Annotated in this window: 106 protein-coding genes (1 of these 106 running past the window's edge); 63 read left to right on the forward strand and 43 right to left on the reverse strand. The window is 54.8% G+C overall.

The window, feature by feature from the left end; translation table 11 throughout:
- The first annotated feature begins 1074 nt into the window (after nucleotides 1-1074).
- The 5 genes from ACOTW6_RS03005 (at nucleotide 1075) to ACOTW6_RS03025 (ending at nucleotide 4882) form a co-directional block, all read left to right on the forward strand.
- Nucleotides 1075-1290 carry a hypothetical protein gene (locus ACOTW6_RS03005; protein ID WP_063134504.1) on the forward strand — a complete coding sequence of 72 codons (216 nt, stop codon included), beginning with the start codon at nucleotides 1075-1077 and terminating at the stop codon, nucleotides 1288-1290.
- Nucleotides 1287-1646, forward strand: coding sequence for a hypothetical protein (locus tag ACOTW6_RS03010; RefSeq protein WP_116329859.1), 360 nt, complete (start codon nucleotides 1287-1289; stop codon nucleotides 1644-1646). The genes ACOTW6_RS03005 and ACOTW6_RS03010 overlap by 4 nt, the downstream gene beginning before the upstream one ends.
- Nucleotides 1647-1662: 16 nt before the next feature.
- Nucleotides 1663-2697, forward strand: a complete 1035-nt coding sequence (locus tag ACOTW6_RS03015) for a major capsid protein (protein ID WP_116329858.1) — start codon at nucleotides 1663-1665, stop codon at nucleotides 2695-2697.
- A 132-nt stretch (nucleotides 2698-2829) separates the two neighbouring features.
- Entirely contained in the window at nucleotides 2830-3030 is a 201-nt protein-coding gene (locus tag ACOTW6_RS03020; RefSeq protein ID WP_040117868.1) for a hypothetical protein, read from the forward strand.
- On the forward strand, nucleotides 3023-4882 hold the full coding sequence (locus ACOTW6_RS03025) for a hypothetical protein (protein ID WP_116329857.1): 1860 nt from the start codon (nucleotides 3023-3025) through the stop codon (nucleotides 4880-4882). The genes ACOTW6_RS03020 and ACOTW6_RS03025 overlap by 8 nt, the downstream gene beginning before the upstream one ends.
- Nucleotides 4883-4924: 42 nt before the next feature.
- On the opposite strand, the gene ACOTW6_RS03030 is transcribed toward ACOTW6_RS03025, so the two are convergent.
- The 8 genes from ACOTW6_RS03030 to ACOTW6_RS03065 all read right to left on the reverse strand — a co-directional run bounded on the left by ACOTW6_RS03030 (nucleotide 4925) and on the right by ACOTW6_RS03065 (nucleotide 14567).
- On the reverse strand, nucleotides 4925-5596 hold the full coding sequence (locus ACOTW6_RS03030) for an EAL domain-containing protein (protein WP_063946034.1): 672 nt from the start codon (nucleotides 5594-5596) through the stop codon (nucleotides 4925-4927).
- Between the two features lie 293 nt (nucleotides 5597-5889).
- Complete coding sequence (locus tag ACOTW6_RS03035) at nucleotides 5890-7140, reverse strand: DUF6538 domain-containing protein (protein ID WP_045616431.1); 1251 nt, start codon at nucleotides 7138-7140, stop codon at nucleotides 5890-5892.
- 312 nt (nucleotides 7141-7452) lie between these two features.
- The gene (locus ACOTW6_RS03040) at nucleotides 7453-8199 is read right to left on the reverse strand and encodes an SAM-dependent methyltransferase (RefSeq protein ID WP_213789424.1); all 747 of its coding nucleotides are present in this window, start codon (nucleotides 8197-8199) and stop codon (nucleotides 7453-7455) included.
- 10 nt (nucleotides 8200-8209) lie between these two features.
- Nucleotides 8210-8467, reverse strand: coding sequence for a YjhX family toxin (locus tag ACOTW6_RS03045; protein ID WP_003863178.1), 258 nt, complete (start codon nucleotides 8465-8467; stop codon nucleotides 8210-8212).
- A gap of 259 nt (nucleotides 8468-8726) precedes the next feature.
- The gene (locus ACOTW6_RS03050; protein ID WP_213789422.1) at nucleotides 8727-10664 is read right to left on the reverse strand and encodes a putative bifunctional diguanylate cyclase/phosphodiesterase; all 1938 of its coding nucleotides are present in this window, start codon (nucleotides 10662-10664) and stop codon (nucleotides 8727-8729) included.
- A 17-nt stretch (nucleotides 10665-10681) separates the two neighbouring features.
- Nucleotides 10682-11176: a molybdopterin-dependent oxidoreductase gene (locus ACOTW6_RS03055; protein WP_023303170.1), complete on the reverse strand. Its 495-nt coding sequence runs from the start codon at nucleotides 11174-11176 to the stop codon at nucleotides 10682-10684.
- 382 nt (nucleotides 11177-11558) lie between these two features.
- Entirely contained in the window at nucleotides 11559-13343 is a 1785-nt protein-coding gene (locus ACOTW6_RS03060) for a diguanylate cyclase (RefSeq protein WP_213789421.1), read from the reverse strand.
- Nucleotides 13344-13457: 114 nt separating this feature from the next.
- Nucleotides 13458-14567, reverse strand: a complete 1110-nt coding sequence (locus ACOTW6_RS03065; RefSeq protein WP_045142023.1) for an AI-2E family transporter — start codon at nucleotides 14565-14567, stop codon at nucleotides 13458-13460.
- A 157-nt stretch (nucleotides 14568-14724) separates the two neighbouring features.
- Between ACOTW6_RS03065 and mmuP the strand changes: the two genes are divergently transcribed.
- The 6 genes from mmuP to tauD all read left to right on the forward strand — a co-directional run bounded on the left by mmuP (nucleotide 14725) and on the right by tauD (nucleotide 20678).
- Entirely contained in the window at nucleotides 14725-16125 is a 1401-nt protein-coding gene (gene mmuP, locus ACOTW6_RS03070; protein WP_017383140.1) for an S-methylmethionine permease, read from the forward strand.
- The gene (gene mmuM / locus ACOTW6_RS03075) at nucleotides 16112-17044 is read left to right on the forward strand and encodes a homocysteine S-methyltransferase (protein ID WP_213789420.1); all 933 of its coding nucleotides are present in this window, start codon (nucleotides 16112-16114) and stop codon (nucleotides 17042-17044) included. The genes mmuP and mmuM overlap by 14 nt, the downstream gene beginning before the upstream one ends.
- A 221-nt stretch (nucleotides 17045-17265) precedes the next feature.
- The gene (tauA, locus tag ACOTW6_RS03080; RefSeq protein ID WP_023295999.1) at nucleotides 17266-18228 is read left to right on the forward strand and encodes a taurine ABC transporter substrate-binding protein; all 963 of its coding nucleotides are present in this window, start codon (nucleotides 17266-17268) and stop codon (nucleotides 18226-18228) included.
- Nucleotides 18229-18238: 10 nt separating this feature from the next.
- Entirely contained in the window at nucleotides 18239-19006 is a 768-nt protein-coding gene (gene tauB, locus ACOTW6_RS03085) for a taurine ABC transporter ATP-binding subunit (RefSeq protein ID WP_213789419.1), read from the forward strand.
- Nucleotides 19003-19830, forward strand: a complete 828-nt coding sequence (gene tauC, locus ACOTW6_RS03090; protein ID WP_194301818.1) for a taurine ABC transporter permease TauC — start codon at nucleotides 19003-19005, stop codon at nucleotides 19828-19830. Before tauB ends, tauC begins: the two co-directional genes overlap by 4 nt.
- Complete coding sequence (gene tauD / locus ACOTW6_RS03095; RefSeq protein ID WP_062933722.1) at nucleotides 19827-20678, forward strand: taurine dioxygenase; 852 nt, start codon at nucleotides 19827-19829, stop codon at nucleotides 20676-20678. Before tauC ends, tauD begins: the two co-directional genes overlap by 4 nt.
- 79 nt (nucleotides 20679-20757) lie before the next feature.
- Here tauD and ACOTW6_RS03100 read toward each other — a convergent pair whose 3' ends face one another.
- A complete protein-coding gene (locus ACOTW6_RS03100; RefSeq protein WP_047637572.1) occupies nucleotides 20758-22458 on the reverse strand; it encodes a lysophospholipid acyltransferase family protein in 1701 nt (566 codons plus the stop codon).
- A 128-nt stretch (nucleotides 22459-22586) separates the two neighbouring features.
- The gene (hemB, locus tag ACOTW6_RS03105; RefSeq protein WP_015571323.1) at nucleotides 22587-23561 is read right to left on the reverse strand and encodes a porphobilinogen synthase; all 975 of its coding nucleotides are present in this window, start codon (nucleotides 23559-23561) and stop codon (nucleotides 22587-22589) included.
- 449 nt (nucleotides 23562-24010) lie between these two features.
- Here hemB and ACOTW6_RS03110 point away from each other — a divergent pair, with 449 nt between their 5' ends.
- Together ACOTW6_RS03110 and ACOTW6_RS03115 are read left to right on the forward strand one after the other, a co-directional pair.
- Nucleotides 24011-26785 (forward strand): autotransporter outer membrane beta-barrel domain-containing protein, encoded by a 2775-nt coding sequence (locus ACOTW6_RS03110; RefSeq protein WP_090279655.1) that lies wholly within the window; start codon nucleotides 24011-24013, stop codon nucleotides 26783-26785.
- Nucleotides 26786-26873: 88 nt separating this feature from the next.
- A complete protein-coding gene (locus tag ACOTW6_RS03115) occupies nucleotides 26874-27500 on the forward strand; it encodes a helix-turn-helix domain-containing protein (RefSeq protein WP_063134259.1) in 627 nt (208 codons plus the stop codon).
- Between the two features lie 2 nt (nucleotides 27501-27502).
- Here the strand turns inward: ACOTW6_RS03115 and ampH are convergent, their stop codons facing one another.
- Nucleotides 27503-28663: a D-alanyl-D-alanine-carboxypeptidase/endopeptidase AmpH gene (gene ampH / locus ACOTW6_RS03120; RefSeq protein ID WP_032652680.1), complete on the reverse strand. Its 1161-nt coding sequence runs from the start codon at nucleotides 28661-28663 to the stop codon at nucleotides 27503-27505.
- Between the two features lie 351 nt (nucleotides 28664-29014).
- On the opposite strand from ampH, the gene sbmA reads away from it, so the two are divergent.
- Both sbmA and ACOTW6_RS03130 read left to right on the forward strand, forming a co-directional pair.
- Nucleotides 29015-30235, forward strand: a complete 1221-nt coding sequence (gene sbmA / locus ACOTW6_RS03125) for a peptide antibiotic transporter SbmA (RefSeq protein WP_213789417.1) — start codon at nucleotides 29015-29017, stop codon at nucleotides 30233-30235.
- Between the two features lie 12 nt (nucleotides 30236-30247).
- Nucleotides 30248-31345, forward strand: a complete 1098-nt coding sequence (locus tag ACOTW6_RS03130) for a DUF1615 domain-containing protein (protein WP_213789416.1) — start codon at nucleotides 30248-30250, stop codon at nucleotides 31343-31345.
- On the opposite strand, the gene ACOTW6_RS03135 is transcribed toward ACOTW6_RS03130, so the two are convergent.
- Nucleotides 31346-31648: a DUF2755 family protein gene (locus tag ACOTW6_RS03135; protein WP_003859159.1), complete on the reverse strand. Its 303-nt coding sequence runs from the start codon at nucleotides 31646-31648 to the stop codon at nucleotides 31346-31348. It lies immediately after the preceding gene.
- A gap of 248 nt (nucleotides 31649-31896) precedes the next feature.
- On the opposite strand from ACOTW6_RS03135, the gene ACOTW6_RS03140 reads away from it, so the two are divergent.
- A complete protein-coding gene (locus ACOTW6_RS03140) occupies nucleotides 31897-32118 on the forward strand; it encodes a DUF2754 domain-containing protein (RefSeq protein ID WP_015571318.1) in 222 nt (73 codons plus the stop codon).
- Between the two features lie 3 nt (nucleotides 32119-32121).
- On the opposite strand, the gene ddlA is transcribed toward ACOTW6_RS03140, so the two are convergent.
- The gene (gene ddlA, locus ACOTW6_RS03145) at nucleotides 32122-33219 is read right to left on the reverse strand and encodes a D-alanine--D-alanine ligase (protein WP_023296002.1); all 1098 of its coding nucleotides are present in this window, start codon (nucleotides 33217-33219) and stop codon (nucleotides 32122-32124) included.
- Nucleotides 33220-33323: 104 nt separating this feature from the next.
- On the opposite strand from ddlA, the gene ACOTW6_RS03150 reads away from it, so the two are divergent.
- The 5 genes from ACOTW6_RS03150 to adrA all read left to right on the forward strand — a co-directional run bounded on the left by ACOTW6_RS03150 (nucleotide 33324) and on the right by adrA (nucleotide 37681).
- Nucleotides 33324-34007 carry an extensin family protein gene (locus ACOTW6_RS03150; protein ID WP_062933728.1) on the forward strand — a complete coding sequence of 228 codons (684 nt, stop codon included), beginning with the start codon at nucleotides 33324-33326 and terminating at the stop codon, nucleotides 34005-34007.
- 169 nt (nucleotides 34008-34176) lie between these two features.
- Entirely contained in the window at nucleotides 34177-35391 is a 1215-nt protein-coding gene (locus tag ACOTW6_RS03155; RefSeq protein ID WP_015571317.1) for a multidrug efflux MFS transporter, read from the forward strand.
- Nucleotides 35392-35599: 208 nt separating this feature from the next.
- Complete coding sequence (gene iraP / locus ACOTW6_RS03160; RefSeq protein WP_062933729.1) at nucleotides 35600-35860, forward strand: anti-adapter protein IraP; 261 nt, start codon at nucleotides 35600-35602, stop codon at nucleotides 35858-35860.
- 294 nt (nucleotides 35861-36154) lie between these two features.
- A complete protein-coding gene (psiF, locus tag ACOTW6_RS03165) occupies nucleotides 36155-36475 on the forward strand; it encodes a phosphate starvation-inducible protein PsiF (RefSeq protein WP_048981818.1) in 321 nt (106 codons plus the stop codon).
- A 102-nt stretch (nucleotides 36476-36577) separates the two neighbouring features.
- Nucleotides 36578-37681 carry a diguanylate cyclase AdrA gene (gene adrA / locus ACOTW6_RS03170; protein WP_062933730.1) on the forward strand — a complete coding sequence of 368 codons (1104 nt, stop codon included), beginning with the start codon at nucleotides 36578-36580 and terminating at the stop codon, nucleotides 37679-37681.
- A gap of 16 nt (nucleotides 37682-37697) precedes the next feature.
- Here adrA and proC read toward each other — a convergent pair whose 3' ends face one another.
- On the reverse strand, nucleotides 37698-38507 hold the full coding sequence (gene proC / locus ACOTW6_RS03175) for a pyrroline-5-carboxylate reductase (RefSeq protein WP_045334495.1): 810 nt from the start codon (nucleotides 38505-38507) through the stop codon (nucleotides 37698-37700).
- Nucleotides 38508-38604: 97 nt separating this feature from the next.
- Here proC and ACOTW6_RS03180 point away from each other — a divergent pair, with 97 nt between their 5' ends.
- The 5 genes from ACOTW6_RS03180 to ppnP all read left to right on the forward strand — a co-directional run bounded on the left by ACOTW6_RS03180 (nucleotide 38605) and on the right by ppnP (nucleotide 41241).
- Complete coding sequence (locus ACOTW6_RS03180; protein ID WP_003859141.1) at nucleotides 38605-39063, forward strand: YaiI/YqxD family protein; 459 nt, start codon at nucleotides 38605-38607, stop codon at nucleotides 39061-39063.
- Between the two features lie 144 nt (nucleotides 39064-39207).
- Entirely contained in the window at nucleotides 39208-39732 is a 525-nt protein-coding gene (aroL, locus tag ACOTW6_RS03185; RefSeq protein WP_017383154.1) for a shikimate kinase AroL, read from the forward strand.
- A 44-nt stretch (nucleotides 39733-39776) separates the two neighbouring features.
- Complete coding sequence (gene yaiA / locus ACOTW6_RS03190) at nucleotides 39777-39968, forward strand: protein YaiA (protein ID WP_003859135.1); 192 nt, start codon at nucleotides 39777-39779, stop codon at nucleotides 39966-39968.
- 236 nt (nucleotides 39969-40204) lie between these two features.
- Nucleotides 40205-40882: an AroM family protein gene (locus ACOTW6_RS03195; protein WP_003859133.1), complete on the forward strand. Its 678-nt coding sequence runs from the start codon at nucleotides 40205-40207 to the stop codon at nucleotides 40880-40882.
- A 71-nt stretch (nucleotides 40883-40953) separates the two neighbouring features.
- On the forward strand, nucleotides 40954-41241 hold the full coding sequence (gene ppnP, locus ACOTW6_RS03200) for a pyrimidine/purine nucleoside phosphorylase (RefSeq protein ID WP_003859131.1): 288 nt from the start codon (nucleotides 40954-40956) through the stop codon (nucleotides 41239-41241).
- Nucleotides 41242-41288: 47 nt separating this feature from the next.
- Here ppnP and rdgC read toward each other — a convergent pair whose 3' ends face one another.
- On the reverse strand, nucleotides 41289-42203 hold the full coding sequence (gene rdgC, locus ACOTW6_RS03205; protein ID WP_006809928.1) for a recombination-associated protein RdgC: 915 nt from the start codon (nucleotides 42201-42203) through the stop codon (nucleotides 41289-41291).
- Between the two features lie 123 nt (nucleotides 42204-42326).
- Between rdgC and mak the strand changes: the two genes are divergently transcribed.
- Nucleotides 42327-43232: a fructokinase gene (mak, locus tag ACOTW6_RS03210; RefSeq protein ID WP_062933731.1), complete on the forward strand. Its 906-nt coding sequence runs from the start codon at nucleotides 42327-42329 to the stop codon at nucleotides 43230-43232.
- 516 nt (nucleotides 43233-43748) lie between these two features.
- On the opposite strand, the gene sbcC is transcribed toward mak, so the two are convergent.
- Together sbcC and sbcD are read right to left on the reverse strand one after the other, a co-directional pair.
- On the reverse strand, nucleotides 43749-46880 hold the full coding sequence (gene sbcC, locus ACOTW6_RS03215) for an exonuclease subunit SbcC (RefSeq protein WP_116329809.1): 3132 nt from the start codon (nucleotides 46878-46880) through the stop codon (nucleotides 43749-43751).
- Entirely contained in the window at nucleotides 46877-48082 is a 1206-nt protein-coding gene (gene sbcD / locus ACOTW6_RS03220) for an exonuclease subunit SbcD (protein ID WP_062933843.1), read from the reverse strand. Before sbcD ends, sbcC begins: the two co-directional genes overlap by 4 nt.
- Before the next feature lie 187 nt (nucleotides 48083-48269).
- Between sbcD and phoB the strand changes: the two genes are divergently transcribed.
- The 7 genes from phoB (at nucleotide 48270) to ACOTW6_RS03255 (ending at nucleotide 59518) form a co-directional block, all read left to right on the forward strand.
- A complete protein-coding gene (gene phoB / locus ACOTW6_RS03225; protein WP_003859122.1) occupies nucleotides 48270-48959 on the forward strand; it encodes a phosphate response regulator transcription factor PhoB in 690 nt (229 codons plus the stop codon).
- 21 nt (nucleotides 48960-48980) lie between these two features.
- Nucleotides 48981-50276: a phosphate regulon sensor histidine kinase PhoR gene (gene phoR / locus ACOTW6_RS03230; protein WP_017383159.1), complete on the forward strand. Its 1296-nt coding sequence runs from the start codon at nucleotides 48981-48983 to the stop codon at nucleotides 50274-50276.
- A gap of 409 nt (nucleotides 50277-50685) precedes the next feature.
- Complete coding sequence (gene brnQ / locus ACOTW6_RS03235; protein WP_003859118.1) at nucleotides 50686-52005, forward strand: branched-chain amino acid transporter carrier protein BrnQ; 1320 nt, start codon at nucleotides 50686-50688, stop codon at nucleotides 52003-52005.
- 81 nt (nucleotides 52006-52086) lie between these two features.
- Complete coding sequence (gene proY, locus ACOTW6_RS03240) at nucleotides 52087-53460, forward strand: proline-specific permease ProY (protein ID WP_062933841.1); 1374 nt, start codon at nucleotides 52087-52089, stop codon at nucleotides 53458-53460.
- A 163-nt stretch (nucleotides 53461-53623) separates the two neighbouring features.
- Nucleotides 53624-55441, forward strand: a complete 1818-nt coding sequence (gene malZ / locus ACOTW6_RS03245; RefSeq protein ID WP_062933840.1) for a maltodextrin glucosidase — start codon at nucleotides 53624-53626, stop codon at nucleotides 55439-55441.
- Between the two features lie 91 nt (nucleotides 55442-55532).
- Entirely contained in the window at nucleotides 55533-58142 is a 2610-nt protein-coding gene (locus ACOTW6_RS03250; protein WP_062933839.1) for a DUF2339 domain-containing protein, read from the forward strand.
- Entirely contained in the window at nucleotides 58139-59518 is a 1380-nt protein-coding gene (locus tag ACOTW6_RS03255; protein WP_062939333.1) for a DUF3999 domain-containing protein, read from the forward strand. The genes ACOTW6_RS03250 and ACOTW6_RS03255 overlap by 4 nt, the downstream gene beginning before the upstream one ends.
- A 49-nt stretch (nucleotides 59519-59567) precedes the next feature.
- Here the strand turns inward: ACOTW6_RS03255 and ACOTW6_RS03260 are convergent, their stop codons facing one another.
- Both ACOTW6_RS03260 and acpH read right to left on the reverse strand, forming a co-directional pair.
- Nucleotides 59568-60170: a peroxiredoxin C gene (locus ACOTW6_RS03260; RefSeq protein ID WP_003859113.1), complete on the reverse strand. Its 603-nt coding sequence runs from the start codon at nucleotides 60168-60170 to the stop codon at nucleotides 59568-59570.
- 127 nt (nucleotides 60171-60297) lie between these two features.
- Entirely contained in the window at nucleotides 60298-60879 is a 582-nt protein-coding gene (gene acpH, locus ACOTW6_RS03265; RefSeq protein ID WP_015571305.1) for an ACP phosphodiesterase, read from the reverse strand.
- Nucleotides 60880-60971: 92 nt separating this feature from the next.
- Between acpH and queA the strand changes: the two genes are divergently transcribed.
- The 7 genes from queA (at nucleotide 60972) to ACOTW6_RS03300 (ending at nucleotide 67630) form a co-directional block, all read left to right on the forward strand.
- On the forward strand, nucleotides 60972-62042 hold the full coding sequence (gene queA, locus ACOTW6_RS03270; RefSeq protein ID WP_006809916.1) for a tRNA preQ1(34) S-adenosylmethionine ribosyltransferase-isomerase QueA: 1071 nt from the start codon (nucleotides 60972-60974) through the stop codon (nucleotides 62040-62042).
- Between the two features lie 53 nt (nucleotides 62043-62095).
- Nucleotides 62096-63223 (forward strand): tRNA guanosine(34) transglycosylase Tgt, encoded by a 1128-nt coding sequence (gene tgt, locus ACOTW6_RS03275; protein ID WP_003859110.1) that lies wholly within the window; start codon nucleotides 62096-62098, stop codon nucleotides 63221-63223.
- Nucleotides 63224-63245: 22 nt separating this feature from the next.
- Nucleotides 63246-63578 carry a preprotein translocase subunit YajC gene (gene yajC / locus ACOTW6_RS03280; RefSeq protein ID WP_003859109.1) on the forward strand — a complete coding sequence of 111 codons (333 nt, stop codon included), beginning with the start codon at nucleotides 63246-63248 and terminating at the stop codon, nucleotides 63576-63578.
- A 27-nt stretch (nucleotides 63579-63605) separates the two neighbouring features.
- Nucleotides 63606-65453: a protein translocase subunit SecD gene (gene secD / locus ACOTW6_RS03285; RefSeq protein ID WP_213788943.1), complete on the forward strand. Its 1848-nt coding sequence runs from the start codon at nucleotides 63606-63608 to the stop codon at nucleotides 65451-65453.
- A gap of 10 nt (nucleotides 65454-65463) precedes the next feature.
- A complete protein-coding gene (secF, locus tag ACOTW6_RS03290; RefSeq protein WP_003859105.1) occupies nucleotides 65464-66435 on the forward strand; it encodes a protein translocase subunit SecF in 972 nt (323 codons plus the stop codon).
- Nucleotides 66436-66573: 138 nt separating this feature from the next.
- Nucleotides 66574-66939, forward strand: a complete 366-nt coding sequence (locus tag ACOTW6_RS03295) for a VOC family protein (RefSeq protein ID WP_062933837.1) — start codon at nucleotides 66574-66576, stop codon at nucleotides 66937-66939.
- 10 nt (nucleotides 66940-66949) lie between these two features.
- Complete coding sequence (locus ACOTW6_RS03300; RefSeq protein WP_062933836.1) at nucleotides 66950-67630, forward strand: helix-turn-helix transcriptional regulator; 681 nt, start codon at nucleotides 66950-66952, stop codon at nucleotides 67628-67630.
- A 125-nt stretch (nucleotides 67631-67755) separates the two neighbouring features.
- Here ACOTW6_RS03300 and ACOTW6_RS03305 read toward each other — a convergent pair whose 3' ends face one another.
- Nucleotides 67756-68640 carry a nucleoside-specific channel-forming protein Tsx gene (locus tag ACOTW6_RS03305; protein WP_047051188.1) on the reverse strand — a complete coding sequence of 295 codons (885 nt, stop codon included), beginning with the start codon at nucleotides 68638-68640 and terminating at the stop codon, nucleotides 67756-67758.
- 268 nt (nucleotides 68641-68908) lie between these two features.
- On the reverse strand, nucleotides 68909-69448 hold the full coding sequence (locus ACOTW6_RS03310) for a DUF3251 domain-containing protein (RefSeq protein WP_080454696.1): 540 nt from the start codon (nucleotides 69446-69448) through the stop codon (nucleotides 68909-68911).
- 151 nt (nucleotides 69449-69599) lie between these two features.
- Between ACOTW6_RS03310 and nrdR the strand changes: the two genes are divergently transcribed.
- From nrdR to thiL, 5 genes are all read left to right on the forward strand, one after another.
- A complete protein-coding gene (gene nrdR / locus ACOTW6_RS03315) occupies nucleotides 69600-70049 on the forward strand; it encodes a transcriptional regulator NrdR (RefSeq protein ID WP_003859099.1) in 450 nt (149 codons plus the stop codon).
- A gap of 4 nt (nucleotides 70050-70053) precedes the next feature.
- Entirely contained in the window at nucleotides 70054-71157 is a 1104-nt protein-coding gene (gene ribD / locus ACOTW6_RS03320; RefSeq protein ID WP_062933834.1) for a bifunctional diaminohydroxyphosphoribosylaminopyrimidine deaminase/5-amino-6-(5-phosphoribosylamino)uracil reductase RibD, read from the forward strand.
- Nucleotides 71158-71244: 87 nt separating this feature from the next.
- Nucleotides 71245-71715, forward strand: coding sequence for a 6,7-dimethyl-8-ribityllumazine synthase (ribE, locus tag ACOTW6_RS03325; RefSeq protein WP_003859098.1), 471 nt, complete (start codon nucleotides 71245-71247; stop codon nucleotides 71713-71715).
- Nucleotides 71716-71736: 21 nt separating this feature from the next.
- The gene (nusB, locus tag ACOTW6_RS03330; RefSeq protein WP_006809908.1) at nucleotides 71737-72156 is read left to right on the forward strand and encodes a transcription antitermination factor NusB; all 420 of its coding nucleotides are present in this window, start codon (nucleotides 71737-71739) and stop codon (nucleotides 72154-72156) included.
- 77 nt (nucleotides 72157-72233) lie between these two features.
- On the forward strand, nucleotides 72234-73205 hold the full coding sequence (gene thiL, locus ACOTW6_RS03335; protein ID WP_062933833.1) for a thiamine-phosphate kinase: 972 nt from the start codon (nucleotides 72234-72236) through the stop codon (nucleotides 73203-73205).
- Nucleotides 73206-73297: 92 nt separating this feature from the next.
- On the opposite strand, the gene ACOTW6_RS03340 is transcribed toward thiL, so the two are convergent.
- From ACOTW6_RS03340 to xseB, 4 genes are all read right to left on the reverse strand, one after another.
- A complete protein-coding gene (locus ACOTW6_RS03340; RefSeq protein ID WP_017383171.1) occupies nucleotides 73298-74272 on the reverse strand; it encodes an aldo/keto reductase in 975 nt (324 codons plus the stop codon).
- Between the two features lie 62 nt (nucleotides 74273-74334).
- Entirely contained in the window at nucleotides 74335-76197 is a 1863-nt protein-coding gene (gene dxs / locus ACOTW6_RS03345) for a 1-deoxy-D-xylulose-5-phosphate synthase (RefSeq protein ID WP_062932306.1), read from the reverse strand.
- A 24-nt stretch (nucleotides 76198-76221) separates the two neighbouring features.
- On the reverse strand, nucleotides 76222-77121 hold the full coding sequence (gene ispA, locus ACOTW6_RS03350) for a (2E,6E)-farnesyl diphosphate synthase (protein WP_015571293.1): 900 nt from the start codon (nucleotides 77119-77121) through the stop codon (nucleotides 76222-76224).
- Nucleotides 77122-77364, reverse strand: coding sequence for an exodeoxyribonuclease VII small subunit (gene xseB, locus ACOTW6_RS03355; RefSeq protein WP_003859094.1), 243 nt, complete (start codon nucleotides 77362-77364; stop codon nucleotides 77122-77124).
- Between the two features lie 178 nt (nucleotides 77365-77542).
- On the opposite strand from xseB, the gene thiI reads away from it, so the two are divergent.
- Entirely contained in the window at nucleotides 77543-78991 is a 1449-nt protein-coding gene (gene thiI / locus ACOTW6_RS03360) for a tRNA uracil 4-sulfurtransferase ThiI (RefSeq protein ID WP_006809903.1), read from the forward strand.
- A gap of 94 nt (nucleotides 78992-79085) precedes the next feature.
- Here the strand turns inward: thiI and yajL are convergent, their stop codons facing one another.
- Together yajL and panE are read right to left on the reverse strand one after the other, a co-directional pair.
- Nucleotides 79086-79679 (reverse strand): protein deglycase YajL, encoded by a 594-nt coding sequence (yajL, locus tag ACOTW6_RS03365; protein ID WP_062932305.1) that lies wholly within the window; start codon nucleotides 79677-79679, stop codon nucleotides 79086-79088.
- Nucleotides 79642-80553: a 2-dehydropantoate 2-reductase gene (gene panE, locus ACOTW6_RS03370; protein WP_047051146.1), complete on the reverse strand. Its 912-nt coding sequence runs from the start codon at nucleotides 80551-80553 to the stop codon at nucleotides 79642-79644. Before panE ends, yajL begins: the two co-directional genes overlap by 38 nt.
- Nucleotides 80554-80678: 125 nt before the next feature.
- Here panE and ACOTW6_RS03375 point away from each other — a divergent pair, with 125 nt between their 5' ends.
- A complete protein-coding gene (locus ACOTW6_RS03375; protein ID WP_017383179.1) occupies nucleotides 80679-81170 on the forward strand; it encodes a YajQ family cyclic di-GMP-binding protein in 492 nt (163 codons plus the stop codon).
- Nucleotides 81171-81202: 32 nt separating this feature from the next.
- Here the strand turns inward: ACOTW6_RS03375 and ACOTW6_RS03380 are convergent, their stop codons facing one another.
- The 7 genes from ACOTW6_RS03380 to ACOTW6_RS03410 all read right to left on the reverse strand — a co-directional run bounded on the left by ACOTW6_RS03380 (nucleotide 81203) and on the right by ACOTW6_RS03410 (nucleotide 89496).
- Entirely contained in the window at nucleotides 81203-82564 is a 1362-nt protein-coding gene (locus tag ACOTW6_RS03380) for an MFS transporter (protein ID WP_062932304.1), read from the reverse strand.
- Nucleotides 82565-82679: 115 nt separating this feature from the next.
- Nucleotides 82680-83327 (reverse strand): L-fuculose-phosphate aldolase, encoded by a 648-nt coding sequence (gene fucA / locus ACOTW6_RS03385; RefSeq protein ID WP_023296022.1) that lies wholly within the window; start codon nucleotides 83325-83327, stop codon nucleotides 82680-82682.
- Between the two features lie 28 nt (nucleotides 83328-83355).
- Complete coding sequence (locus ACOTW6_RS03390) at nucleotides 83356-84351, reverse strand: LacI family DNA-binding transcriptional regulator (protein WP_062932303.1); 996 nt, start codon at nucleotides 84349-84351, stop codon at nucleotides 83356-83358.
- A gap of 61 nt (nucleotides 84352-84412) precedes the next feature.
- Nucleotides 84413-86002 (reverse strand): FGGY-family carbohydrate kinase, encoded by a 1590-nt coding sequence (locus ACOTW6_RS03395; protein WP_062932302.1) that lies wholly within the window; start codon nucleotides 86000-86002, stop codon nucleotides 84413-84415.
- Nucleotides 86003-86013: 11 nt separating this feature from the next.
- Nucleotides 86014-86964 carry an ABC transporter substrate-binding protein gene (locus ACOTW6_RS03400; RefSeq protein WP_000858088.1) on the reverse strand — a complete coding sequence of 317 codons (951 nt, stop codon included), beginning with the start codon at nucleotides 86962-86964 and terminating at the stop codon, nucleotides 86014-86016.
- 46 nt (nucleotides 86965-87010) lie between these two features.
- Complete coding sequence (locus ACOTW6_RS03405; RefSeq protein WP_017383183.1) at nucleotides 87011-87994, reverse strand: ABC transporter permease; 984 nt, start codon at nucleotides 87992-87994, stop codon at nucleotides 87011-87013.
- Between the two features lie 2 nt (nucleotides 87995-87996).
- Entirely contained in the window at nucleotides 87997-89496 is a 1500-nt protein-coding gene (locus tag ACOTW6_RS03410) for a sugar ABC transporter ATP-binding protein (RefSeq protein ID WP_213788942.1), read from the reverse strand.
- 407 nt (nucleotides 89497-89903) lie between these two features.
- Between ACOTW6_RS03410 and fucI the strand changes: the two genes are divergently transcribed.
- From fucI to fucU, 3 genes are read left to right on the forward strand one after another with little or no spacing between them, the layout of a single operon-like run.
- Nucleotides 89904-91682 carry an L-fucose isomerase gene (gene fucI, locus ACOTW6_RS03415; protein ID WP_062932301.1) on the forward strand — a complete coding sequence of 593 codons (1779 nt, stop codon included), beginning with the start codon at nucleotides 89904-89906 and terminating at the stop codon, nucleotides 91680-91682.
- Nucleotides 91683-91731: 49 nt separating this feature from the next.
- Nucleotides 91732-93135 (forward strand): L-fuculokinase, encoded by a 1404-nt coding sequence (gene fucK / locus ACOTW6_RS03420; protein ID WP_213788944.1) that lies wholly within the window; start codon nucleotides 91732-91734, stop codon nucleotides 93133-93135.
- The gene (fucU, locus tag ACOTW6_RS03425; RefSeq protein ID WP_022650472.1) at nucleotides 93128-93556 is read left to right on the forward strand and encodes an L-fucose mutarotase; all 429 of its coding nucleotides are present in this window, start codon (nucleotides 93128-93130) and stop codon (nucleotides 93554-93556) included. The genes fucK and fucU overlap by 8 nt, the downstream gene beginning before the upstream one ends.
- A gap of 41 nt (nucleotides 93557-93597) precedes the next feature.
- On the opposite strand, the gene cyoE is transcribed toward fucU, so the two are convergent.
- The 7 genes from cyoE to ACOTW6_RS03460 form a co-directional block, all read right to left on the reverse strand.
- Entirely contained in the window at nucleotides 93598-94485 is an 888-nt protein-coding gene (gene cyoE, locus ACOTW6_RS03430) for a heme o synthase (protein ID WP_003859062.1), read from the reverse strand.
- 11 nt (nucleotides 94486-94496) lie between these two features.
- On the reverse strand, nucleotides 94497-94823 hold the full coding sequence (locus ACOTW6_RS03435; protein ID WP_006809888.1) for a cytochrome o ubiquinol oxidase subunit IV: 327 nt from the start codon (nucleotides 94821-94823) through the stop codon (nucleotides 94497-94499).
- Nucleotides 94823-95437, reverse strand: a complete 615-nt coding sequence (locus ACOTW6_RS03440) for a cytochrome o ubiquinol oxidase subunit III (RefSeq protein ID WP_003859057.1) — start codon at nucleotides 95435-95437, stop codon at nucleotides 94823-94825. Before ACOTW6_RS03440 ends, ACOTW6_RS03435 begins: the two co-directional genes overlap by 1 nt.
- Nucleotides 95427-97418 (reverse strand): cytochrome o ubiquinol oxidase subunit I, encoded by a 1992-nt coding sequence (gene cyoB / locus ACOTW6_RS03445; RefSeq protein WP_022650473.1) that lies wholly within the window; start codon nucleotides 97416-97418, stop codon nucleotides 95427-95429. The genes ACOTW6_RS03440 and cyoB overlap by 11 nt, the downstream gene beginning before the upstream one ends.
- 16 nt (nucleotides 97419-97434) lie before the next feature.
- Nucleotides 97435-98382 (reverse strand): cytochrome o ubiquinol oxidase subunit II, encoded by a 948-nt coding sequence (cyoA, locus tag ACOTW6_RS03450; protein ID WP_062932300.1) that lies wholly within the window; start codon nucleotides 98380-98382, stop codon nucleotides 97435-97437.
- A 478-nt stretch (nucleotides 98383-98860) separates the two neighbouring features.
- Nucleotides 98861-100336 carry a muropeptide MFS transporter AmpG gene (gene ampG / locus ACOTW6_RS03455; protein WP_213788941.1) on the reverse strand — a complete coding sequence of 492 codons (1476 nt, stop codon included), beginning with the start codon at nucleotides 100334-100336 and terminating at the stop codon, nucleotides 98861-98863.
- A gap of 45 nt (nucleotides 100337-100381) precedes the next feature.
- Nucleotides 100382-100960, reverse strand: coding sequence for a lipoprotein (locus tag ACOTW6_RS03460; RefSeq protein ID WP_062932298.1), 579 nt, complete (start codon nucleotides 100958-100960; stop codon nucleotides 100382-100384).
- A gap of 303 nt (nucleotides 100961-101263) precedes the next feature.
- Here ACOTW6_RS03460 and bolA point away from each other — a divergent pair, with 303 nt between their 5' ends.
- The 11 genes from bolA (at nucleotide 101264) to ACOTW6_RS03515 (ending at nucleotide 112342) form a co-directional block, all read left to right on the forward strand.
- Nucleotides 101264-101581: a transcriptional regulator BolA gene (gene bolA, locus ACOTW6_RS03465; RefSeq protein WP_047051135.1), complete on the forward strand. Its 318-nt coding sequence runs from the start codon at nucleotides 101264-101266 to the stop codon at nucleotides 101579-101581.
- Nucleotides 101582-101912: 331 nt separating this feature from the next.
- A complete protein-coding gene (gene tig, locus ACOTW6_RS03470) occupies nucleotides 101913-103211 on the forward strand; it encodes a trigger factor (RefSeq protein ID WP_015571277.1) in 1299 nt (432 codons plus the stop codon).
- Nucleotides 103212-103471: 260 nt separating this feature from the next.
- A complete protein-coding gene (clpP, locus tag ACOTW6_RS03475; RefSeq protein WP_006809880.1) occupies nucleotides 103472-104095 on the forward strand; it encodes an ATP-dependent Clp endopeptidase proteolytic subunit ClpP in 624 nt (207 codons plus the stop codon).
- Nucleotides 104096-104222: 127 nt separating this feature from the next.
- Nucleotides 104223-105497 carry an ATP-dependent protease ATP-binding subunit ClpX gene (gene clpX / locus ACOTW6_RS03480; protein WP_006809879.1) on the forward strand — a complete coding sequence of 425 codons (1275 nt, stop codon included), beginning with the start codon at nucleotides 104223-104225 and terminating at the stop codon, nucleotides 105495-105497.
- Between the two features lie 184 nt (nucleotides 105498-105681).
- Entirely contained in the window at nucleotides 105682-108036 is a 2355-nt protein-coding gene (gene lon / locus ACOTW6_RS03485; RefSeq protein WP_006809878.1) for an endopeptidase La, read from the forward strand.
- A 210-nt stretch (nucleotides 108037-108246) separates the two neighbouring features.
- Nucleotides 108247-108519, forward strand: a complete 273-nt coding sequence (gene hupB, locus ACOTW6_RS03490) for a nucleoid-associated protein HU-beta (protein ID WP_002444653.1) — start codon at nucleotides 108247-108249, stop codon at nucleotides 108517-108519.
- A 212-nt stretch (nucleotides 108520-108731) separates the two neighbouring features.
- The gene (ppiD, locus tag ACOTW6_RS03495; protein WP_045142051.1) at nucleotides 108732-110603 is read left to right on the forward strand and encodes a peptidylprolyl isomerase; all 1872 of its coding nucleotides are present in this window, start codon (nucleotides 108732-108734) and stop codon (nucleotides 110601-110603) included.
- A gap of 148 nt (nucleotides 110604-110751) precedes the next feature.
- On the forward strand, nucleotides 110752-111132 hold the full coding sequence (locus ACOTW6_RS03500; RefSeq protein WP_062932296.1) for a helix-hairpin-helix domain-containing protein: 381 nt from the start codon (nucleotides 110752-110754) through the stop codon (nucleotides 111130-111132).
- A 97-nt stretch (nucleotides 111133-111229) separates the two neighbouring features.
- On the forward strand, nucleotides 111230-111628 hold the full coding sequence (locus ACOTW6_RS03505; RefSeq protein WP_017694410.1) for a YbgC/FadM family acyl-CoA thioesterase: 399 nt from the start codon (nucleotides 111230-111232) through the stop codon (nucleotides 111626-111628).
- Between the two features lie 47 nt (nucleotides 111629-111675).
- Entirely contained in the window at nucleotides 111676-112026 is a 351-nt protein-coding gene (locus ACOTW6_RS03510) for a type II toxin-antitoxin system RelE/ParE family toxin (protein WP_062932295.1), read from the forward strand.
- Nucleotides 112013-112342, forward strand: coding sequence for a DNA-binding protein (locus ACOTW6_RS03515; RefSeq protein ID WP_062932294.1), 330 nt, complete (start codon nucleotides 112013-112015; stop codon nucleotides 112340-112342). Before ACOTW6_RS03510 ends, ACOTW6_RS03515 begins: the two co-directional genes overlap by 14 nt.
- 3 nt (nucleotides 112343-112345) lie before the next feature.
- Here the strand turns inward: ACOTW6_RS03515 and queC are convergent, their stop codons facing one another.
- Complete coding sequence (queC, locus tag ACOTW6_RS03520) at nucleotides 112346-113041, reverse strand: 7-cyano-7-deazaguanine synthase QueC (protein WP_045142053.1); 696 nt, start codon at nucleotides 113039-113041, stop codon at nucleotides 112346-112348.
- Nucleotides 113042-113107: 66 nt separating this feature from the next.
- Entirely contained in the window at nucleotides 113108-114808 is a 1701-nt protein-coding gene (locus tag ACOTW6_RS03525) for an SgrR family transcriptional regulator (RefSeq protein ID WP_062932292.1), read from the reverse strand.
- Between the two features lie 101 nt (nucleotides 114809-114909).
- Here ACOTW6_RS03525 and cof point away from each other — a divergent pair, with 101 nt between their 5' ends.
- Nucleotides 114910-115343, forward strand: partial view of an HMP-PP phosphatase gene (gene cof / locus ACOTW6_RS03530; protein ID WP_213788940.1) — the 5' portion only. It continues 385 nt past the right edge of the window; the window shows 434 of its 819 coding nt (coding positions 1-434); it begins with the start codon at nucleotides 114910-114912; its stop codon lies beyond the right edge, outside the window.

The raw sequence follows: 115343 nt of genomic DNA on the forward strand, positions 1-115343 counted from the left end.
AGGCTGATTCAAGGCATTTACGGGAGAAAAAATCGGCTCAAACATGAAGAAATGAAATGACTGAGTCAGCCGAGAAGAATTTCCCCGCTTATTCGCACCTTCCCTAATGCTACAGGAATTTCACGAGCAACTACACATTCCGCTTCTTGATGCGACTACGGAAGCCTACCGACAGGGAACCCCTGAGAGCGTTTCTGAGGCCGTTAAACAGCTTCATCTGGCCTCAGTTGTTATGCAAGGGATTATAAGCGTAGTGGAGCAGTCAGAGAGTCTGAACGAGGATCAAGGCGTACTACGCGAAATGTCGCAGGTGGCTCAGTCCCTCGTGTCCTGTATGCAGGATTTAGACGGGCTTGCGCAGGACATAGCCGAAGAATACGCAGCACTCGAATTTGAATAAAAATGCAAGAAAAGTGAATAAATAACTTGACAATTCGTAACGGAAATGTTACTATAAGATAAGGGTTGAGTATTCGAATCACTTCTCCCTCCTGAATGCCGTTTCCCATAGCGGCACTCTCCATCTGAATTTTCTCTCTGAAAGCTGGTTGTTTTCCTTTGTTGTGTTTAGTTCCAAAGGGTGGCGCGGGCGTTCCCACTTGTGTCGGGTGGTAACGGACAATCACCGCGCACATTCTCTTTCAGAGAGCAAATTCTTTGCTCTAAACCTTATAACCCCGTTAGGATTATAAGCAGTCAGACTGAATAAACGCCGTCAGCGGTAGTCACGTTCAGGCTGGCAAATCTTCTATTAATACACTCCCGAAAGTGTCAGGTAGTAGATAGATAAAGAAATCCTCATTTTATTCCTGGGCGCTGCTACACGCTTTTAAAAATGAGGAGCAATGACGGGCGAAACCTTCTTCTGTTATTCATAACAGTTGCGCCCTTCATTTTTTTAAAGAAACCATTCTTTAACATCATAATCCTCCGAAACGAAAATGACGTTAAACAATGCTTTCTAACAAGGGCATACTCTCCAGGGGCTTAATCGCCCCTTTTTAACAATCTGCATGTAACACTTCCGTTATTAATGGAAGGATGAACGCAGTTACAACGCGAAGGAACAACACAATGTTCTTATTAAATAATCGCGACCGAATCCTAAAATACAAATCCGAAGTGATTCAAGTTAATCCTGAGTTAATAGCTAAAGTGGCTGAAATGGCAGGATGTACTGTTGAAGAAATAGAAAAAGCTGTAGACCAGTATTTCCCTTCTGAGGACACACCTCAACTTAGTATGCAGGAACGGATCGCAATCAAATCCAAGGAAATCAAACAACAATGATTGTAGACCTAACCGAACTTTTCCCAATTCGTAAGAGTTTCACTGACGTAGTGAGCTACGCCACTGATTCTTTTGCAGTCGTAGAAGGTCGTGTTTTCGACCTGCCAGCGGATATTCAATGCGCCGATGTTATCGGGGCTGATGGCGCTTTATACACCTCCGGCGATGATGCCTTTGTGGTGGTAAGTGATTTCGTGAGTGCTGGCGACGGTAAAACCGTGAATGTCCTACGTGCGCCTAATGTTGGCAGCTTCGTAGCACTGAAAGCCGAGAACCTGCACGCAGCTAATCACGCCGCAGCTATTACCACGCTCGAATCCAAAGGATTCGTATGCCGTCCATTCTTCACCTCTTAATCAAGGAAGATAAATAATGAGTAAAATCGCAATTGGGCGTGAGATGGTCGATTTAGCGCCAATCTTCCAGGCCCTGCCGGAACGTAACTACCTTATGAATGCCCTCGACCTCTTCGACGGAGTAGGTGTTCAGAATCCGAAAGTGGTGGTGACACAGCTTCTGGATGATAACTACAGCCTGTTTAACACCCCGCAGAGCCGTTATTCATCAAACCACGACACTACCGCGCGTCAGAATGGGAAAGAATACCTTATCGAGATTCCTTGGTTTGCAAGGGAAGATGAGTTTAAACCTGTAGACGTACAAGGGAAAAGGGTACAAGGCACTGATTACGAACAAACCGTTACCGACCTGTACACCGAGTACACTGGGAAACATAAAATTGCTTACCTTCGTACCCGTGAATCTTACCTGGCCCGTGCTCTGTTCAAAGGTGAAGTTTATACCCCTGCTACTGATGACCTGCTGATCTCTTATGCTGAACTGTTCGGTGTAGTACCAATGACAGCCAGCGTGAGTACAGCGACAGCGGCACAGGATTTTGATGCCATCTTAGACAAAGTTCAGGCTGCCGCAGGTGGATTGGCTGGTCAGATTGAACGAGTGATCGTATTCGCTAAGCCTGCTGCATTTAGCCAGATTCGCTTCTCTGACAGTATGTCTAAAGCGTTCCAGTATGTAGCGCCATATGACGACCGTAACCTGTTCTACCAGCGTCACGAGCTTCTCCCAGGAGTTAGTACGTTTAGTCTGCCTGGTGCGCCTATCGACATTGTTAAAGTGACAGATGCGCTGATCTTGGCACAGATGCCGGATGATGCTGATATGGTGGCGGTGCCTGTGTTTAGCAAAGGCAACTCAAATCCTTATAAGAATATTTACGGCGCTGCCTCTGGCAACTTCGCGCTGATCGATGCAGCACCTGCTGAATACTACTCTTGGGGCTACCTGAGTGAGCGCGGCGATGCGTACCACGTTATGCACGAAAATTCGGCGTTGCCTGTCAATCATGCGTTAGGTATGCAGGTGAAAATCACCATCACTGCTTAATGAGCAAGCGGGAGCCTGACTCGCTGGAAATATTCAGGCGCTTTAATGAGGGATGTTTACTAACCCACAGCGCAATTGTGGCTCTGGTGGCATCCCTTTTTAGTTTCCCCCATAACAAGAGGAAAAATAGAGGTGGAACTCATACTTAAATCAAATCGTGGTTTACATGTTCGACTGAGTGCAGACGATGCAGAAGGGCTGCTCAAGGTGAGCCAGCTTTGCGAGCTATTAGAGATTTCTTATACGGGCGTTAGAGCGCGTATTTTCCGTGGTGAAACCGTCGACGAGGCCGTGCATCACTTCCTTGATAAACAAGGCGGTGGCGATGCTTGAAATAAACACAGCACGTATCGTAAACACCGTTGAGTTTAAAGTTTCGAAGGAAGATATTGCACTGGCCAAAAAAGCGGCTGATGACCTTCAACGCCATTTTAAGAAGCTGGAGAATCCGAAAATTCGGTTTCAGACTCAGAAGCAGCGCCGACAATCAGCGCGTGAACAGGTGGCAGATGCTAAAGCGGCTTCTCCAAAAACGTCCAATGACTTAAAACAACAACGCCAGGCTGAGAAAGCAGGTAAAGCGCAAGCAAGGGAAGCTGCGAAGATTGCCAAACGTAATGAGACAGCTTCGTTAAAATTTAGGTCAGCTAACCTTCAAATGAAAGGCGTAGCGGGGAAGTATGGCCTTGACCCGCTCAAACAACTGGAGTTTGCTCGCTTCGCTAAACAGCAAACAGAGCTTTTCCGTAATAACCAGATCAGTAGCGCGAAGTTAAACTATGAACTTCGTGAAAGATTGGCCTTGATGCGGAGAGAGGCAGCGTTACAAGCCCGTATAACCGCCAGTACCCAACAACAAGCGGCTGCACAGCGTCAAGCTAAGAGAACGGACTACAAAGGCGCGGCGGCTAACATCAAAGAGAAGGGGCTGAACGTGATCGGCGGCGGTGCTGGTTTTATTGGCGCTACGGCTGCATTAGCGGGTGGGGCTTCCATCCTGGGACGTGTACGCGAGACAGCCAATGATAACCTCGATCTGGTGAGGCAATCTGAACGTGTGAAAACCAACCCAAACGCCATAAAAACGATGGTGGCCTGGGGACAGCAACACGGTGTTGATTCAGCTAATACCTCAAAAGCCGTCGATAACATGAAAGACGTCCGTGAACGCCTCGCTATGACTGTGAATGATAGCCAGTTTAAAAATGGCGAATGGAAAGGTGGCGACGGTGGCATTACGTCCATCATGAACAAGTTCGGATGGAGCAAAGATCAGATTTCCAAGTTCCAGGATTCTCCACTGGATTTCGTCCAGGCTACGGTAAATGAAGGGCAACGCCGTGGTATGTCACAGGCTCAGATTGGTACGCTGATTGAGAGTTTAGGTGATGATCTGATGCACTACACCGATATGTTCATGAACAACGGAGAGCAGTATACAAGCGTCCTCAGGAAACTTGCCGAAAGTGGTCAAACTCTCAATGATGAACAAATTAGGCAAACTCTGGCATACGGCGACCTGTCTACCCAGTTGCAAGCAGTTAACAATGGTTTTAATCAGAATCTAACTTCCGGCTTCCTCGAAGGGTTTGGTAACGCTGGTAAGGACTTAGCATCAAACACCGCTACTCTGAACGAGACAGCAAAATCATTAGGTTCTGGGCTTGGAAACCTGTTAGCACAGGTGACAGGATTCACGCAGGAAATCACTGCTGACCTCAGCAAATTTAACGGCTGGATGAAAGATACCTTCCCATCGCTGTATTCTGATCCTGATAAAACAGCGCCAGATGCTATCTATGATAAAGCCGTGAATGGCTCAGCTAATGCCACAGCCGATTGGATTCAGGATAAGACAGGGTGGGACAGCCGCTCAGTGGCTCCGGCTATTATGGACTGGTTGGGCGTTGGTAATCAGCAAGCAGGGACTGCGGCGAATCAATATAACCTTGCAGGTGATTCTCTGCGTGATTCTGCAATGTCACTCAGCAGCGGCAATGCACCAGCGTATAATCTGAATCCAACATTTAACCTGACGGTCGCACCGTCCGTACCACTAACGATCCAATCTGACACAGGCAGATTAGCCGACTATGTAGACTTCCAGGCGAGGGCTTCTCAAGCCAATTTTACACAGTCACTAACCTTGTCAGCCCTGAGCGGTCAAAGCAGTACAGGCGGGTGATACATCAAAGGGGCGTAAGCCCCTTTTTTGATGGTTTCAACACTACAGCAATGAGTCCACATTTTTAAAAGGGACAGATTTAAAAAGATACCCCTGTAATCCCCAAATCCCCACCTCACGCAGTAACCCCATATGATCTCTATTCTCAATCCCTTCAATAATAATTTTGTCACAGTGTTTTTTGATTGATGCAATCAGCTGGTTGAAGGTTGGTTTCTGCACCTGTTCATTAAAGAAGCAGCGATCTACCTTTACAACCTCAAAGTATCCTTCGATCAAACTAACTACATTCGCGTTTCCTGCGCCAAGGTCATCGAGCCATAGCCCATTTACACCCTGGCTCAGCGATTTTAATAAGGGACTTTTCAATCCCTTATCCAAACCAGGGAAATGCTCAGAAAGTTCAAGTTTGATGAATGACATCGATTCGAAAGTTTGTCTAAGTATGTAGTCATGACGTATTAAAAAAGCCATTTGCTGATCAATGTTCAGTGTACAAAATAGATTCTTTCGTTCGAACCACGTTTGCATAGTGGCAATGTTTCCACATTGTTCGTATAGGAAAAGCCGCTTCCTATCTAAATCCCAAGATGAAATTACGAATTCAGGGTGAAGGGGGCGTCCATCTGAGGCAATGAAGCGAGTGAGAAGCTCAACGCCTAACAACCTCTCGTCAATGCTCACTATAGGCTCAGCAATGAATGCAGTATCCATAACAAATACCTTAAATTTTAATTAAAATTATATTGTAATTTTTATCACAATAAAGCAATAGTATTGCTAAAATTTGTGGTACGGATGCAGGGTTTTGACTAAGCGATTGATATAACATGACTTTTTACTTTGCGGTGGGTGTTTGCTGATTGTTATATATTAGTCTTGTGATGTATTTCTGGTTGTTTTTTTGCTCGGTTTTTTGTTTGATACTGGTTCATATTCACCTAAATATATAAGTAATGTAATAATGTTCTATTCGATAAGTTAACGAGGGGCTTACGCCCCTTTTCTTATGGGTTGTCAATTTTTGAATAGCGTAGCAATTCGATGTACTGCTGTAGCTCAACAGGGGAGGCGGCATTCTTGCTGTATGTTTTGAAACTCTCCGTTTCTCCTCTCGAATGTCCCAGAAGAAGGGCTATGCGATCTTCTGGGACGGGGTTTAACTTATCTCGACCAACCCCGCCCCTATCCAGAGTTTGAGCAACGAGATGCCTGATCGAGTGAAACACCTTGTTTTCCTGCCCTGGGAGAATGTCGCGTTTAAGTCGTCCAAAGCGGTTTACATGCCACGAGGAGCGCTTGCCGTCCTCTCTCTTGGTCACACTTGCACGGTAGAATAAAAAACCGTTGTGCGGCTTCTGGCAGCGTTCCAGAACCATTGTTCTAATCGCACTATGAAGTGGAACCAACCGCGCCGCATTGCGTGTCTTACCCTCCGTAACCTCGAAACATAGCACCCCCTCTACTTCACAGATATTGTCTGATTTTAAACTGGCTATTTCATTAATGCGCATCCCGCTATAAGCGGCGATAGTGGTCACATCCCTTAGCTCGTCCTCTCCTAACTTGTTAAACGCGCTAATGAGCTTCGTAATATCCTCTTCCGTGAATGCCTCGTAACTCTGGCGGCTCTGCGCTGTGTTGAGTTTATGCCCCCTGAACACGTTACTTTCCAGCGGTGGGGCGTCCTGGTATCGGGAAGAGGCAAGATCGAAAATGTTTGCCATTGCTGATAGATAGTTAGCCACTGTCTGGACTGCCTTTGTCTCTCTGAGATGATCAAGCCAGCCTGTAACGGTGGTACGGTTGATATCGTTAAGTTCCACATCCTTCTTTCGCAGGTAATTCAGGAATAGTTCTACGGCTTTCCTGGTCTTGCTTAATGTTCCCATTTTCAGGCGATCAGCGTTATGCATAAGGTAGATCTCTAACATCTTAATCAGAGAAGGGCATTGGTAGATAATCGGCGCTGATGCTTTCGGGGCAGCTTTCGCGTACTTAGCCACGCTCTTTAAATAGCTGATCGTGTCCTGCAAGCTGTCCGGTTTTGGAGGCTCTGCAATTTGCCTGATGTGGTGAAATTCATCGGCTATAACATCACGCTTCCTACGAGCCACACGAAGATCGGAAGTTTTCAGACTACGGACGAGAGTTTTTCTTCCACCAAATGCATTACGGAGCCATACAGGAATTGATATCCTGACGTAATAAACTCCGTAACTATCGGAAATGATGTATTGATCCGGCTTGTATTTCATTTTCCACCCCGTTAAAGTTGAGGGGCGTTTATCATGTGCAGGGTGAATGCCAGATTATCAGCGTGCGTAAAAATCGTTAAATCAGGTAGTTGCGAAGGTCGTAGAAGAAGACCCGAACACAAGATTTATCTCGTGTTACACTCCTATTATCGCACCATCTAAATAAAATAGTTACCCTCCATTACAGTAAATCTCATTCTCAGACCGTGGCAGCAAATATTGCTATTGGCTGCACAATTTCGTGCCATCGTTTTGTACCTCAAAGAAGTTGATCGGCGGCATAACCCTAAAGGCTATACCGCCAGCACCATGTTATCGCGCCATTAACGCAAACACCCCCCAGCCAAAGTACTCCCGCGTGTACGTCACATGACGTTCAGGCGCTATCGTCAGCTCCGCCCGAACCTCCTGCGCGAAGTCATCATCTGGGTTTTCCTCCAGCCAGCGCCGCATGGTCATCCATTTTGCGGCTTCGTACCTGTCCCAGCCTTCCTGGTCTGCCAGCACCATTTCAACCAGGTCATAGCCCTGTTGATCGAAAGACGCAACCAGATCGGGCAGAGTGAGAAAGTCTGCAATCGACGAGACGCCGCAGGCCTGTGCTGTCTCCTCCGTCGGGGGTACCCGACGCCAGTACGGTTCGCCGATGAGCATTATTCCCCCGGGCTTGAGGCTTTTTGCCAGCAGATCCATTGTCCCGGCTACGCCACCCGCAATCCAGGTTGCGCCAACGCAGGCCGCCACGTCACATTTTTCATTCGCGACGTAGCCGGCCGCGTCGTTATGAATGAAATGGACGCGTTCGCTGACGCCGAGTTCCTCTGCGCGCCGCGTGGCCTGCGCGGTGAAGAGCGGGCTCATGTCGATGCCGGTACCGGTAATACCGTAATCACGTGCCCAGGTACAAAGCATCTCTCCCGAGCCGCTGCCGAGATCGAGAATGCGAGTGCCTGGCTTCATGCGTAACACCCGGCCCAGTGTCGCGTACTTCTCTGGCGTAAAGGGGTTATGAATGCGGTGTTCGCTTTCGCAAACAGTAAAAATACGTGGGATATCCATCATCCTCTCCTCAACGATTATCAGGCTGAGCGCGAACGTTGTTCAGCCCGGTGGTGTTAATGCGGTAGGGCTGACCGTTAACGGATTTGATCAGCTTTTTAGTTTTGAGCTTTTTGAAAACGGCGAGCGTGCAGTCAGCCAGCAACAGCCCTTCGCGGCTATAGCATTCAACGGCGGTGACGCGGCCGGAGGTATCGCGGACGTGCACAATACGGCCACCTTTGGCGAGAACGTGTAAGGTACGTTGTTCCTGACGGGATAAATTCATACTGGAAAACCTGTTTAATCATCATGTGCAAAACGTGCAAACACACAGCGGTGTCCGCATACGATTTCGGCGCATTGATAATCAGTCCGGCCTGGAAAGGTCGGGAAGCTGATTATCGGATGATTACATTCTCCAGCATCAAAGCCTCGGATTGAGTTGATAGGTATTTACGGGGTGAATGATAACACCTGGTTATTGTCAGTGAATACCCAGGGGCGAAAAATGTGATCCCGGTTGGTATCGGGCTGAGGAGGGGGGATCATTCCTGGCCGCTCTTAATTTTGCTGTCGACCTGAGGCTGTGGTTTGCTGAAAAGATATCCCTGCACAAGCTCGCAACCCAGAGCCTGAAGCCGCTCAAGCTGCTCTTCGGTCTCAACCCCCTCAGCTATGACGCCCATATTGAGGCTTTTAGCCATACCGGTAATCAGCTTCACAATATTAAGCGCATCTTCCTGCGTAGATATCGGATTGACAAAAGATTTATCGATCTTGATTTTATCAAAATTCAGTTCGCTGAGTCTGGAGAGCGACGAATAACCCGTGCCAAAATCATCAATGGAGATTCTTACGCCCAGTGCGCGGAGTTTTTTGAGGATCGTAATAGGGTTATTTCTGTCACTGAAGAGGGATGACTCTGTGACCTCTAACTCAAGACGGTTAGCCGGTAGCCCGGTTTCAGCCAGAACGGACTGCACCGTATTAATAAATGATTTGCTGCCCAATTGAACAGGCGAGACGTTGACGGAGATCCTGGCCGGAACAGCCCAGGAGACCGCTTCCCTACAGGCCAGTTTAAGTACGGTTTTACCTATCTCGTTGATCATGCCTGTTTTTTCAGCGGCGAAAATAAAGCTATCCGGAGAGAGCATTCCCTTTACAGGATGCATCCAGCGAATAAGCGCTTCATAGCCATAAATTTCCTTGCTGACGGAATTCACAATAGGCTGGTAATAAACAACAAACTCATCATTCTCTATTGCTCTTGCCATATCATTTTCAAGGGTTCTGCTCTCCTGCAACTTCTGTAGCATTCGCTGGCGGAAGACTTTGATCTGCTGAGAACCTTCTTTCTTGGCTTCATAGAGCGCCAGATCGGCAAATTTATAAAGGTAATCCGAACGTCGTTCGTTATCCGATAAAACAATACCCACGCAGGTGGCTATTTTTATAAGTTGATTATTAATTGTATAGGGCTTGCTGATGCTATCACTGATTTCTCGCGCGCGTGAGACGGCTGCGGTTTCGGTTAAGCCACTGGAGAGAAAAGCAAATTCGTCGCCGCCCAAACGATAAAATGTCTCTGAAAAGCGGCTCAAAGCGTTAAGGCGCGTGGATACCTCACGTAATAGTAAATCCCCGGTATCATGACCGTAGGTATCATTCACCTCTTTGAACCGGTCTAAATCGAATAACATCACCGTGACCGAAATATGTTTTTCCTCAGCCTGTAGATTAAGTTTATTGAGATCATCCCAGAAGAAAAGACGGTTTTTCATGCCGGTAAGGGAGTCATGATAAACATCGTATTCCAGTTTTGTATTCTGGATTTGCAGGGTTTCTTTGGACAGCTGAAGTTCTTCAGCCAGCGTTTTCACCTGCATGTGGGCTTTCAGGATATTTTTATTTTGATAGATAATCAAAAAACCCAGTATGAAGCTTAAAATAACCAGTAACAGCGAAAGTGCTGAATAAATATAATACAGAACCTGTATTTTAAGGTTGGTTTCATTGATTGTATTAACATCTTTTGTTAAAGCCGTGGATGAAAGCTGGCTTAGCGGAGCATCCAGTGAATGCATATTTTTCAGATAGAGCTTTAACTCTGAACGGCTCATTTTCTCAAGATGAGCATCCAGATAGTTCAGTATGTTTTCCAGGCGTAAGGCGAGCGTCTGATGCGCTTTTTCGCTGTTTATATAACGACCCAGGCCGCCCTCTTTCAATAAATCATTCTGGCTCAGCATGATTTCCAGGCGCATGCGAACCTGGTCTACCGTAACGTCATCAGTCTCGGTTGCGTACAGTCCAATCCATGATTCAAATCGGTAATATTCAGATACCAGTTGGGCTACAGACCAGGACTCAGTGTAGTGAGTCAGTTTTTGCAACTCTTGCTGACGATCGTAAACAAGAAATGCTATATATCCAGTAGTGATAAAAAGAGAAAAAATGATACCAACCAGTATCCTGTTCATTATGTTCTCCTGAACTACTATTCAATCTTCATTTTGCTGACCTGCCATGCCGATCGCGAGTAATAAATCTGATTATTGAGTTCAGGAAGACTGTCATAAGGGTAGACGATGAATGACGGACCTTTATCGCGGATGCGCATATATTCGCCATTGACCTTTAAAGCCAGGATGGCGTTGTATTTCTGGAAGTCGCTGAGAGGGATGACGGTCGTGTAATCATTGAGTGCAACCACATTCAGGACCGAACCCTTTGCACCCACATACTCCATGAGTTTGCGCATCGGGATACCCTCAAACTTCGTGCGGCCATTATACCAGGGAGAGGTCGTCTGGAAACTCACCATCCCCAGTTTTTCAAGGCTGGCAATATCAAAAACGGCTTTTCCATTTTCGTTCGTATTTTCTATATTACCGGTAATGGTTAAAATGGGTTTGCCCACAGGCTTTGGCAGTTCGCCAGCCCAGCTTAAACTTTGTACCAAAAAGCAGCACAGCATTAGGATTATTCGCATATTGGCCTCCTCTTTTTAACAGAAGTATAAGAATTATAAGTTATTTATCCTATAAGTTTGTCTATTTTGTTGAACGCCAGGCCTTTTTGCAAACGCTACTTGATTAAAATCATCAAAATCAAAAAGATAGCTGTTGTTTTCCCCGTGATTGCAGACCGCTGGCTGGAGCTTACGTTTTTTAAAACATAAAAACTCAGTGTAATAAGCCACCCGAGTTTAAAAAATGATCGCTTTGATTTATTGATATATTTACGCACCCCCATTTTTTATCAATGGGGCATCGTTAAGATGAATTTATTTGTACAAAGAATGATAACGTACCCTCAATGTGAGGGAATAAGAGAGTGCGCGTACCGCTGACGTCGATGGCACGGAGTTTCGCTTAACCCGCCTCCAGCATACTGAAACTGACGATCCGCGAGCGCCCCAGCTCTTTCGCCCGGTAGAGCGCCACGTCTGCCGCGCGCAGCAGGTCGTCGCTTTGGGCGTGCTGCGGGTAACTGGCGATCCCGATCGACACATCCACCGGGCCAATCTCAGCAAGCCCATAGCGCAGCGACAGCGTATGGACGCCGTTATAAATCTCCGTTGCGCAGGCGTGCGCCGCTTCCTCATCCGCCCCCGTAAGCAGCACCAGAAACTCTTCGCCACCAAAGCGGAAAGCCAGACCGGCATCATGCACGGCACGCTGAACAATTGTCGCCACGCTCTTAATCACATGATCGCCAGCCTCATGACCGAAGCGATCGTTAATGCTTTTAAAGTGATCGATGTCGATCATCATGCAGCTCACCGGCTCATTATTGCGCATCGCCTGAGTTATCTGGGTGCGCAGGGTATCTTCCAGGTGGTGGCGGTTACGCAAGCCGGTGAGCGGGTCGAATAGCGCTTTTTCCAGCAGGGCATCGCGCAGACGCTGGTTGGCCAGCGCCAGACCCAGGGCTTCCGCCATTAATTCGAGATATGCGCGGGACGGTGCCGTTTCAGGCGTAATGTTCTGAAACGACAGCAAACCAATGGCTTCCCCCTGCGCAATGAGCGGCACGCACAATGAACTGTCTTTTTGTGATTCAGGCAGATGCTGGCAACCGATATCCGGCTCGCCGTTGACCGGTGGGTGGCTCTGACCACGGCGTATGGCCCAGCATTGATCGGGGTGGAAGGCATTTTTTTCTCCCTGGGGAGATAACCATTCCGCCGCACAGCGCATCTCCCACGGGTTTCGATCCAGAATATACAGACGCCCGGCGACACCCGGCGCAATGTTGGGCGCAAACAGCTCTGCCACCGCAATCACGTCGCTAACGTTCTCGCACCCCTGCAAGCGCTGGGTCATTCGCGCGAGCAGCTCGCGGATGGCCCAGTCTGCATCGCGTTCTTTTTCAAGCCGCTGCCTTGCCAGCCCGTTCTCGCGGAAAATGCGAATGGCCTGAGCCATATCACCTATCTCATCGACCTGGTTGAAATTGGGCGTTTCGACGGCGTAGTCCTGTGAGGCCAGTCGGTGAACCACATCACTGAGGCGCACCACCGGGCGCAGCACGCGGTGCTTGAGAATAAAGCCCATCACGAATAAGAAGAGCAGGGCGGTCAGGCCGACCATCACCTCTGAGGCGGTACGCAGCGTTTTCGACGTTTTGGTCGCTGCCTGGACATCGGCAATAATGCGCTTATCCAGCAGCATACGAAAATGGTCAATCTTGCTCTGGGCGCGTTCCGTTTCCAGTTCGTAGATTTTGCCGAAGAGTAACGCAATGGCCTGTTGTTCCTCACCCCGGGCGACGCTGGCTATTGCTGCCTGCTGTTCATCCTGTAGGCCATCGACAATCTTCAGCCCTTCATACAGCAGCGCCAGCTCTTCGCCCGTTGCGCCCGTATCTTTTAACTGCCCCACTTTGTGTTCAATATTCTTCAGTTCACCTTCTTTCGCCTGGTACGCTTTCAGCACATCGGACTCTTTTTTGATGGCGTAAAGGCGTGCTAAATCGGAGAGCATCCAGGTTTCTGCTTCAATCTCTTCCGTAAGCTGGTCAAAAATTTGTCGTTGCTTAACAGCCTGACGCTCTACGTTGTCGGCATGGGAAGCCATCAGCATGACGATGCCGGAGGCAATGGTCAGGCACACCGTGACACCATAAGCCCAGTTTGTGATCGTGGCGATTCGCACCTGTTGGATCCTTCTACGACAAATGTGGAAGAGCGTTCATTTCAGATTATAGAAAACCCCTGATTTAACGCGAAAAAAAAGGCGGCACCGGGCCGCCTGTCCAAACGCGTTTCGTTAGAGGTCCGGATGATTTTTTCCCTCTTCGATAAAGTCTGCGTCCAGCTCTTCGGCGTTGCCTGCGTGGTCGCGGCCAGAGAAGAGGTTCCAGCAGGCGATAAACAGGGCGGCAATCAGCGGCCCAATCACAAAGCCGTTAATGCCGTACAGCTCCATACCGCCGAGCGTGGTGATCAGTATCAGGTAGTCCGGCATTTTGGTGTCTTTGCCCACCAGCAGCGGACGTAAAAGGTTGTCCACCAGCCCGACGATAATGACAAAAAAGCCCACAATGAACAGACCCTGCCACAGCTGGTGAGTGGCAAACAGGAAGATGGCGGCGGGAACCCAGACAATAGCCGAGCCGACGGCGGGCACCAGGGAGAGGAACGCCATCAGCGCTCCCCACAGTACGCTACCGTCAATACCGACGATGGCAAAGGCGATACCGCCAAGCGTACCCTGAACCACCGCCACGACCGCCGTGCCTTTGACCGTGGCTCGTGAGACGCCGACAAACTTAGCGAACAGGTGCTGTTTGGCGAAGTCAGACAGCGGCAGCGAGTCGAGGATCTGGCGCACCAGATAGGGCCCGTCTTTGAGCAGGAAAAACAGCAGGTACAGCATAATGCCGAAGCTAATAGCAAAGCCGAACGTCCCTTTACCAATCAGGAACGCGCTTCCCGCCAGATACTGTCCGCCCTGTAACGCGACATCGGAGAGCTTCTTCTGGATCTGCGCGGCGTTGGTCAGGTTGTGATCCGCCAGGAAGCCGCTGGCCCAGTCCGGCAGGCGGTTGAAGATACCGGCGATGACTTCCGGGAACTGCGTGTTGTTCTGTTGCAGCTTGGTGTAAACCATGTTCAGTTCCACCGCGAGCGAGGAAAGGATCACCATCAACGGAATAAACACGATCAGGCAGATAATGCCGAGTGTGAGGAGGGAAGCCAGCCCGTTGCGATCGCCCAGCGCGGTACGCAGTTTGTTTTTCACCGGGTTGAAAATGATGGTCAGGATCGCTGCCCACAGAATCGCCGAGAAATAGGGTGACAGCACGTCAAAGAAAGCCCAGGTGACAAGGGCCAGGATGAGTATAAAGAAACCTTTGGTCAGTCCGTTAAATCGCATAGTGAGTCCTGGTGAAGAAGAAACTGTGTCGACTATAGAACTGATTTAAGGATTTACCAATAATTGCGCCGAAGTCGTGCCGGGTGGCTTTTTGTTAACAATCGCGGTATAACACCCTTCTTTGGATGTTTAGATGTCCATACGTTTAGAAGGTAATATGCAAACAGAACAACAAAACGGGCAGCTTAAGCGCACCATGAAAACCCGTCACCTGATTATGCTCTCGCTGGGTGGCGTTATTGGCACAGGGTTATTCTTCAATACCGGATACATCATTTCGACAACCGGCGCGGCGGGCACGCTGCTGGCGTATCTTATCGGTGCGCTGGTGGTCTGGCTGGTTATGCAATGCCTGGGGGAACTTTCCGTGGCGATGCCGGAAACCGGCGCGTTTCACGTCTACGCCGCTCGTTATCTCGGCCCGGCGACAGGGTATACCGTGGCGTGGCTTTACTGGCTTACGTGGACAGTGGCACTGGGATCGAGCTTTACCGCAGCCGGGTTCTGTATGCAGTACTGGTTCCCGCAGGTTCCCGTCTGGACGTGGTGCGTCGTCTTTTGCGTGGTGATTTTTGCTCTTAACGTCATTTCCACGCGCTTCTTCGCTGAAGGAGAATTCTGGTTCTCGCTGGTGAAAGTCATCACCATCATCGCCTTCATTATTCTCGGCGGGGCGGCGATCTTCGGTTTCATCCCGATGCAGGACGGTTCACCGGCGCCGGGCTTAAGCAACATTACTGCCGAAGGCTGGTTCCCGCACGGTGGTCTGCCGATCCTGATGACCATGGTGGCGGTCAACTTTGCCTTCTCCGGAACGGAGCTTATCGGCATCGCCGCAGGAGAAACGGAAAACCCGCACAAGGTTATTCCGGTTGCTATTCGCACCACCATCGCCCGGCTCATCATCTTCTTTATTGGCACCGTGTTTGTGCTGGCGGCGCTGATCCCGATGCAGCAGGCTGGTGTGGAGAAAAGCCCGTTCGTGCTGGTGTTTGAAAAGGTCGGCATTCCGTATGCGGCGGATATCTTTAACTTCGTGATCCTGACGGCGATCCTCTCGGCGGCGAACTCGGGTCTGTACGCCTCTGGCCGTATGCTGTGGTCTCTGTCTAACGAGAAAACGCTGCCGCGCTGCTTTGCCCGCGTCAACAAAAACGGCGTGCCGCTGACGGCGCTCTCCGTTTCCATGCTGGGCGGCGTGCTGGCGCTGTTCTCCAGCGTGGTCGCGCCGGATACGGTGTTTGTGGCCCTGTCAGCCATTTCCGGTTTTGCGGTGGTGGCGGTGTGGATCAGCATCTGCGCGTCGCACTTTGTGTTTCGTCGCCGTCACGTGCAGTCCGGGCAGCCGCTTTCGGCGTTGCAGTATCGCGCGCCATGGTATCCGCTGGTGCCCGTGCTTGGCTTTATCCTCTGCCTGGTGGCCTGCGTCGGCCTGTGGTTTGACCCCAGCCAGCGTATTGCCCTTTATTGCGGGCTTCCGTTTGTCGCCCTGTGTTATGGTGCGTACTACCTGACCCGAAACCTGACCACGCAGGAGCCTGAACATGTCGCAGAATAATCCGCTTACCGCCCTCCTTGAAAACCAGCCGTTTGTCGTGCTGGATGGGGCAATGGCAACGGAGCTGGAAGCGCGCGGTTGTAACCTTGCCGACAGCCTCTGGTCGGCCAAAGTGCTGATGGAAAACCCGGAGCTGATCCGTGACGTGCACCTCGACTATTACCGCGCGGGGGCACAGGTGGCGATCACCGCCAGCTATCAGGCCACGCCTGCGGGCTTTGCCGCACGCGGGCTGGACGAGGCGCAATCCCGGGCGTTGATTGGCAAAAGCGTAGAGCTGGCGCGCAAAGCGCGGGAAGCGTACCTGGCAGAGAATGCGCAAGCGGGCACGCTGCTGGTGGCGGGGTCGGTAGGGCCGTACGGCGCGTATCTTGCCGATGGATCTGAATATCGCGGCGATTACGTGCGTCGCGCCGAAGAATTCACTGCGTTCCACCGTCCCCGCGTGGAGGCGCTGCTGGATGCGGGCGCGGATCTGCTGGCTTGTGAAACGCTGCCTTCGTTCCCGGAGATTAAGGCGCTTGCGGCGTTGCTGACGGCGTATCCTCGCGCCCGGGCATGGTTCTCATTTACCCTGCGTGACAGCGAGCACCTGAGTGACGGAGCGCCGCTGCGGGATGTCGTTTCTGCGCTCGAAAGCTACCCGCAGGTTATCGCGCTGGGGATCAACTGTATCGCGCTGGAAAACACCACCTCGGCGCTGACGCATCTGCACAGCCTGACATCGCTGCCGCTGGTGGTCTATCCGAACTCCGGCGAGCATTATGATGCGGTGAGCAAAACCTGGCATCACCACGGTGAAGCCTGCGAGACGCTGGCAGGGTATTTACCGCAGTGGCTGGCGGCTGGCGCAAAATTAATCGGAGGATGTTGCCGGACCACGCCGAAAGATATTGCTGCGCTGACTGTTCAGCGCTGAGGTCTTTGCCGGGTGGCGCTGCGCCTTACCCGGCCTACAAATTGCACGAACCGTAGGCCGGGTAAGCGCAGCGCCACCCGGCGAAACAACCGCACAAAATTCACTATCCTTTCCCGCTTTTTTTCTAAAAACGAATCGTCATTAGCGATTCTTTTTTATTCCTTTATCAAAATTCTCGCGCCGGAAATACTGCCCTCATAACAACAAGGGGAGCAGACATTATGGCAATTTCATCGCGGATCACACTTCTCGGCGCACTGGCGCTGTGGGCATTTCAGGCGCAGGCGGTGGACGTCACCGTCGCGTATCAGACTTCCGCGGAACCGGCGAAAGTCGCGCAGGCGGACAACACCTTTGCCAAAGCGAGCGGGGCGAACGTCGACTGGCGCAAGTTCGACAGCGGCGCGGCGATTGTGCGGGCGTTAGCCTCGGGCGACGTGCAGATTGGCAACCTGGGCTCCAGCCCGCTGGCGGTGGCCGCCAGCCAGCAGGTGCCGATTGAAGTCTTCCTGCTGGCGTCGCAGCTCGGAAATTCCGAAGCACTGGTGGTGAAGAAAACTATCACGAAACCCGAAGATTTGATCGGCAAACGCATCGCGGTGCCGTTTATCTCCACCACGCATTACAGCCTGCTGGCAGCGCTGAAACACTGGGGCATTAAGCCGGGCCAGGTGCAGATCATCAACCTGCAACCTCCGGCGATTATTGCCGCCTGGCAGCGTGGCGACATCGACGGAGCATACGTCTGGGCGCCCGCCGTCAACGAGCTGGAAAAAGAGGGCACCGTGCTGACCGACTCCGAAAAAGTGGGGCAGTGGGGCGCGCCAACCCTTGACGTCTGGGTCGTACGTAAGGACTTTGCCGAGAAACACCCTGAAGTGGTGAAAGCCTTCGCCAAAAGCGCCATCGACGCACAGCAGCCATACATCAGCAACCCGGATGAATGGCTGAAACAGCCCGCCAACCTGGAGAAACTCTCACGTCTGAGCGGCGTGCCGGAAGCTGACGTGCCGGGGCTGGTAAAAGGCAACACCTATCTGACGCCTGCGCAGCAGGTCCAGCAGCTGAACGGGCCGGTGAGCAAAGCGATTGTCGACACTGCCACATTCCTGAAAGAGCAGGGCAAAGTACCTGCGGTGGCGGCGGATTACAGCCAGTTCGTGACCGATCGCTTCGTGAAATAAGGGGGCTGCAATGCTGAACATTACAAACCTGTCTGCCGATTACGGCGGCAAACCCGCCCTGGAAGAGATCTACCTGACGCTGGACAGCGGTGAACTGCTGGTGGTGCTGGGACCGTCCGGCTGCGGGAAAACGACGCTGCTGAACCTGATCGCCGGGTTTGTACCGTATCAGCACGGCACGATCCAACTGGAAGGGAAACGGGTAACGGGGCCGGGCGCAGAGCGCGGCGTGGTCTTTCAGAATGAAGGACTACTCCCGTGGCGAAACGTGCAGGAAAACGTTGCATTTGGTCTGCAACTGGCCGGTGTAGCGCGTGAACAGCGCCTGAAAACGGCGCGCGATATGCTGAAAAAGGTCGGGCTGGAGGGGGCTGAAAAACGCTTTATCTGGCAGCTTTCAGGCGGGCAGCGTCAGCGCGTCGGGATCGCCCGTGCGCTGGCGGCTAACCCACAGCTGCTGTTGCTGGACGAACCTTTCGGGGCGCTGGATGCCTTCACCCGCGAGCAGATGCAAACCCTGCTGCTGCGCCTGTGGCACGAAACCGGCAAGCAGGTGCTGTTAATCACCCATGATATCGAAGAGGCCGTGTTTATGGCGACAGAGCTGGTGCTGCTCTCACCGGGGCCGGGACGCGTGCTGGAGCGCCTGCCGCTTGACTTTGCCCGCCGCTATGTGGCGGGAGAGCCGGTACGCAGCATCAAATCCGATCCGCTGTTTATTGAACAGCGTGAATACGTCTTAAGCCGCGTGTTTGAGCAACGGGAGGCGTTCTCATGAGCATTGTTTTCAGTGAAAAAACGCGGCGGACGCGCCTTGCATTACGCTGGCCGTTCTCTCGCCAGCTCACCTTAAGCGTCGGCACGCTGGTGGTGTTGCTGGCGGTATGGTGGGCGGTTGCCGCGCAGCAGTGGATCAGCCCGCTGTTTCTGCCCCCGCCAGGCCAGGTTCTGGAAAAACTGATTACTATCGCCGGGCCGCAGGGCTTTATGGATGCCACGCTCTGGCAGCATTTAGGCGCCAGTCTGACGCGTATTCTGGTGGCGCTGCTGGCGGCGGTCATTATTGGCGTTCCGGTGGGGATCGCGATGGGACTGAGCCCGACGGTACGCGGCATTCTCGACCCGCTGATAGAGCTTTACCGTCCCGTCCCGCCGCTGGCTTACCTGCCCCTGATGGTGATCTGGTTTGGTATCGGGGAGACGTCAAAGATCTTACTGATATACCTGGCGATATTTGCGCCGGTTGCGATGTCGGCCCTGGCTGGCGTAAAGAGTGCGCAGCAGGTACGCATACGTGCGGCGCAGTCGCTCGGCGCCAGCCGCGCGCAGGTACTGCTGTTCGTCATTTTACCGGGCGCGCTGCCGGAGATACTGACCGGGCTGCGCATCGGCCTTGGGGTGGGCTGGTCTACGCTGGTGGCGGCAGAGCTGATAGCCGCCACGCGCGGCCTTGGGTTTATGGTGCAGTCGGCGGGAGAGTTCCTGGCGACTGACGTGGTACTGGCAGGGATCGCGGTGATCGCCGCGATTGCCTTTGGATTAGAACTGGGACTGCGCGCGCTACAGCGTCGCCTGACGCCCTGGCATGGAGAAATACAATGAGTGAACGACTGACCATTACCCCGCTGGGGCCATATATTGGCGCGCAGGTGTCGGGCCTGGACGTAACCCGTCCGCTGAGCGATAACCAGTTTGAGCAGCTGTACCACGCGGTGCTGCGTCATCAGGTGGTGTTCCTGCGTGAACAGGCCATTACCCCGCAGCAGCAGCGCGCGCTGGCCCTGCGTTTTGGCGACCTGCATATCCACCCGGTCTACCCGCATGCGGAAGGGGTGGAGGAAATTATCGTGCTGGATACCCATAACGATAACCCGCCCGATAATGACAACTGGCACACGGACGTTACCTTTATCGACACACCGCCAGCCGGGGCGATTCTGGCAGCAAAACAGCTGCCGGAGACGGGTGGGGACACGCTGTGGGCCAGCGGGATTGCCGCGTTTGAGGCGCTCTCCGCGCCGCTCCAGACCCTGCTGAGCGGCCTGCGGGCGGAGCATGACTTCAAAAAATCGTTCCCGGAGTACAAGTACCGTAAAACGGAAGAGGAACACCAGCGCTGGCTGGATGCGGTCGCAAAACATCCCCCGCTGCTGCACCCGGTGGTGCGGACCCATCCGGTGACCGGAAAGCAGGCGCTGTTTGTGAATGAAGGGTTCACCACGCGCATCGTGGACGTAGCGGAAAAAGAGAGTGAGGCGCTGCTTGGCTTCCTGTTCGCGCACATCACCAAACCGGAGTTCCAGGTGCGCTGGCGTTGGCAGGAGAACGATCTGGCGATCTGGGATAACCGCGTCACGCAGCATTACGCCAATGCGGATTACCTGCCGCAGCGAAGGATTATGCAGCGGGCGACGATCCTGGGGGATAAGCCGTTTTACCGTGCGCCTTGATTGCCGGGTGGCGGCGTTGCCTTACCGGGCCTACGTTTCATTGTAGGCCCGGTAAGCGTAGCGCCACCGGGCAACGAGGCTAAAGGTGTGCTTCTATATACCGCTGATAGCGGTTCGCCTTCAGATAACACAGATCCACCAGCACCAGCCCGTCGATACAGTTATTGAACGCCGGATCGCTGCCGAAATCGATAAACTGCACGCCGCCGGGCTCGCATAGCTCGGAATACTGTTTGTAGAGCGGCGGGATGCCGCAACCCAGGTTTCCGAGCAGGGATTTCAGCTTTGTCAGGTCATCCACGTAATCCACCCCGCCAAACTGTGCCAGCACATCCGGAAGTGAGGCCGGATAGGGTTGACGCGAGGCGGCTAAAGGATGGCTGGCCGGAAACCAGAGACGATAAAACGCCACCAGCAGATCCCGCGCGGCAGGCGGTAAGCCGCCGGAAATGGAGACCGGGCCAAACAGGTAGCGGTAATGGGGATAGCGTGCCAGATAGGCGCCAATACCTGACCACAGGTAGTCCAGACCGCGACGCCCCCAGTAGCGCGGCTGTATAAAGCTGCGCCCCAGCTCAATGCCGTGCTCCAGTATGTCCTGCATTTTTTCGTCGTAGTGGAACAGGCTGTAACTGTACAACCCCTCGACGCCGCGCTTTTCCACCTGCATGGCCGTTGGCATAAAGCGGTACGCGCCGACAATTTCCAGGTCATCGTCATCCCACAGAATGAGGTGCAGATAGTCATCATCGTAGCTGTCCGTATCCCGGCGCTTCCCGCTGCCTTCCTCCACGGCACGAAAGGCAATCTCGCGCAGCCGCCCCAGCTCGCGCAGCAGAGGCGCCTCTTCCTGCCCGTTGCGCTGCCAAAGATAGATGGCCTTACCATCGCTGGTTTTTCCCAGACACTCTGCCTGCGCCAGTTCGCGCTTCAGCGTGGCCCTGTCTTCCGGGCGGGCAATGGCGCACTGGGTTTTAAAGACGCCAGGCAATCCCTTGCCAAGACGTATCACGTGCTGACGACACTGCTCGGCCATCTCACGCGATGAAAGGGTAGAACTAAACCGCTCATTCCAGGCAATCTGCTGGCCGATTTTGATCGGCAGCTGACTGTGACGGCGGCGAAACATCTGTTGCATCAGCAGCAGCATGGATACAGTTGGCGAGACCAGCGTGCTGGCATAAAACAGCAGGCTGTTGTGCGCCTGGATATGTACCGGAAGTAGCGGCACCCGTAATTTACCGGCCAGCTTGATAAAGCCCGGATGCCATTTTTTATCGCGGATGCCTTTGCGCGTTGGGCGGGAAACTTCACCCGCCGGAAAGAAGATCAGCACACCGGCGTTTTGCAGGTGCTGCTCCATCTGTATCAGTGAGGCTTTTGCGGTTCTGCCGCCCATATTATCTACGGGAATAAACAATGAACTGAGGGGCTCAAGGTGGGACAGCATCCTGTTGGTAACAACCCTGACGTCGCGGCGCACGCGGGAAACGGCGTACAGCAGCGCCAGCCCATCCAGGGTGCCGGTGGGGTGGTTCGCTATCACAATGAGTGGGCCGTGTTCGGGGATTTGTTCGAGATCGCGAGCGGAAACGGAGCAGTGAATATCAAGGTGTTCCAGAACCTGCTCCACCATATCCAGCCCTTTCAGGTGACGGTGGCTGGCGGCAAACTGCTGAAATTCGTCTTCGTGAAGCAGTCTTTTTAACAGACTTTTTTGCCAGGGTGCTGGCCTCGCCTGAGGCCAAAGGTCATCAAGAACGCTGTCGAGACTAAACATTGATCACTCCTCCTGCCGTCTTGCCCAGACAGTAGAAGGAGGAGATGTCGTTTGTATTGCAGTTTGGTGAAGATTAGCGCAGAGAGCAGGCCGGGTAAGGCGAAGCCGCCACCCGGCGCTAAAGCGGATTAACGCAGAATTTTCTTCTCAGCCAGATCCAGCGCGAAATAGCTGAAGATCAGATCCGCGCCCGCGCGTTTGATCGCCCCCAGGCTTTCGAGGATCACTTTCTCTTCGTCGATGGCACCCGCCTGCGCGGCGAATTTGATCATCGCGTACTCGCCACTCACCTGGTAGGCGCCAAGCGGCAGTTCGGTGCGTTCGCGAATGTCGCGCAGGATATCCAGGTATGCGCCAGCCGGTTTCACCATCAGGCAGTCAGCGCCCTGGGCTTCATCAAGCAGAGACTCACGAATCGCTTCGCGGCGGTTCAGCGGGTTCATCTGATAGGTTTTACGATCGCCTTTCAGCGCGGTGCCCGCTGCTTCGCGGAACGGGCCGTAGAAAGAGGAGGCGAATTTGGTGGAGTAGGACATGATGGCGGTGTCGGTGAAGCCCGCGGCGTCCAGCGCCTGGCGGATCGCCTGTACCTGCCCATCCATTGCCGCAGAAGGCGCAATGAAATCCGCACCCGCAGCGGCGGCAACCACCGCCTGCTTGCCCAGATTCAGCAGGGTCGCATCGTTGTCCACGCCGTGATCGCACAGCACACCGCAGTGGCCATGAGAGGTGTATTCGCAGAAGCAGGTATCGGACATGACGATCATCTCCGGCACACTCTCTTTGCAGATGCGCGACATGCGGGCGACGAGGCCGTCTTCTTTCCAGGCATCGCTGCCGGTCGCGTCAGTGTGGTGGGAGATACCGAACGTCATCACCGAGCGGATGCCCGCATTCGCAATACGTTCGATCTCGCGGGCCAGATGCTTTTCAGGAATGCGCATCACGCCCGGCATCGCGTCGATGGCTTTGTAGTCATCGATCTCTTCTTCAACAAAAATCGGCAACACCAGATCGTTTAAGGTCAGTGTTGTCTCTTCAAACATGGCGCGCAGTGCGGGTGACTTGCGCAGGCGACGGGGACGTGCAATTAAATCGGTCATGGTATGCCTGATGTTTGTGGAACAAAGAGGTATAGTGTACCTGAAAGCGGGGAGCGGTGTTTTACTAAAGTGGGCTTTTAGATTTTGGGCGTTGCGTCAAAACACGCGACGGGTAATTTGTCCTCCCGAAATTAAAAAGGCATTTTAAAGAGGGGAATATATTGGCGTTATTTCTGTATTGAAGAGGTAATATCATTATTAGTGATCTATTGTTTTTTATTATATTTATTGAACCAATGAAATGAGATTGCAATCTACTGATTTTATAATCTTTATTCATAATGATTGATATTGTCCTGGGTTTATAAGCTTATTTGTCTGAATACGGACTTAATGGAATCATTCATTGAACCTTTTCGAAGTGAAACTGCATAATTCCTTCCGCAATTAAACATTGCCAAATGATTTGATGGACAAACTTGCTTACGTCCCTGAGGAGGGATGACCCAATGCAAACATGGAAAAAGAAACTGGTTGTATCACAACTTGCATTAGCCTGCACACTGGCTATCGCTTCTCAGGCCAATGCGAAAGATATATCCGGCACGACATATAATACTTATGGATATGACAATACTGCGTCCACGCCCTGGTATTATGGTTATGCTGACTGGAATTATTCAGATGCCACACATGATGGTGACATTTATCCGGTCGTCAATAAATCAACCGTAAACGGAGTTATTTCGACATACTATCTGGATGATGGTGTCAATGGCCGTGCGAACGCGTTGAGTATTTCTAACAGTACCATTAACGGCATGATCACGTCAGAGTGTATGACCACGACGTGTGCAGATGGCGTAGATACTGACGGCACCGCTCATACCCAGTATGATCGTTTTAGCCTGACCGTTGATAACTCCACCATCAACGATACCTACGAGCATTACGCGTATGATGTCGTTAATGGCGAAACCACTGAAACGCATTATCTGGACACCTATGGTCTGGGTAACGCCATCACCCTGGACGTTGAGTCTGATATCGTTATTCAGAACAACTCCCACATCGCGGGCATCACGCTGACGCAGGGTTACCAGGATCTGGATAACACGCCATACGACGGTGTTGAAGGCGTTGCTAATAGCAGCAATGTCTTTACTGATACGCTGGTGGTGAAAGACTCTGTGCTGACCTCCGGTGCGTACAGCGATCTGGGTACCAGCGGCTTCTACGGTCAAACGGCGAAGCCGAGCGACTACGGTGAAACCAACGCCACGGCTGCCGATGATGCGGCGCTGATCGTTGCGGCCGGCGCGTCTGATAACGCTATGCAGACCACCGCTACCTTCGATCACTCTACCATTACTGGCGATATCCTTTTCTCCAGCACCTTTGATAACAACTTCTACGAGAATGGCGATCCGGCAACGGATACCACCGATGACGGCATCTATAACCCAACTACTAACGGCTGGGATGATACCGACAAGCTGGATGTCACGCTGACCAATGGCAGTAAATGGGTGGGTGCTGCGCAGTCAAGCGTTGAAGCCATCGGCACGGCGCAGATGTATGGTGAAGGCTACAGCAATGTAGACTGGCACGCGCTTTCTCCAAACAGCATCTGGCCTGATTCTACCTTTGACAGCAACGGTCACGTTGCGGGTGAAGAGGTTTATCAGAGCGGCCTGTTCAACGTGGCGCTGGATAACGGTTCCGAGTGGGATACCCGTAAGATCTCCAACATCGACGCGCTGACGGTGAACAACCAGTCTCAGGTCAATGTTGAAAACTCCGGCCTGCTGGCCGATTCCATCACTCTGACCAATGCGTCTAGCCTGAATATCGGCGACAGCGGCGCGGTAGCAACCGACAGCCTGTATCTGGATAGCTACAGCCGTGCGGCACTGACTGAAGAGACAGCTGAGCTGTATGCCAACACCATTACCGTGGACAACGGTGCAGAGCTGGCGCTGGGTCTGGGTCAGGTTGATACGCACAATATGGTGCTGACCGATGGCGGTGTGCTCAACGTTGCCAGCCGCGATTATGTGCTGAACAGCGACCTGAACAACGCACGCTATATCACCAACGATCGCTATAAAGCGGACTACGACTATGGTGTTGTCGCGCTGAACTCTGACGGTCATCTGGCGGTGAACGGTGACGTTGCCGGTAACTATAAAGTGCGCATCGACGATGCGACCGGCGCAGGCTCCGTAGCTGACTACAAAAACAAAGAGATCATTCGCGTCTATGACAATAACGCGGATACCGCTGCCAGCTTTACTGCGGCAAACAAAGCTGATTTAGGTGCTTACACCTATCAGGCGCAGCAGAAGGGCGACACCGTTGTTCTCCAGCAGGAAGAGCTGACCGACTACGCCAACATGGCGCTGAGCATTCCTTCTGCTAATACCAACATCTGGAATCTGCAACAGGATACCGTGGGTACCCGTCTGACCAACAGCCGTCATGGCCTGGCAGATAACGGCGGCGCATGGGTGAGCTATTTCGGCGGCAACTTTGACGCGGATAATGGCACCGTTAGCTACGATCAGGACGTAAGCGGCATTATGGTAGGTCTGGATACTCAGATCGACGGTAATAATGCTAAGTGGATTGTCGGTGGTGCGGCTGGTTTCGCGAAGGGTGATATCAGCGATCGTACAGGTCAGGTCGATCAGGACAGCCAGACTGCGATGATCTACGCGTCGGCGAAGTTCATGAATGACATCTTCCTCGACAGCTCCCTGAGCTACACCCGCTTCAACAACGACCTCTCTGCCACCATGAGCAATGGTCAGTATGTTGACGGTAATACCACGACTGACGCCGTTGGTTTCGGAATGAAACTGGGCTATGACTGGAAACCAAACCTGTCTGGCTACGTCACGCCTTACGCGGCGATCTCTGGCCTGTTCCAGTCCGGTGATGACTACCAGTTAAGCAACGACATGCGTATCGATGGTCAGTCTTACGACAGTATGCGTTATGAACTCGGCGTGGATGCAGGTTATACCTTCAACTACGGCGGTGAGCAGGCATTAACGCCTTACTTCAAACTGGCTTACGTGTATGACGATGCCGACAACAATGCTGATATCAACAACGACAGCATTGATAACGGCGTGGAAGGCTCTGCGGTTCGCGTGGGACTGGGCACTCAGTTCAGCTTCACGAAAAACTTCAGTGCTTACACTGATGCGACTTATCTGGGCGGCGGCGACGTTGACCAGAACTGGGGCGCAAACCTGGGTGTGAAATATACCTGGTAAGAAAAAAACGCGGGGGATTTTGCCCCCGCTTTTTTATGTGCTTTAAAAATAATAAAGAACCGACAGATACAGATGACTTGAGGTATGCATGAACGTTAATGCGAAACCACTTTCTGAATTAAGCCGGCTCATAAAGTGTCTGGAAATCGCCGGTACCCCATTTAAGACCGAACCACAACAATTAATAACTACCGGCAATAATGATGATGAACCCTTGACCGTTGTCATACAATCCGGTCTGACTGCCGTCCACCGTAAATCAGACGAATTACTTATGGGTATCGCGCGGGCACCGTATATCCACGGTTTAAGCGCATGGATAAATGACAACCATCTTGAATATTCTCTGATAGCACAAACACCTTGTAGCGGATTTTATTTGCCCGCCTCTGACGCGTGCCAACTTATTCAGGAAGCGCAACTTTGGCAAGAGGCTTTCTGCTGGCTGTCATGGCTAAACCATTTAATGGGAAAGCGTGATATGCAGTTGGTCGGAAATAACTCCTATAGCCAAATTCGGGCGATGCTGATCAATATGGCCGAGTGGGATGACACGCTACGTTCAAAAATTGGTGTTATGAATCATATTCAGCGTAGCACGCGTATTTCTCGTTCGGTCGTTGCTGAGGTTCTGGCGGCGCTGCGGCAGGGGAACTACATCAATATGAGTCGGGGCAAACTGATCAGTATCAACCGTTTGCCCACGGACTATTGAGATCAGTTAGAGGCCGTAAGCACCTGTGCTTTATTGGCGCTCAGCTCGGCCACCAGATTATTTACGCCATCACTCATATTCACGAAGCGTGTATTTGGCGACCGGGTGACCACCACAAAAGCGCCTACGTTTGATTGCGGAATCATCGCCATGTAGGTGATGAATCCGCCACCTCCACCGGTTTTTTGAATAATCCCCGGTCGGCCATCTTTTGGCGCCATATACACCCAGCCCATGCCGAGGGCATCGGCTTTACCTGGAACATCCATGCCAATGACGCGACGTAGCTGAGCACGCTGGTAGATGAGCGTCTGCATTCGGTCGGCCTGATTGCTGCGCGCGTAAAAATCCGATGAGAGGAACTGTTGCATCCAGCGCATCATGTCGCCGGGCGTAGAGTAAACGCCACCGCTGCCAATGGCGGCCAGCGTGTTATTGCACGGGCTGGCCCCTTTTTCCGCCACCATCAGACGCTTGCACTGGTCCGGGGAGGGGGTGTACGTGGTATCTTTCATCCCGAGCGGACGCGTGATCTGCTCTTCAAACAGTTGAGGGTAGGGCTTACCCGAGGCCGTCGCTAAAGCGTCGGCCAGCAGATCAAACGCCAGGTTAGAATAGCCGGCCTGCGAGCCCGGGGCCGATTTCAGGGTTGCTGTGCTCAGGTAGTTCCAGCGTTGCTCGCGGGTTGGCCAGACAAAGACAGGGCGATGCGCAGCGCCACCGGGCTGTTCTCGCGGCAGGGCGCTGGTATGGGTCGCAAGATTCACCAGTCTGATCGGCGTTCCCTGATATGTCGGAACGCGAGCGCCGGGCGGCGCATATTTGCTGAGCGGATCGTCGAGTTTCACCACGCCCTGATCGAGCAGTTTCACCAGCATTTCGCTGGTCATCAACTTGGTTATCGACGCGATACGGATAACGGAATCCAGCTGCGGACGAACGTTATTTCCCGGCCGTGTTTCACCGAAGCTGCGAAACACCCGTTGGTTACCGTCGATCACGACCAGCGCCATTCCCGTCGCACCGCTGCCGTAATAAATAAGGTTCGCGTAGCGATCGGCAATGTCAGAGGCCAGAACCGGGGCCGTCAGAGGCTGTGCTGCCTGGGCGGTTGACAGGCTCACCGCACACAGCGCGGCGATAGAGAGCAGACAACGTTTCAACGAAAAGCATCCATCAAGTGAATAAGGAAAGTTACGGGTAGTTATACTACTAATCGGCGTCGGGCAATGGCCCGATTTGCATAACGATAGCGAGAAAAACGTAACCGTGGGTAAATTTGAACAATTTACTTGCGGCGTGGCTCCCATTTTGTGACATCGACCGTATGATAGACGCTACGATCGCTGTTGCGAATGAAACGCACCGAAACAATTCCTGAAAACGGGGAAGCGAACTAATAATTCACCCGCAGGTCTCACTTTTTTGCCTGAGCCGGGAGGCTGGCACAGGCAAGGTTTCGTGTGGCGATATGTTGAACACAGCAACAGCCATAACAACAAGAAGGAAGCACAATGTTTAAGTCTTTTTTCCCAAAGCCGGGGCCCTTTTTCCTGTCGGCATTTATTTGGGCACTGCTGGCTGTCATTTTCTGGCAGGCCGGTGGCGGCGCGTGGCTGACCCGTCTTACGGGGGCAACGGGCGACATTCCCATTAGCGCAGCGCGCTTCTGGTCCATGAGCTATCTGCTTTTCTACGCTTATTACGTGCTCTGCGTAGGGCTTTTCGCCATGTTCTGGTTTGTCTATTCTCCTCACCGCTGGCAATACTGGTCGATTTTCGGCACGTCGTTAATCATCTTTGTCACCTGGTTCCTGGTGGAGGTGGGCGTAGCGGTCAACGCCTGGTATGCGCCGTTTTACGATCTGATCCAGACGGCGCTGAGTTCGCCGCATAAAGTGACCATTAACCAGTTCTACCATGAGGTGGGGATCTTCCTCGGCATCGCCCTCATCGCCGTGGTGATCGGCGTGATGAATAACTTTTTCGTCAGCCACTATGTGTTCCGCTGGCGTACGGCGATGAACGAACACTATATGGCGCACTGGCAGCACCTGCGGCATATCGAAGGTGCCGCACAGCGTGTGCAGGAAGACACCATGCGTTTTGCCTCTACTCTGGAAGATATGGGCGTGAGCTTTATCAACGCCATCATGACGCTGATCGCCTTCCTGCCGGTGCTGGTGACGCTCTCGTCGCACGTTCCGGAGCTGCCGATTGTCGGCCATCTGCCCTACGGCCTGGTGATTGCTGCGATTGTCTGGTCGCTGATGGGAACGGGGCTGCTGGCGGTGGTAGGGATCAAGCTGCCGGGGCTGGAGTTTAAAAACCAGCGCGTGGAAGCGGCCTACCGTAAAGAGCTGGTGTATGGCGAAGACGATGCCAACCGTGCGTCACCGCCTACCGTGCGTGAGCTGTTTGGCGCCGTACGTCGTAACTACTTCCGCCTCTATTTCCATTACATGTATTTCAATATCGCGCGCATTCTTTATCTTCAGGTTGATAACGTTTTCGGGTTGTTCCTGCTGTTCCCGTCCATCGTTGCGGGTACGATTACGCTCGGTCTGATGACCCAAATCACCAACGTCTTTGGTCAGGTTCGCGGTTCGTTCCAGTATCTGATTAGCTCCTGGACTACGCTGGTGGAGCTGATGTCCATCTACAAACGTTTACGCAGTTTCGAGCGTGAGCTGGACGATAAGGACGTGCAGGAAGTCACCCATACATTAGGTTAAAAAGGAATTGCTATGCCATTAGCCGTATCACGTGCATTACCGCTGACGTTACTCGCCGCTTTCGTGCTGGCGGGCTGTGCCGAAAAAGGGGCTGCCCCGCTCAAAGAAGGGGAGAAGCCCGTTGATGTGGCGAGCGTGGTGCGGCAAAAGATGCCCGCCAGCGTGAAGGATCGCAGTGAGTGGGCTGATGCGCTGGCAGCGACCTTCAAAAGCCAGAAGATCGCGCCTACCGAGGAGAATATCTGCTCGGTGCTGGCGGTGGCGCAGCAGGAATCAATGTATCAGTCAGATCCTGTTGTGCCTGGCCTGAACAAAATCGCCTGGAAGGAGATCGACCGTCGGGCCGAATCGATGCATATCCCGGTTTTCCTGGTGCATACCGCCCTTAAAATCACCTCGCCAAACGGTAAAAGCTACAGTGAACGGCTGGATACGGTGAAAACCGAGAAGCAGCTCAGCGCCATTTTCGATGATTTCATCAATATGGTACCGATGGGGCAGAAGCTGTTTGGTTCGCTAAATCCGGTGCATACCGGCGGTCCGATGCAGGTCAGTATCGCATTTGCGGAAAAGCATACCGACGGCTATCCGTGGGATATCGACGGTACGGTACGTCAGGAGGTCTTCTCCCTGCGCGGTGGGCTGTGGTTTGGAACGTATCACCTGCTGAATTATCCGGCCAACTACGATAAACCGCTGTATCGCTTTGCCGACTTTAACGCGGGCTGGTATGCCAGCCGAAATGCAGCCTTCCAGAATGCGGTAAGCCGCGCCAGCGGTGTGAAGCTCGCTTTGGACGGCGATCTCATTGCTTACGGCAGCAGTGAGGCCGGGACTACCGAACGTGCGGTGCGAAAACTCTCGACGAAGCTGGAGATGAGCAATAGCGACATTCGCCGACAGCTGGAGAAGGGCGATAGCCTGGCGTTTGAGAAAACGGATCTGTATAAGCAGGTCTTTGCGCTGGCCGAGAAGAAAAGTGGGAAGGCATTACCCAGAGCCATTCTGCCAGGCATTCAGCTGGAAAGCCCGAAGATCACGCGTAACCTGACGACCGCCTGGTTCGCGAAACGCGTTGACGATCGTCGGGCACGCTGTATGGGACTGTAATCAGTGGCGGTTGCGCCAGCGCAGGACAAGGGCAATCACGCCCAGAACCATGCTGCCCGCGAGGAAGGGAATGAGTCCAAATACGGTGCTCACGCCTAAACCGATTTCAACGCGCGGGCGGCCTGTATCCTGCACCTGCATCAGATGCTCATACACGCCGGGGGCATGCACCAGCATATTCAGCAGTTGGGTTCCAGCCCAGAAACAAAACAGAACAAACAGGGCATAGGCAATATTCCCCGCCGTGGAGGTTTTTGGTTGTTTTCCGCCAAAAATCGGTTTCGACAATGTAAAGTCTGCCATAAGACCTCCCGAAAATATCACTCTGTTTTAATACGCGTCGTACAGGGTGAGTGTGACAGGTCATAGCATTTGTCAATATCAGAATCGTGGGAAATTCGGCTCAGGATTTCTCCTGGATTGTCGATTTCTGCATCACGTCACAAATTGATAACATAAGTGAAACTGCGCTGCTTTTCAGAATTTACGTATCCGCCACAGACGCCTTGATCAAACTGTGAGAGGATAGGTTTTTTTCTGCCGGAGTTGTCATGAAGCTCACTTCCAAACTACGCCGTGACTGGCATTACTACGCCTTTGCGATCGGGCTGATCTTTATTCTCAACGGTGTTGTCGGGCTGCTGGGATTTGAAGCGAAAGGCTGGCAAACCTATGCGGTTGGGCTGGTAACCTGGGTAATCAGTTTCTGGCTGGCGGGATTTATTATCCGCCGTCGTCCCGATGAGACGACGACGGCAGAGAAAGCCGACTAACCGTTAGTTAACAGAGCTTTTCAGGGCGCTGTCAGCGGCGTGACGCTCCAGCGCCAGTTCAATCAGGCGGGTGATCAGTTCCGGATAGCTTATCCCGCTGGCCTGCCACAGTTTCGGGTACATGCTGATATTGGTAAAGCCCGGCAGAGTATTGATTTCGTTAATCACCACCTCGTTATCCGGCGTCAGAAACACGTCGACGCGCGCCATCCCACAGCATCCCAGCGCCTGATAGGCTTCAACGGCGATCGCGCGGATCTTGTCGTTAACGTCAGGATCGAGCGCGGCGGGAACCACAACCTGGGCACCTTTGTCGTCAATATATTTGGTGTCGTAGGAATAGAAGTCGCTGTTCAACACGACTTCACCGCAGGTACTCGCCTGCGGGAAGTCGTTGCCCAGTACGGCGCACTCAATTTCGCGTCCGTTAATTCCCTGCTCAACCACCACCTTATGGTCAAACTCAAAGGCCAGACGAACGGCATCGTTAAACTGCGCTTCGCTGGTGACTTTGCTGACGCCGACGGACGAGCCCTGATTCGCTGGTTTCACAAACAGCGGCAGGCCGAGTTGCGCCTGGATCTGCGCGAAGCTGTGTTTATCGCGGTTGGCGCGAGTAAGCGTCACGAACGGCGCAATATTCAGACCGGCGTCACGCAGGAGACGTTTTGTGACGTCTTTATCCATGCAGGCGGCAGAGCCCAGCACATCGGAACCGACAAACGGCAGGTTCGCCATCCGCAGCATGCCTTGCAGGGAGCCGTCTTCGCCCAGCGTGCCGTGAACAATAGGGAACACCACGTCAATCTGTGCCAGCGCCTGCGCGTTCCCGGCATCGATAAGCTGTCCCTGTTCTACGCCCGGAACCGTTGCGACGCTGATATCAGAAGGATTAAGGGCGATGTGCGCCGGATCGTCAGCGTGTAACAGATACTGGCTGGCATCGTTAACATGCCACTGGCCCTGTTTATCAATGCCCAACAGCACCACGTCAAAACGGCTTTTATCAATCGCATCAACGATATTTTTAGCCGATTGCAACGACACCTCGTGCTCTGCCGATTTTCCCCCAAAGACAATACCTACGCGCTGCTTTGCCATCTCACTCTCTTCCAGTCTGACGAAAAGCCAATAACATACCACGATGCCCGGCGGGTTTCGCGGCCTTCTGCCATAATGTTTTGAGGGATGCTGAAGGGGGGCGCGTGAAAGGAAAAGGTCTGTTTATTCTTATTGTTATTGCCGGGATCGCCACGGTGGGCTACCGCTGGTTGCCGCCGTATTACAATCCTTTCGTGCCGCTTACGCTTGACGATCCGCCCGGAAAAATAACCCAGTTTAAACTTCGACGTTTAACACCGCAGGCATGCGAAAGCCTGTTAGCGCAGGCGAATCAACGCCAGCTTATCCGTACCCAGACTGTCGCTGACAGCGCCGGTGAGTGTCCGCTGAGTAACGTGGTGCGCGTGCGCGATTTTGGCCCGGTGAGCCTGAACAGTAGCTTTCTGGCCAGTTGTCCGCTGGCGTTAAGTTCTGCGCTGTTTGTCAGCCAGCAGGCCCGACCGCTCACCCAAACCTGGACGGGAAGCGAGCTTACCCGTATTGAACATCTGGGCAGCTTCGCCTGCCGCAATATCTACAGCCGCCCGGATGCGCGGCGCAGCGAACATGCCACGGCGGATGCGCTGGATATCAGCGCTTTCAGGCTGGCAAACGGACAGCGCGTTACCGTCCTGAACGGCTGGAAAGCGGAAAAGACGCAGCCCTGGCTACAGGCGCTGCTCTCGGCAAGCTGTGGTTATTACGGTAACGGTCTGGGACCGGACTATAATGCCGCCCATGCCAACCATTTCCATCTGGGGATGCGCGGATATGGATTATGTCGATGAAGCATAATCTTCCGCCTAAATTTGGATAAATTGTGACTTATTTCACAAATATGATGACTGGGAAGATAAAACACCAAAGTCTGCAAGGCCGCATCTCTGGCGCTATGTCATTGCGCGTAACTTGCTAATCTGTCGGCGAATTCGCCTAAAAATGAAGACTATTTCTGTTATGGAATCCTGGAAAGTTAACCTCATTTCAGTCTGGTTCGGCTGCTTCTTCACCGGACTGGCTATCAGCCAGATATTGCCCTTCCTGCCGCTGTATGTGTCGCAGCTGGGGGTCACTTCCCATGAAGCGCTCTCCATGTGGTCCGGCCTGACGTTCAGCGTGACGTTTCTGGTCTCCGCCATTGTGTCGCCGATGTGGGGTAGCCTGGCGGATCGCAAGGGACGCAAGTTGATGCTGCTTCGCGCCTCGCTGGGGATGGCGATAGCCATTTTGCTCCAGGCCTTCGCCACCAACGTCTGGCAGCTGTTTATTCTGCGGGCGATAATGGGGCTGACCTCCGGGTACATTCCAAATGCCATGGCGCTGGTGGCCTCACAGGTACCGCGTGAGCGAAGCGGCTGGGCGCTCAGCACGCTTTCCACCGCCCAGATCAGCGGGGTCATTGGCGGCCCGCTGCTCGGCGGCTTCCTGGCTGACCATGTCGGGCTGCGTGCGGTCTTTATCATTACCGCGATCCTGCTGACGATCAGCTTTCTGGTCACCCTTTTTCTGATTAAAGAGGGCGGGCGGCCTGTTGTCAGTAAATCCGAACGCCTGAGCGGAAAAGCGGTTTTCGCCTCGCTGCCGTATCCTGGCCTGATGATTAGCCTCTTTGTGACGACGATGGTGATCCAGCTCTGTAACGGCTCGGTAGGGCCGATTCTGGCGCTGTTTATCAAGTCGATGGCACCGGACAGCAGCAACATTGCGTTTCTGAGCGGGATGATTGCCGCCGTGCCTGGCGTGTCGGCGCTGATGTCCGCTCCGCGTCTGGGGAAACTGGGCGACAGGATCGGTACGGCACGTATTCTGATGGCAACGCTCATCATTGCGGTGATCCTTTTCTTTGCCATGTCATTCGTCACCACACCTCTTCAGTTGGGCATCCTGCGCTTCCTGCTTGGCTTCGCGGATGGCGCCATGCTGCCCGCTGTACAGACGCTGCTGGTGAAATATTCCAGTGACCAGGTAACCGGCCGCATTTTTGGCTACAACCAGTCGTTCATGTATTTAGGCAACGTAGCGGGCCCGCTTATCGGCGCCTCGGTCTCGGCGATGGCGGGTTTCCGCTGGGTATTTGCCGCGACGGCGGTGGTGGTCCTGCTGAATATTATTCAACTGGCCTTTGCCTTGCGACGCCGCAGGCGAATCGCTGAGGCAAAGTCGGCCCGGTAAACACGATAATATATTATTTATTCTTATGAACGCCGCATTTTTATATAACGAAATGCGGCGCCTTTCTTTTAGAAAAACGTTTCGCTTTCGCGCTGAAATATCTTTTTTGGCAGCGATGTCACTTTTGCATAAGATAAAGCCAATCCATGCTTTTCATTATTCAGTGAGGGTGTTAATTTCAGGGGAAATCACATAAGGAAATAGCACCATGAAAAATCTCATTGCTGAGTTGTTGGTTAAGCTTGCCCAAAAGGAAGAAGAGTCGAAAGAGCTGGTTGCCCAGGTCGAGGCGCTGGAAATAGTTGTGACGGCGCTGCTGCGACAGATGGCAAAGCCGGAGCAGGAGGCGTTGATTGACAACGTTGAAGGCGCGCTGGAAAAAGCGCGTCCTGATTCCCTGGTGCCTGCGGAAGATGCGGAGCTGCTTCAGCAATACGTAAAGAAGCTTTTAAGGCATCCTCGCAGCTAACCTGTCTGAGGTGAAATGACGTGTCACAGAATTGTCATGCAGGATGCCTGGCGTCGCTCTGTTTTTATTTTTACACATTTATGCAGGGGAAATTAAATTGAGACAGAGCACACTTTTCACCGCATAATTTCTGCTATTAATTACCGCCTCCCTTCCGGCGAAACCGGATAATGATCATTGTGTCGCTACAGGGCTGAAATAACCGGGAAGCCCGGCGAAAATCAGGTTCGCAGGGTGGTTTTTTTTCCGTAACGAACCAGACTTAACGTGGAACTTCACATAAAGGATGGTGCAATGAAAACAACAATACTGGTTACCCTTCTCTCTGGCCTGTGTCTGATGGCCTCAGCACACGCGGAAGAGAAAACGTTAACGCCCCAGCAGCAGCGCATGACGACCTGTAACCAACAGGCGACATCGCAAAGCCTGAAAGGGGATGCCCGTAAAACGTACATGAGCGACTGCCTTAAAAATGGTGCGGCTAAACCCGGTGAAAAAAGCCTGACCCCGCAGCAGCAAAAAATGCGCGAGTGCAACGCCCAGGCGACACAGCAGATGCTGAAAGGCGACGATCGCAGCAAGTTCATGAGCGCGTGCCTGAAAAAACAGGCGTAGTGCTAACGGGTGAGTCACGGCTGTGGCTCACCCAAAATTTCATACTTTCCCCGCTACCCCCCTCTCTATAATTTGGGAAAATGTTTCAGAATATTCCCAAAAATGATGAATGATGAGTTTTATGACAATCACGAGAACATTCGGGAAGCGTGGTACCAGCAGCTTTCTCAGGATGATTCATACCGTTCCGGTCTGCGATTTGCCCGGCGAATACGGCTGGCACGCATCGTTGGTCTGGCGGCGCTATTCGTTCCGCTTGCCAGCGTCCTGGTGAGCCAGTTTCTTTCCGGCGTCTGGTGGTTATTGCTGGTGGGCTGGGTCTTTGTCTGGCCCCATCTGGCCTGGCAGCTGGCTTTTCGTTCGGCTGAACCCCACAGCAGTGAAATCGTTAATCTGAAAATCGATGCCATTATTGCCGGCGTCTGGATGGGGCTAACAGGGTTCAGTGCGCTGCCAACGGCGGCGCTGATCATGATGATCGGCATGAATATGATGGGATCGGGGGGATGCCGGTTATTTCTGACAGGACTGGCGCTGCTTGCTCTGTCTGCCCTGTTGACCGTGCAATCCACGGGTACTCCTGTGCTATTGACCTCTGAACCGCTGGCGTTGTGGCTGACGCTCCCCGTGCTGGTGGTCTACCCCATACTGTTTGCCTGGCTCAGCCACCGCACGGCGATCCGTCTGGCAGAGCATAAGCGTCGGCTTGAGCTGATGAGTACCCGCGACGGAATGACCGGCGTATTCAATCGCCGTCACTGGGAAACGCTGCTGCGTAACGAATTTGAGGCCTGCCGTCGCAGCCATCGACAGGCGACGATACTGCTCATCGATATCGATCACTTCAAGACGATCAACGACACCTGGGGGCATGACGTGGGGGATGAAGCGATTGTCGCCATCACGCGCCAGCTTCAGCTGACCCTGCGCTCAGGCGATTATATTGGCCGTTTTGGCGGGGATGAGTTCGCGGTGATCATGTCCGGCACGCCTGCTGACAGCGCGATTGCTGCGATGTCGCGCGTCCACGAACGGCTGGTCAACATGCCGCTGCACGGAGCACCTATGGCGAGGTTGTGTATCAGCGTTGGGGTTGCCCCCTGGGGGGCGCAGTTCACCCACTATCGTGAATGGCTAAAGGCGGCGGACGTGGCCCTCTATAAAGCCAAAAATGCCGGACGGGGCCGCACCGAAGTGGCCGCCTGACGCCCGGCGTAGCGCATCAGGACTTACTGAGCTTCTCTGATTTTTCCATGCATTTTTGCATCGCCTCGATCACGGCGGAGCGGAACCCGCGATCTTCCAGCACGCGCACGGCTTCAATGGTGGTGCCCCCCGGCGAGCACACCATATCTTTCAGTTCGCCCGGATGTTTGCCCGTTTCCAGCACCATTTTGGCCGAACCCATCACCGCCTGCGCTGCGAATTTGTAGGCCTGCGCGCGCGGCATTCCACCCAGTACGGCGGCATCGGCCATGGCTTCGATAAACATAAAAACATACGCCGGGGCAGAGCCGCTCACGCCGACCACCGGGTGGATCATCGGTTCGGCAATCACTTCCGCTTCGCCGAAGCAGCGGAAGATATTCAGTACATCTGCCACGTCTTCAGAAGTGACCAGCGCGTTAGGGGTGACGGAGGTCATACCGGCATTCACCAGCGACGGGGTGTTTGGCATGGCGCGAACAATCTTACGGTCGTGACCCAGCGCGCGGGCGAGCTGATCGAGGGTCACGCCTGCGGCAATCGACACCACCAGGGTCTCTTTGTTAAGGCTGGAGGTGATCTCGCTCAGGACTTTAATCATAATATTCGGCTTAACGGCGCCAAAGACAATATCCGCCACCTGAGCCACTTCCTGCGCGCTTTCGGCAGCGTTGACGCCATACTCATCACGCAGCGCCGCGACTTTATCCGGGGATGGGGTATAGACCCAAATCTGCCCCGGCAGTACCTGCCCGCTGGCAATCAGTCCGCCGAGGATAGCTTTACCCATGTTTCCGCAGCCGATAAACCCGATTTTCTTATCCATCACGTCTCTCCGTTATTATGCGTTGTTATCTCTCACAGATAGCTTAACAACGAAATGCAGGCGACAATAGTCGCCAGAATCATAATGGGGAGAGACGATGGCGATTTGGGTTGATGCGGACGCGTGTCCGAATGTGATTAAAGAGATTTTATTTCGTGCTGCCGAGCGCGTGCAGATGCCGCTGACGCTGGTGGCGAACCAGAATATCCGCGTGCCGCCCTCCAGATACATCCGTTCTCTGCGCGTTCCGGCCGGGTTTGACGTGGCGGATAACGAGATAGTACGCCTGTGTGACGCAGGAGATCTGGTGATCACCGCGGATATCCCGCTGGCTGCCGATGTACTGGCGAAAGGGGCGGCGGCGCTGAACCCGCGCGGAGAACGCTATTCGCCGGCAACGATCCGCGAGAAGCTCACCATGCGTGATTTTATGGATACGCTTCGTTCCAGCGGCGTGCAAACCGGTGGACCGGACAGCCTGTCGCAGCGCGATCGCCAGCAGTTTGCCGCCGAGCTGGATAAATGGCTGCTGGAAGTGAAGCGCCGCCCGGCGTAGCCCACCTGCGGGCGGTTTTGTGGTACAGTGTGGCTTCCACAGGCTTGTCATTCCGTACCGCTTTGCAGTAAAGTTAGCGCAACATCTACTGCAATCATTTCTTTACAGCCTTCAGTTATCCGGCAGCAAGGGGAACACCTGGTTATGAACCCACCCATCTTTTTAGTTGGCCCTCGCGGCTGTGGGAAAACCACCGTTGGTCTGGAGCTGGCGCGTCTGTGCCAGAGTCAGTTTGTCGATACTGATCACTGGCTCCAGGAGAATGCCGGTAAGACCATCGCCGATATCGTAGAGGATGAGGGGTGGGAGAGCTTTCGTGCGCGTGAAACGGCCACGCTGGAAGCGGTGACCGCGCCGTCAACCGTGATTGCGACCGGTGGGGGCATTATTCTGGCGCCGTATAATCGCCAGTTTATGCGCGAAAAGGGTGTCGTGATCTACCTTTGTGCACCGGTCTCTACGCTGGTGGGGCGGCTGGAGGCGTTTCCGGAAGAGGGGCAGCGCCCGGCGCTGACCGCGAAACCGCTGAGTGAAGAGGTCAGCGACGTCCTTGCCGAACGCGATGCACTGTACCGCGAGGCGGCACACCACGTTGTGGATGCGTCGGCGTCACCCGAGAAAGTTGCGATTCAGATTATTACCGCCCTGCGTTTGGCTTGCGCCAGCTAACAGCCGTCTATACTCATAGCTCAGACATAAAAAAAGGATGAGCTATGCCAACCAGACCTCCCTATCCACGTGAAGCCCGCATCGTTACCGTTGAAAAAGGTAACGGCGATCAGACCGTAACCTGGTACCAGCTGCGTGCCGATCACCCTAAACCTGATTCGCTGATCAGCGAACATGAAACCGAACAGGAAGCGCTGGATGCGAAACGGCGCTATGAGGATCCTGAGAAGTCCTAACAGGAATCCGAATTCGTTACAACCGTGCCTGAATCACACTTTTAACTTATCGCTGATGTTAAGCAGCAGTTAATATTTAGTTATTACAGGTGGATTCGGAAAGGCCAGTCGATCTTTACATTACGATGTAGAGATCCCCTGCTACGCTTGGTGCTGTTTTGTTGAATAAATGAACAGTGCAGCGTAGTGAGCCTGTACCTGTGTGGCAGTTGTGGTAGTAACGGAAGGCGATCAAAATGAAGGCGACGTTGGCGATCCTCACGATTGGTGTGGTGCCTGTAAGCGAAGTATTACCGCTCTTAACCGAGCATGTCTCTGAACAACAAATTACGCATCTCAGTCTGTTAGGGAAGCTCAGTCGGGAAGAGGTCATGGAAGACTACGCGGTCGGAGAGGGGGAAGATCCCCTGGCAACGTTACTCAGTGACGGTAAACTGGCGCATGTGTCGCGCCAGAAAATCGAGCGCGCGCTACAGGGCGTGATCGAAGTGCTCGACAATCAGGACTATGACGTTATTTTGCTGATGAGCACGGCACCCGTTAAAGGGCTCAGCGCGCGTAATGCCATTCTGCTCGAACCGATGCGGATTATCCCCCCGCTGGTGGCCTCAATTGTTGATGGTCATCAGGTTGGGGTCATCGTTCCCGTTGAGGAACTGCTGGATAACCAGACGGTGAAGTGGGCTGCGCTGGAGCACACCCCGCTGTACGCGCTGGCAAACCCGTTCTGGGACAGCGAAGCGAAGCTGATTGCGGCCGGGCAGGAGTTGATCGACAGAGGGGCGGATGTCCTGATGCTCGACTGCCTGGGCTTCCATCAGCGGCATCGTGATTTACTGCAAAAGGCGCTGGATGTTCCGGTGCTGCTCTCTAACGTCCTGATGGCGCGCCTGGCGTCAGAATTACTGGTGTAATGATTTTGCGTGACAGGTCATGAGCATGGCCCCTATAGTGGATTTTTCTCTATAAATATAAGGGCCAGTTCATGCTTCAAAGTAACGAATACTTTTCCGGTAAAGTGAAATCCATTGGTTTTACCAGCAGCAGCACTGGCCGCGCCAGTGTCGGCGTCATGGCGGAAGGGGAATACACCTTTGGCACCGCAGAAGCGGAAGAGATGACGGTGGTCAGCGGCGCGCTGAACGTCCTGCTGCCGGGTGAAACGGAGTGGAAAGTCTATAGTGCCGGGCAGGTCTTCAACGTGCCGGGCCACAGCGAGTTCCATTTACAGGTTGCAGAGCCAACCTCTTATCTGTGCCGCTATCTGAAATAAAAGCATGCCGGGTGGCGCATTCGCTTACCCGGCCTACGTTTTGCCTGTCAGCGCTGCGCTTCGCCGCCGAGACCTTCCACCAGGTTCTGAATCAGCGCCGCCAGCTCGCCGGTCATCAGGATAAAGTCTGCGTCAAAGCGCTGAGCATAATCTTCGCGGTCGATATCTTCGTTCTGATCGCGCAGTTCATCACAGAACTTAAGGCGCTTCACGGAGCCGTCATCACACATCACAAACTGAATGCGCTGCTGCCAGTCGAGTGCCAGTTTGGTCACCACTTTGCCCGCTTCAATATGCACGGCGATTTCGTCGCTCACCAGATCCTGTTTCTTCGCGCGGATCACGCCGCCATCTTCCAGCAGCGCTTTCAGCTCTGCTTCATCAAGGATCTGGAAGCCCTGCGCGGCAGTCCCGCTGCGCACCCACTCGGTCAGGGTCAGCTCAATCGGCGTTTCCAGCGCCAGCGGTACCACCGGTAATGAGCCAAGGCTCTTACGCAGCAGCGCCAGGGTATCTTCCGCTTTTTTGGCGCTGGCGCAGTCCACCATGATCAGCCCGTTAACGGTGTCGATCCACATCATGGTCTGGCTAAAGCGGCTAAAGGCGCGCGGCAGCAGCGAGTGCAGCACTTCATCCTTCAGCGAATCTTTTTCGGTTTTTTTAAGCTTACGGCCCTGTTCAGCTTCCAGCTTGAAGATCTTCGCTTCGAGCGCTTGCTTAACCACGGGCGTCGGCAGGATCTTCTCTTCTTTACGGGCGCAAACGATGATTTGCCCCGTGCTGCTGGCGTGGGTCAGCGCATCGCTTTGAGAACCCATTGGCGGAACCCAGCCGGTTTTTGCCATATCCTGGCTACCGCAAGGGGTAAAGGAGTAAGCGGCTAACTGTTTTTCCATCTCTTCTGCACGCAGCGAAACGTCGCGGCTGAGACGGTAAACCATCAAATTTTTGAACCACAGCATGATAATTTCCACGGCCTTGTCGTTAAATCAGCGGGCATGATAACGAATTGTCGCATCGCTTGCATTGCTAATCGGGAAGCGGGCTTCTACTCTGTTGATAATCAAAATAATGAGGAGTGTCTTGTGCGTATTGGGATTGATTTGGGCGGCACCAAAACAGAAGTCATTGCGCTGAGCGAGCAGGGGGAGCAACTGTTTCGCCACCGTCTGCCTACGCCGCGCGATGATTATCGCCAGACCATAGAGACGATTGCCCGCCTGGTCGATATGGCAGAGCAGGCAACGGGCGAGACGGGCACGGTCGGGATGGGGATCCCCGGCTCCATTTCGCCGTATACCGGCGTGGTGAAAAACGCCAACTCCACCTGGCTCAACGGTCAGCCGTTTGATAAAGACTTAAGCCAACGCCTGAACCGGGAGGTGCGTCTGGCGAATGACGCTAACTGCCTGGCGGTCTCTGAGGCCGTGGATGGCGCAGCAGCTGGCGCGCAGACCGTATTTGCGGTCATTATCGGCACCGGCTGCGGAGCGGGCGTGGCTATCGGCGGGCGTTCGCATATTGGCGGCAACGGCACCGCGGGCGAGTGGGGGCACAACCCGCTGCCGTGGATGGACGAAGATGAACTCAAATACCGCGCCGAAGTGCCGTGCTACTGCGGCAAGCAGGGCTGTATTGAGACCTTTATTTCCGGTACGGGGTTTGCCACCGATTATCATCGTCTGAGCGGTCAGCCGCTGAAAGGTAACGAGATTATGCGTCTGGTTGAGGAGCAGGATCCGGTGGCTGAACTGGCGCTCAGCCGCTACGAAATGCGGCTGGCTAAGTCACTGGCGCATGTGATCAATATCCTCGATCCGGACGTGATTGTGCTGGGCGGCGGCATGAGCAACGTCGACCGGCTGTACGCCACGGTGCCAACGCTGGTGAAACAGTGGGTATTTGGCGGCGAGTGCGAAACGCCGATCCGCAAAGCCGTCCACGGTGACTCCAGCGGCGTACGCGGCGCGGCGTGGCTCTGGCCGGAATAAACGCAAGCCGTTTTTGATGTTTGTAGCCTCTCCCCGTGGGGAGAGGCTACCCCAGTAATTTGAAAGCAAAAGCTATAACGTTGCCTCAGAATAACTGAGGGCTTTCAGCGATGCCTCGGTCCGGCTGTAAATCGCTGAGGCGTTTCCTGTAGGCCGGGGCGAGGCGCAGGGATGCGCCGAGAGGGCGGGCTTTACAGGGATGTTACCTCCGCCCGTCCCCGATAAGCCGGAAGGAATAAGCCGAAGGCACCGCGAAGCGGCGATTTTCCGCCGGAAGCCCGGGTCGCCAGGGTGGTGGCGACTGAGCCACCCTGGCACGTTCACCGGTCATGTCGTGACAGAGTAGCAAGGAACATAAAGTGAACGGAATGACCACCAGAGCCGTATGTTCCCCCTCACCCCAGCCCTCTCCCTCAAGGGAGAGGGGGCCGTCTGTGCAGGCATTATTTTGTGGGGAACCCTCAGCCTCGTGGGAGAGGGCCAGGGTGAGGGCACCAGAGCGCACCATCCCCCCATTTACTGCACCGCAAACTCCCTGTCCAGTCTGCTATATCCCAGCCCGTTGATCTTCTTCACTTTGATCTGCACCGGAATACGCTCTTTCATTGCCTCTACGTGGCTGATCACGCCAATGGTTTTCCCGGTGGCGTTCAGCGCGTCGAGCGCGTCCAGCGCGGTGTCCAGCGTTTCGCTGTCGAGCGTGCCGAATCCTTCATCCAGGAACAGCGAGTCAATGCGCGTTTTGTGACTGACCAGATCGGAAAGCGCTAAAGCCAGCGCCAGACTGACCAGGAAGCTCTCCCCGCCGGACAGGGTACGGGTATCGCGTACCGCATCGGCCTGCCAGGTATCGACCACTTCCAGCTCCAGCGCGTCGCTGGCTTTACGCTGAAGCAGATAGCGGCCATGCAGACGGTTGAGCTGCTGGTTGGCAAGCCACACCAGATTATCCAGCGTCAGCCCCTGGGCGAATTTACGGAATTTATCGCCGGTGCTGGAGCCTATCAGCGCGTTGAGATAGCCCCAGTCGTCGGCCTGACGCGCCGCCTCCTCAATCTGATGCATAAGCGCTTGCTGGTGCAGACGGTTATCGGCGTCCTGTTTGAGCTGCTGGCGGATCTCCCCCTGATGCGTGGTGTTGTCCCGAAGCTGTTGCGCCAGCTGGTGTAACTGCGCCTGAAGCGTTGCGGCATCGGTTTCCAGCCCCTCGGGGCGCTGTGCCTGATGCGCCTGAAGCTGCTGGCTTGCCTGCACCGAAAGCGCCGTGGCCTGCTGGAGCTGGTTTTCCAGCGTCTGCTTTTGTTGTTCAAGCTGGCGGATCGACGCTTCATCCAGCAGGGCGGAGAGAAATGCCTCCCGATCGGCAAAGCAGCTCGCGGTCAGCGCGGCGTTGAACTGAGCCTGTGATTGCTGGAGCCGTTCACGCTCAAGCGTCTCCTGCTGCTGTAGGGTGGTGAGCTGGCTTTGCAGCGACACGCATTCGTCGTGGATGCCGCGCCAGTTCTCAGGAATAACCGCGTCGGCTTCTGCATCATCGGTAACCGGCAGCGTCTCCAGGATGGGCATCAGGGCGTTAATACGTTCCTGAATCGTACCGTGCTGGGCCTGTTTTTCCTGCCACAGGGTATATTCGCTTTCGCGCGAGCTCAGCCAGGCGCTTTCAGCCCCTTCATCGGGCACGTTAAGCGACAGAGATTGTAACGAGGCCGCCAGCGCCTGACGCGTCGCCGTCAGCTGCTGCTGGTACTGGCGCGCCTGACCTTCCTGTTCATTGAGCTGGTTTTGCAGCGTCAGACGCTGGCTGAGCTGATACAACTGGCGTTCATACTGTTCCTGTTCGCTCATCCAGGGGGCAATATCATCCTGAATATTCAGCGCTATGTTCAGGGAGGCGCAGACCTCCAGCCACTCTTTAGTGAGTGCTTGCTCTTCCTCAGAGAGAGTCTGTGCTTCCTCTGTCTCGCGCTGGATCTGCTGGGTCAGCGCATTCACCTGCCCGAGCACCAGCAATCCTTCCTCTTTTAGCGCGGCAACCTCTTTCTCCAGCGCGTCGCGGCGGCGCTGATTGTCAGTCAGTTCAAGCGCCTGATATTGCACAACTGCCGGGTGTTCGCGTGAACCGCAGAGCGGGCAAGGCTTACCCGCTTCGAGCTGTGCACGATAGTTCTCAAGATCCTTGATTGTCGCCTCACGCTCACAGAGCGCTTTCAGGTCGGCATAGTGCTGATTTTTCTCTTTGAACTGCTGACGCCGCAGGATCAGCGTTTCATTGAGCTTACTCTGCTCAGCCTGCGCTTTCTGCACGCTTTCCGCATTCTGGCGCAGCCGTTTTTGCAGCGGCTGATAGCGAGCGTGAAGCGCTGTCAGACGCTGGCGGAGCGCCCGCGATTGTGCCTGTTGCTCCATTGCCGTCGCGAGATCCTCAGCCGTCAGCGTCAACGTACTTTCAGGCATCTCAGCCAGCTTCTGACGAAGCTCAGCAATGCGCGCTGACTGGGCAACAAGCTGATTTTTATCGCGATTCAGCTGCGTAAAATGCGCCCGCCAGCCGGCAATTTCCTGCCCCCACTGACGGAAACGATCGTGTTCGGTCAGCCACTGCGTCAGTACCGTATGCTCTGCCTGCAACTGTTCACGGTTGCGCAGCGCACCGTTGCGAATACGCGAGCGCTGCGCCGCTCTGTCGAGTAAGCGAGTATTTACTTCAACAATTCGCTCTGTTGTCTGCGCCAGGCGGGTGGTCTGCTCCTGCTGATACTCCCATAGCGGACGTAGCTGGGCGGCGGGCTGCGCCAGCTGGAGTTTCGCCAGTTGGGGCGCGGCGTCCGTCAGAGCCTGTTGCGCCTGCTGCTGCGAAGCGGCTGCACGCTGCTGCTCACGTATCAGTTCGTCGTTACGCGTAAGCCACTGAAAATCTTTCTGTTGGCTTTGCTGCTGTGCCAGCAGGACTTTTTCTTCGTCAGTAAGTGCCTGCAAACTTTGCTGCAAGTGTTGCTGCTGTTCCTCGCTCAGCAGCACAACCCCTGCGGCCTGCGCTTCGCACACCTCCAGCGCGTTACGTGCCGCTTTGTGTTTTTCAAAAACCATGGCGGAAATCTGGCCGTAAATTTCCGTGCCGGTCAGTTCCTCCAGCAGCTCTGCGCGATCGCTCGGTTTAGCATTCAGGAAGGCGGCAAACTGCCCCTGAGAGAGCAGCATCGAGCGGGTAAAGCGACCATAGTCCAGCCCGGTGAGTGTGGCGGTTTGTTCCAGCTTATCCGTGACTTTGTCGGCCAGAATTTTGCCGTCTTCGCAGCGGGCCAGCTCTACGCGCGGTGCCTGTAAGTTCCCGTCCGGCTGGTTGCGGGCGCGGTTCTGGCTCCAGAAAGCGCGATAAGCAACGCCTTTGACCTCAAATTCCACTTCCGCCAGGCATTCGGCGGTATCGCGCGTCATCAGGTCGTTTTGTGCCTGAGAGACCTTATTAAGACGCGGCGTTTCGTGGTACAGCGCCAGGCAGATGGCATCCAGCAGCGTGGTTTTACCCGCGCCGGTTGCGCCGGTGATGGCAAACAGTCCGTTGCTGGCGAACGGCTCCGCGGTGAAATCAATTTTCCACTCACCCTTCAGCGAATTCAGATTTTTCAGACGCAGGCTCAGAATTTTCATGCGTTTTCGTCCTCGTCATGGAGGGAATGCAGGGTCTGGGCAAACAGCTCGTTAAGCCTGGTGCGTCTGGCCTCGTCCACCTCTTCATGCGCAAGCCGCCGCGCGAACACCTCTTCAACCCGAAGTTCGCTAAGCGTTTCACGCTGGGCGTTGAGCAGAATTTTCTCGCGCTGCTCGCGGCTGCGGCGTACCAGCAGCACTTCCACGGGAAGGTCTTCCGTCAGCGTCTGAATTTTACGCTGCATATCGTACAGGTACTCGTCGGTGGCGATTTCGATATCGAGCCAGACGGGGGGAATAAGCGCTGCGCCGCGCCACTGCTCAAGCTGAGCGGTAATGGCGGCCAGATCGCCTTTCAGCACCGCCAGCGGCTGGGTGACTGGCACCTCAAGCGTCTCAACGGCGCTGAGTTTGCCCCCGGTGAAGCTCACCAGATGCACGGATTTGGCTTTGCCCGTTTCGTCAAAACTGAGCGAAATGGGCGAGCCGCAGTAGCGGATATGCTCGCAGCCGCCGATGATCTGCGCCCGGTGAATATGCCCGAGGGCAATGTAGTCGGCGGGGGGGAAGTTTTGCGCCGGAAACGCGTCCAGCGTACCGATATAGATCTCGCGCACCGCATCACTCTTACTGGCTCCGACGGTGGTGAGGTGTCCGGTGGCAATGATCGGAATGGCTTGATCGCCGCGCAGGGCGCAGGCTTCCGTATGCTGCTGGTGATAATAGCGGGTGATGGCCTGCAACAGATGCTGCTGTTTTTCGCTGCCGGACAGACCAGCCTGGCTTTGTACGATATCGCGCGGGCGTAAAAACGGGATTGGGCACAGCACCGCGCCCGGCGTGCCGTCGCGTTTTTTCAGGATCTGCGGCGCGTGTCCGGCGCTGGCCACCACGGTGGTATTGAGGAACGCCAGAATATCGCGGGATTCATTCAGCGTCGCCACCGAGTCATGGTTTCCGGCGACAATCACCAGGTGACAACCGGTTTGCTGGAGGTTGACCACAAAACGGTTGTACAGCTCACGCGCATAGCTCGGCGGCGATCCGGTATCAAAAATGTCGCCCGCCACAATAATCGCGTCCACCTCGTGAGCCTGAGCCGTCTCCAGCAGCCAGTTCAGGAACGCTTCATGTTCCGCGGCGCGGCTTTTGCTGTAAAAATTTTGACCCAGGTGCCAGTCTGAGGTGTGAAGTATGCGCATAAAAGATCCGTGGCCATAATAAGAAAGCAGGATTATAAACGTTCGGTGAAGGGAAAATAACCGCTGTAATAAAACAACAGTTTGCCATTTATAGTGGTAATGTTTTTCATAAATCTGTCATAAATCTGACGCATAATGACGCCGCATTACAGACTTGTAACTTAAATACGATAAGACAGGGCAAAGTATGGCGAGACGTATTCTGGTCGTAGAAGATGAAGCTCCGATCCGTGAAATGGTGTGCTTCGTGCTTGAACAAAATGGCTTCCAGCCGGTTGAAGCGGAAGATTATGACAGCGCGGTGAACCAGCTGAATGAACCCTGGCCCGATCTGATCCTGCTGGACTGGATGCTGCCTGGCGGTTCCGGATTGCAGTTTATCAAGCATATCAAACGCGAGGCGATGACCCGCGATATCCCGGTGGTAATGCTGACGGCGCGCGGCGAGGAAGAGGATCGCGTGCGCGGTCTGGAAACCGGCGCGGACGATTACATCACTAAACCGTTCTCCCCGAAAGAGCTGGTGGCGCGTATTAAAGCCGTGATGCGCCGTATTTCACCGATGGCGGTGGAAGAGGTGATTGAGATGCAGGGGCTGAGCCTGGATCCTACCTCACACCGGGTCATGACCGGTGAAAATCCCCTCGATATGGGACCGACCGAATTTAAGCTCCTGCACTTCTTTATGACCCACCCGGAGCGCGTTTACAGCCGCGAACAGTTGCTGAATAACGTCTGGGGAACTAACGTCTATGTCGAAGACCGAACGGTTGACGTCCATATTCGCCGCCTGCGTAAAGCACTGGAACTGAGCGGCCACGATCGCATGGTACAGACGGTCCGCGGCACGGGTTATCGCTTCTCGACCCGTTTCTGAACAATGACAGGAGTGTGACGCGTGCTGGAACGTCTGTCATGGAAAAGGCTCGTCTTTGAACTGATCTTATGCTGTATTCCTGCCCTCATTCTGGGGGCTATCTTTGGCTATCTGCCGTGGTTTTTACTGGTGGCCGTGACGGGATTGCTCGTCTGGCATTTCTGGAATTTACTGCGTCTCTCCTGGTGGCTGTGGGTCGACAGAAGTATGACCCCCCCGCCGGGAAGCGGGAGCTGGGAACCGCTACTCTACGGCCTGCACCAGATGCAGATGCGTAACAAAAAGCGCCGTCGTGAGCTGGGAAGCCTGATCAAACGCTTTCGTAGCGGTGCGGAGTCGCTGCCGGACGCGGTGATCCTGACGACAGAAGAAGGGACAATCTTCTGGTGTAATGGCCTCGCGCAACAGCTGCTGGGCCTGCGCTGGCCGGATGATAATGGTCAGAACATCCTGAACCTTCTGCGTTATCCCGAGTTCACGCTGTATCTGAAAAAGCGGGATTTTTCGCGCCCGCACAATCTGAAGCTCAATAACGGTCGCCATCTGGAAATCCGCGTGATGCCCTACAGCGATCGGCAGTGGCTGATGGTGGCGCGGGACGTTACCCAGATGCACCAGCTTGAGGGCGCGAGACGTAACTTCTTTGCCAACGTCAGCCACGAGCTGCGTACGCCGTTGACGGTGCTTCAGGGCTACCTGGAGATGATGCAGGAGCAAACGCTTGAGGGGGCGCCGCGTGAGAAAGCACTGCATACCATGCGGGAGCAGACGTTCCGCATGGAAGGGCTGGTCAAACAGCTGCTGACGCTTTCAAAGATTGAGGCTGCCCCGTCGCTGGCGCTAAACGACATCATTGATGTGCCGATGATGTTGCGGGTGGTGGAGCGCGAAGCCCAAACGCTGAGTCATAATCAGCACACCCTGAGTTTTGACGTTGATAACACGCTGAAAGTGCTCGGCAGTGAAGATGAGCTGCGAAGCGCTATCTCAAACCTGGTCTATAACGCCGTGAATCATACCCCGAAAGGGACGCATATCGCGGTGTGCTGGCAGCATACCCCGGCGGGCGCTGAGTTTAGCGTCGAGGACAACGGGCCGGGGATTGGGCCCGAGCACCTCCCGCGTCTCACCGAACGATTCTACCGGGTGGATAAGGCGCGCTCGCGGCAGACCGGCGGGAGCGGACTGGGACTGGCAATTGTGAAGCATGCCGTCAGCCACCACGAAAGCCGGCTCAATATCGAAAGCACCCTGGGTAAGGGCACGCGCTTTAGCTTCGTGATTCCGGAACGATTAATTGCCAAAAAAAGCGCCTGACGGCAGATGTGTCAGGCTACCTTTCCACGGGCCAGCGATTGCTGGCCCGTTTGCTTTGCAGTCAAGCGAAACGCGGATGAATATTATACGGCTGGTGCTTTTTTGTTCGCATGATTAGCCATGAGTTTTTCTTATACATGGCATATTATTTTGGTCTGAATTTTCATGCTGGCATATTGTTCTGGTTTTACGATCCCTTCTTGCCTTTAAACGTTATAAGCGTTTAAATTGCCCCCCATATACTGTCAGACCGACTGTATTTGCGTGGTAAATCGAAAAACTCTTCTTCGCCACGCCAGGACGGGAGCATATCCCGCTGAAATTGAGCAAATTTTCCGCTGTATCGTCCCGTGAGGGATGGCGAAAATCTCAACGTATTCAACACCACATCCACAGGCAGTAAGGTTTTATGACCCATCACTTGAAATCGCGTGACATTATCGCGCTGGGCTTTATGACATTTGCGCTGTTCGTTGGCGCAGGTAACATCATTTTTCCTCCAATGGTTGGCTTACAGGCGGGTGAACACGTCTGGACGGCTGCGTTTGGCTTCCTGCTTACTGCCGTGGGCCTGCCGGTACTGACCGTTATCGCGCTGGCGAAAGTCGGTGGCGGTGTGGACAGCCTCAGCACCCCGATTGGCAAAGTGGCTGGCGTTCTGCTGGCAACCGTCTGCTATCTGGCCGTTGGCCCGCTGTTCGCGACCCCGCGTACGGCGACCGTCTCCTTTGAAGTGGGTATCGCCCCGCTGACCGGTGACGGCGCGATGCCGCTGTTTATTTACAGCCTCATTTACTTCGCCATCGTGATTCTGGTTTCTCTCTATCCCGGCAAACTGCTGGATACCGTGGGTAACTTCCTGGCTCCGCTGAAAATTGTGGCGCTGATCGTGCTGGCGGTTGCGGCCATCGTCTGGCCTGCGGGGCCCATCAGCTCCGCGATGGACGCTTATCAGAACGCGGCGTTCTCAAACGGTTTCGTGAACGGCTATCTGACAATGGATACGCTGGGTGCGATGGTGTTTGGTATCGTTATCGTTAACGCCGCGCGTTCCCGCGGGGTGACCGAAGCGCGCCTGCTGACTCGCTACACCATCTGGGCTGGCCTGATGGCCGGTGTCGGCCTGACGCTGCTGTATCTGGCGCTGTTCCGTCTGGGTTCAGATAGCGCAACGCTGGTCGATCAGAGCGCAAACGGCGCGGCGATCCTGCATGCTTACGTGCAGCATACCTTTGGTGGTGCAGGCAGCATGCTGCTGGCGGCGCTGATTTTCCTGGCTTGTCTGGTGACGGCGGTGGGTCTGACCTGCGCCTGCGCGGAGTTCTTCGCCCAGTATCTGCCGCTCTCTTACCGCACGCTGGTGTTTATCCTCGGCATCTTCTCCATGGCGGTGTCAAACCTCGGTCTGAGCCACCTGATTCAGGTGTCAATTCCGGTGCTGACGGCGATCTATCCGCCATGTATCGTGCTGGTGGTGCTGAGCTTCACCCGCCCGTGGTGGCATAACTCGACGCGAATTATTGCGCCGGCCATGTTTATCAGCCTGATTTTTGGTATCCTAGACGGGATCAAAGCATCAGCATTTGCAGAAATCCTGCCAGCCTGGACACAGCGTCTGCCGCTGTCCGAGCAGGGCCTGGCCTGGCTGATGCCTTCCGTTGTAGCGCTGGTTCTGGCGATTATCTGGGACCGTGCGGCAGGGCGTCAGGTGACATCCAACGCCCATTAATCAACGGCAACAAATTGTTTAACCACGGGGCTTAAGGCCCCGTGGTTTTTTGTTTTTTTCGTGTTGAATGGCAAGATTTTAATGGAAAGCACTAACAAACTTAAACGTGGATTGAGCACCCGCCACATCCGCTTTATGGCGCTGGGCTCGGCTATCGGCACCGGTCTTTTTTATGGCTCGGCAGATGCCATCAAAATGGCCGGTCCAAGCGTTCTGCTGGCCTACATCATCGGCGGCGTGGCGGCCTATATCATCATGCGTGCGCTGGGGGAGATGTCGGTTCACAACCCCTCTGCCAGTTCCTTCTCCCGCTACGCACAAGAAAACTTAGGCCCGCTGGCCGGGTTTATCACCGGCTGGACCTACTGCTTTGAAATCCTGATTGTCGCCATTGCCGATGTGACGGCGTTTGGCATCTATATGGGGGTCTGGTTCCCCGCCGTGCCGCACTGGATCTGGGTACTGAGCGTGGTGCTGATCATCTGCGCCGTCAACCTGATGAGCGTGAAGGTGTTTGGCGAGCTGGAGTTCTGGTTCTCCTTCTTCAAGGTCGCGACCATTATTATCATGATCCTCGCCGGTTTCGGCATCATCATCTGGGGTATCGGCAACGGTGGGCAGCCAACCGGCATCCATAACCTGTGGAGCAACGGCGGCTTCTTCAGCAACGGCTGGCTCGGGATGGTCATGTCGCTCCAGATGGTCATGTTCGCCTACGGCGGTATTGAGATTATCGGCATCACCGCCGGGGAAGCGAAAGATCCGGAGAAGTCCATTCCGCGCGCCATCAACTCGGTGCCGATGCGTATCCTGGTGTTCTACGTGGGCACGCTGTTTGTGATTATGTCCATCTACCCGTGGAACCAGGTGGGTACCAACGGCAGCCCGTTTGTCCTGACTTTCCAGCATATGGGCATTGCGTTTGCCGCCAGCATTCTCAACTTTGTGGTACTGACCGCCTCGCTGTCGGCCATCAACAGTGACGTGTTCGGCGTGGGTCGTATGCTGCATGGCATGGCGGAGCAGGGCAGTGCGCCGAAGGTGTTTGCCAAAACGTCGCGTCGCGGCACCCCGTGGGTAACGGTGCTGGTCATGACCGTGGCGCTGCTGTTCTCGGTCTACCTGAACTACATCATGCCGGAGAACGTCTTCCTGGTGATTGCGTCGCTGGCGACCTTCGCCACCGTATGGGTGTGGATCATGATCCTGCTGTCGCAGATTGCGTTCCGCCGCCGTCTGTCGCCGGAAGAGGCCAAAGCGCTGAAGTTTAAAGTGCCGGGCGGCGTGCCAACGACCATTGTCGGCCTCATCTTCCTGGTCTTCATCATTGGCCTGATTGGTTATCACCCGGGTACCCGAATCTCCCTGTACGTGGGCTTCGCGTGGATCGTCCTGCTGCTGGTGGGCTGGATGTTTAAATGTCGCCGCGATCGTCAGCTGGCGGAAGCACAGTAAGGTAAAAATGCCGGGTGGCGCTGCGCTTACCCGGCCTACATTCCCTTTTGCCCTGGAAAAAATCTCCTCCTCCGTTCTCCTCCCCCAATAATCCCGAACACGATGAGCTATCTTTAATCACCCTGTGGCAAGGTGACGTCAATTTCATCAAAGGGGATTCGTGATGTTAAACGCCTGGCACCTTCCGGTTGCCCCATTTGTTAAGCAAAACAAAGACAACCTTGTGATTACGCTCTGGCTGGCAGGGGACAATCAGCCTGAACGTGTGACCCTGCGCGCCGAAGTGGATAACGAAGAAACGTCGCTGAAAATGCACAAAGTGCGCAGCCAGCCGCAGCCGGGCGTCACGGCGTGGCGGGCAAATATCGATTTGCGCAGCGGGCAGCCGCGTCGCCGCTACGGCTTCAAGCTGCTGTGGAACAACCGGCAGCTGTGGTTTACCCCGCAGGGCTTCAGCCGTTTTCCTCCGGCCCGGCTGGAGCAGTTTGCCGTGGATCACCCGGATAACGGCCCGCAGTGGGTTAACGATCAGGTCTTTTACCAGATTTTCCCGGACCGCTTTGCGCGCAGCGAAAAGCGCACCGCCGATCAGGATAAGGTTTATTACCATCATGCGGTCGGTCACGACATCATTCTGAAAAAATGGGACGAGCCGCTGACCGCCCAGGCGGGGGGATCGACCTTTTACGGCGGCGATCTCGACGGTATCAGCGAAAAACTGCCGTACCTGAAAACGCTCGGCGTGACGGCGCTGTACCTGAACCCGGTGTTTAAAGCGCCAAGCGTGCACAAATACGATACGCAGGACTACCGCCACGTTGACGAGCAGTTTGGCGGTGACGAGGCGCTGCTGCGGCTGCGGCACAACACGCAAAAAGAAGGTATGCGCCTGATCCTTGATGGCGTGTTCAATCACAGCGGTGATTCTCACGCGTGGTTTGACCGTCATAATCAGTCGATGGGCGGGGCGTGTCATAACCCGGATTCGCCGCAGCGCGACTGGTACAGCTTTAACGAGGAGGGGCGCGCGCTGGACTGGCTGGGCTACCCGAGCCTGCCGAAGCTGGATTTCCAGTCGCCCTCTCTGGTGAACGAGATTTACGGCGGCGACGACAGCATCGTGCGCCACTGGCTGAAAGCGCCGTGGAACATGGACGGCTGGCGACTGGACGTGGTGCATATGCTGGGTGAAGCAGGCGGGGCGCGGAATAACCTTCAGCATGTCGCCGCCATTACCCGGTCGGCAAAAGCGGCCCGCTCGGAAGCATTCGTCTTCGGGGAGCACTTTGGCGACGCGCGGCAGTGGTTGCAGGCTGATGCAGAAGACGCGGCGATGAACTATCGCGGCTTCACCTTCCCGCTGTGGGGTTTCCTCGCTAACACCGATATCTCTTACGATCCGCAGCATATCGACGCCGAAACCTGCATGGCGTGGATGGAAAACTATCGCGCTGGCCTGTCGCATCAGCAGCAGCTGCGGATGTTTAACCAGCTCGACAGCCATGATACCGCGCGCTTTAAATCATTGCTGGGTAAAGATGTGGCGCGTCTGCCGCTGGCGGTGACCTGGCTCTTTACCTGGCCGGGCGTACCCTGCATCTACTATGGCGATGAAGTGGGGCTGGAGGGGAATAACGATCCGTTCTGCCGTAAAACCTTCCCGTGGGAGAGTGAAAAACAGGATCAGGATCTGTTCAGCCTGTACCAGCGTATGGCGACGCTGCGCAGGCAGAGTCAGGCCCTGCGCTACGGGGGCTGTCAGGTGATGTACGCCCACGATAACGTAGTGGTGTTTGTCCGCGTCTATAACCAGCAGCGCGTGCTGGTGGCGATCAACCGGGGCGAGGCGTGTGAAGTGGTGCTGGAAGATTCACCACTGCTGGCCGGTAAAACGTGGAAGAGCAAAGAGGGTAAAGCGACGTTCCAGGAGAGCGTGCTCACGCTGCCGGCGATCTCCGCTGCGGTCTGGTTCGGCAGCTAAGCGCAGGCAGAATGGTTTTCACCTTTTAAGATGGCGCAAATGCAACGATTTGTGTCAATCTTAGCGGATCGTTTACGGTGAAGGTGGAAACATGGACGAGCTTTACATCCTTGGCTGTTTGTTCCTGGTTTTTGCGCTGGTCGTGGCACCCGTGCTCGCGGTGATAGGCTTTAACCGAAGCACGGCGGCGCGGCAGGAGATCGCCCGGCTTCGCCAGCGCATTGAGGCGCTTGAGCAGCGCGGTGTCGCTGAGAAAGCGCCGGAGCCGGTGCAGACCGCCGCGCCGGTGGAGACGCCAGCGCCGGTGCCAGAAGCCGTTACCGCACCTGTCGATCCCTGGCGTCCCGAACCGTCCGTCACTGAAGCGGAACCTGCGCCTGTACCGGCGGCAAAACGGCCTTCCGCCTTTGGCGGCATCCTGTCCTCGCTGACGCGCTGGTTTATGCAGGGCAATCCGCTGGCAAAACTGGGGATTGTACTGCTCTTCCTCGGCCTCTCTTTCCTGCTGCGCTATACCGTTGAACATTCACTGTTTCCGCTTGAGCTGCGTCTTGCCGCCACGGCGCTGTTTGCCATGGTTCTGCTGGCCGTGGGATGGCGGCTGCGGCACAGGCAGCGGATCTACGCGCTGATCCTCCAGGGCGGTGCGACCGGCGTGCTTTATCTGACCGTCTTTGGCGCATTCCGGCTGTGGCAAATGCTACCGATGACGCTGGCGTTTGCGCTGCTGGTGGTGATTTGCGCGGCGAGCGTCGGGCTGGCCGTGCTGCAAAAGGCGCTAAGCCTTGCCATGCTGGCGAGCCTCGGCGGATATCTTGCGCCGCTGCTCCTGTCTACCGGGGGCGGTAGCTTTGTGGCGCTGTTCTCCTTCTATCTCCTGTTATCCATCGGCATTCTCGTCATCAGCATCTGGCAACACTGGCGCGAGCTCAACCTGCTCGGGCTGCTCTTCACGTTTGGCGTTGGCGGGGTATGGGGGCTGAGCGACTACCAGCCTGAAGACTATGTTATCTGTCAGCTGTTCCTGATTGCCAATACGCTTATTTTTGGCGTGTTCAGCGTGGCGCTGTCGCTGCGGGCGCAGGAAAAAGGCAAACAGATTATTGACGGCGTACTGCTGTTTGCACCGCCGCTGATTGGTTTTGGGATGCAGTACGGCATGACGTCTCACTGGACGTACGGCCCGGCGCTCAGCGCGCTGGGCTATGGTGCGTTTTATCTCTCACTGGCGTTTCTCGCACTGCGACGCTATCCGTCTGTCGGGCGGCCACTGGTTATGGCGGCGCTGGCGATCGGCGGCGGGTTTGCCACGCTTGCCATACCGCTGGCGCTTTCAGCGCGCTGGACGGCGATGGCCTGGGCGCTGGAAGGGCTGGGTATTCTCTGGCTGGGCGTGCAACAGCAGCAGCGGCGCATGAGCTATAGCGGGACGGCGCTGCTGGTGCTGGCGCTCGGCAGCGCGATATGGGCGCAGATGGACGGCGTTACCTCGCTGAGCCTGCTGCTTATTTTCGCAGTGCTCAGTCTTTGCTGGCTGGCTGCGGCCTGGCTGTGGCAGAAAATCGCGCGGCCGGGCAGTTGGGCACTGCTGGCCGGTGGGCTGCTGTTCTGGTTAGTGGCGCTGCTGGGCGCATCGCAGCTGTTCCTGAAGCAGGAGTTATCGGTTCTGGCAGGCGTAATGGCGCTGACGGCGGCGTCGGCCTGGGGATGGCGGCAGGCTGCCGCTCGTCTGGCGTGGCGGGAGCTGGATGCCAGCAAATGGCTGCTGTGGCCGGTGATGCTGCTGATGGTGCTGTATCAGATCTGGCAACAGCAAATCCTGGCGGCCGGCTGGGCAAATCTGGCCTGGGCTATTGCGCTGCCTGCCGCCCTGATGCTGCTGCGGCGCGACGAAGATAAACGTCTGCCGCGCATCTCAATGGGGCTGCATCTGTCGCTGGTGTGGATGATTTTACTCGCTATAGCCGCCGAGCTTTACTGGTTTGCCCGCTCCCTGCCGTGGGGCATGGCGGCCTGGGGAAGCGGCATTGCGATGGCTGTCGGCGGTGGGGTGATTATGGCGCTCTCCGCGGCCGTACGGCGTCGCGGGTGGCCGTTCCGGGTATGGCCTGCGCTCTACGCCTGCCTTGCCGCGATCCCTGTGGTTGTGGCGCTGGTAGTATTGCTGGTCGTGACTAATTTGCAGGACGGTGTGGTCTATCGACAGACCTGGCTGCCGCTGGTGAACCCGCTTGAGGAAGGGGCGGCGTTCGCGCTGCTGGGGCTGGTGGTGTTTTATCGGGAAGTGGATCGCTACTATCCGGCATCGCTTGCGCAGTCCCGCCCGTGGCCCGCCGTTGCGCTGATGGCGCTTGGCTTCTGGTGGCTTAACGGCGCACTGCTGCGCGCGCTGGCGTGGTACGGCGAGGTGGCCTGGAATTGGGAGTCGTTGTGGCATTCGCGGCTTATCCAGACCACCTTTGCCCTGTTCTGGATGTTCTGCGCGCTGGTGGTCATGATCCGCGCCACCCGTCAGGCCTCCCGTCAGCAGTGGCTTGGCGGTGCGGCGCTGCTGGGGGTGGTGATGCTCAAACTGATGCTGGTGGACAGCGCGGGCGGTGGCGGCCTGGCGCGCGCCGTCGCGTTTATTGGCGTGGCGATCCTGGTCCTGATTGTGGGCTATTTCTCGCCGCTACCGCCTAAAGCAGGAGAAGAAAAATGAAATGGATGAACGCGGTTGTTTGTGCGGCACTGCTGGCTGTGGCCGGTCCGTCATTCAGCGAGGGCGCGCCAGCGGAATCCCCGCGGGATTATGCCTATGGCCTGTCCCTTGATACCTCTGCCTCTTCGCCGTGGTATCGGGTCATGCTGCCGCTGGCGGTTTATCAGCAGAGCACATCGCCCGATCTGCGCGACGTGCGCGTGTTTAATCAGTCGGGCGAGCCGGTACCGTTCAGCCTGGTTACCACGACGCGTCCGCAGCCGGCACCGACCACCACGGCGCTGCGCCTCTTTGCGCTTAACGCCTCGCCGGGCGGGGAAGAGGGCAGCGGTGATAAAATTATGCTACGGGCCAGAAACGGCGTGGAAATTGTGCTGGAAGGGCAACACGCGGCGGCTGCCGGACAGCACTATCTGCTGACCCTGCCGGAAAACGCGTCGGAGATTCCGCTTTCTCAGCTCCAGCTTTTCTGGGACACGCCGCAGGGTTCGTGGCAGGGGACGGCATCGGTCTATTACAGCGAGGATCTGAAAAACTGGTATACCCTGCGTGAAGAGATGCCCCTGCTGGACGTAATGAGTGGACAGGATCGCCTGAAGCTCGACCGCATCGATACCGATCTGGTGTTATCGCCTGAGGCGAATCGCTATCTGCTGCTGGTGCTGAACACGGGGCGTTCTGCCCTGACGTTAACCGGCGTCAACGCGATTAACGCGCCTGCGCAGCCGGAATCTGAGCACATTAGCCTGGCGGGAGAGGGGGAGCGGTTATCCGAAAGCGAAGCCGTGTGGCGCTGGAAACATCCGCAGCCTCTGAGTGCGATCGGCTTTATGCTGAATGGCGACGGCGTTCTCCCGGCAGAAATAGCCTGGCGGGAGGCGGATAAGGATCGGTGGCATACGCTGAAAAAAGAGGTGATCTACCAGCTCGGCGGCAAAACTTCTGAACCTGTTCCGCTCCCGGGCGGGCTGGTCGAGGCGGTGAAAATTAAGACCCTCAATGCGCGACTGCCTGAGAACCTGCCTGGCGTAACCGGGCAACGCGTGCGCTACGATCTGGTGTTCAACGCGCAGGGGAAGGGGCCGTACCTGCTCGCGTGGGGGAACGGGGCTGCGAAACCGGCGAGCGTGGAGACGGATATGCTGATCCCGACCGAACTGCGTAAAACCTACGATCTGGCAGCCCTGCCGGTGGCGGATACGCTGGAACCTGTCCCGCTGGGTGGCGAGGCGCGTTTAACCGCGACGTCTGCGGCTGATCAGGAAAGCAGAATGAAAACGCTGATGGTCTGGGGCGTACTGATTGCGGGGGTGATGGTGCTTGCGGGTATGGCATGGCGCATCTGGCGCGAGGTAAAAAAAGACGGCGCAGCATAAGCCATAAAAAAACCCGCGTATTCGCGGGTTTTTTCGTAAACCGTGCCGATTACAGGCTGGATACGTTCTCGGACAGGTATTTAGCTACGCCGTCTGGGGAAGCCGCCATACCTTCTTTACCTTTTTCCCACTGAGCCGGGCACACTTCACCGTGCTCTTCGTGGAACTGGAGCGCGTCAACCATGCGCAGCATTTCGTCGATGTTACGACCCAGCGGCAGATCGTTGACAACCTGGTGACGAACGATGCCGTTTGCGTCGATCAGGAAAGAACCACGCAGTGCAACGCCAGCGTCCGGATGTTCGATACCGTAAGCCTGCTGGATTTCGCGTTTGATGTCCGCAACCATCGCGTATTTCACCGCACCGATGCCGCCGTTTTCGACAGGGGTGTTACGCCATGCGTTGTGTACAAATTCAGAGTCGAAGGAGACGCCAACCACTTCCACGCCACGCTTCTGGAATTCTTCGTAACGTTTGTCGAACGCGATCAGCTCAGACGGGCAAACGAAAGTGAAGTCCATTGGCCAGAAGAACAGAACGGTCGCTTTACCGTTGGTGTGCTGTTTGAAGTTGAAGTTTTCAACGATTTCACCATTGCCCAGAACGGCGGCAGCTGTAAAATCCGGAGCCGGACGAGTTACCAGAACCATATGATTCTCCTGTAGATACTAAGGTTATTTGGAACGCAACGCGGGCCAGTATAGAGGCAGTACGGGAATAAGACAAAGAGGTGGTAACAATCGTTCCACCAGCTTTTACCTATCAATCGAACCGACTTCACAGTTCTTTATTTTTCGCCTGCGTCATCATACGCGGGTAGAACTGCCAGAAGCGGGTTTCCAGCGCATCATAATGTTCATCCAGGTCATGCCATGAGTCGCGCAGCGCGTCCAGACGCGGTCGACGGCTCGCCATACCGTTCAGGACGTTCTGAATGAAATCCATCTCGCGGTATCGCTCCAGCCAGCGTTCAGACCAGAGATAGTTATTCAGATTCACAAAGCGCGGCGGGGAGTCCGGCAAAATGATCGACACCTGCGCATGGGCGTAGCGCACAAACTCAGGCAGCGACATATCAGGCGACAGCCGGGACCAGTGGCGCGACAGGAAATGATCCCACATGACGTCGAGCGTGATCGGCGCAACGCGGCGCGTTTCAGGGCGAAACCACGCTTTGGCTTCCGTGACCTCTGGCAGGTTATCGGTCAGCACGTCGATGCGACGGTGCATAAAAATCCCGTCGACAACCTCCGGGGAGTACGCTTCCGCGGGGTTGCCGCGCACGAAATCGGCCAGCAAATTGCCGGAGAGGGAGCTGTCCGCGAGATGAGCGAGATGCAGGTGAGCGAGAAAATTCATGCGTTTTCGTTGTCCGGTGGCGGCTAGTTGTTGCAGCAAAAGGGTGTGAGCACTAGACTATGCCGCCTGTTTTTAAGTCACGAGTATACGTCATGCGCGTCGCCGATTTCTCCTTTGAACTACCTGAATCCCTGATTGCTCACTACCCCATGCCTGAGCGTAGCAGCTGTCGCTTGCTGTCACTGGACGGGCCAACGGGCGCGCTGACGCACGGTACTTTCACCGATCTGCTCGACAAGCTCAACCCTGGCGATCTGCTGGTCTTTAACAATACCCGCGTGATCCCGGCGCGTCTGTTTGGCCGTAAGGCCAGCGGCGGCAAGATCGAGGTGCTGGTCGAACGTATGCTCGATGATAAACGTATTCTGGCACATATTCGCGCCTCCAAAGCGCCGAAGCCGGGCGCTGAGCTGCTGCTGGGGGATGACGAGAGCATCAAAGCGACCATGACCGCGCGCCACGACGCGCTGTTCGAGGTGGAATTCAACGACGAGCGCACGGTGCTTGATATCCTGAACGCCATCGGCCACATGCCGCTGCCGCCGTATATTGAGCGCCCGGACGAAGAGGCCGACCGCGAGCTGTACCAGACCGTGTACAGCCAGAAGCCTGGCGCGGTGGCGGCGCCAACGGCGGGCCTGCACTTTGATGAACCGCTGCTGGAAAAGCTGCGCGCCAAGGGCATTGAGATGGCGTTCGTGACGCTGCACGTCGGCGCGGGGACCTTCCAGCCGGTGCGCGTGGACAGCATCGAAGACCACATCATGCACTCTGAGTATGCCGAAGTGCCGCAGGAGGTGGTGGATGCGGTGCTGGCGGCGAAAGCGCGCGGTAGCCGCGTCGTGGCCGTCGGTACAACGTCGGTACGTTCCCTTGAGAGCGCTGCGCAGGCCGCGAAAAGCGAGCTGATTGAGCCGTTCTTTGGCGATACGCAGATCTTTATCTACCCGGGTTATCAGTACAAAGTCATTGATGCGCTGGTGACCAACTTCCATCTGCCTGAATCGACGCTGATTATGCTGGTTTCCGCGTTTGCGGGGTATCAGCATACGATGAACGCCTACAAGTCTGCGGTAGAACAAAAATATCGCTTTTTTAGCTACGGTGACGCGATGTTTATCACGTACAATCCGCAGGCTTTGAATGAGCGTGTCGGGGAATAAGTCCGCGGCACCGTGTTACAACGTTGGACTGTTTTTCTGACGTCGGAGAAAAAATGAAATTTGAACTCGATACCACCGATGGCCGCGCGCGTCGCGGTCGCCTGGTGTTTGATCGCGGCGTGGTAGAAACCCCCGCGTTTATGCCTGTGGGCACGTACGGCACCGTAAAAGGAATGACGCCGGAAGAAGTTGAAGCCACTGGCGCACAGATTATCCTCGGCAACACCTTCCACCTGTGGCTGCGTCCGGGCCAGGAGATCATGAAGCTCCACGGCGACCTGCACGATTTCATGCAGTGGAAAGGCCCGATCCTCACCGACTCCGGCGGTTTCCAGGTCTTCAGCCTGGGCGATATCCGTAAGATCACCGAGCAGGGCGTACACTTCCGTAACCCGATCAACGGCGATCCAATCTTCCTCGATCCGGAAAAATCCATGGAGATTCAGTACGATCTCGGCTCCGATATCGTGATGATCTTCGATGAATGTACGCCATACCCGGCGGACTGGGACTACGCCAAACGCTCCATGGAGATGTCCCTGCGTTGGGCGAAGCGTAGCCGCGACCGTTTTGACTCCCTGCAAAACAAAAATGCGCTGTTCGGCATTATCCAGGGCAGCGTTTACGAAGATTTACGCGATATCTCGGTTAAAGGTCTGGTAGAGATAGGCTTTGATGGCTACGCTGTCGGCGGTTTGGCTGTGGGTGAGCCGAAGGAAGACATGCACCGTATTCTGGAGCATGTCTGCCCGCAAATCCCGGCGGATAAACCACGATACCTGATGGGTGTGGGTAAACCAGAAGATCTGGTGGAAGGCGTACGTCGCGGCATTGATATGTTCGACTGCGTTATGCCAACCCGAAACGCGCGTAACGGTCATCTGTTCGTTACCGATGGCGTGGTGAAAATCCGTAACGCGAAGCATAAAAGTGACACCAGCCCGCTCGATTCCGAGTGCGATTGCTATACCTGTCGCAATTATTCTCGCGCGTATCTGCATCATCTCGATCGTTGCAACGAGATTTTGGGGGCGCGTCTCAATACCATTCATAATCTTCGTTATTATCAGCGCTTAATGGCTGGTTTACGTAAGGCTATCGAAGAGGGTAAATTAGAGAGCTTCGTGACCGATTTCTACCAACGTCAGGGGCGGGATGTTCCACCGTTGAACGTTGATTAATTTTAATAATGAGGGAATTTGAATGAGCTTTTTTATTTCTGATGCGGTAGCAGCAACGGGTGCACCAGCGCAGGGCAGCCCGATGTCTCTGATTCTGATGCTGGTTGTGTTCGGTCTGATCTTCTACTTCATGATCCTGCGTCCACAGCAGAAGCGTACTAAAGAGCACAAAAACCTGATGAACTCCATCGCGAAGGGCGATGAAGTCCTGACCAATGGTGGCCTGGTGGGTCGCGTAACCAAAGTAGCGGAAAACGGCTACATTGCTATCGCCCTCAACGACACCACTGAAGTGGTTATCAAACGTGACTTCGTAGCTGCCGTTCTGCCGAAAGGCACCATGAAGGCGCTGTAATCCCAACTTTTCCCAAAGGGAACTGCCGTGTTAAACCGTTATCCTTTGTGGAAGTACATCATGCTGGTCGTCGTGATTATCGTCGGCCTGCTGTACGCGCTTCCCAACCTGTATGGTGAGGATCCGGCCGTTCAAATCACTGGCGCGCGCGGTGTCGCCGCCAGTGAGCAAACGCTGATCCAGGTCCAGAAAACGTTACAAGAAGAAAAAATTACCGCTAAGTCTGTGGCACTGGAAGAGGGCGCAATTCTTGCTCGCTTCGACACCACCGACACGCAGCTCCGCGCACGTGAAGCGCTGATGGGCGTGCTGGGTGATAAATATGTCGTGGCGCTTAACCTTGCTCCTGCAACCCCACGCTGGCTGGCTGCGCTGAACGCAGAGCCAATGAAACTGGGTCTTGACCTGCGTGGCGGCGTTCACTTCCTGATGGAAGTGGATATGGATACCGCGCTCGGCAAGCTACAGGAACAGAACATCGACAGCCTGCGCAGCGATCTGCGCGATAAGGGCATTCCGTACACTACCGTACTTAAAGAAGATAACTACGGCATGAGCATCACGTTCCGCGACAGCGCGGCACGCGATCAGGCTGTGACCTATCTGTCTCAGCGTCACCGCGATCTGGTGATCACCTCTCAGGGCAGCAACCAGCTGCGTGCGGTAATGACCGACGCGCGTCTGAGTGAAGCACGTGAGTACGCCGTTCAGCAGAACATTAACATTCTGCGTAACCGTGTAAACCAGCTGGGCGTGGCTGAGCCACTGGTACAGCGCCAGGGTGCTGACCGTATCGTGGTCGAACTGCCGGGTATCCAGGATACCGCCCGTGCGAAAGAGATTCTGGGCGCGACGGCGACCCTGGAGTTCCGTCTGGTTAACTCCAACGTCGACCAGGCTGCTGCGGCTTCAGGCCGTGTGCCGGGCGATTCCGAAGTGAAACAGACCCGCGAAGGCCAGCCGGTTGTGCTGTACAAACGCGTGATCCTGACCGGTGACCATATCACCGACTCCACTTCAAGCCAGGATGAGTACAACCAGCCGCAGGTTAACATCTCGCTGGATAGCGCAGGTGGCAACATCATGTCTAACTTCACCAAGGACAACATCGGCAAACCGATGGCGACCCTGTTCGTGGAGTACAAAGACAGCGGTAAGAAAGACGCCAATGGCCGTGCCGTACTGGTGAAAGAGGAAGAGGTGATTAACATCGCCAACATCCAGTCTCGTCTGGGTAACAGCTTCCGTATTACCGGTATCAGCAACCCGAACGAAGCGCGTCAGCTCTCTCTGCTGCTGCGTGCCGGTGCGCTGATTGCGCCAATTCAGATTGTTGAAGAACGTACCATCGGTCCAACCCTGGGTATGCAGAACATCAAACAGGGTCTGGAAGCGTGTCTGGCCGGTCTGGCGGTGTCCATCATCTTCATGATCTTCTTCTATAAGAAGTTCGGCCTGATTGCGACCTCCGCGCTGATTGCCAACCTGGTGCTGATCATCGGTATCATGTCCCTGCTGCCGGGGGCGACGCTAACCATGCCTGGTATCGCGGGTATCGTTCTAACCCTTGCGGTGGCGGTCGACGCCAACGTACTGATAAACGAACGTATCAAAGAAGAGCTGAGCAACGGTCGTTCTGTACAGCAGGCGATTGAAGAAGGCTACAAAGGGGCGTTCAGCTCCATCTTCGATGCGAACGTAACAACACTGATTAAGGTTCTTATCCTGTATGCAGTGGGTACTGGCGCGATCAAAGGCTTTGCGATTACTACCGGTATCGGTGTCGCAACGTCGATGTTTACCGCTATTGTCGGCACCCGTGCCATCGTGAACCTGCTGTACGGCGGCAAGCGCGTCAAAAAGCTGTCTATCTGAGGAGTGCGTTGTGGCACAGGAATATACTGTTGAACAATTGAACCACGGCCGTAAAGTCTGGGACTTTATGCGCTGGGACTACTGGGCCTTCGGCATTTCAGGTTTTCTGCTGATCTTGTCCATCGTCATTATGGGCGTGAAAGGCTTTAACTGGGGTCTGGATTTCACCGGTGGTACGGTGATTGAAATTACCCTGGAAAAACCGGTCGATATGGACCAGATGCGTGAGTCTCTGCAAAAGGCGGGCTTTGAAGAGCCGCTGCTACAGAACTTCGGCAGCAGCCGCGACATCATGGTGCGTATGCCGCCGGTACACGATGCCAACGGCAGCCAGGAGCTGGGCAGTAAGGTCGTCCAGGTGATTAACGAAACGACCAGTCAGGATGCAACGGTTAAGCGTATTGAGTTTGTCGGCCCGAGCGTTGGTGCTGACCTGGCGCAGACCGGTGCGATGGCGCTGCTGGTGGCGCTGATCTCGATCCTGATTTACGTCGGTTTCCGCTTTGAGTGGCGACTGGCGGCAGGCGTGGTTATCGCCCTGGCGCACGACGTGGTGATCACCATGGGCATACTGTCTCTGTTCCACATTGAGATTGACCTGACGATTGTGGCATCCCTGATGTCCGTTATCGGTTACTCACTGAACGACAGTATCGTGGTATCTGACCGTATTCGTGAAAACTTCCGTAAGATCCGTCGCGGCACGCCGTACGAAATCTTTAACGTGTCGTTGACCCAGACGCTGCACCGTACGTTGATCACCTCCGGCACCACCCTGATGGTGATCCTGATGCTGTTCCTGTTCGGTGGCCCGGTGCTGGAAGGCTTCTCGCTGACCATGCTGATCGGTGTGTCTATCGGTACGGCCTCGTCTATCTACGTCGCGTCCGCACTGGCGCTGAAGCTGGGCATGAAGCGCGAGCATCTGATCCAGCAGAAAGTCGAGAAAGAAGGGGCGGATCAGCCGTCCATTCTGCCGTAAGAGTCTTATGCGGTATCGAAATCCCGGCCTGCTGGCCGGGATTTTTTTTGTCTGCATCTCACAAACACTCCTGACAGTATGCTGTCAGGAGCCCTGTCGTAGACTCCTTCTGAACCCTAACAACAGGCAGGAGGACGTATGAAAAGTGTTATTAACTGGTTTGAAATTCCGGTCGCCGATATGGATCGCGCCATCAAATTTTATGAGCCGGTGATGCAGGTCGTGCTGCGGCGCGAGAAGATGGACGTGGCTGATCTGGCGATTTTCCCGCACGAGGATCCGGCCACCGGCGGCGCGCTGGCGAAATTTGACGGCGTTACACCCTCTTCACAGGGCGCTATTATTTACCTGCATACTGACAATCTGGCGGCCACGCTCGATCGTATTGCTTCTGCGGGCGGTGAGTGCGTGTTTGGCCCGCTGGAACTGCCGCAAGGCATCGGCACTATAGCCCTGTTTACCGACAGCGAAGGTAATCGCGTCGGCCTCCATCAACCGGTATGAGAGTACACCGATGACCCGACGCGCTGACCGATTATTCCAGATTGTGCAGATCCTGCGGGGCAGGCGTCTGACAACGGCAGCGCATCTGGCGGAAAGGCTTGGCGTGTCCGAGCGCACGGTGTACCGCGATATCCGCGACCTGTCGCTTTCCGGCGTGCCGGTGGAAGGCGAGGCGGGAAGCGGATATCGGCTGATGTCGGGTTTTGATTTACCCCCGCTGATGCTGACCAACAAAGAGTCCGAGGCGCTGATGGTGGCGATTCGCCTGCTCAAAACCTGGGGCGGGGAATCGCTGTCGCGCGAGCTGGAGTCTGCTCAGGAAAAAGTGCTGGCGATCCTGCCGGAAGAGAGCCGCCGCAAAGCTGAACAGACGCGGATTTACGCGCCGGATATTGCCCTTCAGCCACATTCCCGTAGTGGTTTCGACGTGATCCACCAGGCCATTTCTGCCCTGCGTGTGCTGGGGTTGCACTATCGCGATGAAGCCGGGCAGTTAACCTGGCGTGAGGTTCAGCCGCTGGGGCTGTTCTTCTGGGGAGAGCACTGGCTGCTGGCCGCGTGGTGCGAACGGCGCGATGACTATCGCTGTTTCCGTCTCGACCGGTGTTTGCATATTACGCTGACGGAAAGACGCTTTAGCGAAAGCGCGGACAGGTCGCTGGCGGATTTTTTGCGGAAGGTGAAGCAGTAAAAAGCCAGCTCAGGAGCTGGCTTATGCGCCGGGTGGCGCTTCGCTTACCCGGCCTACGATTTGCGACGTTATCGGGTTTTGTAGGCCGGGTAAGGCGTAGCCGCCACCCGGCACTAAACGCTGGATTAGAAGTTGTAACCCACGACCAGGTAACCACCCCAACCGGTAGAGCGAACGCTGAAGTCGCCATTGCCGAAGTTCAGGCTGGCGTCGTCGTTCCACTGACCACCGTTGTGCCAGTAACGCGCAACAACAGAGTAGTGCCAGTGATCGTAGTTCAGCGCCAGGATGTGGCTGGACGCGATGGAGTTACTGGTACGAGCGTGCTTCCCGTTGTTGTCATAGAAGTTATCGTCGCCCAGATCTGAACCCCAGTCAAAGTTGGTGAAACCGATATAGCTCAGGTTACCGCCCCACAGCTGAGTGATTGGCACAAAGTATTTCACTTTGAAACGGTAGCCATCCCACTCGTTCTCATTCGATGCGCCATAGTTCTGCCACTGGTATTTCGCATACACGTTCAGAGACAGGCTCATTGGCAGGCCGGTATCGATGTCAGTACCCAGACCCATATACCAGGTGCTCTGTTCCTGAGAATCGTTGCGACCCATGTCATAAATGTAGTTGTTCGCGAAATACCACTCTTTGAACGGACCGAAGCTAAGATCGGTGCCGGTCAGCTTGTCGATGGAGAACCGTGGTTCGATTTCCATGAACAGCGGAGAGCCGTTGTTCCAGATACCTTTGGCATCGGAGTTACCGCCGAAGAATACCGGGAGATCGACGTAGCCGTAGAAATCAAACCAGTCTTTTTTAGCGAACGCTTCGTACTCGAGGTAAGTATCGTTACGGATCTGTGGTCCGAAACGGGTGTGGTAGCTGCCTACCACGTTAACGCTCTGGTGCCACCAGTCGGAGAGGTATTGTGGTTTGTCGTTTTCCGCTGCGTTAACAGTGAAAGAGGAGGACAGTGCCAGAACTGCACCGGCTGCGAGTAATGTTTTTTTCATAATCATGCCACTGATTGAAATTCCCTTCCGGGAGTGAAAAATGCGCGAATTGCGTTTCTAAATATTTCGTGTTTCTGCGGAGCCTATTATAGGAATCCTTGCTCACAAAAATATGTGTTGTTTCACATATCTCTCACATACGTAATCGATTGCGTTCACGTTTGCGTACTTTAGACGGGCGCGATTGTAGCGGCAATCATTTATGTTGCCAATCCATACGAAATGTAAATGTTAGCGGAGTGACATTTCACTCCGCCAAAAGGGGAGGTTATTGCGCGGCGGGTTGAATGTCGTGAATGCGGATAAAGCCTAACTGTTCCGGCGTCAGGCCGCTCAGCTGAACCGGGATGTCCACGTCGCTCGGCGCCAGCGTGCTGGCGGGGGCGGTGAAGAGCTGATTCTTCACGTTCACTTCCTGATAGCTCTCCGTAGTGCCCTGAATCTGGCCCCACTCTACGGTGCCGCTGAACGCGGGAAGCGGATCGTTGGATTCACCCTGAATGCGTAATGTTGCGCGAGTACCATCGGCATTCGCTGCAACATTCACCAGAGACATCTTTAGGGTGCCAATCTGGCTGTTCAGACGCGCGGGCGTGTTTGCACCTGGCAATAAATAAACGCCATTGCTGGATTTGGCATTCAGCGCGTTCTGCTGGGTGATCTTCACGGTTTCTTTGTTAAGTTTGTCCATCGCCACGTTAAGCGTATTCACGCTTTGTTTCATCTCGCGGACTTCGCTTTGCTGTGCGCAGGCGCTGAGCGTGAACAGGCTCCCCACCAGCACTATTTTCAGGTAACGTCTTGTCATTGCGTTTAATTCCTTGAAATCATAGATTGCTGCAATGGTAGACAGGATAGTGCCGTCAGGCATAGATCCTTTGTCTCAAAAGCTCTTCCTTTGTTGTCGGGCCAGTTCAGGGTAAAATAGAAATCAGTTAACCAGATAACAGGGACATCGTATGCATTGCCCATTTTGCTCCGCTGTGGATACCAAAGTCATCGACTCACGTCTTGTAGGCGAAGGGTCTTCCGTGCGTCGTCGTCGGCAGTGTCTGGTGTGCAACGAGCGTTTTACCACCTTCGAGGTGGCAGAGCTGGTAATGCCGCGCGTGGTAAAAAGTAACGATGTGCGCGAACCGTTCAATGAAGAGAAACTGCGTAGCGGGATGCTCAAGGCGCTGGAAAAACGGCCCGTCAGCTCTGATGACGTCGAAATGGCGTTAAACCATATTAAATCTTATCTGCGGGGGTTAGGTGAGCGCGAAGTGCCGAGCAAAATGATCGGCAATCTGGTGATGGAACAGCTGAAAAAGCTCGATAAAGTCGCCTATATCCGCTTTGCCTCCGTTTACCGCAGCTTCGAAGACATCAAAGAGTTTGGCGAAGAGATCGCCCGCTTACAGGATTAAGCCCATGCACGACGAGATGTACATGGCGCGAGCCATGAAGCTGGCGCAGCGCGGTCGGTTTACCACTCACCCTAACCCCAATGTCGGGTGCGTCATTGTTAAAGATGGCGAGATTGTGGGGGAAGGTTTTCACTACCGCGCAGGCGAGCCGCATGCTGAAGTGCATGCCCTGCGCATGGCGGGAGAGAAAGCGCGTGGCGCGACGGCCTACGTGACGCTGGAGCCATGCAGCCATCACGGGCGCACGCCGCCGTGCTGTGAAGCGCTGATTGCGGCGGGCGTCTCGCGCGTTGTCGCCGCCATGCAGGATCCTAACCCGCAGGTGGCGGGCCGCGGGCTGTATCGTCTGCAACAGGAAGGTATCGACGTCAGCCACGGACTGATGATGCCGGATGCGGAAGCCCTGAATAAAGGCTTCCTGAAGCGCATGCGCACCGGCTTCCCCTTTATCCAGCTTAAGCTTGGCGCGTCCCTGGATGGCCGCACGGCGATGGCGAACGGCGAAAGCCAGTGGATCACCTCGCCGCAGGCAAGGCGCGATGTGCAACGTCTGCGCGCACAAAGCCATGCTATTCTCACCAGCAGTGAAACGGTACTGGCTGACGATCCGGCCATGACCGTGCGCTGGGAAGAGCTGAATGCGGATACCCAGGCGCTCTATCCGCAGGAGAACCTGCGTCAGCCGCTGCGCATTATTGTTGATAGCCAGAACCGCGTGACGCCGGAGCACCGCATCGTGCAGCAGCCGGGGGAAACCTGGATTGCCCGCACCAAAGAAGATACGCGCGAGTGGCCGGAAGGCGTGCGCAGCATTATGGTGCCGGAACATAACGGGCATCTCGATCTGGTGGTGCTGATGATGCTGCTCGGCAAACAGCAGGTCAACAGCATCTGGGTTGAAGCCGGTCCGACGCTCGCCGGCGCACTGCTTCAGGCGGGGCTGGTGGATGAGCTTCTCGTCTACGTTGCGCCTAAACTGTTAGGTAATGACGCGCGCGGCCTGTTTGTGCTGCCCGGCCTTGAAAAACTGGCCGATGCGCCGCAACTCTCATTCAGCGAGATTCGTCCGGTAGGACCGGATGTCTGCCTCCATTTAACGACAGCGTAATTGCACCTGAAATAGGGAAGCAGTGCGCAAAGTATTATGATAAAATCCGCCCCCCTGCGGGGCCAAATGAACCCGTAAAGGAAGAGTATGAACATTATTGAAGCTGCTGTAGCTACCCCGGACGCTCGCGTCGCCATCACCATTGCGCGTTTCAACAACTTCATCAACGATAGCCTGCTGGAAGGTGCGGTTGACGCCCTGAAACGTATCGGCCAGGTTAAAGATGACAACATTACCGTCGTTTGGGTACCAGGTGCTTACGAACTGCCACTGGCAGCGGGCGCGCTGGCGAAAACCGGTAAATACGACGCGGTGATTGCGCTGGGTACTGTTATTCGTGGCGGCACTGCGCACTTCGAATACGTTGCGGGCGGTGCAAGCAATGGTCTGGCGCACGTTGCGCAGGATGCTGAAATTCCTGTCGCGTTCGGCGTGCTGACCACCGAAAGTATTGAACAAGCCATCGAACGTGCTGGTACCAAAGCCGGTAACAAAGGTGCAGAAGCTGCACTGACCGCGCTTGAAATGATCAATGTATTGAAAGCCATCAAGGCCTGATTTTTTTGTAAGGGGAATTCCGTGAAACCTGCTGCTCGTCGCCGCGCCCGTGAATGTGCCGTCCAGGCACTTTACTCCTGGCAGTTGTCCCAGAACGACATCGCTGATGTTGAATACCAGTTCCTGTCAGAACAGGACGTGAAAGACGTTGACGTTCTGTACTTCCGTGAACTGCTGTCGGGAGTGGCGACTAATAGCGCGTATCTCGATGGTCTGATGAAGCCATATCTGTCCCGTCTGCTCGAAGAGCTGGGCCAGGTCGAAAAAGCAGTGTTGCGTATCGCGCTGTTTGAGCTGTCTAAACGTGATGATGTGCCGTACAAAGTGGCCATCAACGAAGCGATCGAACTGGCGAAAACCTTCGGCGCTGAAGACAGCCACAAGTTTGTTAACGGCGTGCTGGATAAAGCCGCACCTGCGATCCGTCCCCACAAAAAGTGATCCGCAAACCGGAGTCCTGCATTGCCCCAACGGCAGTGCGGCTCCGGTTTTTTCTTTTATTTGCTGAGGCATAACGTATGGCATGCGGCGAATTCTCCCTGATTGCCCGTTATTTCGACCGTGTCAGAACCTCTCGTCTTGATGTTGAAACCGGTATTGGCGATGACTGCGCACTTCTCAATATTCCCGAAAAACAGACGCTGGCAATCAGCACCGACACCTTAGTGTGTGGGCGACATTTCCTGCCGGATATCGATCCTGCCGATCTGGCGTATAAGGCGCTGGCGGTTAACGTCAGCGATCTGGCGGCAATGGGCGCCGACCCGGCCTGGCTGACGCTGGCGCTGACCCTGCCGGAGGTGGATGAAGCCTGGCTTGAAGCCTTCAGCGATGCCCTGTTTGAACAGCTGAATTATTACGATATGCAGCTGATTGGCGGTGATACCACCGCCGGTCCGCTGTCGATGACCCTGGCAATCCACGGCTATGTGCCTGCCGGGCGCGCGCTGAAGCGTTCGGGCGCAAAACCGGGTGACTGGATCTACGTGACCGGTACGCCGGGCGACAGCGCGGCAGGGCTGGCGATCCTTCAGAACCGTTTAACGGTTGAAGATGCTGACGATGCGGCGTATCTGGTGAAGCGCCATCTGCGGCCAACGCCGCGTATTCTGCACGGTCAGGCGCTGCGCGAGCGGGCAAGCTCCGCAATCGATCTCTCTGACGGGCTGATCTCCGATCTCGGTCATATCCTGAAAGCCAGCGGCGTGGGCGCACGCGTTGACCTGGATCTGTTCCCGCTGTCGGCGCAACTGCTTCGCCATGTCGAACCTGAACAGGCGCTGCGCTGGGCGTTATCCGGTGGAGAAGATTATGAGCTGTGCTTCACCGTGCCTGAGCTGAATCGCGGAACGCTGGATGTGGCGTTAGCGCATCTGGGGGCGAAATTTACCTGCATCGGGCAGGTGATGCCGGAAAGTGAAGGGCTGCTGTTTGTCCGCGACGGCGCCCCGGTTACGCTTGACTGGAAAGGGTACGATCACTTTGGGTGAGTGTTTTGCCGGGTGGCGGCTTCGCCTTACCCGGCCTACGATCGCACTTTATTTGTAGGCCGGGTAAGGCGAAGCCGCCACCCGGCAAGTGTTTATTTAAACCCTACCACCGGATGCTGCTGATACGGCGTTTCCAGTTCGGCAATCTGCTCCGGCGTCAACGATAAGTCCACCGCACTTAACAACTCATCCAGCTGTTCTTCCCGCGATGTGCCCACAATCGGCGCGGCGACACCGCGCTTGCTCAGCAGCCACGCCAGCGCCACCTGCGCGCGCGTTGCACCGATATCGTCGGCGATCCCGGCTAAGCGTTCGGCAATTAACGCATCGCTGGCTTCTGTATCGTCATACAGGTTTTTACCCACTTCATCCGATACCAGCCGGGCGGTAGTTTCCCCCCACGGACGGGTTAACCTTCCGCGCGCCAGCGGGCTCCACGGGATCACCGCCACGCCTTCCTGGTAGCAGAGCGGCAGCATCTCGCGCTCTTCTTCCCGGTAAATCAGGTTGTAGTGATCCTGCATGGTGACAAAGCGCGCCCAGCCGTGCTGCGCCTGGAGATCGAGCGCCTGGGCAAACTGTGAGGCATGCATGGACGATGCGCCGATGTAGCGCGCTTTACCGGCTTTCACGACGTCGTTCAACGCTTCAAGCGTCTCTTCGATCGGGGTGTTGTAATCCCAGCGGTGGATTTGCAGCAGGTCGACGTAATCCATGTTCAGGCGTCTGAGGCTGTCATCAATGGAACGCAGGATCTGCGCGCGAGATAGGCCTTCCGCCAGATCGCCTGACGGGTAGTACACCTTAGTGGCGACCACAACGTCATCACGACGGGCAAAATCTCGCAGGGCGCGGCCCACAATCTCTTCGCTACTGCCGTCGGAGTAGCTGTTGGCGGTATCGAAGAAGTTGATGCCGCCGTCAATGGCGCGCTTGATGATGGGGCGGCTGCTCTCTTCCGGCAGCGTCCAGGCATGATTTCCCCGGTCAGGCTCGCCAAACGTCATGCATCCCAGGCAAAGCCGGGACACCTTAAGATCCGTTTTTCCTAATGTCGTGTATTGCATGGTTCCGCTCCTGCTGTTTAAACAATACGTTTAAGCATAGCAGGAGCAGAAAAGGGGAGGGATCAGGTCAGCCAGGTGCGGATTTTAGCTTCGATACCGGCGGCGTCCAGACCAATGTCGGCGCGCGCCTCGTCCTGGGTGCCTTGCGGGATGAAGTGGTCCGGCAGACCGAGGTTAAGCACCGGAACGGCTTTACGGTTCGCCATCAGCACTTCATTCACGCCGCTTCCCGCGCCACCCATGATGGCGTTCTCTTCCAGCGTGACCAGCACGTCATGGCTTTCCGCCATGCTCAGAATCAGAGATTCATCGAGCGGCTTCACGAAGCGCATATCGACCAGCGTCGCATTCAGGTTTTCAGCGACTTTTGCCGCTTCCGGCATCAGCGTACCAAAGTTCAGGATCGCCACTTTTTCACCGCGGCGTTTCACCAGACCTTTACCGATATCCAGTTTTTCCAGCGGCTGTAATTCAACGCCAAGGGCATTACCGCGTGGATAACGTACCGCGCAGGGACCGTCCTGATAGTGGTAACCGGTATACAGCATCTGACGACACTCGTTTTCGTCGCTTGGCGTCATGATCACCATATCAGGGATGCAACGCAGGAAGGAGAGATCAAACGCGCCCTGGTGCGTCTGGCCGTCAGCCCCCACAATGCCCGCGCGATCGATAGCAAACAGCACCGGCAGCTTCTGGATGGCAACGTCATGGATAACCTGATCGTAGGCGCGTTGCAGGAAGGTAGAGTAGATCGCGACCACCGGCTTGTAGCCGCCAATCGCCAGTCCCGCTGCGAAGGTCACCGCGTGCTGTTCGGCAATGGCGACGTCGAAATACTGGTCCGGGTATTTTTTGGAAAACTCGACCATGCCGGAGCCTTCACGCATGGCAGGCGTTACCGCCATCAGCATGTTGTCTTTCGCCGCCGTTTCGCACAGCCAGTCGCCAAAGATTTTTGAGTAGCTCGGCATCCCGCCGCTGCTTTTCGGCAGGCAGCCGCTGGTATGGTCGAACTTAGGCACCGCGTGGAAGGTGATCGGATCTTTTTCCGCCGGTTCGTAACCACGCCCTTTTTTGGTCATGATGTGCAGGAACTGCGGGCCTTTCAGGTCGCGCATATTTTTAAGCGTCGTCACCAGGCCCAGCACATCGTGGCCGTCCACCGGGCCAATATAGTTAAAGCCCAGCTCTTCGAACAGCGTACCCGGCACGACCATGCCTTTGATGTGTTCTTCGGTACGCTTAAGCAGCTCTTTGATCGGCGGTACGCCGGAGAAGACTTTTTTACCGCCTTCACGCAGTGAGGAGTAAAGCTTGCCGGACAGCAGCTGCGCCAGATGATTATTCAGCGCGCCGACGTTCTCGGAGATCGACATTTCGTTATCGTTGAGGATCACCAGCATGTCCGGTTTGATATCGCCCGCATGGTTCATGGCCTCAAAGGCCATCCCCGCGGTGATCGCCCCGTCGCCAATTACGCAGACGGTGCGGCGTTGTTTATTCTCTTTTTCGGCGGCAACGGCAATACCAATGCCCGCAGAAATGGAGGTGGAAGAGTGACCGACGCTTAACACGTCATATTCACTCTCGCCGCGCCACGGGAACGGGTGCAGGCCCCCTTTCTGGCGAATGGTGCCAATTTTATCGCGACGTCCGGTCAGAATTTTGTGCGGATAGGCCTGGTGGCCGACATCCCAGATCAGCTGATCGAACGGCGTGTTATAGACGTAATGCAACGCCACGGTCAGCTCAACCGTGCCAAGTCCGGAGGCGAAGTGGCCGCTGGAGCGGCTAACGCTGTCGAGCAGGTAGCGACGCAGCTCGTCACACAGCTTCGGCAGACTCTCTTTCGGCAACAGACGTAACTCCTGAGTGGAGTCAACTAACGCCAGTGTCGGGTATTTGGCAATATCAAAACTCATCAAAGGCTCATCGAGATTTATAGTTTATTTATCACGCTGGATTATGTAGTCCGCTAGCGCTTCCAGTGCCGAGGTATCCAGCGATTGCGCGGCCAGCTCATTCAGCGACCGGCGGGCATCGTCTATCAGATCCCGGGCTTTACGTTGGGCATGCTCAAGGCCCAACAGGGCGGGGTAGGTACTTTTGCCAAGCTGCTGATCCGCACCCTGACGTTTTCCCAATGTTGCAGTATCGCCCACCACATCCAGAATGTCATCCTGAACCTGGAATGCCAGACCGATACTTTCTGCGTATCTGTCCAGAATCGGCAGGGCTTTACGCCCGCGTTCACCCGCGCTCAACGCGCCCAGGCGAACGGCTGCACGAATCAGTGCGCCCGTTTTGTGACGGTGGATGCGCTCCAGCTGTTCCAGAGTAACCTGACGCCCTTCAGCCTCTAAATCCAGCGCCTGGCCGCCGCACATCCCGGCGACGCCGCTGGCCATTGCCAGTTCGGACACCATTGCCAGACGATCGCGATCGCTCACCTCAACCATCGGCGCATCGCTCAGAATGGAAAAGGCCAGGGTTTGCAGCGCATCCCCCGCCAGAATGGCATTCGCTTCGCCAAATTTGATATGGCAGGTTGGCTGACCGCGACGCAGATCGTCATCGTCCATGGCCGGCAAATCATCATGGATCAGCGAATAGGCGTGGATACACTCCACGGCGGCTGCCGGGGCGTCCAGCGTGTTATCGCTGATACCGAACATATTGCCCGTGGCATACACCAGGAACGGACGCAGGCGTTTACCCCCCAAGAGTGCGCCATAGTGCATGGCTTCAACCAGTGGAGTGTTCTGAAAAGGCTGCGGCTCAATGAATCGGCGCAGCGCATCGTTGGCGCGGATGACGCGCGCCTGAAGCGCGTTGGAAAAATCCATTTACTCGGCGTCCGGTGTGAATGGCGTGGTTTTAGCGTCTTCGCTGTCGGAAAGCAGGATCTGCACACGCTGCTCGGCCTGCTGGAGTTTTACCTGCCCCTGGCGCGCAAGCTGCACGCCGCGTTCAAATTCGTTGAGCGCGTCTTCCAGCGGGAGATCGCCGCTCTCAAGACGGGTAACGATCTGCTCCAGTTCACTCAGCGCAGTTTCGAAACTGGCCGGTGCGTCGTTTTTCTTCGGCATAGTGAATTGACTCTTAAATTTTTCGCCCTGACATGGTAACGGACTCGGGGCAATTATCAAATAACGCGAGTGGCGCGATGGTGGTATACTTGCGCGCCTGGATGCAGCCACGGGTGTGGGCTGCTGTATCATTTTCCACTACAAGCCTTTATAAGCTTGCCTAAGAAACATTGCCGCCATGAAGTTTATCATTAAATTGTTCCCTGAAATCACCATCAAAAGCCAATCCGTGCGTTTGCGCTTTATTAAAATTCTCACCGGGAACATTCGTAACGTATTAAAACACTACGACGAAACGCTCGCCGTGGTGCGTCACTGGGATCACGTTGAAGTCCGCGCGAAAGACGAAAACAAACGTCTTGATATTCGCGACGCGCTGACCCGTATCCCGGGTATTCACCATATTCTGGAAGTGGAAGACGTTCCCTTCACCGATATGCACGATATCTTCGAAAAGGCGCTGGTACAGTACCGCGACCAGATCGAAGGGAAAACGTTTTGCGTGCGCGTGAAGCGCCGGGGTAAGCATGAGTTTAGCTCTATCGAGGTTGAGCGCTACGTCGGCGGAGGTCTGAACCAGCACGTTGAAACGGCGCGCGTGCGCCTGACTAACCCGGACGTCACCGTTAACCTTGAGATCGAAAACGATCGCCTGCTGCTGGTCAAGGGCCGTTACGAAGGGATTGGCGGTTTCCCTATCGGCACTCAGGAAGATGTGCTGTCGCTGATCTCCGGCGGGTTCGACTCCGGCGTGTCCAGCTATATGCTGATGCGTCGCGGCTGCCGCGTGCACTACTGCTTCTTTAACCTGGGCGGCGCGGCGCATGAAATCGGCGTACGTCAGGTGGCGCATTACCTGTGGAACCGCTTCGGCAGCTCTCACCGCGTGCGTTTTGTGGCGATCAACTTTGAGCCGGTGGTCGGCGAAATCCTCGAAAAAGTGGACGACGGCCAGATGGGCGTGGTCCTGAAACGTATGATGGTGCGTGCGGCGTCCAAAGTGGCTGAGCGCTACGGCGTGCAGGCGCTGGTCACCGGTGAAGCGCTGGGGCAGGTCTCCAGCCAGACGCTGACCAACCTGCGCCTTATCGACAACGTGTCTGATACGCTGATCCTGCGTCCGCTGATCTCTCACGATAAAGAGCACATCATCGATCTGGCGCGTAAAATCGGTACTGAAGATTTTGCCCGTACCATGCCGGAATATTGCGGTGTGATTTCAAAAAGTCCAACCATTAAAGCGGTGAAGGCGAAGATCGAAGCGGAAGAAGAGAACTTCGATTTCAGCATCCTGGAAAAAGTGGTGGCGGAAGCGTCCAACATCGATATCCGTGAGATCGCCCAGCAGACCGAGCAGGAAGTGGTTGAGGTAGAGACGGTCAGCGGCTTCGGTGCTAACGATACGATTCTGGATATCCGTTCTGTTGATGAGCAGGATGACAAGCCGTTGCAGGTGGAAGGCGTGGAAGTGGTTTCGCTGCCGTTCTACAAGCTGAGCACCCAGTTTGGCGATCTCGACCAGAGCAAAACGTATCTGCTGTGGTGCGAACGTGGGGTCATGAGCCGTTTGCAGGCGCTGTATCTGCGTGAGCAGGGCTTCGCCAATGTGAAGGTGTATCGCCCGTAGTTTCTCGCCCGGTGGCGCTTCGCTTACCGGGCCTACGGTACCGTGCATTTGTAGGCCGGGTAAGGCGTAGCCGCCACCCGGCTTTTTTTATGCACTACTCTTCATAGTAATTATAAATCCCCGCCGCCATCACCAGTGATGACGCCACTTCGTACGCTTTTTCGCGCCCGACCAGCAGGTCAATAATCTTCAGGCCAAAATCAATGGCGGTGCCCGGCCCCTGGCTGGTGAGCAGGTTAACGCGTGGATCCCAGACCACGCGTTTATCCACCCACTGCTCTTCCGGAATGGTGTCCTTCAGGCCAGGGAAGCCGGTCATATTGCCGATGGGGAAAATGTCGTGCGGAACCAGCACCGTGCCTGCGGCCGCACAGATTGCCGCGACGATACGCCCGGAAAGATGAAACTGACGAACGGTTTCAACCAGCAGCGGGCTGTCGCGGAAACACTCTGCCCCCTTCAGACCGCCCGGCAGAACGATAATGTCGTAATCACCGTCCGCCACCTGTACAAGCGGTGCATCCGCCAGGATCTTCACCCCACGCGAGCAGGTAATCGCCAGACTTCCGTCGCTGGCGACGCTGGCGGTAGTAACCTTAATACCACCACGCACCAGCAAATCAATGGTGGTGACCGCTTCTGTCTCTTCGCTACCAGGGGCGAGGCATACCAGTGCCGATGCGCTCATACTCACTCTCCTTTCGTTTTACTAACTCAAACAGACGGCTGTTTTCCGCAACGGTAATACCGTGTGCCCGGGCGCGTTTTAACAGATAACCGGTTATGTAATCAATTTCGGTATGCCGCATAGCCCGGATATCCTGCAACATTGAGGAGATATTTTCTGCCGTACTCTCAATGACCTGGTCGACATAATAACGTAAATCGGACTCTGAGGTGTGGTAGCCTTCGCGTTCAATGACGGCGGCAACTTCCCGGCAAATCAGCGCTACCCGATCGGGATGCTGGCGCAGTTCACCGTTAGGGCAATCCAGCAGGGCGGTCAGCGGATTGATCGCACAGTTGACCGCCAGTTTGCGCCACAGTTCCGCGCGAATGTTATTGTGCCAGGCGACGTCAGGCAGCGTGCTTTGCAGGGTATCCGCAAGATAGCTGTAATCGCCGGGCTGTTCACGCGCAGGACCGATATGGGTGATACCACTGGCTACATGGATAATGACGTTACCGTCGCGACGTGCCGCGTGGGTGGTTGTCCCCATCAGCAGCGGTTGCCGGACAGATTTTAGCTCTTCAATGGTACCCATACCGTTGTGAATCAGCAGGATTGGCGTGCTTTCAGGTAACTGGGCGGCCAGGCTTTTCACCGCATCGGAGACCTGCCAGGCCTTCAGCGTGACCAGCAGCAAATCGCTGGTGGCAAGAAATTCCGGATCGTTTGCCGTCAAAGACTCGTTAAAAATTGAACCGTCTGTACCAATCACGTTCACACTGCAATAGGGCTGGGGAATTCGCAGCCAGCCCTGAACGTCGTGTCCCTGTTTGCATAGCGCTGTAAGCCAGAGTTGGCCAAGGGCTCCGCATCCAAGCACTGTTACTTTCATCGTTCCTCCTCACCTGCAACGGCGCCAGGTGCTATGACGCTAAGTATAGCGCCATCAGCTAAGCTTCTCGTTATGCCTCGTTGCGGGTATTATGCAACGCAACAAAAATGAAGGGAGAAGAAAAGATGCCATCTTTCGATATTGTTTCTGAAGTTGATTTGCAGGAAGCGCGTAACGGCGTAGAAAATGCTGTCCGTGAGGTTGAGTCACGTTTCGATTTTCGTGGCGTTGAGGCGACCATTGAACTGAACGACGCGAACAAGACGATCAAAGTCCTGAGCGAGTCTGATTTCCAGGTTAACCAGTTGCTGGATATCCTGCGCGCCAAGCTGCTCAAGCGCGGCATTGAAGGGACCTCACTCGATGTACCGGAAGATTTTGTTCACAGCGGCAAAACCTGGTTTGTGGAAGCGAAGCTGAAGCAGGGGATTGAGAGCGCGGTGCAGAAAAAAATCGTTAAGCTTATCAAAGACAGTAAGCTCAAAGTGCAGGCGCAGATCCAGGGTGAAGAGATCCGCGTGACCGGAAAATCCCGTGATGACCTGCAATCCGTGATGGCGCTGGTGCGTGGCGGCGATCTCGGTCAGCCATTCCAGTTTAAAAACTTCCGCGATTAAGACAATCATGCCCGGCTAAACCGGGCATTTTTTCAGGCCTTCAGCGCCTGCTCCACCTCAAAGCGGTTAGTCACTTTGCTGTCAATTTTGACATACGCACTGCGCTCTTCCGGGACAATCAGCACTTCGCTCACGCCCTCTGTCGCTTCCAGACGCTGTTTTAAGGCGTCACCGATTGCCACGTCATCGGGAATTTCTACCCGCAGGCTACTTACATAGCGCGGCTCTTTCATGGTGCTGGCAACAAACAGCCAGAGCATCGCCAGCAGCGCACCGGCGAGGAAAACGGTCTGGGAGTCAAACAGACCGTCCACCCAGCCGCCGAGCGACCCGCCGATCGCCACGCCGAGAAACTGGCTGGTGGAGTAAATGCCCATCGCGGTGCCTTTGTATCCTGCCGGAGACTCTTTGCTGATAAGCGACGGCAGCAGGGCTTCCATCAGATTAAACGCCAGGAAGAACAGCTGTACGCCGGCGATCAGTTCCCAGAAATGCGGGCCGGCGCCCCACAGCACAATCTCGGCAATCAGCAGTAACGCCACGCAGCCCACGAAGACGCGTTTCATTTTGCGCTTCACTTCGGCGTAAATAATGAAGGGCACAACGGAGACAAACGAGATCAGCATTGTGACCAGATAAATTTTCCAGTGCTCTGCCGCCGGGAAACCGGCTGCGGCAAGTTGACCGGGCAGGGCGACGAAGGTGGACATCAGCAGAATGTGCAGGCACATAATGCCGAAGTTCAGCTTAAGCAGGCGCGGCTCGACGATGACTTTGCTGAAGCAGCCTTTCACCATCCCGGATTCACGGTTCAGGACATGGTTTTTACTGTCAGGCACAACCCACAGCGTGAGTGCGATCCCGATGGTCGCCAGCCCCGCAATCATCCAGAACAGGGCGTGCAGGCCGAGCGCATGAGTGATGACAGGCCCCAGCACCATGGCAATGGCAAACGTGACCCCGAAGCTGACGCCGATAAACGCCATGGCTTTGGTGCGGTTTTGCTCGCGGGTTAAGTCTGACAGCAGCGCCATCACGGCGGCGGCAATCGCCCCGGAACCTTGCAGGGCGCGCCCAAGAATAATTCCCCAGATGGAGTGGGAGAGGGCGGCGATGATGCTGCCAAGTACAAACACCAGCAGCCCGCCGACAATCAGCGGTTTGCGACCCACGCGGTCGGAGAGCAGGCCAAAGGGGATCTGGAATATCGCCTGCGCCAGACCGTAGATACCAATCGCCAGACCGATCAGCGCTTCGCTGGCGCCCTGTAACGCCATGCCATATGTGGTCAGAACGGGCAGGACCATAAACATGCCAAGCATCCGCAGCGAGAAAACAGTCCCTAAACCCCAGGTCGCACGCAGTTCGCCTGGCGTCATTTTATAATCGTTCATTACCACCTCTACCAAAAAGCAGGCCATAGTTTAGGCGGGGTGATAAGTGCGGTAAATAGGTGTTTGTTTAAGAGATATTACGAGGGTGTGATAAAAGCACCCCCGGATAAAAAAATTACGCCTCGACGCGCAATCCGTAGCTTTTGAATTTCTCAAGAACAATGGCAATTTCATCGTCACTGAGTACCGGAACGGGATCCACTATCGCCAGCGTGGTCAGGTAGAGTTTTGCCAGCACCTCTACCTCCTGCGCCAGCCACAGTGCCTTTTCAAGATTTTCTTCGCAGGTTATCAGGCCGTGGTGCTGCAAGAGCGTCGCTTTGCGATCGCGTAACGCGACCGCGACATGCTCTGACAGCGCGCGCGTCCCGAAGGTCGCGTAAGGGGCGCAGGGAATGGAGTTTCCCCCGGCGGCGGCAATCATATAGTGAATAGCAGGAATGGGGCGGTTGAGTATCGAGACGGCGGTACAGTTAACCGCATGGTTATGGACGACGGCGTTAGCATCCGGGCGGGTCTGATACACAACCTGATGAAAACGCCATTCGCTGGAGGGCAGTTTATCTTCTTCGTGTCGCCCCTGTGCATCTACATAGACGATACTCTCTTCGGTCAGATGCTCGTAGGGAATTCCGGTCGGCGTAATCAGCATGCCGTCGCGATAGCGAACGCTGATATTGCCGGCGGTGCCCTGATTTAACCCCATGCGGGTCATCTCAAGGCAGGTGTCGATAATGTCTCTGGCTAATCGGGCTCGTTCCATTTTTTATTCTCCGGGTACAGTTTTATTTTTACTGGCGGGAACGTTTGACCAGCTTCATATCGACTTTCGCCGTCTCGTTGACCGCTTCGCCGTCGATGGCTCGCTGCATCAGTTCAAACGCTTTTTCCGCCCAGGTATCTTCATCCTGCTGCATGGACCAGACGCTGTTAGGCAGGAACCCCAGCATGGGGTGCTCATCGAAGGTGCCGATATTGATGTGTTGGGGCACGGTGCCGGTACGCGTCCGCAGGGCTTCGATTGCCCCTTCCAGAACGGGTAACGATGAGGCGATAAATGCCTGCGGAACACCCTGGCTGTCGATAAGCGAATCCATCAGGGCATATCCGCCCTCCGGCGTATTGTCCGGCCCTTCGATGACCCACTCGCGATGGTGAATACCGGCTGTTTTCAGGGCCTGTAAGTAGCCGTTCAGACGGTCCGTAATACTGGGCAGTGCGGTATCGCCCACAAGGAACCAGAGCGGCGTTTTTCTCTCTGCCAGCATGTTGCGGGCCAGTTCATCCCCCCCGGCCTCGTTATGACTCTCAACCAGCGCGTTGTCAGTAAAGCCAAAATCCCGGTCGAGGAGCACCAGTGGTTTTTGGATCTGCCGCAAATGATGCTGCTGGTTTTCCAGCGTTGAGGGAACGATAAACAAGCCGTCCACGTTGCGCGCCATCAGGGCTTTTACCAGCTTGTTTTCGTAATCCACATCGTTGTAAGTACAGCTGATCATCAGCTGGTAGCCCGAACGGCGGCAGCGCAGTTCGAGTTTCTCGGCGAGCGTTGCAAAGAACACGTTCGAGATGTTGGGCACGATGAGCCCCAGCGTCTCGGTTTTGTTTAGCTTAAGACTGCGCGCCGAATGGTTGAGGATATAGCCGAAGCGCTCGACGTGTTCATTAATTCGGGACTGTGTTTTCACGCTGATCCGATACTGTTCGGCTTTCCCGCTCAGTACCAGCCGCACGGTGGTGACGGATAAATTCAGATCCTTCGCTATCTGTTCAACTGTTTTGGCCATCGCTACGCCTCAATCCTTAACGTACGTAAAAAACTGCTGATAAAGCATACGCATCCTGCCATTACATTTCCTGCTGCATCAGGAGATTAAGCGCCTGCTGCTGGGTCCACAGCATCAGGTACGCCTCATATTTTTGCCGGTGGAAAGCCGCGGTTTCCGGCCGACGGGTGATGATGTCGCCGGCTTTGACCATTTCCCGGGTGGCATCGGTGAGCGTTGCCCATGCACCGCTCGCCACAGCGCCGCAAATGGCCGCGCCGAGAGTGACGGCATCTTCTTCGGCTAAGAGATGAATATCGCAGCCCGTGGCATCGGCATACTCCCGCAGCCAGAGCCGGTTATGGGTGGCTCCTCCACAAATGACAATGCGCGACAAGGTGTGCCCGTGATGTTTCAGGGTATCCATAATATGTCGTGTGCCATAGGCTATGGCCTGTAGCGTGGCCAGGTAGAGCCTCGCCAGCGCACGTTCACCTGTTTCTAATGTCAGACCGACCACGCTGCCCCGAGCATCCGGACGCGAACGCGGCGAGCGGTTGCCGTGGTGATCGGCCAGAATGTGCAGGTTGCGGGTGGGATATTTTTCTTCCTGTTCAAGTGCGGCTACCCAGTCGTTGAGCAGCGCCACCGGATGGCGTTGCGCCGCTTCTGCTTTTGCAAACAGGTCTGCGCTGGCTCCGTGCTCGCGCAACGTCCAGTCGACCAGCGCCCCGGCAGCACTTTGCCCGCCTTCCGTCAGCCAGTAGCCCGGCAGCATGGCGCTCCAGTAAGGCCCCCAGACGCCGGGCGTATGGATCTCCGTCTGACTGGCAAGCATATGGCAGTTCGAGGTTCCGCTGATGAGCGCCAGCGTGCCCTCCGGGTGTGAGCCCGTCAGCGCCACGCCACCCGCGTGGGCATCGATCATGCCGCTTGCCACAACCACCTCTTCGGGCAACCCCAGAGCTTGCGCTGCCTGTGGGCTGAGTTTCCCGACGCATTCAGCGACGTCCAGAATAGTATCGGGAATTTTTGTCAGTAAGGTCTCCAGCCCCACCTCCCTGAGCAGCGATTCGCTGAACTGCGCCTCATGCGCAAGGTAGTTCCATTTGCAGGTGAGGGTGCACAGGCTGGCGGCGTCCTGGCCCGTCGCTTTCCAGACCAGAAAATCGGCAAGGTCGAAAAAGCGCCAGGCCTGATTCCAGGTTTCAGGATGATGTCGCTGCAACCACAGCAGTTTTGGCAGTTCCATTTCAATACTCACCTCGCCGCCCACGTAGCACAGGGCCGGATCGCGTGTGGCATTGATGCGAACGGTTTCTTCGTGAGCACGATGATCCATCCACATAATGATGTCCTGCGATGCCGGACTGTCGGGGGACACGCTCAGGCCGTTACCCTCAGCATCCAGCGCGACCAGCGAGCAGGTGGCGTCGAAGCCAATCGAACGAATGGCGTCGGGTGAGATCCCAGAGGAGTCGACGGCTTCCCGCACCACCGCGCAAACCTGCTGCCAGATCTCCGCGGAGGACTGTTCCACGCGCGCGTTGCTGGCGTGAAACTGCGAAATCGGACGGGTCGCGAAGCTCAAACGCTCGCCTTGCGCAGAGTAAACCCCAGCACGAACGCTGGCTGAACCCACATCGACCCCGAGGAAATAGCCGTCACTCATCATGAACTTCCTTATTTTTTACCAAACGGATGTAACAGTTTATCAATTTCAGGGGTGTTGATATTCTGCGCATTGACATATTTCACTGGAATATCAATTTCTTTAGCCACCGTCTGTCCGGAAATCACCGCGTTCAGCGCCTTTATGCCCTGATAACCAATCTGGTACGCGTCCTGCACCACGAAGCCCTGAATCACGCCGTTTTTGAGGAAGTTAATGATGGCTTCGGTGCTGTCAAAACCGATGACTTTCACTTTGCCCTTCAGATTCTGGCTGTCGATAGCGTTCGCAACGCCCAGGGTTGAGCCTTCGTTGGTGGCATAAATACCGGCGATATCCGGGTTGGCCTGAACCATATCAATGGTTTTATCCATCGCTTTTTGCGGGTCGCCATCGCTATATTGCACCGGCAGTACCTGAATATTCGGGTACTTCTCTTTCATTCGCTCGCTGAATCCTTCAGAGCGCTCAATGGCGGACGTCGTTCCGGCTACGTGGGCGATAATACCCACTTTCCCCTTCTGGCCTACCTGCTCCGCCAGCGCATCCGCAGCCTGTGCGCCCGCCTTACGGTTATTGGTGGCGACAAAGCTGGCCGGGATATCGGAGTTCACGCCCGAGTCGAAGGTCACCACTTTGATCCCCCGGCTGTTGGCGGTTTCGACCAGCGGGGCAAGGGCGTTTGCATCAAGCGCGGCCAGCAACAGGCCGTTTGGCTTTTGTGCCATGGTGTTTTCGACTAACTGGATCTGCTCGGCGATTTGCGTTTCATCGGCAGGGCCAACGTAGCTGGTTTTGTCACCCAACTCTTTTGCGGCAGCTTCCGTCCCCATTTTGACCGTCTGCCAGAATTCGTGCTGGTAACCTTTACTGACTACCGGCAGGTTTAAATCTTTTGCCAGCGCGCTGCTGGACAGGATGGCAACGAGCGACAGGGCGCTCAGGATATGGCTGGTTTTCATTATTTTGCTCCGTTGTAGGGTTGGCAGGGCTTGTTGTATCGAGAACCTAACGCATTCTTTTACGTAACGTGTCCAGGTAGACGGCGGCAACGACGACCACGCCCATCGCCACCATCTGCCAGAACTGGGACACGCCCATGAGATTGAGGCCGTTTTTCAGCACGCTCATAATGAACGCGCCTATGATGGTGCCGCCAATCGTGCCCACGCCGCCCATCAGACTGGTACCGCCGATCACTACCGCCGCAATGGCTTCCAGCTCATAACCCACGCCTACGGTTGGCTGGCCTGAATTGAGACGAGAGGCGAGGATCACCCCGGCCACGCCGGTTAACAGGCCGCATAAGGCGTAAACGAAAATTTTCACTCGCTGGACTTTGATCCCGGAAAGATGTGCCGCCGTTTCATTGCTGCCGACAGCGTAGATATAGCGGCCCATCACCGTTTTCTTCAGGATCCACATGGCGATCAGTGCCACGATGACCAGGTAGAACACCGGGTAAGGCAGGACGTCGAACAGGCGACCCTGCGCTAGCAACTTGAACTGCGGGTAGTCAGAAAAATAAATCGCGCGGCCATCGGTCATCACCATATTGATGCCGCGTACCGACATCATTAAGCCGAGGGTGGCAATAAACGGTGGTATGGTCATTTTGGTGACCAGAAACGCGTTCACATAGCCGCAAAGCCCGCCGGCGAGCACGCCTGCCAGAATACAGACCGGCAGCGGCATACCAAACCCGGCGGCGATGCCCACCGCAACCCCTGAGAACGCCACCACCGATCCGAGCGACAGGTCGATCCCGGCGGTAATAATCACAAAGGTTACGCCAATGGCCATGATGCCAATCACCGCCGTTTGCAGGGCGATAGTCATGATATTTTCAGTATTAAAGAAGAACGGTGAGCTGAAGCTGAAAAACAGAACCAGCAATACCAGGCTAAAAAGAGGCGCCAGACGCATCAGGAGCGCTTTATTTATTTTCATCGTATGACTTCCGCTTTGCGGCGATGGAACGGTAACGGACATGATTAATCCTCCAGCGTGGCGTATTGCATGATTTTTTCCTGGGTGGCGTGCTCAGCCTCTATTTCGCCGGCAATGTGGCCGCTGCGCATCACAAGTATGCGGTCGCACATTCCTAATACTTCCGGCAGTTCGGATGAAATCATGATGATCGATTTACCTTTAGCGACAAGGCGGTTCATTAGTTCATAAATTTCCAGCTTGGCGCCAACATCAATTCCCCGGGTTGGCTCATCAAAAATTAAAATATCGGTATCTTTACAGACCCAGCGGGCAATAATGATCTTCTGTTGATTACCGCCGCTTAAATTCAGTGCCGCCTGTTCCAGATGCGGCGTTTTTATTCGCAGCGCATCCACCAGTTTCTGGCTGGACTCCCGGCAGCGTTTTTCATCGACATTACCCGCGGCGCCGGCGTAGTCCGGGTAATTGCCGAGCAAAATGTTCATCTCAACGGAAAGGCCGAGGGCGAGTCCCTCTTTTTTGCGGTCTTCTGTTAAATAGCTGATGCCTTTCTCAATGGCGTCAGCCACGTCTTTAATCCGTGTGGGGGTGCCGTTCAGCGTCAGGGTACCGGCGTCGATCGCATCGGCGCCAAACAGGGCCCGGCCCAGTTCCGTTCGGCCTGCGCCCATTAAGCCAGCGAGGCCGAGGATCTCACCGCGCCAGAGGGTAAAGTTGATGTCGTGCAGTACACCATTTCGCGTCAGGCCGTTCACCTCCAGCACTTTTTCTCTGCGCTGATGCGGCGGGCGTTTTGGGTAGATGTTATCGAGATTGCGGCCAACCATCATGGCGATAAGCTCGCCGATCTGAACCGTTTCATAATCTACGGTGGCGATGTATTGTCCGTCGCGCATGACGGTCGCGCGATCGGCGATCAGCGCCAATTCTTCCAGACGGTGCGAGATGTAGACTATCCCCGTGCCCTGAGCCTTGAGCATCCGCGTGACGTCAAATAAACTCTCGATTTCACTTTCGGTCAGCGCGGCGGTGGGTTCATCCATTATTAGCACTTTGGCATTGACCGAAATCGCTTTGGCAATTTCCACCATCTGCTGCTGGGCTACGGTTAATTCACTGACGCGGGCGTCCGGGGCGATTTTTAAATTCAGCGTGTGCAGTATTTTCTCAACCGCCTGTCGCTGGGCGCGTTTATCTAACTGCCAGCGACTATTTTTGCAGAATTCACGGCCAATAAAGATATTCTCTTCCACGGTTAAATCGGGAAAGAGATTAAATTCCTGATGGATAATCGTAATACCTGCGTGCTGAGCACTTAGCGGATCGCTGAATGATACGGATTGCCCTTCAAAGCGAATTTCACCGGAATCGGGTTGGTAAACACCGGATAATATTTTCATCAGCGTCGATTTGCCGGCACCGTTTTCACCTAACAGGGCATGAACTTCGCCGCGGCGTAAATCGAAATCAACCTGATTCAGCGCCAGCACGCCGGGAAAGCGTTTGGTGATGCGCGTCATCTGAATAAGAGTCTCTGACATTGCAAAATTCCTGTGTTGGAAAGGCAATGAATCACAAGCCACAGTGATTTAGTTATTAAGCTAACTCGACTTAGCTTTCGTCCTTAAAAGCTATTTTAGGGTCATAATTTAGCCAAATCATTTGTATTCAAATTGTGACGTCGTGCAAAGGTATTTTGTTATTTAATTGAATTTAAACGGTATGTTTAGTTTTTGCTGAATCGTAATACCTGACGCTGATCGAATTTTGACCTCTCATCGTGAAACTGCTCACAGATTCTGCACATTTATCTTGTCTCATTTTTAGTGAGAACCCTAAGCTAATTCGAGTTAGCAAATTTCACCGCTTTCCGTTCACGGTGCTGCCCGGGCGCTTTTTCACGGCTATGCCCCTGAGACGGAGAGGTTAACCAACGTGAGGAAGGGCTATGAAAACGATAAAAGCGTTACCCCGGATTGGCATTCGACCTGTTATTGATGGCCGCCGAATGGGCGTACGTGAGTCTCTGGAAGAGCAGACCATGAACATGGCGAAAGCCACGGCGGCGCTACTCAGTGAAAAATTACGCCACCCCTGCGGTACGCCCGTAGAGTGCGTAATTGCCGACAGCTGCATTGCCGGAATGGCGGAATCCGCCGCTTGCGAAGAGAAGTTCAGCACGTGCCACGTTGGTCTGACGATCACCATCACCCCCTGCTGGTGTTACGGGAGTGAAACCATTGATATGGATCCGCTGCGCCCGAAAGCGATCTGGGGCTTTAATGGCACCGAGCGTCCGGGGGCGGTATACCTCGCAGCGGCGCTGGCAGCGCATAACCAGAAAGGGATCCCGGCGTTTTCCATTTACGGCCACGATGTACAGGATGCGGGCGACGAGACCATCCCGGCAGACGTTGAGGAAAAATTGTTGCGCTTCGCCCGGGCGGGCCTGGCGGTCGCCAGCATGAAGGGGAAAAGTTATCTGTCGGTGGGCGGGGTCTCAATGGGGATCGCGGGCTCGATTGTCGATCACAACTTCTTTGAATCCTGGCTGGGGATGAAGGTGCAGGCGGTGGATATGACCGAACTGCGTCGCCGCATCGATCATAAGATTTACGACGAACAAGAACTTGAGCTGGCCCTGAGCTGGGCGAAGGCACATTTCCGTTTCGGCGAGGATAAAAACGCAGAGCATTATCGTCGCAATGAACAGGAAAATGCCGCGATCCTGCGGGAGAGCCTGCTAATGGCGATGTGCATCCGCGACATGATGCAGGGCAACCCTAAACTCGCTGCGATGGGCCGCGTGGAGGAATCGCTGGGCTATAACGCCATTGCGTCCGGTTTCCAGGGGCAGCGCCACTGGACGGATCAGTATCCAAATGGCGATACCGCAGAGGCGCTGCTGAACAGCTCTTTCGACTGGAACGGTATTCGCCAGCCGTTGGTAGTGGCGACGGAAAATGACAGCCTTAACGGGGTAGCGATGCTGTTTGGGCATCTGATGACCGGCACCGCGCAGATTTTTGCTGATGTACGCACCTACTGGTCGCCGGAGTCGGTTGAGCGTGTTACCGGCCAGAAGCTCACTGGACGGGCTGAGCACGGCATTATTCATCTGATCAACTCCGGCTCGGCGGCGCTGGACGGTACAGCGGAGCAGAAAGACGCCGAGGGGAAACCGACCCTGAAACCACACTGGGACATTACTGAGCAGGAAGCCAACGCGTGCCTGGCCGCAACCCACTGGTGTCCGGCGGTGCATGAATACTTCCGCGGGGGCGGTTTCTCATCAAACTTCCTCACCCGGGGTGGCGTGCCATTTACCATGACCCGCGTAAACCTCATCAAGGGTGTGGGTCCGGTATTACAGATAGCGGAAGGCTGGAGTGTTGAGCTGCCGGAACACGTACATGACATTCTGAATAAGCGCACCGATTCAACCTGGCCCACCACCTGGTTTGCCCCACGCCTGACCGGTAAAGGCCCGTTCAGCGACGTCTATTCAGTGATGGCGAACTGGGGCGCTAACCACGGGGTATTAACCGTCGGGCACGTCGGCGCTGATTTCATCACCCTGGCGTCCATGCTGCGCATCCCTGTATGCATGCATAACGTACCGGAGGCGCTGATTTATCGGCCGACGGCCTGGGGCGCTCACGGTATGGATCCGGAAGGGCAGGATTACCGCGCCTGTGAAAATTACGGACCGTTATACAAACATTAATCCGGCCTGCCAGCCTGCTCCGGCGGGCTGGCAGCCTGTGGGGACCGCGATGAAAAAATGTTTTCTGGTTCTCGATTGTGGCGCGACGAACGTGCGCGCCATTGCGCTGGATCCCGAAGGGAATATTGTGGCGCGCGCCGCAGTGGCGAACGAAAGCGAAAGCGCCGCTGAAAATCCGGCCTGGCACCAGTGGTCGCTCGACGCCATCATGCAACGGTTTGCCGTCTGTTGTCAGAAAATCAGCGCAGCGCTGAGCGAGCATCACCTGTGCGGAATGAGTGTGACGACCTTTGGCGTGGATGGCGCACTGGTAGATGAGCGGGGAGAACTGCTTTACCCGATCATCAGCTGGAAGTGCCCGCGAACCGTGCCGGTGATGGAAGCGGTTGCCCGTTCATGCTCCCCGGCAGAACTACAGCAGATCACCGGCGTTGGGCAGTTTAGTTTCAACACGTTGTATAAGCTAGGCTGGCTTCAGGACAACCGTCCCGATCTGTTACAGCGTGCTCACGCCTGGCTTTTTATCTCCTCGCTAATCAACCATCGCCTGACCGGAAAGATGACGACCGATCTCACGATGGCCGGTACCAGTCAGATGTTCGATCTGCATCGGCAGCGCTTCAGCGAAACGATCTTAAGCAAGATCGGCGTGCCTCATTCCCTTTTCCCGCCGCTGGTTTCCCCCGGAGAAAGGATTGGTGAATTGCGGCCCGACGCTGCATCCAGGCTCGGATTGCCTTGCGGTGTGCCGGTGATCTCCGCCGGGCACGACACGCAGTTTGCCCTTTTTGGCGCCGGAGCGGGAATTAATGAGCCAGTTCTCTCTTCGGGTACCTGGGAGATTTTAATGGCGCGCACCACGCAGGTTGATACCGCTTTGCTGGGGCAATACCCGGGCGCGACCTGCGAACTGGATAGCCGGACGGGGCTCTATAATCCGGGAATGCAATATCTGGCGTCTGGCGTACTGGAGTGGATCCGCGCGCTGTTCTGGTCGCCTGGTACCGACTGGGACACTATTCTGGCTCAGGCGGCGGCAATTCCGAACGGCGCGGATGGCGTCACGATGAATACCCAACTGCTCGACTCTCCACTCGCCGGCTGGCAGGGCGTTACGCTCACCACCACGCCAGCCCATTTTTACCGCGCAGCCCTGGAAGGACTCACGGTGCATCTGCAAGAAAAATGCCTGGCGCTGGAGGCGATCGCGCAATTTAAGGCGTGTGAACTCCTGCTGGTGGGGGGAGGTAGCCGCAATATGCTGTGGAATCAGCTCAAGTCCAATGCGCTTGGGATCCCGGTGAAGGTTCTTGAAGAGGCTGATACGACCGTGCTGGGGGCGTCTTTGTACGGATGGTGGGGCGTCGGAGAAACGGCCAGCGCTGAGGCTGCTCGCGATCGGGTCCACTATCGTTACCGTTATTTCTATCCTGAGGAGCAACCTTGTGCTTAAAACGATATCCCCTCTGATTTCACCCGAGCTGCTGAAAACGCTGGCAGAGATGGGTCATGGTGACGAGATTATTTTTGCAGATGCTCACTTTCCCGCACACAGCCTGGGGCCAAAGACGATCCGCGCAGATGGCCTGCTCATCAGCGATTTGCTGGCCGCGGTGATACCGCTGTTTGAACTGGACAGCTATGCGCCACCGCTGGTGATGATGGCCCCTGTCGACGGGGATACGCTCGATATCCAGGTCGAAGCGCGCTATCGCAACGCACTCTTTGGTGAGGCGGAAGGGGAGGGGATTACGCGTATTGACCGTTATGCGTTTTATGCGCGGGCACAGAAAGCGTACGCCATTGTGGTGACGGGCGAGACCGCGAAATACGGCAATATACTGTTAAAGAAAGGGGTTACGCCGTACCCATAAAAAAACGCCGGGTTAAACCCGGCGTTTTTACTTCAGTCTTCTTACCAGACGTAAGTCAGCAGGTTTTGTGAATCAGGCACCATGAAGTCTACGGACATCATCACGGACAGGGAGGTGATGGCGACAATCGAGAACACAAACAGCTTGCGAGCCCAGACCTTGTCATCTTCCACTTTGTAACCGCGCAGGGCCATGCCGAGCCACCAGACGCTCACCGCAGCTGCTACCACCAGATATTTATATCCGGCGTAACCGCCCAGAGAGAGCATCAGCGTTGCCACGGCAAAAGCGATGATGTAAAGCGTGATGTGGTTTTTGGCAACCGAAATGCCTTTCACGACCGGCAGAACCGGAATGTTCGCCGCCTGATAATCCTTAAAGCGGAAAATCGCGATGGCGTAGGAGTGCGGCATCTGCCACAGGCTAAAGATAGCCAGCAGGATCAGCGCACCGCTGTCGAACTCGTTCGTGACGGCGCAGTAGCCAATCACCGGCGGCGCAGCGCCGGAGAGAGAACCAATCAGCGTGCCGTAGACGGAGTGACGTTTCATATACAGGCTGTAGACGCCCACATACACCACGAACCCCATCACCCCCAGCCAGCAGGCCAGCGGGTTAGCACCAAACCACAGCAGCATAAAGCCAGCAATACCCAGCAAGGTGGCGTACACCAGCGAGACGGAAGGAGCAATCAGGCCTTTAACCAGCACCCGATTTTTGGTCCTTTCCATCTTCTTGTCGATATCCATGTCGATGTAGTTGTTAAATACACAACCGGACGCAACCACCAGTGACACACCGACCAGCGTGTAAATAAAGAGGGTGTAATCAATGCTGCCCTTAGAGGCCAGCAGGAACCCTCCGATTACGGAGATCAGGTTGCCAAAGATGATGCCTGGTTTCGTGACTTGCAGGTATTGCTTAAACATACTCGCCGCTCTTAGTGAACCATCATGTTGTAGTTAAGGTTCCACATAATCCAGATGGAACCGACTACCAGGATAGCGATGATAATCACGGTAAAGATAAAGGCCGTCATGTTCCAGCCTTCATCGGACTTGGTGTTCATGTGCAGGAAGCAAACCAGATGCACCAGAATCTGAATCACCGCGGTCACCAGGATTGCGCCCAGGATAACCGGCTTAGATGCAGAACCGTTCATCACCATCCAGAACGGGATCACCGTCAGAATGATCGACAGGATGAAACCTGTCATGTAGGTTTTTACGCTGCCGTGGGAAGCGCCATGATCGTTAGAATGACTCATTACATCGCCCCCATCAGATAGACAACAGAGAACACACAGATCCATACCACGTCCAGGAAGTGCCAGAACAGGCTCAGGCACATAATACGGGTACGGTTAGTACTGGTCAGGCCGCGACGGGAGATCTGGAACATCAGCACCGCCATCCAGATCAGACCCGAGGTCACGTGCAGACCGTGGGTGCCTACCAGCGCGAAGAACGCTGACAGGAAGCCGCTACGATCCGGGCCGAAACCTTCCATGATCAGGTGATGGAATTCATAGATTTCCATCCCGATAAAGCCAGCACCAAACAGCCAGGTCAACGCCAGCCAGGAGACAACCTGGCTCTTGTTGTTTTTGTACATGGCGATAGCCGCCATGCCGTAGGTGATGGAGCTGAATAACAGCAGTGCGGTTTCAACCAGAACGAACGGCAGTTCAAAGATGTCCTTACCGGTCGGGCCGCCCGCTGTGCCGTTCACCAGAACGGCATAGGTTGCGAACAGACAGCAGAACAGGATGCAGTCGCTCATCAGGTAGATCCAGAAACCGAAGACTTTCGTCGGTCCTGTATCATGGTGCGCATGTTCATGCGCGTGGGCAGTTGAGTGCGCCAGAGTATCAGTTGCCATTTTTCAGCCCCGCTTTAGAAATCTCGTCAAAATGCTGGTTTTCCAGCTTTTCAACTTCACGGACTGGTACGTAGTAGTCCACGTCCTCGTCAAAGCTCTTCACAATCCAGCTGATTACGATGCCAGCGAAGCCAACAATCGCCATCCACCAGATGTGCCAGATCATTGCGAAACCAAATACCGTTGCGAAGGCGGCAATCACGATGCCTGCACCGCTGTTTTTCGGCATATGGATCTCTTCGTAATGTTCAGGTTGCTTGTACGCTTCACCTTTTTCTTTCATTTCCCAGAATGCGTCACGCTCGTGAATGTGCGGCACTACGGCAAAGTTATAGAACGGAGGTGGAGAAGAGGTAGACCACTCCAGCGTACGGCCACCCCACGGGTCACCGGTCAGATCGCGGTTCAGGTTACGGTCACGGATAGACACGTAGTACTGAATCAGCTGGCACAGAATACCGCAGGCAATCAGCGCTGCGCCGCCCGCTGCAATCATCAGCATTGGGTGGAACTGCGGATCGATCTGCTGGCTCAGACGACGGGTCATCCCCATGAAGCCCAGCACGTACAGCGGCATAAACGCCACGAAGAAGCCGATGATCCAGAACCAGAACGCGCGTTTACCCCATTTTTCGTTCAGGGTGAAACCGAACGCTTTTGGCCACCAGTAGGTCACACCAGCGAAGCAGCCGAAGACCACGCCACCGATGATAACGTTATGGAAGTGCGCAATCAGGAACAGACTGTTGTGCAGAACGAAGTCAGCACCCGGTACCGCCAGCAGTACGCCGGTCATCCCACCTACGGAGAAGGTCACGATGAAGCCGATGGTCCACAGCATGGCTGAGTGGAACACGATACGGCCCTGGTACATGGTGAACAGCCAGTTGAAGATCTTAACCCCGGTCGGGATCGCGATAATCATGGTGGTAATACCGAAGAAGGCGTTTACGTTGGCGCCCGCACCCATGGTGAAGAAGTGGTGCAGCCAGACGATGAACGACAGAACGGTAATACATACGGTTGCCCACACCAGAGAGGTGTAACCAAACAGACGTTTACGCGAGAAGGTTGCCGCGATTTCGGAGAACACACCGAACACCGGCAGAACCAGGATGTACACTTCCGGGTGACCCCAGGCCCAAATCAGGTTGATGTACATCATCATGTTGCCACCCATATCATTCGTGAAGAAATGGGTACCCAGATAGCGATCCAGGGTCAGCAGCGCGATGGTGACGGTCAGAATTGGGAACGACGCGATAATCAGGACGTTGGCGCACAGAGATGCCCAGGTAAATACTGGCATCTTGAACATCGTCATTCCTGGTGCACGCATCTTCAGGATGGTCACGAAGAAGTTGATACCGGTCAGGGTGGTACCGACACCGGAGAGCTGAAGCGCCCAAATCCAGTAGTCAACGCCCACGCCCGGACTGTACTCAATTCCCGACAGCGGCGGATAGGCCAGCCAGCCGGTCTGAGCAAATTCGCCCACACCCAGTGACAGGTTAACCAGGATAACGCCGACAACCGTGAACCAGAAGCTCAGGTTGTTCAGGAACGGGAACGCAACGTCGCGCGCGCCGATTTGCAGCGGAACGACCACGTTCATCAGACCAATTACCAGCGGCATCGCCACGAAGAAGATCATGATAACGCCGTGGGCGGTAAAGATCTGATCGTAGTGGTGCGGCGGCAGGAAGCCGGCTTCGCCCGCAGACGCAAGCGCCTGCTGGCTACGCATCATGATTGCATCCGCAAAGCCACGAATTAACATGACGATACCGACGATGCAGTACATGATACCGAGTTTTTTGTGGTCAACCGAAGTCAGCCACTCATTCCACAGGTAGCTCCACTTACCGAAGTAAGTGATCAGGCCAACTAAGGCCGCGCCACCAATGATAATTGCAGCCACCGTAACCATAATAATCGGTTCATGGTAGGGCACTGCATCCAGTGTCAATTTTCCGAACATTTTCTTCCTCGGCCCCTTAGTGAGCGGTTTCCGCGTGGCTCATGTTCATGCCTTCCATACCCTGGTGCGTGTTGTGCTCGCCTTCAGGCTGGGTCATGTCCATGCTCATGCCGTGATCCATAAATTTGCCAATAACGTCTTTGAACAGATTCGGTTTCACGTTAGAGAAGTACTCCACCTTGTTGTATTCGCTAGGTGCAGCCACTTTTTCGAACGCCGCCATGTCAGACATGGTGTTTGGAGACTGCTTCGCTTTTGCAACCCACTGGTCGAAAGTCGCGCGGTCTGGCGTAGCGATAGCTTTGAACTTCATACCCGAGAAGCCCGGGCCACTATAGCTGGCGGAGATACCGTCGTAGGTGCCTGCTTCATTCGCGATCAGGTGCAGGTTAGTCTGCATACCGGCCATCGCGTAAATCTGGCTGCCCAGACGTGGGATGAAGAAGGAGTTCATTACGGAGTTGGAGGTCACTTTGAACTGAACCGGAGTGTTCGCCGGGAAGGCGATTTCATTCACGGTAGCAATGCCCTGTTCTGGATAGATGAAGAACCATTTCCAGTCCATGGAGACCACTTCAATGGTAATAGGTTTTTCATCGTGAACCAGCGGTTTGCTCGGCTCAAGTGCGTGAGTGGTTTTCCAGGTCAGTACAGCAAGGAACAGGATGATCAGAATAGGTACCGTCCAGACCACAGCTTCCACTTTATTGGAGTGTGACCAGTTAGGGCTATACTTCGCATCTTTATTGCTCGCACGATACTTCCAGGCGAAACCAACAGCCATCAAGATGGCAGGAATAACCACAATCAACATCAGGCCGAAAGCCGTCAGTATCAATGAACGTTGTTCCAGTCCAATCTGTCCTTTGGGGTCTAGTAGTGCAGAATCGCAGCCACTGAGTAATACAGTGCCTGCGAATAATGACAACCATCCCAAACTTTTATTGTATTTCCTGAGTCTCATTTAACGACCTCAATTCCACGGGAGTCTGGTGGCGTTTAAAGTGTGGGGGCATTTTACGGGAAGGTTACATTACTGTAAACATCATTAGCCCTGTGTCAGGAAGGTGTTACCGGGTTCTGCCGCACATGTCACAAGTGTTGCAAATTATGTCGCGTTTCCAGAGGGAAGCCGCACGGAGTGGGCGTTATAACGAAAGGGTGTCCCAGCATACCGCAAAAGGGACAATTGGTATAACCATTGCGGAAAATACACAAATAATTAACAATTAATTATCAATAAAAAGACAACTAAAAAACGAAAATTCAATCTTTCGAATGCTGAATCGTTTAACGGAAAATAGCGTAGCGAAATAAGCTCCAATAATTTCCGAATGCTATCCCGCACAAAACAACAAATATTTTTTTTGCCGATGGCGGTTATTTCACCGTTATAATTTCGTGTCGTTATTACAACGGGAAATAACCTTTCGCTTTTTACTTCATGTCATCTGCGTTTTCCGCAGTGACATGAAATCCAGCAACCCACCGGTCAGGATACCCACGATGGCGAGAAACACGCCAGCATCAAGCAGGTGGGTTTCAAAAGGAAGCGACAAGGTGGTCGTCGCATTCATGATGAGTACCGCGAGCCACACTACCAGCGCAAGACAACCAGCCATCAGCAGACGCAGGGCAAACCGATAGGCAGCCTGATATTCCGTGCGCGGCATGAAGTGTTCCGTCCGCTGGGTATATTCCAGCGTCTGGCGACAGACCAGCAGCAATAAAATCCCCGGCACGGCCGCCACCACTGAGAAGAGATAAAACGTCGGCCAGCCGTGGGCTTCAACAAACCAGCCCGCGACGGGGCCAACGTATACGCGACCGACGGCAGAAAGGGCAGAGAGCAGCGCAAACTGGGTGGCGGAAAATGACTTATTGCACAGCGTCATCAGCAGGGCGACAAATGCCGCAGTGCCCATACCGCCACACAGGTTTTCAAAAAATACCGCCGTCGCCATGCTGATCATATGCTTGTCGGTGATCGACAGCAGCCAGTAACCGGCATTCGATGCGCCCTGAAGGATGCCAAAGATCAGCAGAGCACGGAACAGCGACAGGCGCTGCATCAATACGCCGCCGTACAGCGCGCCGACGATCGTGGCAAACAGCCCCAGGGTTTTGTTCACCACGCCAACCTCGCCCGCATCAAATCCGACGCCGCGGATCAGGAAGGTGGTGGTCAGACTCATGGCGAAAGCGTCGCCGAGCTTATAAAGGACAATCAGCAGCAGGATAAGCCAGGCATTATTGCGACCAAAGAAGTCACGGAGCGGTGCGGCGACGGCCTGCTCCAGCGAGCGGGGGACCGGAATCACATCGCTCGGTTCAGGCGCGAATAGCGTGGCAATAATGCAGGGGATCAGCAGAGCGGCCATCAGCCAGTACATTCCCTGCCAGCCGAGATAGCGATCGGCAAGCCAGAGGGCCAGCCCGCCGGAAACCAGCATACCCAGGCGGTAGCCAAGCACGCTGATTGCCGCACCGGCGCCACGCTCTTCTGCTGGCAGGACGTCCGTCTTCCAGGCGTCAAAAACAATGTCCTGCGAAGCGGAGCAGAAGGCGATGACCACCGCAAGCGCGGCCATCCAGCGCAGCTGTGTTGACGGCTCAAGGAAACCCATTGCGGCAATGGCCAGCAACAGCAGCACCTGCGTCATCACTAACCAGCCGCGACGGCGCCCGAGGAACGGTGGGGTATAGCGATCCATCACCGGCGACCACAGGAACTTAAAGACGTAAGCCTGGCCGACGAGCGAGAAGAAACCAATGGTTTTAAGATCGATGTTCTCAACCGTCATCCACGCCTGTAACGTGCCGGAGGTGAGCGCAAGGGGTAAACCGGAGGCGAAACCAAGGATCAGCAGAATAGCTGATTTCGGTTGCTGGAAAATACTTAAGTAGTGACTGGACATGTTTTTATGAACTGACCCGGTGAAGCACCGGGTCAGTCAGCAGGATTAACGGGCGTTCTGCTTGATGAAGTCGTGAATGCTGGTGTCCTGTGCCATGTCGGCAATGGTGTCAGTCAGCACGCTGTTAACCGCGTCAGCGATATTTTTGTTGGAGGCCTGGAATGCGCCTTCAACGGAATAGCTTGCACGGTAGTTTTTGTTCATTTTGTTGCCGTTCTTCGCGGTAGCGATGATGGCGATATCGGCTTTGGTCGCAATGTTGTAGCGAACGTTACCCTGGGAGACGTCAGCGTACAGGTTGTTCACGATGATTTGCAGATCAACCGCGCCGCTTGGGCCAATCATGTAGCCACGGGAGGTCATCTGTTTCTCCAGCACTTCCTGCAACAGGAAGCGCAGGTCGCGGGAGGCGGTCAGCGTGACCTGCTGGTTGTCGCGAGTCATTTTCGCCAGCGCCTGGTCCTGACGCTGATCGGCGCCATTAATGCTGACCGTGACGCCCATCAGGCTTGGATCCTGCTGAGGCAGGGTAATTTTTGGTGAAACGTCAATGGTCGTCGGCGGAGTCGCGCAGCCGGCGAGCATAAAGAGTGCTACCAACGGAAAGAAGAGTTTTTTTAACATTTTCGGGTTCTCAACGAATCGTAAGCAAAGAGAGAAAAATTGCCGCCATCATAACATCGCCAACGGCCAGGGGAAGTGGTCAACGCATGTAAATTCATCGCCTTGTCCGAAAACTGACCACCTTTCCGCTTTTCTCTGCCTGTAAGGGACAAAACGTATGAACCACATAGTGAACTTCATTCGTTTGGATGAGAAAATCAGACGAAAGCTAAATATTTGTTGTCAAGGTGTAATGGAACCGGTAAAAGCGGCTAATATTTAAAGGGATGGGTGACATCTTAGCGTTGTCGGAGGAGTGATTTCATGATGATACGTGAACAGATAGAAGAAAAATTAAGGGCAGCGTTCAACCCTGTGTTTCTCGAAGTTGTCGACGAAAGCTATCGTCATAACGTGCCGGCAGGTTCTGAAAGCCACTTTAAAGTGGTTCTGGTCAGCGATCGCTTCACGGGAGAACGTTTCCTGAACCGACACCGCTTGATCTACAGCACCTTGACGGAAGAACTCTCCACAACCGTACATGCGCTGGCGCTGCATACCTACACCATTAAGGAATGGGAAGGGCTACAGGATACGGTATTCGCATCACCGCCTTGTCGGGGTGCAGGCTCCATCGCCTGATAAATCGGATTTGCAACCGCCGGAGTTTTTCCAGTATGTTGCTTACAGATTTCGTCAAGACGGCCTTCGGGCCGTTTTGTTTTGTCTGATTTTTGAGCGGATGGCGCGTTTTTAAGGCTAAAAATAGCCTTAAAGTGTGAAAAAAGCCGCAGCAACATGCTCCAACCGTTCTCGACTCACCTAAGTGATGCCGCTATAATGCCGCGTCTTATTGAATGTCTTCGGGATGATTCTGGCGACAGGGAATGTGAATCTGCACATAAGAGAGCATCCCGGTATAACAGACAGATTCAGAGTTGACCGAGCACTGTGATTTTTTTGAGGTAACAAGATGCAAGTTTCAGTTGAAACCACTCAAGGCCTTGGCCGCCGTGTAACGATTACTATCGCTGCTGACAGCATCGAAACTGCTGTGAAAAGCGAGCTGGTCAACGTAGCAAAAAAAGTACGTATTGACGGCTTCCGCAAGGGCAAAGTACCAATGAATGTTGTTGCTCAGCGTTATGGCGCTTCCGTGCGTCAGGATGTGCTGGGTGAACTGATGAGCCGCAACTTTATCGACGCGATCATCAAAGAAAAAATCAATCCAGCCGGCGCGCCGAACTACGTTCCAGGCGAATACAAGCAGGGCGAAGACTTCACCTACTCCGTAGAGTTCGAAGTGTACCCGGAAGTTGAGCTGAAAGGTCTGGAATCTATCGAAGTTGAAAAACCGATCGTTTCCGTGACCGACGAAGACGTTGACGGCATGCTGGATACCCTGCGTAAGCAGCAGGCGAACTGGAAAGAGAAAGAAGGCGCTGTTGACGCGGAAGACCGCGTAACCATCGACTTCACCGGTTCTGTAGACGGCGAAGAGTTCGAAGGCGGTAAAGCGTCTGATTTCGTACTGGCGATGGGCCAGGGTCGTATGATCCCAGGCTTCGAAGACGGTATCAAAGGCCACAAAGCGGGCGAAGAGTTCACCATCGACGTGACCTTCCCTGAAGAATACCACGCTGAAAACCTGAAAGGTAAAGCAGCGAAGTTCGTTATCAACCTGAAGAAAGTGGAAGAGCGCGAACTGCCAGAACTGACTGAAGAATTCATCAAGCGTTTCGGCGTGGAAGATGGTTCTGTTGCGGGCCTGCGTACCGAAGTGCGTAAAAACATGGAGCGCGAGCTGAACGGCGCTGTACGTAACCGCGTGAAGTCTCAGGCGATTGAAGGTCTGGTGAAAGCGAACGACATCGACGTTCCTGCTGCCCTGATCGACAGCGAAATCGACGTTCTGCGCCGTCAGGCTGCACAGCGCTTCGGTGGCAACCAGCAGCAAGCGATGGAACTGCCACGCGAGCTGTTCGAAGAGCAAGCGAAACGTCGCGTTGTTGTTGGCCTGCTGCTGGGCGAAGTGATTCGTACCCACGAGCTGAAAGCTGACGAAGAGCGTGTGAAAGGCCTGATCGAAGAGATGGCTTCTGCATACGAAGATCCATCAGAAGTGATCGAGTTCTACGGTAAGAACAAAGAGCTGATGGACAACATGCGCAACGTCGCGCTGGAAGAGCAGGCTGTTGAAGCGGTACTGGCGAAAGCGAAAGTGACCGAAAAAGAGACCTCTTTCACCGAACTGATGAACCAGCAGGCGTAATTTCGCCCCAACGGTTTAAAGTTTGAACAAAAAACCCGTTGCCCTCCGGCGACGGGTTTTTTTTATCACAGCTTTAGTCCTGGAAGGGTGCTAAAACGCCCTTTCAGTGTTAGCGTTACAACAAAACGTTGTTATGCTTGAAATAGGGCATGGCGACCCCCATTAGTATGTAATCACGATGATTGAGACTGGCTGATAATCCGTCCATAAGGTTACAATCAGTACAGCAGGTGTTTTCAATTTTGAACCAGGAGACGGAAATGTCATACAGTGGCGAACGAGATAACTTTGCACCCCATATGGCGCTGGTGCCAATGGTTATTGAACAGACCTCACGCGGTGAGCGTTCTTTCGATATCTATTCCCGTCTGCTCAAGGAACGCGTTATCTTTCTGACCGGCCAGGTGGAAGACCATATGGCTAACCTGATCGTGGCGCAGATGCTGTTCCTGGAAGCGGAAAACCCGGAAAAAGACATTTACCTGTACATCAACTCGCCGGGCGGTGTGATTACGGCGGGCATGTCTATTTACGACACCATGCAATTCATCAAGCCGGATGTCAGCACCATCTGTATGGGGCAGGCGGCGTCCATGGGGGCTTTCCTGTTAACCGCAGGGGCGAAAGGTAAGCGTTTCTGCCTGCCTAACTCCCGCGTGATGATTCACCAGCCGCTGGGTGGTTACCAGGGCCAGGCGACGGATATTGAAATCCACGCCCGAGAAATTCTGAAAGTAAAAGCGCGCATGAATGAACTTATGGCGCAGCATACGGGTCAACCTCTCGAGCAGATCGAGCGCGATACCGAGCGCGATCGCTTCCTCTCTGCACCAGAGGCAGTTGAGTACGGCTTAGTCGACTCCATTTTGACCCATCGTAATTGATGCCCGCGACGCGAGTGTGCCGCTATACTAAGGTAGGGCGGCACGTTGCCTGTAAGCAGCTTGCGTCTGAGAATGGCATTTGCGTCGTCATGTGCGGCACATAGAACTTAAAAAGAGGTTTGGACTCATGACAGATAAACGCAAAGATGGTTCGGGCAAACTGCTGTACTGCTCTTTTTGCGGCAAAAGCCAGCATGAAGTGCGTAAACTGATTGCCGGGCCGTCCGTGTATATCTGCGACGAATGCGTCGATTTATGTAACGACATCATTCGCGAAGAGATTAAAGAAGTCGCGCCGCACCGTGAGCGCAGCGCGTTACCAACGCCACACGAGATTCGCCACCACCTGGACGACTATGTCATTGGTCAGGAGCAGGCGAAAAAAGTGCTGGCGGTGGCGGTATACAACCACTACAAACGTCTGCGTAACGGCGATACCAGCAATGGCGTAGAGCTGGGCAAAAGTAACATTCTGCTGATCGGGCCTACGGGTTCTGGTAAAACCCTGCTGGCGGAAACGCTGGCGCGCCTGCTGGATGTTCCGTTCACCATGGCGGATGCCACCACCCTGACCGAAGCCGGTTATGTGGGTGAAGACGTTGAAAATATTATCCAGAAGCTGCTCCAGAAGTGCGATTACGACGTACAGAAAGCCCAGCGCGGGATCGTCTATATCGATGAGATCGACAAAATCTCCCGTAAATCAGACAACCCGTCGATCACCCGTGACGTCTCGGGCGAGGGCGTGCAGCAGGCGCTGCTGAAGCTGATCGAAGGTACGGTTGCGGCTGTTCCACCGCAGGGTGGGCGTAAACATCCGCAGCAGGAATTCTTGCAGGTTGATACCTCCAAGATCCTGTTTATCTGCGGTGGTGCGTTTGCAGGCCTGGATAAAGTGATCTCTCACCGTGTGGAAACCGGCTCCGGCATTGGTTTTGGCGCAACGGTGAAAGCCACGTCTGAAAAACCAAACGAAGGCCAGCTGCTGGCGCAGGTTGAGCCGGAAGATCTGATCAAATTCGGTTTGATTCCGGAATTTATCGGCCGTCTGCCGGTTGTGGCGACCCTGAACGAACTGAGCGAAGACGCGCTGATTCAGATCCTGAAAGAGCCGAAAAACGCGCTGACCAAGCAGTATCAGGCGCTGTTTAATCTGGAAGGCGTTGAGCTGGAGTTCCGTGACGAAGCGCTGGACGCGATTGCCAAGAAAGCGATGGCGCGTAAAACCGGTGCCCGTGGCCTGCGTTCTATTGTAGAAGCAGCATTGCTCGACACGATGTACGATCTTCCTTCTATGGAAGACGTCGAAAAAGTTGTGATCGACGAGTCCGTCATTGGTGGCCAGACCAAGCCGTTACTGATTTACGGTAAACCGGAAGCGCAGCAGGCATCTGGCGAATAATTCACCATTTCATACAATCAGTTAATCAAAAAGGGGGGATTTTATCTCCCCTTTACTTTTTCCGTATTCATGGCGTTGAATGTATGGGAAACATCCCCATATACTGGATTACATGTTAATGGTTGTGTGAAGCACAGTTACATGACCAGTTTACCTGGCGGACACTAAACTAAGAGAGAGCTCTATGAATCCTGAGCGTTCTGAACGCATTGAAATCCCCGTATTGCCGTTGCGCGATGTGGTGGTTTATCCGCACATGGTCATACCCTTATTTGTAGGGCGGGAAAAATCTATCCGTTGCCTCGAAGCCGCCATGGATCATGATAAAAAAATCATGTTGGTCGCGCAGAAGGAAGCATCAACGGATGAGCCGGGTGTAAACGATCTTTTCACCGTCGGGACCGTGGCCTCTATTTTGCAGATGCTGAAGCTGCCAGACGGCACCGTGAAGGTGCTGGTGGAAGGCTTACAGCGTGCGCGTATTACCACTCTGTCAGACGATGGCGAGCACTTCTCTGCGAAGGCAGAGTACCTTGATTCACCGGAACTTGATGAGCGCGAACAGGAAGTGCTGGTACGCACCGCGATCAGCCAGTTCGAAGGCTACATCAAGCTGAATAAGAAAATCCCACCTGAAGTGCTGACGTCGCTGAACAGCATCGACGATCCTGCACGTCTGGCGGATACCATCGCTGCGCACATGCCGCTGAAGCTGGCTGACAAACAGTCCGTGCTGGAAATGTCCGACGTTAACGAACGTCTGGAATACCTGATGGCGATGATGGAGTCGGAGATCGATCTGCTCCAGGTTGAGAAGCGCATTCGCAACCGCGTCAAAAAGCAGATGGAAAAATCGCAGCGTGAGTACTATCTGAACGAGCAAATGAAAGCCATTCAGAAAGAGCTCGGCGAGATGGACGATGCGCCGGATGAAAACGAAGCGCTGAAGCGTAAGATCGACGCGGCGAAGATGCCGAAAGAGGCGAAAGAGAAAGCCGAAGCTGAGTTGCAAAAGCTGAAAATGATGTCTCCGATGTCGGCGGAAGCGACCGTTGTACGCGGCTACATTGAGTGGATGGTGCAGGTTCCGTGGAATGCCCGCAGCAAGGTCAAAAAAGACCTGCGTCAGGCCCAGGAAATCCTCGATACCGACCACTACGGCCTGGAACGCGTGAAAGACCGCATTCTTGAGTACCTCGCGGTACAGAGCCGTGTGAACAAAATCAAGGGCCCAATTCTGTGCCTGGTAGGGCCTCCAGGGGTGGGTAAAACCTCTCTGGGCCAGTCCATCGCCAAAGCGACCGGGCGTAAGTACATCCGTATGGCGCTGGGCGGCGTGCGTGATGAAGCGGAAATCCGCGGCCACCGTCGTACCTATATTGGTTCCATGCCGGGCAAGCTGATCCAGAAGATGGCGAAAGTGGGCGTCAAAAACCCGCTGTTCCTGCTCGATGAGATCGACAAAATGTCGTCAGACATGCGTGGCGATCCGGCGTCGGCGCTGCTGGAAGTGCTTGATCCAGAGCAGAACGTCGCGTTCAGCGATCACTATCTGGAAGTCGACTACGACCTGAGCGACGTGATGTTCGTGGCGACCTCCAACTCCATGAACATTCCTGCGCCGCTGCTGGACCGTATGGAAGTGATCCGTCTCTCCGGTTATACCGAAGACGAGAAGCTGAACATTGCTAAACAGCACCTGCTGCCGAAGCAGATTGAGCGTAACGCGCTGAAGGCTAACGAGCTGACCGTTGAGGACAGCGCCATTGTTGGCATTATTCGTTACTACACCCGTGAAGCGGGCGTGCGTAGCCTCGAGCGTGAGATCTCTAAGCTGTGCCGTAAGGCGGTGAAACAGCTGCTGCTGGATAAGAGCCTGAAGCACATCGTGATTAACGGCGACAATCTGCATGCGTACCTGGGCGTTCAGCGCTTCGACTATGGTCGCGCGGATAACGAAAACCGCGTTGGCCAGGTGACCGGTCTGGCATGGACGGAAGTGGGTGGCGATCTGCTGACCATCGAAACCGCCTGTGTCCCGGGCAAAGGCAAGCTGACCTACACCGGTTCACTGGGTGAAGTGATGCAGGAGTCCATCCAGGCGGCGCTGACCGTGGTGCGCGCGCGCGCGGAAAAACTGGGTATCAACCCGGATTTCTACGAAAAACGCGACATTCACGTTCACGTTCCGGAAGGGGCGACGCCGAAAGATGGCCCAAGCGCGGGTATTGCCATGTGTACGGCGCTGGTTTCCTGCCTGACAGGGAACCCGGTTCGTGCTGATGTGGCCATGACCGGTGAAATTACGCTGCGTGGTCAGGTACTGCCTATCGGCGGGTTAAAAGAAAAACTGCTGGCGGCCCACCGGGGTGGGATCAAAACCGTATTGATCCCTTACGAGAATAAACGCGATCTGGAAGAGATTCCGGACAACGTTATTGCCGATTTGCAGATCCATCCGGTGAAACGCATTGAGGAAGTTCTGACTCTCGCACTGCAAAATGAACCGTCCGGAATGCAGGTTGTAACCGCAAAATAGTGACCTCGCGCAAAGAGCGCCAATAAAAACAAGGCTGGTAAGTCATTTCGTACTTGCCAGCCTTTTTTTGTATAGCTAATTTAGATTGCTGATTGGGTTAGCCATCAACAACGGGTGTTGTAAGGTCATAGCAGGACTGATATAACTGCTGCGCGGTCGCGCTGTGAAGGATTCAGGTGCGATATAAATTATAAAGAGAGGAAGAGAACAGTGAATAAATCTCAACTGATTGACAAAATTGCTGCGGGTGCTGATATTTCTAAAGCTGCAGCGGGACGTGCTTTAGATGCTTTAATTGCTTCTGTTACTGAATCTCTGCAAGCTGGGGACGACGTTGCACTGGTAGGCTTCGGTACTTTTGCGGTTAAAGAGCGTGCAGCCCGTACTGGCCGCAACCCTCAGACCGGCAAAGAGATCACCATTGCTGCCGCTAAAGTGCCGGGTTTCCGTGCAGGTAAAGCGCTGAAAGACGCAGTAAACTGATTGCTTTCCCGCTCCAGGGAAGCTGAAAAGTACAAGGGCGCATCGTTTGATGTGCCTTTTTTGTTTGTCCAGACCTGATTTGTGCGAGTTTATGCGAGTTGTGGGCTGACAATTGCCCTGTTTTCTTGTCACAATACGCCTTTACGCGCGACGGTCAGGATTTTCCGTCAGCGTCAGGTAACCAGTCACCTACAGCGGAGTGTTGTTACACCATGATGGACAGCTTACGCACGGCTGCTAACAGTCTCGTGCTCAAGATTATTTTCGGTATCATTATCGTGTCGTTCATATTGACCGGTGTGAGTAGTTACCTCATCGGCGGTGGCGCGAACTACGCCGCAAAAGTGAATGGCCAGGAAATTAGCCGTGGGCAGTTCGAGAACGCTTTTGCTGGTGAACGTAACCGCATGCAGCAACAGCTGGGCGACCAATACTCTGAACTTGCAGCCAACGAAGGCTATATGAAAAACCTGCGTCAGCAGACGCTGAACCGCCTTATTGACGAGGCGCTGCTGGATCAGTACGCGAAAAGCCTCGGTCTGGGCATCAGCGATGAGCAGGTTAAAAAAGCCATCTTCTCAACGCAGGCTTTCCAGTCTAATGGGAAGTTCGACAACGCGCGTTACAACAGCATTGTTAACCAGATGGGTATGACGGCTGACCAGTACGCTCAGGCGCTGCGTAACCAGTTGACCACGCAACAGCTGATCAACGCGGTGGTGGGCACCGATTTCATGCTGAAAGGCGAAACTGAAGAGCTGGCGGCACTGGTGGCGCAGCAACGCGTGGTGCGTGAAGCGACAATTGATGTCAACGCACTGGCAGCGAAACAGCAGGTCAGTGACGCTGAAGTTAATGCTTACTACGAGCAAAACAAGAACAACTTCATCTCTCCGGAACAGTTCCGCGTAAGCTATATCAAGCTGGATGCAGCTGCAATGCAGGAAAACGCGACTGACGCCGAGATCCAGTCTTATTACGACCAGCATCAGGATCAGTTCACTCAGCCGCAGCGTAACCGTTACAGCGTGATCCAGACCAAAACGGAAGCAGAAGCGAAAGCCGTGCTGGACGAGCTGAACAAAGGCGCTGATTTCGCCACCTTAGCGAAAGCAAAATCCACCGACATTATTTCTGCCAAAAACGGCGGTGATATGGGCTGGCTGGAAGAGTCTACTACCCCGGACGAGCTGAAAAATGCAGGCCTGAAAGAGAAAGGCCAACTGTCTGGTGTAATCAAATCCTCCGTTGGTTTCCTGGTGGCGCGTCTGGACGATGTTGTGGCGGCGAAAACCAAGCCGCTGGCTGACGTTCGTGATGATATCGCCGCGAAAGTGAAGCAGGAGAAAGCGCTGGACGCCTTCTATGCTCTGCAACAGAAAGTGAGCGATGCCGCAAGCAATGACAACGAATCACTGGCGGGCGCTGAGCAGGCTGCTGGCGTTAAAGCGGTTGAGACGGGCTGGTTCAGCCACGAAAACCTGCCGGAAGAACTGAACTTCAAACCAGTTTCAGATGCCATTTTCAATGGTGGTCTGGTCGGTGAGAACGGTACGCCGGGCAGCAACTCAGACATCATTACCGTTGATGGTGACCGAGCGTTCGTACTGCGCGTCAGCGAGCACAAAGCCGAGGCAGTGAAGCCCCTGGCGGAAGTGAAAGATCAGGTGGTGGCGCTGGTCAAACACAACAAAGCGGCACAGCAGGCAAAACTGGATGCAGAGAAAATTCTGGCCGACCTGAAAGCCGGTAAGAACGATGCGCTGAAAGCGGCTGGCCTGAGCTTTGGCGAAGCAAAAACGCTGAGCCGTACCGGTCAGGATCCTGTCAGCCAGGCGGCCTTTGGCCTGAGCCTGCCGGCGAAAGACAAACCTGTCTTTGGCACCACGACCGATATGCAGGGTAACGTGGTGGTTCTGGCGCTGGATGAAGTGAAAGCCGGCACGCTGCCAGACGCGCAGAAGAAGGCCATGGTTCAGGGAATTACCCAGAACAATGCCCAGATTGCTTTCGAAGCGTTGATGAGCAACCTGCGTAAAGAAGCCAAAATCAAGCTGGGTGATGTGGTCACTCAGGAGCAATAATTACGTATCTGCTCGCAGATTTTCGTAACGCTCTGCAAAAACTAAAGGCCGCTTTCGCGGCCTTTTCCATTTCTGCAATCTGCTGTTTGTCCCGGTTTTCACGTGCGGTTATCGTGGCGTGGCTGTCAACAAACAAGGAGAAAACAGCATGAAATGTGGAATCAAAGCACTGTTAATTACCCTGGCGATTGCCACTTCCGGGATGAGTGCGGGCGCGCTGGCGGCGTCCCCCTCGGCTAAAGCCCAGGCTGCACAAACTCAGGCCGATGCAACGTCACAAGGTCAGGTTAAAGCCAACGCGACGGCCAGCACGAAAGCCATTGAGGTCGAGGGTACGCGGGTCAGTATCAATACTGCCTCTGCGGACGATCTTGCCCGCGTAATGAATGGCGTGGGCCTCAAAAAAGCGCAGGCCATCGTCAGCTATCGTGAAGAGTATGGTCCTTTCAAAACCCTTGACGATCTCAAGCAGGTGCCGGGTATGGGCAGCGCGCTGGTTGAGCGCAATCTCGCACACCTGACGCTGTAATCGCGTAATCACTTGCACTGCGGCAAAAATTTGCCAGGATAAAGAGGTCATACCAGTTATGACCTCTGAACCTATAACAACTAAAGGCTATTGCGCTATGCAGACACAAATCAAAGTCCGTGGTTATCACCTCGATGTTTACCAGCACGTCAATAACGCCCGCTACCTTGAATTTCTTGAAGAGGCGCGCTGGGACGGCCTGGAGAACAGCGAAAGCTTCCAGTGGCTGACCGCACACAACATCGCGTTTGTGGTCGTCAACATCAACATTAACTACCGCCGCCCGGCTGTGCTGGGGGATGTGCTCACCGTGACGAGTGAGGTCCAACAACTGAATGGCAAAAGTGGTGTATTGAGCCAGGTCGTTACGCTGGAGCCAGAAGGGCAGGTGGTGGCCGATGCGCTGATCACTTTTGTCTGTATCGATCTCAAAACCCAGAAAGCGTTGCCGCTGGAAGGGGAGTTGCGCGAAAAGCTGGAGCTGATGATCGCGTAAATTTTTGTCTTTTATAAAAGACAAAAAGGGTTTTCAGGGATAAAATCATGAACAGGGACTACGTTGTTAAACGTTACCGAACCCGCGACGGAAAAATACCGTTTGAGGATTGGGTAGCAAAGTTGAGACGAAAGGATCCGGAGCTGGCGTTTCGGATCCTTCTGCGAATCGACCGCGCGGAGAAGGGGAATTTTGGCGATTACCGTTATCTCAGAGAGGGTGTCTGGGAGTTGAAGGTTGATTGTGGTCCCGGTTATCGAGTCTATTTTGCAGTCCAGCATCGGGAAATCTTATTATTGCTGATCGGCGGTGACAAAAAGAGCCAGAAAGCGGATGTGATGCTGGCAATAGACTACTGGAAAGATCATCATAAGGATAAACCCCATGAGCAAAAGTGAGCGAAAATTCTCAAGTACCGTCAGCCATGATGAAGCTGTAGTCAAAATGCTGCGCAAAAATCCTTCTTACGCGCAACTCTATCTGCAAATTGCACTGGATGAAATTTACGAAGACCAGGGGATCCCAGCCTATTTGATTGCCCTCAGACGCGTTATCGAAGCGCGCGGCGGTATCGGAGAGATTTCAGCCAAAGCGGGGCTTTCACGTCAGCAGCTATACCGCACCCTGTCCGAAAATGGTAACCCAACGCTGACTACACTGATGAAGATCACCCGTGCTGCCGGTGTAAAACTGTTCGACAGCACGGTCAGGTAGCCCTTATTTCAGCCCGGTCTTTTTCTGCATTGCGGCCATCACGCCCGCTTTATCCGCAAGGTAATGATTCAGACCGTTCGCGCGCAGGTTACAGGCGGCACACTGCCCGCAGCCGTCCCCTTTAATGCCGTTGTAGCAGGTCAGGGTCTCGTTGCGAACAACATCCAGCTTGCCCCAGTAGTCGGCGAGCGCCCAGGTTTCAGCCTTATCCAGCCACATCAGCGGCGTTTCGAAGCGGGTCTCTTTTGCCATTCCCAGATCGACGGCGTGATTGAGTGCTTTCACGAATTCATCCCGACAGTCCGGGTAGCCAGAGAAGTCCGTCTCACACACGCCCGTGATCACCGCTTCGGCTTTCACCTGGTAGGCATAGATCGCCGTCAGGGTCAGGAAGAGAATGTTGCGGCCCGGTACGAAGGTGTTCGGAATGCCGCTGGCATCCGGTTCGTAATCAGGCACCGGAATGCTGTCGCGGGTGAGGCTGCTGACGGCCAGTTCATTCAACAGCGTGACGTCCAGCACTTTATGAGCGCGGGCGCCCAGTTTGAGAGCCAGTTCACGAGCGACATCGATTTCAGCGCGATGACGCTGACCATAATCAAAAGTGACGCAGTGCACTTCATCATACTGGTGAAGCGCCTGAATCAGGCAGGTGGTGGAATCTTGTCCTCCGCTGAACACGACGACGGCACGTTTCATAGATCATCTCGACAGTTACAGTAAAAGCGTCATGTTAACGCCTGGCTAAAGCGGCGACCAGCTTCTTCACGCGTTTGGGGGAGGAAGCCAGGCTTCGGTGAAGTCAAACCAGCCGCGAGTGTTAAGGCGTATGCCGTTGACGCCCGGAGGCGCGCTGATTTGATACTGGTAGTTAAAGAGCGGCGTCAGGACGGCTGACTCCATTAACCGGCTGAATATAGCCTGAAGTCCTGCGTGTCGGTCACGCTCGTCGGCCTGCGTCTGCACCGCATCCAGCGTGGCCTGCAAATGGGCGTATGCCGGTGCGCTCAGCAGATGCGGCCAGAGCGCATCGCAGCGGAGCCACTGCTCAAGCGTGTACGCTGGCGCTTCGCCAATCAGTCTGTCTCCCATCATGATGTCTGCATCGGCAAGCTGCTGGCACCCGTCCCACGTTTTGGCGTCGTGAAAGATGACGGTCAATTCACAACCCTGCCGCGCAAGGTATGCTTTTAACTGGCTGGCCATGGTGTGAAGCTCAACCGGCAGGTGGTAGACCAGCGTCAATGCCTCTGGCAGCGCAACGTCGGTTAAATCAGGCCATTGGGGGATCGCCCAGCCGGGAAGCAGTTCCTCGGTAGGGGTGATGAGCCCTTCGTTCAGGGGAAGCGTGTGCAGCAGCGTTGAGAGATGAATGATATTAATCAGCCGCTTTGCCTGAAGTTCGCTCAGACGCGGGCTCTGTTTCAGCGTGAGGTAGCAGAAACCCAGACTGGTGCTGTTACTCACCAGCCGCAGGCTGGCCAGCTCGTCGGCCTCGCCAATGGCGATTTGCACCGGGTGGCGACAGCTGGTGCCCAGACTGTAGTCAAAAAGCTGGGGCGTGATCCAGTACTCGATAGCCTTAAGCAACGGATGGCCAAGGTGATACTGCTCGTGGCTTTCCAGACGCACCAGTTCAGGCTCAAAAACGCTCAGCCGAAAGGGACCGCTGCCCACCACGGGGTAATAGGGATGCGCCAGACGGCTACAGTAGGTTGCCAGCCTGTGCGCCAGCCAGTAGTCAGGTTGATGGAGAATAAACGTCAGGCACTGCGGATGCGTGGTTTCGATACGTAAGACGCTGCGGAAAAGCGTGCCCATGCCGGGCTGCGATAACAGCGCCGTCAGGCTTTGCCGGAGCTGTGCCGTCTCTATTTTATCGCCGTTATGCCAGTGCAGGGTGGAGCGAATGTAGAAATGCCAGCGCAGGCCGTCAGCAGAGACTTCCCAGTGATGCGCCAGATCGCCCGTGGGTTCACTGCTGTTTCCATTAAAACGCGTCAAACCAGAGAATACCTGTCCCGCCAGATGCTGCTCCGCCCGGCCAGGGAGAAACCCCGGCTGAAGCGGCTCCAGCGAGCGATAGTAGGGAATACGCAGCGTCGGCGTATCGTTCTGCCACTGCCCGCCCATAAACGGATGCAGCAGCGATCGCAAATCTTCAGGCGCGAGCTGGGCCAGTTCCAGCGCGTTGTGCTGCTGTCCACTTTTCAGGGCCTCTTCCATCATCGTATTACGCAACGAGTCCGGGGTGACGTGAAAGCGTAATTCCCCACGCTTACCTCGTCCGGAGCGGGCGTGCCAGCTTAACCAGCCCGCCTCCTGCGCCTGGCGCAGCAGGGTGCGAACATGTCGCTCGCTGCAAAAGCAGCGGCTGGCAAGCTCGCTGATGGTCACCTGCTGCGGTGCGCCGGCGGAGGGGTGCCACAGACGCTGATACTGGTTAAGACGATTAAGCTGGCGCATGAAAAACCCGGAACAATAATTATCATCTATTCACTATTACTTCCGTATATCTCACGTAATACTGATGCACAAGTTAACCGCATCACATTTCGGGAGTAATCATGGCTCGGCTCGCTGCATTTGATATGGACGGCACGCTGTTAATGCCGGATCACCGTTTAGGGGAGAAAACCCTGAACACACTTAAGCGCCTGCGCGAGCGTGAAGTCACCCTGACGTTTGCCACTGGTCGTCATGTGCTGGAGATGCGCCATCTGCTGGGGACATTTGCCCTCGATGCGTTCCTGATCACCGGCAACGGGACGCGCATTCACTCCGTCGATGGCGATGTACTGCACCGTCAGGATCTGAACCCGCAAGTGGCGGACATTGTCCTGCACAGCACCTGGGATACGCAGGCCAGCGTGCATGTTTTCAACGATGAAGGCTGGTTTACCGGGCGTGAGATCCCGGCCTTGCTGCACGCTCACGTTTACAGCGGCTTTAAATATCAGCTTATCGATTTGCGCCGCATTCCGGCACACAAGGTGACCAA

The organism is Enterobacter cloacae complex sp. IR5403 (assembly GCF_049238705.1).
Taxonomy (GTDB): Bacteria; Pseudomonadota; Gammaproteobacteria; order Enterobacterales; family Enterobacteriaceae; genus Enterobacter; species Enterobacter hormaechei_C.

Bases quoted from the DNA above. Each gene is read 5' to 3' on its own strand.
- yajC (WP_003859109.1), top strand. From the start codon at position 63,246: ATGAGCTTTTTTATTTCTGATGCGGTAGCAGCAACGGGTGCACCAGCG.
- yaiA (WP_003859135.1), top strand. From the start codon at position 39,777: ATGCCAACCAGACCTCCCTATCCACGTGAAGCCCGCATCGTTACCGTT.
- ppnP (WP_003859131.1), top strand. From the start codon at position 40,954: ATGCTTCAAAGTAACGAATACTTTTCCGGTAAAGTGAAATCCATTGGT.
- mmuM (WP_213789420.1), top strand. From the start codon at position 16,112: ATGTCGCAGAATAATCCGCTTACCGCCCTCCTTGAAAACCAGCCGTTT.
- thiI (WP_006809903.1), top strand. From the start codon at position 77,543: ATGAAGTTTATCATTAAATTGTTCCCTGAAATCACCATCAAAAGCCAA.
- ppiD (WP_045142051.1), top strand. From the start codon at position 108,732: ATGATGGACAGCTTACGCACGGCTGCTAACAGTCTCGTGCTCAAGATT.
- ACOTW6_RS03055 (WP_023303170.1), bottom strand. From the start codon at position 11,176: ATGCGAATAATCCTAATGCTGTGCTGCTTTTTGGTACAAAGTTTAAGC.
- ampG (WP_213788941.1), bottom strand. From the start codon at position 100,336: ATGTCCAGTCACTACTTAAGTATTTTCCAGCAACCGAAATCAGCTATT.
- ACOTW6_RS03295 (WP_062933837.1), top strand. From the start codon at position 66,574: ATGAAAAGTGTTATTAACTGGTTTGAAATTCCGGTCGCCGATATGGAT.
- brnQ (WP_003859118.1), top strand. From the start codon at position 50,686: ATGACCCATCACTTGAAATCGCGTGACATTATCGCGCTGGGCTTTATG.
- hemB (WP_015571323.1), bottom strand. From the start codon at position 23,561: ATGACCGATTTAATTGCACGTCCCCGTCGCCTGCGCAAGTCACCCGCA.
- ACOTW6_RS03010 (WP_116329859.1), top strand. From the start codon at position 1,287: ATGATTGTAGACCTAACCGAACTTTTCCCAATTCGTAAGAGTTTCACT.
- ACOTW6_RS03405 (WP_017383183.1), bottom strand. From the start codon at position 87,994: ATGTCCGTTACCGTTCCATCGCCGCAAAGCGGAAGTCATACGATGAAA.
- ACOTW6_RS03030 (WP_063946034.1), bottom strand. From the start codon at position 5,596: ATGGATACTGCATTCATTGCTGAGCCTATAGTGAGCATTGACGAGAGG.
- ACOTW6_RS03310 (WP_080454696.1), bottom strand. From the start codon at position 69,448: ATGACAAGACGTTACCTGAAAATAGTGCTGGTGGGGAGCCTGTTCACG.
- queC (WP_045142053.1), bottom strand. From the start codon at position 113,041: ATGAAACGTGCCGTCGTCGTGTTCAGCGGAGGACAAGATTCCACCACC.
- ACOTW6_RS03440 (WP_003859057.1), bottom strand. From the start codon at position 95,437: ATGGCAACTGATACTCTGGCGCACTCAACTGCCCACGCGCATGAACAT.
- ACOTW6_RS03260 (WP_003859113.1), bottom strand. From the start codon at position 60,170: ATGGTTCTGGTAACTCGTCCGGCTCCGGATTTTACAGCTGCCGCCGTT.
- lon (WP_006809878.1), top strand. From the start codon at position 105,682: ATGAATCCTGAGCGTTCTGAACGCATTGAAATCCCCGTATTGCCGTTG.
- ACOTW6_RS03180 (WP_003859141.1), top strand. From the start codon at position 38,605: ATGGCGATTTGGGTTGATGCGGACGCGTGTCCGAATGTGATTAAAGAG.
- ACOTW6_RS03460 (WP_062932298.1), bottom strand. From the start codon at position 100,960: ATGTTAAAAAAACTCTTCTTTCCGTTGGTAGCACTCTTTATGCTCGCC.
- acpH (WP_015571305.1), bottom strand. From the start codon at position 60,879: ATGAATTTTCTCGCTCACCTGCATCTCGCTCATCTCGCGGACAGCTCC.
- ACOTW6_RS03045 (WP_003863178.1), bottom strand. From the start codon at position 8,467: ATGAATTTATCCCGTCAGGAACAACGTACCTTACACGTTCTCGCCAAA.
- bolA (WP_047051135.1), top strand. From the start codon at position 101,264: ATGATGATACGTGAACAGATAGAAGAAAAATTAAGGGCAGCGTTCAAC.
- ACOTW6_RS03035 (WP_045616431.1), bottom strand. From the start codon at position 7,140: ATGAAATACAAGCCGGATCAATACATCATTTCCGATAGTTACGGAGTT.
- psiF (WP_048981818.1), top strand. From the start codon at position 36,155: ATGAAAACAACAATACTGGTTACCCTTCTCTCTGGCCTGTGTCTGATG.
- ACOTW6_RS03155 (WP_015571317.1), top strand. From the start codon at position 34,177: ATGGAATCCTGGAAAGTTAACCTCATTTCAGTCTGGTTCGGCTGCTTC.
- adrA (WP_062933730.1), top strand. From the start codon at position 36,578: ATGATGAATGATGAGTTTTATGACAATCACGAGAACATTCGGGAAGCG.
- clpP (WP_006809880.1), top strand. From the start codon at position 103,472: ATGTCATACAGTGGCGAACGAGATAACTTTGCACCCCATATGGCGCTG.
- iraP (WP_062933729.1), top strand. From the start codon at position 35,600: ATGAAAAATCTCATTGCTGAGTTGTTGGTTAAGCTTGCCCAAAAGGAA.
- ACOTW6_RS03410 (WP_213788942.1), bottom strand. From the start codon at position 89,496: ATGTCAGAGACTCTTATTCAGATGACGCGCATCACCAAACGCTTTCCC.
- phoB (WP_003859122.1), top strand. From the start codon at position 48,270: ATGGCGAGACGTATTCTGGTCGTAGAAGATGAAGCTCCGATCCGTGAA.
- fucI (WP_062932301.1), top strand. From the start codon at position 89,904: ATGAAAACGATAAAAGCGTTACCCCGGATTGGCATTCGACCTGTTATT.
- queA (WP_006809916.1), top strand. From the start codon at position 60,972: ATGCGCGTCGCCGATTTCTCCTTTGAACTACCTGAATCCCTGATTGCT.
- ACOTW6_RS03110 (WP_090279655.1), top strand. From the start codon at position 24,011: ATGCAAACATGGAAAAAGAAACTGGTTGTATCACAACTTGCATTAGCC.
- proY (WP_062933841.1), top strand. From the start codon at position 52,087: ATGGAAAGCACTAACAAACTTAAACGTGGATTGAGCACCCGCCACATC.
- tauC (WP_194301818.1), top strand. From the start codon at position 19,003: ATGAGCATTGTTTTCAGTGAAAAAACGCGGCGGACGCGCCTTGCATTA.
- tgt (WP_003859110.1), top strand. From the start codon at position 62,096: ATGAAATTTGAACTCGATACCACCGATGGCCGCGCGCGTCGCGGTCGC.
- mmuP (WP_017383140.1), top strand. From the start codon at position 14,725: ATGCAAACAGAACAACAAAACGGGCAGCTTAAGCGCACCATGAAAACC.
- ACOTW6_RS03100 (WP_047637572.1), bottom strand. From the start codon at position 22,458: ATGTTTAGTCTCGACAGCGTTCTTGATGACCTTTGGCCTCAGGCGAGG.
- sbcD (WP_062933843.1), bottom strand. From the start codon at position 48,082: ATGCGCATACTTCACACCTCAGACTGGCACCTGGGTCAAAATTTTTAC.
- ACOTW6_RS03250 (WP_062933839.1), top strand. From the start codon at position 55,533: ATGGACGAGCTTTACATCCTTGGCTGTTTGTTCCTGGTTTTTGCGCTG.
- ACOTW6_RS03515 (WP_062932294.1), top strand. From the start codon at position 112,013: ATGAGCAAAAGTGAGCGAAAATTCTCAAGTACCGTCAGCCATGATGAA.
- ispA (WP_015571293.1), bottom strand. From the start codon at position 77,121: ATGGATTTTTCCAACGCGCTTCAGGCGCGCGTCATCCGCGCCAACGAT.
- ACOTW6_RS03130 (WP_213789416.1), top strand. From the start codon at position 30,248: ATGCCATTAGCCGTATCACGTGCATTACCGCTGACGTTACTCGCCGCT.
- rdgC (WP_006809928.1), bottom strand. From the start codon at position 42,203: ATGCTGTGGTTCAAAAATTTGATGGTTTACCGTCTCAGCCGCGACGTT.
- ACOTW6_RS03065 (WP_045142023.1), bottom strand. From the start codon at position 14,567: ATGCGATTTAACGGACTGACCAAAGGTTTCTTTATACTCATCCTGGCC.
- ddlA (WP_023296002.1), bottom strand. From the start codon at position 33,219: ATGGCAAAGCAGCGCGTAGGTATTGTCTTTGGGGGAAAATCGGCAGAG.
- ACOTW6_RS03015 (WP_116329858.1), top strand. From the start codon at position 1,663: ATGAGTAAAATCGCAATTGGGCGTGAGATGGTCGATTTAGCGCCAATC.
- ACOTW6_RS03340 (WP_017383171.1), bottom strand. From the start codon at position 74,272: ATGCAATACACGACATTAGGAAAAACGGATCTTAAGGTGTCCCGGCTT.
- ACOTW6_RS03395 (WP_062932302.1), bottom strand. From the start codon at position 86,002: ATGAGTGACGGCTATTTCCTCGGGGTCGATGTGGGTTCAGCCAGCGTT.
- tig (WP_015571277.1), top strand. From the start codon at position 101,913: ATGCAAGTTTCAGTTGAAACCACTCAAGGCCTTGGCCGCCGTGTAACG.
- ACOTW6_RS03435 (WP_006809888.1), bottom strand. From the start codon at position 94,823: ATGAGTCATTCTAACGATCATGGCGCTTCCCACGGCAGCGTAAAAACC.
- tauA (WP_023295999.1), top strand. From the start codon at position 17,266: ATGGCAATTTCATCGCGGATCACACTTCTCGGCGCACTGGCGCTGTGG.
- ACOTW6_RS03400 (WP_000858088.1), bottom strand. From the start codon at position 86,964: ATGAAAACCAGCCATATCCTGAGCGCCCTGTCGCTCGTTGCCATCCTG.
- ACOTW6_RS03140 (WP_015571318.1), top strand. From the start codon at position 31,897: ATGAAGCTCACTTCCAAACTACGCCGTGACTGGCATTACTACGCCTTT.
- ACOTW6_RS03300 (WP_062933836.1), top strand. From the start codon at position 66,950: ATGACCCGACGCGCTGACCGATTATTCCAGATTGTGCAGATCCTGCGG.
- ACOTW6_RS03025 (WP_116329857.1), top strand. From the start codon at position 3,023: ATGCTTGAAATAAACACAGCACGTATCGTAAACACCGTTGAGTTTAAA.
- cyoA (WP_062932300.1), bottom strand. From the start codon at position 98,382: ATGAGACTCAGGAAATACAATAAAAGTTTGGGATGGTTGTCATTATTC.
- ACOTW6_RS03510 (WP_062932295.1), top strand. From the start codon at position 111,676: ATGAACAGGGACTACGTTGTTAAACGTTACCGAACCCGCGACGGAAAA.
- cyoE (WP_003859062.1), bottom strand. From the start codon at position 94,485: ATGTTTAAGCAATACCTGCAAGTCACGAAACCAGGCATCATCTTTGGC.
- ACOTW6_RS03525 (WP_062932292.1), bottom strand. From the start codon at position 114,808: ATGCGCCAGCTTAATCGTCTTAACCAGTATCAGCGTCTGTGGCACCCC.
- fucA (WP_023296022.1), bottom strand. From the start codon at position 83,327: ATGGAACGAGCCCGATTAGCCAGAGACATTATCGACACCTGCCTTGAG.
- xseB (WP_003859094.1), bottom strand. From the start codon at position 77,364: ATGCCGAAGAAAAACGACGCACCGGCCAGTTTCGAAACTGCGCTGAGT.
- sbcC (WP_116329809.1), bottom strand. From the start codon at position 46,880: ATGAAAATTCTGAGCCTGCGTCTGAAAAATCTGAATTCGCTGAAGGGT.
- panE (WP_047051146.1), bottom strand. From the start codon at position 80,553: ATGAAAGTAACAGTGCTTGGATGCGGAGCCCTTGGCCAACTCTGGCTT.
- clpX (WP_006809879.1), top strand. From the start codon at position 104,223: ATGACAGATAAACGCAAAGATGGTTCGGGCAAACTGCTGTACTGCTCT.
- sbmA (WP_213789417.1), top strand. From the start codon at position 29,015: ATGTTTAAGTCTTTTTTCCCAAAGCCGGGGCCCTTTTTCCTGTCGGCA.
- ribD (WP_062933834.1), top strand. From the start codon at position 70,054: ATGCACGACGAGATGTACATGGCGCGAGCCATGAAGCTGGCGCAGCGC.
- ACOTW6_RS03050 (WP_213789422.1), bottom strand. From the start codon at position 10,664: ATGAACAGGATACTGGTTGGTATCATTTTTTCTCTTTTTATCACTACT.
- thiL (WP_062933833.1), top strand. From the start codon at position 72,234: ATGGCATGCGGCGAATTCTCCCTGATTGCCCGTTATTTCGACCGTGTC.
- proC (WP_045334495.1), bottom strand. From the start codon at position 38,507: ATGGATAAGAAAATCGGGTTTATCGGCTGCGGAAACATGGGTAAAGCT.
- cyoB (WP_022650473.1), bottom strand. From the start codon at position 97,418: ATGTTCGGAAAATTGACACTGGATGCAGTGCCCTACCATGAACCGATT.
- tauB (WP_213789419.1), top strand. From the start codon at position 18,239: ATGCTGAACATTACAAACCTGTCTGCCGATTACGGCGGCAAACCCGCC.
- fucK (WP_213788944.1), top strand. From the start codon at position 91,732: ATGAAAAAATGTTTTCTGGTTCTCGATTGTGGCGCGACGAACGTGCGC.
- ACOTW6_RS03380 (WP_062932304.1), bottom strand. From the start codon at position 82,564: ATGAACGATTATAAAATGACGCCAGGCGAACTGCGTGCGACCTGGGGT.
- ACOTW6_RS03195 (WP_003859133.1), top strand. From the start codon at position 40,205: ATGAAGGCGACGTTGGCGATCCTCACGATTGGTGTGGTGCCTGTAAGC.
- ACOTW6_RS03305 (WP_047051188.1), bottom strand. From the start codon at position 68,640: ATGAAAAAAACATTACTCGCAGCCGGTGCAGTTCTGGCACTGTCCTCC.
- ACOTW6_RS03390 (WP_062932303.1), bottom strand. From the start codon at position 84,351: ATGGCCAAAACAGTTGAACAGATAGCGAAGGATCTGAATTTATCCGTC.
- ACOTW6_RS03005 (WP_063134504.1), top strand. From the start codon at position 1,075: ATGTTCTTATTAAATAATCGCGACCGAATCCTAAAATACAAATCCGAA.
- malZ (WP_062933840.1), top strand. From the start codon at position 53,624: ATGTTAAACGCCTGGCACCTTCCGGTTGCCCCATTTGTTAAGCAAAAC.
- aroL (WP_017383154.1), top strand. From the start codon at position 39,208: ATGAACCCACCCATCTTTTTAGTTGGCCCTCGCGGCTGTGGGAAAACC.
- yajL (WP_062932305.1), bottom strand. From the start codon at position 79,679: ATGAGCGCATCGGCACTGGTATGCCTCGCCCCTGGTAGCGAAGAGACA.
- nrdR (WP_003859099.1), top strand. From the start codon at position 69,600: ATGCATTGCCCATTTTGCTCCGCTGTGGATACCAAAGTCATCGACTCA.
- ACOTW6_RS03255 (WP_062939333.1), top strand. From the start codon at position 58,139: ATGAAATGGATGAACGCGGTTGTTTGTGCGGCACTGCTGGCTGTGGCC.
- ribE (WP_003859098.1), top strand. From the start codon at position 71,245: ATGAACATTATTGAAGCTGCTGTAGCTACCCCGGACGCTCGCGTCGCC.
- ACOTW6_RS03135 (WP_003859159.1), bottom strand. From the start codon at position 31,648: ATGGCAGACTTTACATTGTCGAAACCGATTTTTGGCGGAAAACAACCA.
- tauD (WP_062933722.1), top strand. From the start codon at position 19,827: ATGAGTGAACGACTGACCATTACCCCGCTGGGGCCATATATTGGCGCG.
- ACOTW6_RS03375 (WP_017383179.1), top strand. From the start codon at position 80,679: ATGCCATCTTTCGATATTGTTTCTGAAGTTGATTTGCAGGAAGCGCGT.
- ACOTW6_RS03040 (WP_213789424.1), bottom strand. From the start codon at position 8,199: ATGGATATCCCACGTATTTTTACTGTTTGCGAAAGCGAACACCGCATT.
- ACOTW6_RS03500 (WP_062932296.1), top strand. From the start codon at position 110,752: ATGAAATGTGGAATCAAAGCACTGTTAATTACCCTGGCGATTGCCACT.
- dxs (WP_062932306.1), bottom strand. From the start codon at position 76,197: ATGAGTTTTGATATTGCCAAATACCCGACACTGGCGTTAGTTGACTCC.
- ACOTW6_RS03505 (WP_017694410.1), top strand. From the start codon at position 111,230: ATGCAGACACAAATCAAAGTCCGTGGTTATCACCTCGATGTTTACCAG.
- ACOTW6_RS03115 (WP_063134259.1), top strand. From the start codon at position 26,874: ATGAACGTTAATGCGAAACCACTTTCTGAATTAAGCCGGCTCATAAAG.